This is a genomic window from Streptomyces sp. NPDC048392, from assembly GCF_043200575.1.
In the GTDB taxonomy this organism is placed as follows: Bacteria; Actinomycetota; Actinomycetes; order Streptomycetales; family Streptomycetaceae; genus Streptomyces.
In genome coordinates, this window is the sequence record NZ_JBICYB010000015.1 from 1 (window position 1) to 110,881 (window position 110,881).

The window sequence follows — 110,881 nt, forward strand, 5'->3', positions numbered from 1 at the left end:
TCACCCCCCGCCCGGTCGAACGCACCGAGCAGACCGTTGATGCCGTCACCCGGATAGCCGTACATCCGCCGGACACCCCACTCGGACAAGCGCTGCAGAACGAAGTCGGCCACGAGTGTCATCACGTACTCCCTTGGTGGGGGGTCCTTGTCGTCATCAGATGGGTGACCCACGGGCGGGTGCCGTAAACGGCGCCCGTCGCGGCGCCACCCGGGCGGACCGCGCGGCGAGCCGGCGGGCCGGAGCGCATTGCGGTCCAGGGTGCCGGTGGGCAGGCCGGAGCGCCCGGGTGGCGGTCGAGAGCGCAGGCGTCCGGCGGCAGACTCGGCCCGGAACAGTCGCAGAGAGCAGCAGAAGTGACACGGGGTACGCGACGGTGTCCTCACCCGATGCCGACTGCCGTTCCGCGCAGCCGGTCCGCCTTCGACCTACCCGGCCCGCGGTCACTCTCCACGGGGCCGCGCCGTCCGAGCGAACAGCGCACCGGCCAGAAGGGAGCCCGCGACGCCCACGGCCAGGTCGGCGACGGTGTCGCCGTAGCCGACCCGCATGGTTCCCGGCGAGATCCGCTCCGCCACCCATTCGTAGAACTCCCACAGGACGGCAGCACTGGTCCCGGCCATGCCGACCAGAACCGTCGGCGTCCAGCGCGGAAGGCTCGCGACGGCTTGGCCCAGCGCCGGGCCCGTGCACGTCAGCAAGGCCGAGAACACCACCACGGAGCCGGTTCCGGTGAGCAGGAGATGCACGGCGGTGTCCAATTGTGGAACCCGGTGATACCAGTGCCCGACATCGCACCAGAACGCGCCCACCACGACGATCGAGAAGGCCGCCTCGTAGGGCGGCGGCACCCGCAGCCTCGTCACGACGACGAGCAGTACGATGCCGGAAAGAAAGCGCACGGCGTCGGCCCTCTCGCCCAGTGCTCCCATCGCCATGGCGCTGGATGCCAGCGCCAGGACGGCCAGGCACGTCACCTTCCGAGCCACCGTGCTCCCTCATTCCGCGGACCCGGGAGAGTGCGCCGCGTGCAGACCCCGGCTTACCCAGGACACAGTCAACGGGGGTGCGGGGAAAGCCGCATCCCAGCAGCCCGCCGTCGCGGTGGGCTGCGAGGCTGTTCATGCGGAGACGTTGCCGGTCGGGGCCCGCAGGGGTGGTGCGCACACAGGGCCCGACACGATCCCGGCCGCGCTGTGCTCCGCCCCCGCGACACCGGTCCGCCGGATCGGGCCCCGCCCGGTGTCGAACTGCACGCCCGCTCCCCAGGAACCACCGCCGGCCGAAGGCACCACGTTTCCGGCCGCTGCGGCGCGGTTAGTGCCAGTGCCATGAGCTTCGGATCCCAGATGACTTCCGCGACCGCGACAGACAACCCCACCCCCGCGCCCTGGGTGCTACGGGACTACGCCGCCCTCGCCGACGGTGAACGCGGGGCGCTGATCGATCCGGAGGGCAGGGTGGTCTGGCTGTGTGCCCCGCGGTGGGACAGCGACGCGGTGTTCTGCGCGCTGATCGGAGGCGCCGGGCACTTCACGGTGGGACCGGCCGACCGGTGGCACGTGTGGGGCGGCTACTACGAAGAGGGGACCCTCATCCGGGTGAGCCGATGGGTGACCCCGGACTCCGTGATCGAGTGCCGGGACGCGCTGGCCATGCCCGCTTCCCCGGAACATCTGGTGCTGCTGCGCCGGATGCGAGTGGTGCGGGGGGAGGCGCGGCTGCGGCTGAGCCTGGACGTGCGCCCCGGCTTCGGTGCCCACCGGATGAACGAGGCGCGGCTGGCGGGTGGCGTATGGACGGCTGCGGGCGGCGGACTGCGCCTGCGCCTGCTCGGCGCTCCCGAGGCGAGGTGGGACAGGGAATCGGGACTCACGGCGAGTTCCGGCTGCGGCAGGGCGAGGAGCACGACCTCGTGCTGGAATTGGCCAAGGGCCCTGGTGCGCCCCGCCTCGACCCCGGAGAACTGTGGCGGGCGACCGAGCATGAGTGGCGGCGGGCCGTGCCGGACTGCTCGGCGCTCGCCGCGCCACGTGACGCCCGGTACGCGTACGCGGTGCTGCGCGGACTGACCAGCAGCGCGGGCGGCATGGTCGCCGCAGCCACGACGTCGCTGCCCGAACGGGCCAACACCGGACGCAGTTACGACTACCGCTTCACCTGGCTGCGCGACCAGTGCTACGCGGGCCTCGCGGTCGCCGCACACGGACCGCACGAGCTGATGGACAGCGCCGTGCGGTTCACCGCCGAACGCATTCTGGAGGACGGCGAACGGGTCCGGCCCGCCTACACCGTCACCGGCGGGCCCGTACCGGGGGAAAGCGGGTTGCGGTTGCCGGGCTATCCGGGCGGCAGCGACCGGATCGGGAACCAGGCGGCGACCCAGTTCCAGCTCGACACGTTCGGGGAGGCACTGCAGCTCTTCGCCGCCGCGGCCCGCCACGACCGTCTCCCCGCGGAGGCGGAGCGGGCGGTGGGCGTGGCGGTGGACGCGGTGGAGCGGAACTGGCAGCGGCCCGACGCCGGCCTGTGGGAGCTGGAGGACCGGTGGTGGACTCATTCCCGGCTGAGTGTCGTCTCCGGACTGCGACGCGTCGCGGCGGAGTTCCCCGGCGCGACGGCGCGCCGCTGCACCCAGGCCGCCGACACGATCATGTCGGAGACGCGTCGTCGCTGTCTGCGTGCCGACGGCCGCTGGCGCCGGGCCGCCGACGACGACGGAGCCGAGGCCGCGCTGCTGGTGCCGCTGGCCCGTGGCTGTCCCGGTGCCGACGATCCCAGCAACGCCGCCACCCGCGCGTACATCGAAGACCGGCTGGCCGAGGACGGGTACGTGTACCGCTTCGACCACCCCGGCAGCCCTCTGGGCCGGGAGGAGGGGGCCTTCCTGTTGTGCGGGTTCACCATGGCCCTGGCCACGCACCGTCTGGGCGACCGCGTCGGCGCGTTCCGCTGGTTCGAACGGGCCCGGGCGGCGTGTGGGCCGTCCGGGCTGTTCGCGGAGGAGTACGACGTACAACAGCGTCAGCTGCGCGGGAACCTGCCCCAGGCGTTCGTGCACGCCCTCCTGCTGGATTGTGCGGTCCGCCTCAACGACGCTTCGACGCTGCCGCTCTGAGCGCGCCCGCCCGCACCGCCGGCCGGTGCCGCGGCGGCCGCCGTCGTCCGGGGCGGTGGCCAGGACGAGCGGCCGGCGGTGGCGGGTGCCCTCAGAAGAAGCCGAGCTTCTGTGCCGAGTACGACACGAGGAGGTTCTTCGTCTGCTGGTAGTGCTCCAGCATCATCTTGTGGTTCTCCCGGCCGATGCCCGACTGCTTGTATCCGCCGAAGGCGGCATGCGCCGGGTAGGCGTGGTAGCAGTTCGTCCACACGCGTCCCGCCTGGATCGCGCGGCCCGCGCGGTAGGCGGTGTTCATGTCGCGGGTCCACACTCCGGCACCGAGGCCGTAGAGGGTGTCGTTGGCGGTCCTGATCGCGTCGTCGAAGTCGTCGAAGGACGTGACCGACACGACCGGGCCGAAGATCTCCTCCTGGAAGATCCGCATGCGGTTGTGGCCCTCGAAGACCGTCGGCTGGACGTAGTAGCCGCCCTTCAGCTCACCCTCGTGATCGACTCGTTCGCCGCCGGTGAGCACCTTGGCGCCCTCCTGCCGGCCGATGTCCAGGTAGGAGAGGATCTTCTCCAACTGGTCGTTGGAGGCCTGCGCGCCGATCATCGTGTCGGTGTCCAGGGGGTGGCCGGGTTTGATCAGCTCGGTGCGGGCGACGGCGGCCTCCATGAACTCGGCGTAGCTGCCGCGCTGGACGAGCGCCCGGGACGGGCAGGTACAGACCTCGCCCTGGTTGAGCGCGAACATCGTGAAGCCCTCGAGCGCCTTGTCACGGAAGTCGTCGTCCCGCGCCCAGACATCGTCGAAGAAGATGTTCGGCGACTTGCCGCCCAGTTCCAGCGTGACCGGGTTGATGTTCTCCGAGGCGTACTGCATGATCAACCGACCGGTGGTGGTCTCCCCGGTGAACGCCACCTTCGCCACCCGGGGGCTGGACGCGAGCGGTTTGCCGGCCTCCACTCCGAAGCCGTTGACGACGTTCAGGACGCCGGGCGGCAGCAGGTCCGCCACCAGGCTCAGCCAGTAGTGGATGGAGGCCGGGGTCTGCTCCGCGGGCTTGAGTACCACCGCGTTCCCGGCGGCGAGGGCGGGGGCGAGCTTCCAGACCGCCATCAGGATCGGGAAGTTCCACGGGATGATCTGCGCTACGACGCCCAGCGGCTCGTGGAAGTGGTACGCCACCGTGTCGTCGTCGACCTCGCCGAGTGAGCCCTCCTGGGCGCGGACCGCGCCCGCGAAGTAGCGGAAGTGATCGATGGCGAGCGGAATGTCGGCCGCAAGTGTCTCGCGCACCGGCTTTCCGTTCTCCCAGCTCTCGGCGACCGCCAGGCGCTCCAGATTCGCCTCCATGCGGTCGGCGATCTTCAGCAGGATGCCGGAACGCTCGGTCACCGACGTACGGCCCCAGCCCGGGGCGGCCTCGTGCGCGGCGTCGAGCGCCCGCTCCACGTCGTCCGCCGTGCCGCGCGCGATCTCGGTGAACGGCTGACCGTTCACCGGGGACGGGTTCTCGAAGTACTGCCCGCGCGCCGGCGGCACGTACTCGCCGCCGACGAAGTGGTCGTAGCGTGACTGATAGGAGACGATCGCGCCCTCGGTGCCGGGCGCCGCGTAGCGGGTCATCCTGTCTGCCTCCCTCATCGGGCGCTGCCCGCCGTTGGACAGCTCTGCGCCCGAGGCTAGGAAGCGGGACGTTGCAGAGACGTTGCGCGCGGCCGCCACCCCGGTCTCCCCGAGTGCCGCTCACCGGTGGGCGGTCGCCACGCGTTCGGCGCCGTCAGCTCGGCCTCCAGCGCCGCAAGCCGGGAACTGGTCGAGGCCGTGGGCCGGACCGCCGCGAGCGCGCGCCAGACGTCGAGATCGTCTTCGCCCCACGGCGCGTGGGCCCAGTCGGCCAGCAGGTCGGAATCACCGCAGGCGATCAGCGCCGCGCGCAGACCGTCGGTGAGCCTGCGCCTGAGCCGCACCACCGCCGGAGCCCGGGAGCCGGGCAGCAGCGGACCCGTGTAGCCGGCCGCGGCCGCAGTGACCGCACCGGCCCGCAGACGACGCTCGACGACGGCGGCGTCGGAGTCGACGGCCAGCGTGAGCCGGTACGGCCGGGAGGCCAGCCGACCGGGTCCCAGTAGGCCTCGCAGCCGGGCCAGTTCGGCGCGCAGGGTCACCGGCGGCACCGTCTCGTCCTCGTACAGCGCGCACAGCAACTCGTCGCCGGTCAGACCCTCCGGGTGGTGGGCCAGCAGCACGACGATCTCGCTGTGCCGCCGGCTCAGCCGGATTCTGCGGCCGTCCGCGCGCAACAGGGCCTCGTCACGGCCCAGGGTGGTCAGCTCGGCCGCCTCGGCTCCGGACCGCTCCGGAGTGAGCAGTGCCAGCTGCGACTCCGCGGCACGCGCCACCGCCTGTACGAAACCCAGACTGTGCGGATGCGCCAGCCCGTCCCCGCCGGTGATGTCCACGGCGCCGAGCACCCGCCCGGTACGGGGATCGCGCACCGGGGCGGCGGCGCACGTCCAGGGCTGCACGCGGCGTATGAAGTGCTCGGCCGTGAAGACCTGTACCGGACGGCCGACGGCCACCGCCGTGCCCGGCGCGTTCGTCCCGACCGCCGACTCCGCCCACCGGGCCCCGGGCACGAAGTTCATCCGTCCAGCCCTGCGCCGGGTGGCCGGATGCCCTTCGACCCACAGCAGCCTGCCGTGCGAGTCGCACACCGCGAGCAGATGCTCGCCGTCGGCGGCGAACGTCCCCAGGAGTTCCCTGACCAGTGGCATCACCCGCGCCAACGGGTGTTCGGCCCGGTAGGCGCCGAGATCTTCGTCCGTCAGCTCGACGCTCGCGGTGCCGTCCGGGCCGACACCCGCCCGGACCGACCGCCGCCACGACTCCGCCACCACGGCACGCACGGGCCGCGGCACGGTCCCCGCCTCGGTGAACGTCTCGTGCGCCCGGCGCAGGGTCCGCGCACGCTCGACGGGGTCGGCCCCCGGTTCCAGAGCCAGCCATGAATCGCTCAACTCGGCCTCCCCGGACGGTGCTGCGGTTGGGGACATCGTGACCCCGCGGATACGCGCCGACAACCACTTGGTCCAGCCGGATCACCCGCGTGCGGCGCCGAGTGGACCGGGCGAGCAGGTCGGGCCAGAGGATCGGGAGACGGGGCCGGGCGGGCGGGGCGGGCGTGTGGGCCGGGCGTGTGGGTCAGGCGAAGTTGACCAGTCTGATGTAGCGGGTCCAGTCCCAGAACGGCCCCGGATCCGTGTGGTCGCTGCCCGGCACCTCGTGGTGCGCGATGATGTGTGCGCGATCCCTCGGGATGCCGTAGGTGGTGCAGATCGCCGCCGTGAGGCGGGCCGACTGCTCGTACAGGGCGTTGGTGAAGTACTCCGGCCGGTCCACCCACCCCTCGTGTTCGATCCCGACGCTGCGGGTGTTGTAGTCCCAGTTGCCCGCGTGCCAGGCGATGTCCCCCTCGCGGACACACTGCGCCACGTGCCCGTCGGAGGACCGGACGACGTAGTGTGCGGACACCTGCTTGTCGGGATTCCGGAAGATGGAGAGGGTGTCGGCGTACGTCTCCTGGGTGACGTGGACGACCACGTAGTCGACGGGATAGGCCGTGGGGCGGTTCGACCGGCTGTAGTTGGACGCGCTCGCGGGCTGCCATTCGGCGGAGGGGTAGTCGACGGCCCGGGCCTGTGCGGTGGCCCGTGTACCGGAGATCAGGGTGTACGGGACGGCGGCCAGCGCGGCGCCCTTCAGGAGCCGCCGCCTGGTCGTGACCGGTGCTGTCCTCTCCCTCTCCATGGGGATTGCCCTTTCGTCGGTGGGGCCCTGGGCCCGGTGGGGGGTGGGTGCTCAGCTGTCCGACACGGCTGTGCGTCGTGGCTGAGGAGCAGAAGGCCTGCGCGGACGTCCGACCGCTCGGTGTGCGAAGTGCGTCCGCGTGAATCACCGTACGGCTGGCGGGGGTTGCGCAGTAGAGCGCCGCGCCGTTCTGTGGACAGCCGGCGCCTTGTGGACACCGCGCTCACCCGATCGAGTGAATGGGGGGCGTGGGGGAGTGGGGGCCTGAATGTCTGCTCGTCCGGAGGAGCCTCCGGGCGCCGTCGCCACCGCGGTCGTCGCAGGGCGCGACCGGGCCCGTGGGGTCGGTGCGTGGTCGCCGGCGGGCGGGGTCAGGCCCGCTCCGCCACCACACCCGGGTCGTCCAGGACGGCCCGCACCACGGAGTGTGCGGCGCCGAGCAGTGGGCCCTGCGGACCCAGCTGCGACACGGCGACCGGGCAGGCCGGGCCGGCCGTGCGCCGGGCCAGTTCGTCACGCAGCGACGGGAGCAGCCAGGGCGCGAGTCCGGCCAGGGCACCGCCCAGCACCACACCCTCGGGGTCCAGCAGGTTGACCGCACCGGTCAGGGCGATGCCGAACGCCGTACCCGCCTCGCGCAGGGCACGCCGTACGTCCTCGTCGCCCTGCGCGGCGCGTCCGGCGAGCAGTCCGACGCGATCTTCCCCGGGCTCCACCCCGGCCGCGCGCAGTACCGCCTTCTCACCCGCGTACTGCTCCAGGCACCCCCGCCCGCCGCAGGCGCACTCCGGCCCGTCGGGATGGACCGGCACATGACCCAGCTCACCGGCGAACCCGCGGGTACCGCGCAGCAGCCGGCCGTCGAAGACGACGGCCGCACCGATGCCGATCTCGGCCGAGACGTGCAGGAAGTCCCGGGGGGTGCCGTCTGCGAGCCAGAGTTCGGCGAGCGCGCCGAAGTTGGCCTCGTTGTCCACGGTCAGCGGCAGATGCGCGGGCAGCAGGGGACCGAGGTCCGCGTCGTGCCAGTCCAGATTGGGGGCGCGCACGACGGTCCGGCCGTCCCGTGCCACGAGACCCGGAACGGCCACCGCGAGCCCGGCCGGCCACAGTCCCTCCGTCTCCGCATCCGAGACGACCTGCCGCACCAGGCCGGTGAGCTGCTCGAGCACCGGCTCCAGCGAACGGTCCCTATTGCTGCCGTACCGCACGGCACGTGCGCGCACCCCGCCGCGCAGGTCGACCGCGCAGACCGCGAGATGGTCGACGCCGACCTCCGCCCCGATGCCGGCCGGGCCCTGCGAGCTGACCGCGAGGGCGGACCCGGGCCGGCCCACGCGGCCGGGACGCTCGGGGCCCAGCTCCTCCAGCAGGCCCGAGCGGACCAGTTCGTCCACGAGGGTGGAAACCGCCGCACGTGTCAGTCCGATCCGTGAGGCGACGGCAGCCCGGGACAGCGGGCCCTCGGCGCTGACGGTGTGCATCACCCGCGCGAGATTGCGGCGGCGCATGCCCCGCTGGGTGTCCGGCAGCGCGCGACCGGGGCGGGCCGGCTGGGCTTCGTGCGGCGGTGCGGTCATGCTTCGTCAGTCCTTGGTCTGTCGTCACTCCGTCCGGTCCGCGACCGGTTCCACCGTCGCGGGTCCCGGCCGGCGTCCGGGAGCGGGTCCTCGGCCGGTGACCACTGGTCGCGGTCCACGCGCGTGCCCTCCGACGGCGGGCGCACGCCGGTCGTGGCGCGCCCCGGCCGTCACCGTCCGTGGCGCCCCGCGCGAGCGGCCCGCCGACGGTCCGGCGGCGGGCCGGCCCGTACGAGCGTGTCCTCAGGAGGAGTCCGCGTTCCGCGCCAGCAGCGGTGCCGCGTCGGAGAGTACCCCGGTGATCCTGTCCAGCGTCGCCTCGTCCCGTTCCACGGCGTCGAGCACCGGACCGGCGGCCGTGTTCCACCGTTGGGCGACCGCGGCCGCGTCCTCGCCGGTCAGCAGGCCGGCCGCCTGCGCCGCGGCACCGAGCGCGACCAGCTCCCTCGCCTCCGGGATCTGGACGGGACGTCCTGACAGCCGCCGTACCGTCTGCTGCCAGGCCGCCCCCCGCGCGCCGCCGCCGATCAGCAGCAGCGGCGCGGACGGGTCCGCGTCGGCGTCGAGGACCAGGTCGAGCGCTCCGAGCAGCGAGTGGACGGCGCCGTCGTAGGCGGCCTGGAGCAGCTGCCCGGCGGTCGTGTCGTGGCGCAGTCCGTACAGGAGGCCGGAGGAGTGCGGAAGGTTCGGCGTGCGCTCGCCGTCCAGGAAGGGCAGGAACGTGGCATCGGTGCCGGGCTCGACGGCTTCCCGGTCCAGGCCCAGCAGGGCCGCCACACGGTCGACGGCAAGCGTGCAGTTGAGAGTGCAGGCCAGCGGCAGCCAGTCGCCGCGCGCGTCGGCGAAACCCGCCACGGTGCCGGTCGGGTCGGCGGGCCGGTGCTGCGACACGGCGTACACCGTGCCCGACGTGCCGAGGCTCATCACCGGAACGCCCGGACGCAGGCCGAGACCCAGTGCGGCGGCCGCGTTGTCGCCGGTGCCGGCGGCGACCAGCGTGCCCTTGGAGAACGGCAGGCCGTGGCCGTCGCGCACGGTGCCGGCCACCTCGCCGGGCCGGACCACCCGGGGCAGCAACGCCGGATCGAGCCCCACGCGCGCGAGGATCTGCTCGTCGTACGCCTCCGTGCCCGACGCCCACCAGCCGGTGCCGGACACGTCACCGCGGTCGGTGGTCCCCGCACCGGTGAGACGCTCGGTGAGGTAGTCGTGGGGGAGGCGTACGGCCTTCACCGCGCGGGCCGACTCCGGCTCGTGCTCGGTCAGCCAGGCCCATTTGGTGACCGTGAAGGAGGCGCTGGGCACGCTTCCCGTGCGCTCCGCCCAGGCCTTCGCCCCGCCCAGTTCATCGATCAGCCGGCGGGCCTGCGGGGCCGAGCGCACGTCGTTCCACAGCAGGGCGGGACGCACCGGCTCGCCCTGCGCGTCCAGCGTGACCAGACCGTGCTGCTGCCCGCCGACGGACACGGCGGCGGCCTGGCGTGCGGCCTCGCCGCACTGGCCGAGGGCATCACCCAGCGCGTCCCACCACTGGCGCGGATCGCTCTCACGGCCGGCCCCCGAGGACACGGTGTGCGGTGCCTGGCCGCTCGCGACGACCCGGCCGGTGGCCGCGTCGACGACCAGTGCCTTCGTGGACTGGGTGGACGTGTCCACCCCGACGACGAGCGGACCCTCGGCTGCTGACATCGGGCTTCTCCCTCTTCCGCGGGTCCTGGGACCCGGACTCACTCCTTCGGGGACACCTTGTCCCTTCCCAGGACCGTGTGTGCATACTAATTTGTAAAGCGCCATGACGAAATAGTCGGCAAGCGATTGATCGGCAGCGAGTGAGGAGCCGCGGAATGAACTACCAGCCCACTCCCGAGGACAGGTTCACGTTCGGTTTGTGGACGGTCGGCTGGCAGGGCCGTGACCCGTTCGGTGACGCCACCCGGCAGGCTCTGGACCCCGCCGAGTCGGTGCGGCGTCTGTCCGAGCTGGGGGCGTACGGCGTCACGTTCCACGACGACGACCTGATCCCCTTCGGGTCGAGCGACACGGAGCGGGAGTCGCACATCAAGCGGTTCCGGCAGGCACTGGACGCGACCGGCATGAAGGTGCCGATGGCGACGACGAACCTGTTCACGCACCCCGTCTTCAAGGACGGCGCCTTCACGGCGAACGACCGGGACGTGCGCCGCTACGCGCTGCGCAAGACGATCCGCAACATCGATCTCGCGGTCGAGCTGGGCGCCAGCGTCTACGTGGCCTGGGGCGGCCGGGAGGGCGCGGAGTCCGGCGCGGCCAAGGACGTGCGGGACGCGCTGGACCGGATGAAGGAGGCCTTCGACCTGCTGGGCGAGTACGTCACCGAGCAGGGCTACGACCTGAGGTTCGCGATCGAGCCGAAGCCCAACGAGCCGCGCGGTGACATCCTGCTCCCGACGGTTGGGCACGCCCTGGCGTTCATCGAGCGCCTCGAGCGGCCGGAGCTGTACGGCGTGAACCCGGAGGTCGGCCACGAGCAGATGGCCGGTCTGAACTTCCCCCACGGGATCGCGCAGGCACTGTGGGCGGGCAAGCTCTTCCACATCGACCTCAACGGCCAGTCGGGCATCAAGTACGATCAGGACCTGCGGTTCGGCGCGGGCGACCTGCGGGCCGCGTTCTGGCTCGTCGACCTGCTGGAGAGGGCCGGGTACGCGGGCCCGCGGCACTTCGACTTCAAACCGCCGCGGACCGAGGACCTCGACGGCGTGTGGGCGTCGGCGGCCGGCTGCATGCGCAACTACCTGATCCTCAAGGACCGGGCGGCCGCCTTCCGTGCCGACCCCGAGGTGCAGGAGGCGCTGGCCGCGGCCCGGCTGGACGAGCTGGCCCGCCCGACCGCCGAGGACGGTCTCGCGGCCCTGCTGGCCGACCCGACCGCCTACGACACCTTCGACGTGGACGAGGCCGCCGCGCGCGGAATGGCCTTCGAGCACCTCGACCAGCTCGCCATGGACCACCTCGTCGGCGCCCGCTGACCGGCCGGCCCCGTGTGAACGCTCCGGCCCTCTCCTCCCACGGAGGGGGCCGGAGTCGTGCGGGCCTCTCCTCTCACGGAGGGGGCCGGAGTCGTGCGGGCTGTCGGCTCCGTCCGCAGCCTGTTCGCGTCGAACGGGCGTGACGGCCGGTCGTCGTCCGCGGACCATGACGTGCACCTCGGAGGTCCTGCCGCTCCGCACAGGACCGACTGTCGGCAGATCTGTCCGAACCGGCGCCGCGCCTGCCCGGTGTCACCCCTGCCCGGTGTCACCCCGGCACGGCGCCGCGCCTGCCCGGCGACACCCCGGCCCGCAGCCGGCCCCGCCGCGCCGCCTGCCTCGTCCGCCATGCTCGGCCCGCCCCGTCACCGCCGCTGTACCCGCCTCCGCACCGCCGGCCCAGGAGGGGACGGGCCGGGGCGTCAGGATTCGTCCCCCGTTGCGAGGGCCGCCGAAGCCAGGGCCGTCGCCGGATCCCGGGTCGCGCCGCCCGCGGGGACCCAGCGGCCGTGCTCCCTGCGGTACGGCCACCAGCGCCCGTCGCGGTCCAGGCGGAGCTGGTGCGGTGCGCCGACGACGGTCCACCGGTTGGCCCGCGCCCGCAACGACGGCCGCTCGTCCTCCTCCCAGGCCGACTCCAGCGCCGCACGCGCGCGTGCGAGGGTGTCGCCCTCCACCGCCCACTCCTCCTCGAGCACGGTCAGGGCTGCCCCACCCCCGAGCCGCCACGCGCGGACGGCCACGGCCAGTGCCTCCCGCGTGCGTCCCGAACCCTCGCCGAGGCGGTCCAGCACGTCCGGCCCGGGATGCCCCGCGGCCAGACGCACCGCGTCCTGCGCCGGCGTCGGCTCCGGTTCCGCCGCCTGCCGGTCGTGTCCGCCGCGCAGTGCCCCGGCGAGCAGACGGTGGGCCTCCGCTGCCGTCCGGGAGGCCAGAAAGGTCAGCTCCGACGGGTCGACGCCGGGCGGGGGGACCGCATCGGTGTCCAGGGACGGAGGGACGCCCGGGCCCTCCCCGAGGGGCGGCAGCGCGGGCAACGGAGGCAGCACGTGCCTCGCCGCGTACGCCTCGGCGGCGTCCACGCCCTCCTGCCCGGAAGCGGCCTCCTCCTCGGGTGCGGAGCCGTGCGTCCGCAGGGCGTCGAGCACGGCGCCCTCCGTGCGTCCCCGCATCAGCAGCAGGACGAAGGGGTCCTGGTCCAGCAGCCTGGCGGCCTGGTAGCAGAGGGCCGCGGTGTGCCCGCAGTGGTCCCAGGCGCCGCATTCGCACTCCGGTTCCAGGTCGCCCAGGCCCGGGAGCAGGTCGATGCCGGCGGTCGCGGCGTCCTCCACGAGGTGCGGCGGCATGTCGCGGTCCAGCAGCGCCGCCACATGACCTGACCGCTCGATCGCCATGTCGGCGAAGCGGTCCCACTCCGCGTTGGAGAGCTGCTCCAGCAGGACGTCGGCCCGGTGTGCCGTACGGTCCCGGTCCTGGACGACCGCGGTGAGGCGCCCCGGCCGCACCGACACCGCGCCGACCGCTCCCGCGCGCGCGAGCCGGCGCCCCGTCTTCACCTGCGCCGCGTCCATCGCCGCGTCCTCCAGCGCCTTCAGCCAGGCGCGGCCCCACCAGGTCTGCGCGAAGCCCCGACCCTGCGCGAGCGGCAGTGCGGCGAACGTCCGTTCCGTGCCGTCGTCGTACCGAGTCATCGCGTACCCCCTCGCAGCCGCACCAGATCGGCCAGTTCCGCGTCCGTCAGTTCCGTGAGCGCGGCCTCGCCCGCCCCCAGTACCGCGTCGGCGAGTTCCCTTTTGCGGTGCAGCAGGGCGGCGATGCGGTCCTCGATGGTCTCCTCCGCGATCAGCCGGTGCACCTGTACGGGGCGCGTCTGGCCGATGCGGTGGGCGCGGTCGGTGGCCTGTGCCTCGACGGCCGGATTCCACCAGCGGTCGTAGTGCACGACGTGTTCCGCGCGCGTGAGGTTCAGTCCGGTGCCCGCCGCCTTCAGGGACAGCAGGAAGACCGGGGCCTCACCGTCCTGGAAGCGCCGCACCAGCGATTCCCGTGCCGTGACCGAGGTGCCGCCGTGCAGGAACAGCGACGACACCCCGCGCGCGGTCAGGTGTTGTTCGAGCAGGCGCGCCATCTGCACGTACTGGGTGAAGACCAGCACGCTCGCCTCCCCGGCGAGGATCGTGTCCAGCAGTTCGTCCAGCAGTTCCAGCTTTCCCGAACGGCCGCTGATCTTCGGCCGGTCCTCCTTGAGGAACTGCGCCGGGTGGTTGCAGATCTGCTTGAGGCTCGTCAGCAGTTTCACGATCATGCCGCGTCGCGCCATGCCGTCGGAGCCGGCGATCTCCGCGAGTGCCTCGCGCACCACCGCCTCGTACAGGCCGGTCTGTTCCGCCGTCAGCGACACGGGGTGGTCCGTCTCGGTCTTCGGCGGCAGCTCCGGCGCGATGCCGGGGTCCGATTTGCGGCGTCGCAGCAGGAAAGGCCCCACAAGCCGGGCCAGCCGCTCGGCCGCCGCCGGGTCCTGTCCCCCCTCGACCGCCCGGGCGTAGTGCCGACGGAATCCGCCGAGCCGTCCCAGCAGCCCCGGGGTGGTCCAGTCGAGGACGGCCCACAGCTCCGAGAGGTTGTTCTCCACAGGTGTGCCGGTGAGCGCGACACGCGCGCGTGCGCCGATGGAGCGCAGCTGCCGCGCGGTTTCGGAGTACGGGTTCTTCACGTGCTGGGCCTCGTCCGCCACGACCATGCCCCACGACACGGCGGAGAGCCGTTCGGTGTCCAGACGCATGGTGCCGTAGGTGGTCAGCACGAACTCGCCGTCCGCGAGATCGTCGAGGTCGCGTCGGGTGCCGTGGAAGCGTCGCACGGGGGTGCCGGGCGCGAACCGCTCGATCTCGCGCTGCCAGTTGCCCATCAGGGAGGTAGGGCACACCACCAGGGTGGGACCGGCGGCGTCCGGGTCCGTCTGCCGGTGCAGATGCAGCGCGATCAGTGTGATGGTCTTCCCGAGACCCATGTCGTCGGCGAGACAGCAGCCGAGGCCGGACGACGTCATGCGGGCCAGCCAGTTCAGGCCCCGTCGCTGGTAGTCGCGGAGGGTGGCGTCGAGGGCTGCGGGCTGCGCCACGCTCTCCTGGGCCTCGGGGTCGGCGAGGCGCTCCCGCAGGGCGGCCAGCCATCCCGTGGGGCGCACCTCCACGCGGCGTCCTTCGACCTCCGCCGAGCCCGTCAGGGCCGCGGCGAGCGCGTCGGCCGGCGTGACCTTGCGGTCCTGCCGGGCGCGGGCGCGGTCGGCCTCCTCGGGGTCGACGAGCACCCACTGGTCGCGCAGGCGCACGACGGGGCGGTTGGCCTCGGCGAGCAGGTCCAGCTCCTCGCGCGTGAGCCCCTCGCCGCCCAGGGCGAACGTCCAGTTGAAGGAGAGCAGCGCGTCGGCGGACAGGAACGACGGACCGGCCTCGGACGGAGGCGTACGGGACGCCGGATCTCCGTCGGGCGGCCCCACCTCGGCGTGGGCGGTCAGGTCGCGGGCCAGCTCCCTCGGCCAGTGCACGTCGACTCCCGCGCCGGCGAGCGCCCGGGAGCCGGCTCCGAGAAGCTCGGCGATCTCTTCGTCGGCGAGCTCGACGGCGTCCGGTACGGCCGCCGACAGCAGGGGCGTGAGCGGGGGCCAGGCCCGCACCGCTCGGCGCAGGGCGAGCAGAGCGTCCATCCGCGCGCGCGTGCCGAACGCGTCGCCCACGGTGCCGGCCCACATCTGCGCGGTGTCCGCGACCAGCGCGGGATCGCTGACGCTGTGCGCCTGGAGCACCGCCCGGAACTCCGGCCGAGCCTCAGCGGTAGCCGTGGCGGACAGTCCTCGCACCTCGATACGCAGCGACAGCCGTACGCCCGTGTCGTGTACCGCGGCGATGTCCAGGACCCACTCGCGCAACTCGGGCGACCGTCGCGGCTCCCGCGCGGCGTAGACGGGTCCGGCCGTCACGAGTTCGGCCGCGGGGGAGCGGGGCAGCGCGTCCGCGACGGCGTCCAGGAAGGCCCGCACCAGCCGTTCCGGGTCGGGCAGCCGCAGGCGATCGGTGCCGTCGGCCGGGACCGCGTGCGCCTTGCCCGGGACCGCGTGCGTCTGGCCCGGGACTGCGTGCGCCTCGGCCGGGACCGCGTGCGCCTTGCCCGGGACCGCGTGCGCTTCGGGCGGCATGGCGGCGGCGAGGTGGCGGATCCGCTCGGTCTCCTCCGCGCCCAGAGGGCCCGCGCGCCATGCGTCGTGGCCGGCCGGGGACAGGCCGGGGAGGAGCAGCCCGCGCGCCACGAGGTGCAGGGCCTCGACGGCGACCGCGCCCCAGAACACCGACGCCCGGTGGCCGTCCGCTGCGACACGCGCGCGTGTGAGAAGCGGCAGGGCGGCCCGCACCGGCAGAAGCACCGCGGGCACGCTCACCGGCTCCACACCGGCACCGTCGGGCAGTACGACCGTCAGGTCTCCCGGGGTGCCCGAGGGGACGGGCCCGGGTACTTCTCCGTCGGGCCGCCAGAACGCGACTGTCCCGGTGCGCCCCGGATCACCGGGCAGGAAGACGGCACAGCAGTCGGCGAGTGCGGGGCGGCTGCCGAAGGGTGCGGGACGAGCGGTCTGCGCAGCGATGACGTATTCCTCAAATTTGACTAGCTCGGACGCGGCGGCCGACTGTACACGACCACCGAAGCCGCAGGGTGCGACAAGGCTGTGGCGTAGGCCACTATGCAGACGGGGAGGCGCTCCCTCGGTGCCGCTCCGGAATCGGCCGCCGACGAGCTCTCAGGGTTGCTGAGGGTCGAGCCTCAGGGAAGTCTCAGGGGCGCGGTACGGAACTGCCGGGAGCGCGGACCCGTTTTCAGGACAGAGAGCGGCGATGGCCGCGAAGGAGGCGACACCATGTCGAAGAACGCCAAGGTCGCTGCGGGGGGCGTGGCGGCCGGACTCATCCTGCTGATCTGGCTGCCCTGGTGGGCTGCCCTGCTGATAGTTCTGGGAGTCCCGGCCGCCGCTTACCTCACGCTGGACCCCTCGCAGCGGCGCAGGCTGCGCCGTGTCTCGCGCCGGGAGATCGGCCGTTGAGGCGCTAACGCCGCGTCACGGCCGACGCCGACTCGGTCAGGGTGCAGGAATTGAGCACGTCGCCGTTCGCGGGCTCGCCGACCGTGTGGTCCGCGGGCGGCGGCGCGCCCCGCTCCACCCACTCGGTGAGCACGTCGAATGAGCGTGACCGCGCTCAGAACGGCGGCGAGAAGGGGAACACCACGGGGCAGACGCATCGGATCCTCCGAGCACGACGGGAAGCGGCTGAGAGCTGCCCCATCGTGCGGGTCCACCACGACCTATTCCATGGGCTGGAGCCATATGTGCGGAGCACGGGTCATGGCGGTTGAAGACAGTCGGGGACCCGCGGTTCCCCGACTCCCAGCGGTGGGGCGCCGGCCGCACCCCCTCAGCTCGGTCGTACGGCCATCCTGTCGAGGGCCTCCAGGAGCCCGGGCAGCGACGGCCCGCGCCCCACCGGCAGCACCTCACCGGGTTCCTCGTCGAGGAGGATGAACGCGATGTCGTCGGTCCTGGCGACGAGCGACCAGCCGGGCCCGTCCGCACGCAGCGTCCGCGCGTCCCCCGGCGCGAACGACGACCGGACCCGGCCGAGTGGCGGCGGCGTGTCGACGTAGGCGCGGGCCTCCGCGAGCACCCGCCGGACACCGCTGTGCCCGGAGGTCGTCGGGCCGGTCCGGTCGTCCGTGGCGACGGTCCCGTCCGCGGCGGCGGCCTGTGCGCCCGCGACCGTGTGCGTGTCGCCGGCCTCCGCGTCGTTGCCGCCGTCCATCGAACCCGCGCCGCCGTCCGGGACCGGGAACTCCGCGTCGTCGATCTGCTCCCGCCACTGTGCCCACTGCAGGGCGATTTCGTCGGCCCCCAGACGGCGCTGCGCCGGCCCCCAGACACTGGTGTCCGGCGGGCACAGCGCGGGCTGGTCGGCGGACTCGGGCCCCGGATCGTGCGGCTCGGGTACCCCGGGTGCCGCCACGGCGACCGCGAGAGGCCAGCCGGGCAGCGCGGTGACGACCGTACGCTCGTCCGGCGAGAGGTCGTACTCCATGCCGCAGTCCCAGGAGGCCACGGCGACGGCGACCAGCGAGACATCGTCGATGACGACGGTCCACCGGGCGCCGTCACCGTCCTGACCGAGCACGAGGCCATAGCCGTCGGCCAGCGGTGGGAGACCGAGCGCGGCGCACGCCTCCGGGTAGTCGTCGCCCAGCACACTCGGGAACTTCGCCGGCGTCAGCAGCACCGCCGTCAGCACGTAGAGCGCATCGTCCGCGGCGGCGACGGTGCCCTCGTCCGTCCCGGCCATCCCAGCCTCCCCATCGGTTCGTCCAATGGCGGGCACCCTAGTGCGCCCGGGAAGCCCTTGTCACGACTCCCAGACGCACCCGAGCTGCAGCTTTCCGGCTGGACGGGGGCGAATCGACCACTCGTCGACGGGACGCGACGCTCGGACCGCGGGCAGCCCGGGAGCGCACGGGCCACCTCCCGCGGGGGCTCGTCGCGGTCCCGCGCGGCGCGAGCACACCTCCCGCGGGGGCTCGTCGTGGTCCCGCGCGGGTGTGAGCACGGCCCGGCAGGCCGGCTCGTTCACTCAGGACGACAGAACTTCCGGCGACACCTGGCCCGTCGCCTCGTCGATCCGTTCCGGGTCGTCGTCCACACCCGCCGACACGAAGGCGGCGGCAGCCTCGAACAGGGTGTGCGCACGAGTGCCCGCCGCCCTCTTCCCCTCCGTGCGCCGGCTTCTGGCGGATCAGGTACCGCTCTCGCGGGTTCCACCCGCCGTAGACTCCGTACTCCTCGCCCAGCGTGTCGCGCCGGCACTGTTTGAGGACCGGACAGTCCCGGCAGATTGCCTTGGCCTGGTCGTACAACGCCTCCGTCTTGGGAACGGCTTCCTGGCGGGGAGGCCGCCGGACGCGGCCCAGAACAGCGGCTCGCCTTCCTCTCGGCACACGGAGGCCGCGGGTGTGCGCGTGACGACCGTGCCGGGAGCCGGGCACAACGTCATGCTCGACCGCCCCGACGCTTCGCGGCGGCGGCCACGGGGCGGGGCCTGACTCAGCCCTCGCGGACCGCCAGCGCCAGGAAGCGGGCGTCCTCGTCGACGTACGCGGTCATGTGCCACCCGGAGACGGCCAGCAACGGGCGGAGGGTGGGCTCGGCACGCAGGTCGTCGGGTGTGACCCGCCGCCCCTGCCTGGCCGCGAGGGCCGCCCTGCCGATCGGGTGGAACAGGGCCAGCACACCGCCGGGACGCACGACACGCGCCAACTCGCGCAGATTCCCGGCCGGATCGGGCAGGTGCGCGATCAGACCCGCCGCGAACACGGCGTCGAGCGAACGCGAACGCAGCGGCAGCGCGGCCACGTCGGTCAGCAGCAGGCGCCCGTCACGGCCCCGGCCGGCCCGTACGGCGGCCTGGAGCATGGCAGGCGTCAGGTCGGCCCCGACAACCAGCCCCGACGGCCCCACGGCCGCTCGCAACGGGGGCAGGGCGCGCCCGGTCCCGCATCCCGCGTCGAGCACGCGATCACCCTTCCGCAACCCGAGCTCGCCGACCGCCGCCGCGTAGGCCGGGGCGTCGTCGGGGAACCGGCGGTCCCAGTCGGCGGCCCGACGGCCGAAGAATGTCTGGACGTGCGTGTGATCGTCGCTCATGCCTCGCATGATCCCCCAACGGCACGGAAGACGCCGCAGCGCACAGGTTCGAGCGTGACCCGCGCGGTCGGCAAGCCGCGGCTCGGCGATCACCACACCGTCGTCGACAGTGAGGCGCTGCCCACCGGAGTGGCCCGGCGGCTCGAGGCGTTCGGCACCGGTCCGGACGGCTGGAGCCGCAGCGTACCGCCGTCCTCGCCCACCGCGCGGACCGGCCGGAGACGTACCGCCGGTAGGCGACGGCCATTCCGGCGGCCTTCCGGGTGTGCGGCGCGCTGGGCGGTGAACAGGACGCCGATCCGGGATCCGACGCGCGCGTGCCGGTCGCCGGGCGGACGCACACCGCCCGGCTCCGCGGCTCAGTCCGCCGACCGGACCGGAGCCCGCGACAGAGGATCCTCAGTCCGCCACCGACTTCTGGGCCAGGACCTTGTCCACGGTGACACGGACGAGGAGTTCGCCCGGCACGCCGTTGCGCGCCCCGAACTCCTCGGCGCGCTCCTCACCCATGTACCGGGCGGCGATGCGGGCGGCCCAGTGCCGCAGTTCGCCGAGGTCCTCCGAGATCCGCGCACGCCCCTGCAGCACGACGAAGCCGAAAGGCGGCCGGTCGTCGTCCACGCACAGGGCGATGCGGCCGTCACGGGCCAGATTGCGCCCCTTCACGGTGTCCCTGCCGGTGTTGAACACCACGTCGTCCCCGTCCAGCAGGAACCAGACGGGCGCCACGTGCGGGCTCCCGTCCGCCCGAACGGTCGAGAGCTTTCCGGTGCGGGTGCCGTCCGAGACGAACGCCCGCCATTCCTCATCGGTCATCTTGTGTGCCATGCCCCCATCCTCCTTGCCCGCAGCACGGGCGTGGTGAAGGCTGGCGGACGGATCCCCCGGCCAGGGGGGCGGCAGCGTACGGGGAGACACGGGGAGATCGCATCATGGCGCAGAACCAGGGACTCGGCTGGCTGCTGGACGACCTGACCGGGCGCGTCGAACACGTACGGCATGCGCTCGTCCTGTCCAACGACGGACTGGTGACCGGAGCCAGTACCGGTCTGCGACGTGAGGACGCCGAGCACCTCGCCGCCGTCTCGTCCGGACTGCACAGCCTGGCCAAGGGCTCCGGCCTGCACTTCGGCGCCGGACAGGTACGGCAGACGATGGTCGAGTTCGACGACGCCGTACTGTTCGTCACCGCGGCGGGCTCGGGCAGCTGCCTGTGCGTACTCAGCGGCGCGGAGACCGACATCGGACAGATCGCGTACGAGATGACGCTGCTCGTGAACCGGGTGGGCGAGCATCTCGACGTCGATGCGCGGCAGCCGGGGCGCTTAGCACCCCCAGAGTCCTGACCTGCGCTTTCAATACTCTCCCGAGGGCGGCCGCGAAGTTGTCCACAGGCCCGCCACGGATGTCGCGTCGACGGCTACGGTTTTTGTGTCAGGCGGGCGCTCACGGCGCCGACCGCACACTCCACGGGGGAGACGCATCATGTCCGGCAACACCGTCACACACGAGTCCGTCGCGACCGGCGAGCGGATCGGCGCCGCCCGCGACGCCTCGGTCGCACCGAACCGCGCGGCACGAGAGCTGGGCCTCAAGCGGAGTGAGTTCGACCTCGCGGTGCATCTCGGCAAGGTCCGCACAGTACCCGACGAACAAGGAGCCGGGCGGCGCGTCCCCCGCGACGAGGTCGACCGGATCCGGGCGGCGGACGGCTTTCCCGAGGCGTTCCGGGCCGGGGTCCGGACCGTCGGGACCACGGAGGGCGCGGGCCTCATGGAAGTGACCACCGCAAGGTTCACCCGCCTCGCACGGCTGGGGCTGCTGGTGCCCGTGAGGTTCCACGTCAACCGATACCGCGCCGTCGTCTGGCTGTTTCCGGCCCAGGAGCTGGGGGAGTTCACGGCCGACGAGCGCAACACCGCCCTGCTGAAGGGCCGCATGCCCGAAGGACTGCGGGACCAGCTGGGCGAGGGGCTTGACCTGCGCCCCCGCAACTGGCGGGGGCGGCACCTGGGATTCCTGCTCCGTCAGGCCGACGATCCCTGGGCCCGGCCCGCGGCCGTGGCGTCACTGCTCGATGCCACCGACGTCTCGGACGTCGTCACCGATCCCTACGAGCGCTCACACCTGCGCCGCTTCCGCCCCACGCCGACGGCGCACGGCTCGCCGGGCTCCCCGGCCGCGCAGATCGCCGAGGAGATCATGACGGCCTGCGACCCGGACGAGATCGACTGGCTCCGCTCGGATCTGGCGGACGCGGTGGCAGCGGCCCGTCGGCAGCGTCCGGCCCCACGTCCGACCCTTCGCGCCGTGCCGGCTCCGCGCTGCCCGGGCCCCGTGCCCTCGAAGGCAGAGCGACCCGGACGGCTGAGCGGACTGTTCGGCCGGTGGTGGCCCAGAGACTCCTGACCTACAGGGCCCGGAAGAGTCCCTCCTGAACGACGGACACCAGCATGCGTCCCTCCGTGTCGTAGATCCGTCCACGGGCCAGACCCCGCCCGCCGGTCGCGATCGGCGACTCCTGGTCGTACAGGAACCACTCGTCGGCCCGGAACGGCCGGTGGAACCACATGGCGTGGTCCAGCGACGCCATGTCGAACCCCCGCGGTCCCCACAGAGGCTCCACCGGAATGCGCACGGCGTCCAGGAGCGTCATGTCGCTGGCGTAGGTCAGCGCGCAGGTGTGCACGAGCGGATCGTCGCCGAGCGGCCCGACCGCGCGCATCCACACGGCGCTGCGGGGCTCGGCGCCCTCGACCTCCTCGGCGTTCCAGCGCAGCCGGTCGGCGTAGCGGATGTCGAACGGCTGACGGCGGACCATCCGCTCCAACTGCTCCGGCAGTCCGCCCAGGTGCTCCCGCACCTCGTCGGCGACCGTCGGCAGGGACTCGGGATCCGGGACCTTGCGGGCCGGCGGCAGCTGGTGCTCAAAACTTCCCTGCTCAGGCTTGTGAAAGGAGGCGGTGAGGGTGAAGATCGTGCGGCCCTGCTGCACGGCGGTGACCCGGCGGGTGGTGAACGACCGTCCGTCCCGGTCCCGTTCGACCTGGTACACGATCGGCACGCCGGGGCGTCCGGGACGCAGGAAGTACGCGTGCAGCGAGTGCACCGGGCGGTCACCGTCGGTGGTGCGGCCCGCGGCGACCAGTGCCTGGCCGGCCACCTGGCCGCCGAAGACCCGCTGCAGCGACTCCTCGGGGCTGCGGCCCCGGAAGATGTTGACCTCGATCCGCTCCAGGTCGAGCAGGTCGACGAGGCTCTCGGCCGGATTCGTCATCGGTGGGGTTCTCCTGTGTTCACAGCTGGCCGACATCGGTGACGCGGACGACCGCACGGCCCTCCGCGTCGGAGGCGGTGAGGTCGACCTCCGCACTGATGCCCCAGTCGTGGTCGTCGTTCGGGTCGTCGAAGATCTGCCGTACGCGCCACAGTGCGTTCTGCGGCTCTTCCTCGATGACCAGCAGCTTCGGACCGCGGGCGTCCGGGCCGGTGCCGAGGTCGTCGTACTCGTCCCAGTAGTTGTCCATGGCCTCGCCCCACGCGTCGGCGTCCCAGCCGGCGTCGGCGTCCATCTCGCCGAGCGCACCGACCTGGTCCAGGGCGGCGAGCTCGACGCGCCGGAACATGGCGTTGCGGACCAGCACACGAAAGGCACGCGCGTTGGCCGTGACCGGCCGCACCTGGTCGGCCTTCTCCTGGGCCTCCTCGGCGGTCATCTCCTCCGGGTTGGCGAGTTGCTCCCACTCGTCGAGGAGACTGGAGTCGACCTGACGCACCATCTCGCCGAGCCACTCGATCAGGTCCTGCAGATCCTCGGACTTCAGGTCGTCCGGGACGGTGTGGTCGAGGGCCTTGTAGGCGCTCGCCAGGTAGCGCAGCACGATGCCCTCGGTGCGGGCCAGTTCGTAGTGGGAGACCAGTTCCGTGAAGGTCAGCGCCCGCTCGTACATGTCACGGATCACCGACTTCGGGGACAGCGGGTGGTCACCGACCCAGGGGTGGCTCCTGCGGTACGTGTCGTAGGCGTGGAAGAGCAGTTCCTCCAGGGGCTTCGGGTACGTGATGTCCTGGAGGCGCTCCATGCGCTCCTCGTACTCGACGCCGTCCGCCTTCATCGCGGCCACGGCCTCACCGCGCGCCTTGTTCTGCTGGGCGGCGAGGATCTGCCGCGGATCGTCCAGCGTGGACTCCACGACCGACACCATGTCCAGCGCGTACGACGGCGACTCCGGGTCCAGCAGCTCGAAGGCGGCCAGGGCGAACGTGGACAGCGGCTGGTTGAGCGCGAAGTCCTGCTGCAGGTCCACCGTGAGCCGCACGATGCGACCGTCGGTGTCCGGCTGGTCGAGCTTCTCCACGATGCCGCCGTCCAGCAGCGAGCGGTAGATGGCGATCGCCCGCCGGATGTGCCTGAGCTGCTGCTTGCGCGGCTCGTGGTTGTCCTCCAGCAGGTGCCGCATCGCGGAGAACGCGTCGCCCGGGCGGGCGATCACCGACAGCAGCATGGTGTGCGTGACCCGGAAGCGGGACGTCAGCGGCTCCGGCTCGGAGCCGATGAGCTTCTCGAACGTGCTCTCCGACCAGGCCACGAAACCCTCGGGGGCCTTTTTGCGCACGACCTTCCGCCGCTTCTTCGGGTCGTCACCGGCCTTGGCGAGCGCCTTCTCGTTCTCGACGACGTGCTCGGGCGCCTGGGCGACGACGAAGCCCTCCGTGTCGAAGCCGGCGCGCCCGGCCCGCCCGGCGATCTGGTGGAACTCCCGGGCCCTCAGTGTGCGGACCCGGGTGCCGTCGTACTTGGACAGCGCGGTGAACAGGACGGTCCGGATGGGGACGTTGACACCCACGCCGAGCGTGTCCGTACCGCAGATCACCTTCAGCAGGCCGGCCTGCGCGAGCTTCTCCACCAGCCGCCGGTACTTGGGCAGCATGCCCGCGTGGTGCACCCCGATCCCGTGCCGGACGTAACGGGAGAGGTTGCGGCCGAACTTCGTGGTGAAACGGAAGTTGCCGATCAGCTCGGCGATCCGATCCTTCTCCTCGCGCGTGCACATGTTGATGCTCATCAGCGCCTGCGCCCGCTCCACGGCCTGCGCCTGGGTGAAGTGGACGATGTAGACGGGGGCCTGCCGGGCCGTCAGCAGATCGGTGAGCGTCTCGGTGAGCGGTGTGTAGCGGTACTCGTAGGAAAGCGGCACGGGGCGGGTGGCCGAGCGGACCACAGCGGTGGGCCGGCCCGTGCGGCGCGCGAGGTCCTTCTCGAAGAAGGAGACGTCACCGAGCGTCGCCGACATCAGGACGAACTGGGCCTGCGGCAGCTCCAGCAAAGGGATCTGCCAGGCCCAGCCACGGTCCGCCTCGGCGTAGAAGTGGAACTCGTCCATGACCACCTGGCCGATGTCCGCGTGCTTGCCGTCACGCAGCGCGATCGACGCCAGGACCTCGGCGGTGCAGCAGATGACGGGGGCGTCGGAGTTCACCGAGGCGTCACCGGTCAGCATGCCGACGTTCTCGGTGCCGAAGATCTTGCACAGCTCGAAGAACTTCTCCGACACCAGCGCCTTGATCGGAGCTGTGTAGAAGGTGACCTCGTCCCGGGCGAGGGCGGCGAAGTGGGCACCCGCCGCGATCATGCTCTTGCCGGAACCGGTGGGCGTCGACACGATCACGTTCGCGCCGGAGACCACCTCGATCAGCGCCTCCTCCTGATGGGGGTAGAGCGTGAGACCGCGTTCCAGGGCCCACGCCTCGAAGGCTTCGTACAGGGCATCGGGGTCGGCGGTCCGCGGCAGCTGATCGATGAGGGTCACGCACCCATCTTGCCTGCCACGCGCCGCGATGGGGGAATCGGCTGTCCGCGTGAAGATCACGAACGCTACGCTGGGTCGCCGACGAGGCGGCAGCTGACCCGGACAACTGCACAGCGGCACACGAGGAATGGGGCGGGCAACGACGATGATGGGACCAGCACACTCACTTTCGGGTGCCGCGGCGTGGCTCGGTGTCGGAGCGGCGACCGCCGCCGCGGGACACCCGATGCCCTGGCCGGTGCTGCTCGCAGGTGCCCTGATCTGCGCCGGAGCGGCGCTCGCTCCGGACCTCGACCACAAGGCGGCCACGATCTCCCGGGCCTTCGGACCGGTCTCGCGGGGGCTGTGCGAGATCGTCGACAAACTGTCCTACGCCGTCTACAAGGCAACGAAGAAGCGGGGCGACCCGCGTCGCTCCGGCGGACACCGCACGCTGACGCACACCTGGCTGTGGGCGGTCCTGATCGGCGGGGGCACCTCGGTCCTGGCCGTCACGGGTGGCCGTTGGGCGGTCCTCGCGATTCTCTTCGTGCACATGGTGCTGGCCATCGAGGGCCTGCTCTGGCGGGCCACCCGCGGTTCCAGCAGCGACGTCCTGGTCTGGCTGCTGGCCGGGACCAGCGCGTGGATCCTCGCCGGCATACTGGACAAGTCGGACGGCGGTGCGGACTGGCTGTTCACCGCGCCGGGCCAGGAGTACCTGTGGCTGGGGCTGCCGATCGTGCTGGGCGCGCTGGTGCACGACATCGGGGACGCGCTGACCGTCTCGGGCTGCCCCGTACTCTGGCCCATACCGGTGGGCCGCAAGAGGTGGTACCCCATCGGTCCGCCGAAGGCCATGCGGTTCCGGGCGGGCAGCTGGGTGGAGCTGAAAGTCCTGATGCCCGCGTTCATGCTGCTCGGGGGAGTCGGCTGCGCGGCGGCACTCAACTTCATCTGAGGGACGCGGGCACGGTCCGCTCAGCCGGGCTCGCCGGTGCCCCGCCCCTCGCCGGGGCCGTACCGCCGCTCGAAGCGGGCGACGCGGCCCTCCGAGTCCACCGTTCGCGCCCTGCCCGTGTAGAAGGGGTGGCTCTCCGAGGAGATCTCCACCTCCACCACCGGGTAGGTCTCGCCGTCGTCCCACGCGATGGTCTGGTCACTGGTCGCGGTGGACCGGGTGAGGAAGGCGTACCCGGCACTGCGGTCACGGAAGACGACGGGCCGGTAGTCGGGGTGCTTGTCCTGCTGCATGGCTGCTCCTCGTACGGCGCGGATCAGTGGGGCGACGGCACGGGCCTGCCGTCGCGAGTGGCGTCAGCCGGGCGGGGAGTCCTCGTCGACGACGTGCATCGCGGCCTCTTCCGCGGAGGCGGCCGCGCCGTCGATGCCCACGTCCAGGGCGACCAGTGCCGGCTCCTCGTCCTCGTGCGCCCCTTCGTCGGGGGCCACGAGCCGGCCGGAGCGGTCCGCTCCGACCTCGTTGTCCAGCAGTTCCCCGTCGGTGCCGTCGGAGTCGCCCAGCCCGTCGCCGTCGGGTGCGAGCAGGTCCGGCCGCTCCTCGGCGAGCCGCTGATCCAGTGTTTCGCCGCGGTGCCGTTCGGCGGCCGTCACACCGGTGTGCTCCACCGCCCAGGGCCGTTCGGGCGGAGACCAGCCCCGGTCGAGGGGATCGTCGACACCGTCCTCCTCGAGGGTGTCCTCACCGTCCAGCAGCCCGGTGTCCTCCCTCTGCTCGGATCCGTCCGGCTGGTAGACGTCGTCTCCCCATCCGTCGGCGCTGTTCACGGGTACCTCCAGGGGGTGGGGACCGGCCCCTTCTCGCCGTGGCCCGCGGCGGGCCGCCGCTGCACGGGGCACAGGCCTCATCCGTCGCGGAACCGCACGGTTCCCGGGCCTACCCCGAGCCGGTGCCTCCTCCCAGCCTTCCACTCCCGTTCGGTACCGCGCAACGGCACGGACCCTGCCGGGGTACCCGCCAGGCCCGTCCCACCGGCTCCGTCAGCTATTCCAGCCCTCGCCGACCATCCTCCAGCCCTCGCCGACCAGCGCCGTGTCACCGCCCCACCCGGCGTCCTCGACCGGCCCGGCGTCCCGGATGCGCGCGGCGCCGCTGCCCCGTCCGGCCACTCCTGTCCGCCCGGTACGTTCGAGTGGCCCGGCGCTCCTGTCCGGCCCGGCCTGTCACACGCCCGGCGCACCACGGAGTCCGCCGGGCGGCTCACGGCTCCCGGAGCGTGGCCCGGCCCGGCCGGCCCGGGCCGTCGCCCCACCGCCCCTACCGTGACCACCCCGCCTTCGAAGCGCGCGCCGTCCTCATCCGTGCCAGGACCGCCACAGCGCCGCGTAGGCGCCGTCCGCCGCGACGAGTTCCTGGTGGCTGCCCAGCTCGCTGATCCGGCCGTTCTCGACCACGGCGATGACGTCCGCGTCGTGTGCGGTGTGCAGACGATGGGCGATCGCGATGACCGTGCGGCCGTCCAGGACCCGGGCCAGCGACCGTTCGAGGTGGCGCGCGGCCCGTGGGTCGAGCAGGGACGTCGCCTCGTCCAGCACCAGGGTGTGCGGGTCGGCCAGCACCAGGCGGGCCAGCGCGATCTGCTGGGCCTGCGCCGGGGTGAGCGAGAAGCCGCCCGAGCCGACCTCGGTGTCCAAACCCTCGTCGAGCCCGCGGGACCAGTCGTCCGCGTCGACCGCGCCCAGCGCCGCCCACAGCTCGGCGTCGGTGGCGCCGGTCCTGGCGAGGCGGAGGTTGTCGCGCAGGGAACCCACGAAGACGTGGTGCTCCTGGTTGACGAGGGCGACGTGCGAGCGGACCCCTTCCGCGGTCATCCGGGACAGTTCCGCGCCGCCCAGGGTGATCCGGCCCTCGCGCGGACCGTAGATGCCCGCCAGCAGCCTGCCCAGCGTGGATTTGCCGGCACCCGAGGGACCGACCAGCGCGAGCCTCGTGCCGGGGGCCACTTCCAGCGACACCTTGCGCAGGACGTCCACGCCCTCGAGGTAGCCGAAGTGCACTTGGTCGGCGTGCACGTGCCGTCCGTCGGGGGCCGACGCGGGGTCGCCGGCGTCCGGCTCGATGTCCCGCACGCCGACCAGCCGGGCCAGGGAGACCTGGGCCACCTGCAGCTCGTCGTACCAGCGCAGGATGATGCCGACCGGGTCGACGAGCATCTGCGCGATCAGCGCGGCCGTGGTCAGCTGACCGACCCCGATCCAGCCCTGGAGTACGAAAACACCGCCGATGAGCAGGACGGAGGCGAGCACGGTCACATGAGTGACGTTGATGACCGGGAAGAGCACCGACCGCAGCCAGAGCGTGTAGCGCTCCCAGGCCGTCCACTCCTTGACCCGGCGCTCCGACAGTTCGATGCGACGGGCGTCGAGGCGGTGGGACTCGACGGTGCGCCCCGCATCCACGGTCTCGGCGAGCGCGGCGGCCACCGCGGCGTACCCGGCGGCCTCCGAGCGGTAGGCGGAGGGCGCCCGGCGGAAGTACCAGCGGCAGCCGATCACCAGCAGCGGCACCGCGATCAGCACCGCCGGTGCCAGTGGCGGCGCGGTGACCACCAGGCCACTGAGCAGCAGCACCACCCACACGGCGCCGATCGCCAGCTGGGGCACGGCCTCGCGCATGGCGTTGGCGAGCCGGTCGATGTCCGTGGTGATCCGGGAGAGCAGGTCACCCGTGCCGGCCCGTTCCAGTACGCCGGGCGGCAGTCCGACCGACCGTACGAGAAAGTCCTCGCGCAGATCGGCCAGCATCCGCTCGCCGAGCATGGCCCCCCGCAGCCGTACCTCTCGTACGAACACGGCCTGCACGACGAGGGCGAGCCCGAAGAGGGTGACGGTGAGGCCGAGACGCAGCTCGCGCGCGTCGTCCGCGACGCGTTCCACGAGCCCGCCCAGCAGGTAGGGGCCCGCCATCGAGGCCAGCACGGCCACGGTGTTGACGGTGACGAGGAAGACGAACGCCCGACGGTGCCTGCGCAGCAGTTCAGCCACGTACGCGCGGACGGTCGGGCGAGCACCGACGGGGAGGGTGCTGGCCGTCGTGGGAGCCGCCGGGTCGTAGGGCGGGGGCGCGACGCCGATCATGCCGTCTCCTCGATCTCTTCCAGTCGGCGCAGTACGTCGACGTCGTCGCTCAGGGCGTCGTCGCGGCCGTCGTCGGCCGGGGCCTTGGCGGACGCCCTCCTCACGGGTACGCCGCCGGCGTGCGCCGCGGTCTCCTCGTCGGTCTCGCGGGTGACCACCGCCCGGTACCGGGGCTCGGCGTGCAGCAGTTCCCGGTGGGTTCCGACCGCGGCGACCTCGCCGTCGTGCAGGAACACGATGTGGTCCGCGCGGTCCAGCAACAGCGGCGACGAGGTGAACACCACCGTGGTCCGCCCCGTGCGCAGTGCTCGTACGCCTTCCGCGATCCGGGCCTCGGTGTGCGAGTCGACGGCCGAGGTCGGTTCGTCCAGGACCAGTGCCTCCGGGTCCGTGATCAGGGACCGGGCCAGTGCCAGCCGCTGGCGCTGGCCGCCCGAAAGCGACCGGCCCCGCTCGGTGATGCGGGCGTCCATCGGATCGTCGGTGCCGAGCGAGCCCTGCGCGAGCGCCGTCAGTACGTCGCCGCACTGGGCGGCGGCCAGCGCGTCGTCGGCGCCGACGGCACCGGACGCCGGCACGTCCAGCAGCTCGCGGAGTGTGCCGGAGAGCAGCACCGGGTCCTTGTCCTGCACCAGGACGGCGGTGCGCGCGGACTTCAGCGGCAGCTCGTCCAGCGGCACGCCGCCCAGCAGGGCCGACGTGCCCGTCTGGGCGGGGTGCCCGCCGAGCCGTTCGGCCAGGCGCCCGGCCTCGTCCGGGTCACCGCACACCACGGCGGTGAACCGGCCCGCCGGCGCCAGGAGACCGGTGGCCGGGTCGGCCAGGTCACCGGTCGGGACCTCGGCGGGGCGCGAGCCCGCGGTGTCCGTGGTGCGCTGCAATGCCAGCACCCGTGCCGCCCGCTTGGCCGAGGGGCGGGAGAAGGAGTACGCCATGGCGATCTCCTCGAAGTGCCGCAGCGGGTAGGTGAGGATCATGACGGAGCTGTAGACGGTGACGAGCTCGCCGACGCCGATGCGGCCCTCGCGGGCCAGACGGACGCCGTGCCAGACCACAGCGATCAGCAGCAGCCCCGGCAGCAGCACCTGGATCGCGGAGATCAGGGACCACATGCGGGCGCTGCGCACGGCCGCGTGGCGCACCTCCTGGGAGGCGCTGCGGTAGCGGTCGAGGAAGAGTTCCTCGCCGCCGATGCCGCGCAGCACGCGCAGTCCCGCGACGGTGTCCGAGGCGAGTTCGGTGGCGCGGCCCGCCTTGTCCCGCTGTACGTCGGCCCGACGGGTGGCCCGGGGCAGCAGCGGCAGTACCGCGAGGGCCAGCACCGGCAGGCCCACGATCACCACGACGCCGAGCGCCGGCTGGTAGACGACCAGCGCCACGCAGACCAGCACGATGGTGAGCGCGGCGGCGGTGAAGCGGGAGACGGCCTCCACGAACCAGCCGATCTTCTCGACGTCCCCGGTGGACACGGCCACGACCTCACCGGCCGCGACCCGCCGGGTCAGTGCCGAGCCCAGTACCGCGGTCCTGCGGGCCAGGAGTTGCTGGACGCGGGCCGCGGCGGTGATCCAGTTGGTGACGGCGGCGCGGTGCAGGAAGGTGTCGCCGATCGCGTTGCCGGCACAGCACAGCACCATGACGCCGCCCGCGAGGGCGAGCCCGGTGCCGGAGCGGTCGACGACCGCCTGAATGGCGAGACCGACGCAGAAGGGCAGGGCGGAGACGGAGGCGAAGTGCAGCAAACCCCAGGCCAGCGACTTGAGTTGCCCACCCAGCTGGTTGCGGAACAGCCACCACAGGAATCGGGGGCCCGAGCGTGCGTCCGGCACGCCCGGGTCGGGATACGGAAGGTCTTGGATCTGCATGACGTCCCAGTGGCTCGTGTCAGGGAGTGCCGTTGCTATGCGGCATCGAGAGGCTGCAAACCGTGACAGGTTCGCGTCGCCGCGTGCCGAAAATCAAGCGGTTTTCCGCGATGGGCCGCGAATACGGCTACGGCCCGCCGCACGCCGTCCGCGTCCGCCCGCGGCTCCCTCGCCCGCGCCCGTCCGCCGGATTCCTGACGGCATGCCCGGAGCGAGTGCGACCATGGACGGATGGCACGTGGTGGTGGACGGCGTACGGCGGTCGCGATGGCGGCTCTCGGCTCCCTGCTGGCGGTGACGGCGCTGTCCGCCTGCGGCGGCCCGTCGGGGGAGGGTGCGGACTCCCGGGCGAGCGGACCTGCCGGGGAGGCGGGCCGGAGCAGTGCCACGGCCGACCCCACGAGAATCCCCGGCGTCGGCGACCGGCTCCAGCGGCGCATCCCCACCGACTCGCGCCAGGTCGTCGCGGTGTACGGCGCCGGGAAGGACTCCGCCGACTCCACGGTCGTGCTCTACGCGAAGCAGGGCTCCGCCTGGCACCGCGCCCGCAGTTGGGCGGCGCACAACGGCAGGAAGGGGTGGACGACCGACCACCACGAGGACGACAAGCGCAGCCCCGTCGGTGTGTTCACGCTGAGCGACGCGGGCGGCGTGCTCCCGGACCCGGCCCCCGGAACCGGGCTGCCGTACAGCCGGTCCGAGAGCTTCGCGGCACCGCGGTGGTGGGCCAAGTCGTACTGGCACGACTTCGACTACGTCATAGCCATCGACTACAACCGGGTCAGGGGCACCCCGCCGAACGACCCGACCCGCCCCGAAGGCACGTCCAGGGGCGGTTCGATCTGGCTGCACATGGACCACGGCAGCGGGACGTCGGCCTGCGTCAGTCTGCCCAAGCCGGCGATGGAGTACCTGCTGCGCACACTCGACCCGGACCGGCACCCCGTGGTGGTGATGGGGGACAGGGCGGACCTGGAGACCTGAGCACGGGCTTCCCGCTTCACGCCGTGCGCCGGCCCTCACCGATGCCGGGCCCGTCGATCAGCGTGTCCAGCAGTCCGCCCAGCACCGCGCGCTGCTCGTCGGTCAGCGGGGCCAGGATCTCCTCGGCGGCGGACCGGCGCGCGCCGCGCAGTTCCCGCAGGGCCGCGCCCCCGTCCTCGGTCAGCTCGATCCGGATGACCCGGCGGCTGGCGGGATCCGGGACGCGGCGCACCTTTCCGGCCGCCTCCAGCCCGTCCACCAGGGTCGTCACCGCCCGGGGCACGACCTCGAGGCGCTCGGCGAGGTCGGCCATGCGAGGGGGTGAACCGTAGTGCGCCAGCGTGCGCAGCAGCCGGGACTGGGCCGGTGTGATGCCGAGGTCGCGGTGCTCGAGATGGCGTTTCTGGATGCGGTGCACCCGGCGGGTGAGCCGCAGCAACTGCTCGGCGAGCAGGCCGTCGGGATCGGGGGCGGTCATACGGGAACAATATCAGGATGACGTTCATTGTGAGTATAGGTAACAATGACCTATGATCCGTAAGGTCCGCGCGACCTCGCGGCGGTCCCCGGAGGGCTGCCGTCCGTCTGCCCCGCAGGTCTCGCCGGCCTCCCCCGCCGCCTCCGAAGGAGCCCATGCACCCCGATCGCGAATCCGCCTGGACCGCACCGGCCGACGCCGGGGAACAGCCCCGGCAGGTGCGTCGCATCCTCAAGCTGTTCCGCCCCTACCGGCGCCGCCTCGCGGTCGTCGGCCTGCTGGTCGGCGCCGCGTCCCTGGTGTCGGTCGCCACGCCCTTCCTGCTCAGGGAGATCCTCGACGTCGCGATCCCCGAGGGGCGCACGGGCCTGCTGAGCCTGCTCGCCCTCGGCATGATCCTCGGTGCCGTCCTCACCAGTGTCTTCGGCGTGTTGCAGACCCTGATCTCCACCACGGTGGGCCAGCGCGTCATGCACGACCTGCGCACCACCGTCTACGGCCGGCTGCAGCAGATGTCCCTCGCCTTCTTCACCCGCACCCGCACCGGCGAGGTCCAGTCCCGCATCGCCAACGACATCGGCGGCATGCAGGCCACCGTCACCTCCACGGCCACCTCCCTCGTCTCCAACCTCACCAGCGTGGTCGCCACGATCGTCGCCATGGTCGTCCTCGACTGGCGTCTCACCGTCGTCTCGCTGCTCCTGCTCCCCGTGTTCGTGTGGATCAGCCGCCGCGTCGGCCGGGAGCGCAGGAAGATCGCCACCCGGCGCCAGAAGCAGATGGCCGCCATGGCCGCCACGGTCACCGAGTCGCTGTCCGTCAGCGGCATCCTGCTCGGCCGCACGATGGGCCGGTCCGACTCGCTCACCCGCGCCTTCGCGGACGAGTCCGAGAGCCTGGTCGACCTGGAAGTGAAGTCGAACATGGCGGGCCGCTGGCGGATGGCCGTCATCGCCATCGTCATGGCCGCCATGCCGGCCGTCATCTACTGGACCGCGGGCATCGCCCTGCAACTGGGCGGCCCCGACGTCTCCCTCGGCACGATCGTCGCCTTCGTCTCGCTCCAGCAGGGGCTGTTCCGCCCGACCGTGAGCCTGCTGTCGACCGGCGTGCAGATCCAGACCTCGCTCGCGCTCTTCCAGCGCATCTTCGAGTACCTCGACCTGCCGATCGACATCACCGAGCGGGAGGATCCCGTCCACCTCGGCCACATCAAGGGCGAGGTCCGCTTCGAGAACGTCGGCTTCGGCTACGGCGGCAAGGGCGGCCCGGTCCTCGACGGCGTCGACATCACCGTCCCCGCCGGCAGCAGCCTCGCCGTCGTCGGCCCCACCGGCGCCGGCAAGTCCACGCTCGGCCACCTGGTGCCGCGGCTCTACGACGTGACGGGCGGCCGGGTCACCCTCGACGGCGTCGACGTGCGCGACCTCGACTTCGACACCCTCGCCCGCGCCGTCGGCGTCGTCTCGCAGGAGACGTACCTCTTTCACGCCTCGGTCGCCGAGAACCTGCGCTTCGCCAAGCCGGACGCCACCGACGCGGAGCTGGTCGCGGCGGCGAAGGCCGCCCAGATCCACGATCACATCGCCGCCCTGCCCGACGGCTACGACACGGTGGTCGGCGAACGCGGCCACCGGTTCTCCGGCGGTGAGAAGCAGCGCCTGGCCATCGCCCGCACCATCCTGCGCGACCCGCCCGTGCTCGTCCTCGACGAGGCGACCAGTGCCCTGGACACCCGCACCGAGGCGGCCGTGCAACAGGCCATCGACGCCCTGGCCGCCAACCGCACCACGATCACCATCGCCCACCGCCTGTCCACCGTCCGGGACGCCGACCGGATCGTGGTCCTCGACGCCGGACGCCTGGCCGAACAGGGCACGCACGAGGCACTGCTGGCGCAGGAAGGGGCTTATGCCGCACTGGTGCGCAGGGACGCCCGACTGGAGCCGACAAGATGACGATATGCCGGGTTTGCTGGCGACTGGGGGTTACCGTGCCCGCATGCAGACGAACTCTCCGTCACGGAGCGCGAGGAGCGCTAGAGGCCCCAGAGACCCCAGAATCCCCAGAAGCCCCAGGAGAACGATCCGGCTGACGCGCCGGGGCCGCATCGCCCTGATCGCGACCGGTGCCCTGGTGGCGGGTACCGCCGTGGCGGTGCCGCTGCTGACGACGGACGACGAGGGCGAGTCCCGCCCCACGTCCCTGGTGATCCCGGAGGGCTGGCGCGCGACGCAGGTCTACGGGGCGGTCGACAAGACCCTCGCCCTGCCCGCGGGCACCACCAAGAAGTCCCTGGCCGAGGCCAATCTCAAGCTGCCGAACGACGCCGAGGGCAACCCCGAGGGCTATCTCTTCCCGGCCACCTACCCACTCGGCGAGAACCCGACCCCGGAGAAGCTGCTGACGGCCATGGTCGACACGGCGAACAAGAAGTTCACCGGCGCGCCGGTCGCCGCGGGCGCCCAGCGCAACGCGCTGAACGTCTACCAGGCGGTCACCATCGCCAGCATCGTGCAGGCGGAGGCCGCCGCCAAGGAGGACATGGGCAAGGTGGCCCGGGTGATCTTCAACCGGCTGGAACGCGGCATGCCGCTGCAGATGGACTCCACCATCAACTACGCCCTGGGCCGTTCCACCCTGAAGACCACCACCAAGGACACGAAGCTCGACAGTCCCTACAACTCATACCAGCGCATGGGACTGCCGCCCACCCCCATCGCCAATCCGGGCGACGACGCGATGAACGCCGCGATCAACCCGACCCCCGGTGACTGGCTCTATTTCGTCACGGTCAAGGCGGGCGACACCCGTTTCACCGCCGACTACGCCGAGCACCAGCGCAATGTGGCCGAGTTCAACCGCCTTCGGCAGAGTGCCTCCGAGAAGGCAGAGGCCGCCAAGTGACCGGGCGGGGCGTCACGCGGCGACCGGCTCGCAGTCGGCCAGCAGCCGCCTGATGTCCCGCACGGCCGCGCGTCCCGCCCGGTTGGCGCCGACGGTGCTGGCCGAGGGGCCGTAACCGACGAGATGGATCCGCGGGTCGGCGACCGCGCGCGTCCCCTCGACACGGATACCGCCGCCCGACTCCCGCAGCCGCAGCGGCCTGAGATGGTCGATGGCGGCCCGGAAACCGGTCGCCCACAGGATGACGTCCGCGGCCACCCGCCGCCCGTCACTCCACTCCACCCCCTCGGGCGTGATCCGGTCGAACACGGGCTGCCGGTCCAGCACACCCGACTCCAGCCCGGCCCTGACCACGTCGTTCAGGGGCAGCCCCGTCACCGACACCACGCTCTTCGACGGCAGTCCCTGCCGGACCCGCTCCTCCACGAGCGCCACGGCCGCCCGGCCCGCCTCCTCGTCGAAGGGGCCCTCGCGGAAGACGGGAGGCCGCCTGGTCACCCACGTGGTGGCCGCGGCGTACGGGGCGATCTCCAGCAGGTGCTGCGTTCCGGAGGCGCCGCCGCCCACCACGACCACGCGCCGGTCGGCGAACTCCTCCGGCCCGGCGTACTGCGCCGTGTGCAACTGCCGTCCCCGGAAAGTCTCCTGACCCGCGTAGCGCGGCCAGAAAGGGCGGTCCCAGGTGCCGGTCGCGTTGATCAGCGCACGCGTCGACCACGGCCCGGCCGACGTCTCGACGAGCAGTCGTCCCTCCGCCCCCTCGCGCACGGCGCCGACATCGACCGGCCGCCTGACCCGCAGGTCGAAGGCCTGCTCGTACGCCGCGAAGTACTCGGCCACGACCTCGGCGGACGGCCGTGCCGGATCCGCGCCGGTCAGCTCCATGCCCGGCAGGGCGTGCATCCCGTGCACCTTGCCGTACGTCAGCGACGGCCAGCGGAACTGCCACGCGCCGCCGGGACCGGGGGAGTGGTCGAGCACCACGAAGTCGCCCGCCGGTGCGAAACCGGAACGGCGCAGATGATGGGCGGCGGCGAGCCCGGCCTGACCGGCCCCGATGACGACGACCTCGACCTCGCGTGTGTTGTTCACGTTTCTACCAACGGCGCCGGAGGCCCCGGTCTTCCCCCGGTGTCAGGATGGGGGCATGCCTGCTGCCTTCACCACCAGAGTCCTCAGCCTCGCCACCGGCCCGGCGGAGCGGGTCGCCGACATCACCGGTGACTGCGAGTCGTTCCTCCGCGAGGCGGCGTCCGGCCGCGACGGCCTCCTCAACGTCTTCGTCCCGCACGCCACCGCCGGGATCGCGATCATCGAGACCGGCGCCGGCAGCGACGACGACCTCCTGTCCGCCCTGCACACCCTGCTCCCCGCCGACGACCGCTGGCAGCACCGCCACGGCAGCCCCGGCCACGGCCGTGACCACGTCCTGCCCGCCCTCGTACCACCGCACGCGACGCTGCCGGTGATCGGCGGACGCCTGGAACTCGGGACCTGGCAGTCGGTGTGCCTGGTCGACACCAACCGGGACAATCCCGACCGCCGGGTCCGGCTGAGCTTCCTCGGCTGACCCGCGCCGTCGCGGCCCGGTGCCTAATGCACCGCCATCTCGCCGAGTTCCGACCAGTCGTCCTGGCCGATCGTCGCGTTCACGATGCGCGGCGTCCGGGCCAGGTGGCGCGGCAGTTCCTCCTGTGCGGCCCTGAAATGCGCGGACCGGACGTGTGCGGCGCCCGCCTCGTCGTCGCGGAACGCCTCGACCAGCACGTATTCCCTGGGGTCGTCGACGCTGCGGGACCAGTCGAACCAGAGGCAGCCGGGTTCCGCCCGGGTGGCCCGGGTGAATGCGCCGGCGATCTCCGGCCACCGGTCCGCGTGTTCGGGGAGCACCTGGAACTTCGCCGTGATGAAGATCATGAGTTCGCCTTCTGTGAGCGCGGCCGGGAACGGAGCGAGCACCTCGCCGTCCGCATCCCTACCCGGTCCCGTGCCGCGGGCACCGGCGGCTCGGCCGGAGGAGGCGGCCGCCGGTGCCCGCGGCACCGGGCCGTGGGTCAGGCGTCGGCCCGCGCCCGTCCCCGGCCGACCAGGCGCTTCACCAGCGGCCAGGCGAGCAGCAGCACGATCACCGCGTACACCGTCACCGAGAACGGCGTGTCGACCAGGCCCGACACACTGCCGTCACTGATCTGCAGGGCCCGGCGCAGCTGCTGCTCGGCGTTCGGGCCGAGGATGACGCCGATCACCGCGGGCAGGATGGGCAGGCCGTAGCGCCGCATGCCGAACCCGACCAGGCCGATGATCAGCAGGATCACCAGGTCGACGACCTCACCGCCGACCGCGTACGCGCCGACCGCCGCGAAGAACATGATCCCCGCGTAGAGGTACGGCCGCGGGACGCGCAGCAGCTTGGCCCACACCGGCGCCAGCGGCAGGTTCAGGCAGAGCAGCAGCACCATGCCGACGAAGAGGGACGCAATCAGGCCCCACACCAGTTCCGGCTCGCGTTCGAAGAGCAGGGGGCCGGGCTGGATGCCGTACTGCTGGAAGGCGGCGAGCATCACCGCGGCGACCGCCGTGGTCGGCAGGCCCAGGGTCAGCATGGACACCAGTGTGCCCGCGGCCGAGGCCGACGCCGCCGACTCGGGGCCGGCCACGCCCTCGATGGCACCCTTGCCCCACTCGTCCTTGTGCTTGGACAGCCGCTTCTCCGTCACGTACGACAGGAACGTGGGTATCTCGGCCCCGCCCGCCGGGATCGCGCCGAACGGGAAGCCGATCAGCGGACCGCGCAGCCAGGACTTCCAGGTGCGCTTCACATCACCGCGACCGAGCCACGGACGGCCCACCGGGATCGGCTCGGCCGCCCCGCGCCGCAGGTGGGCCGCCACCCACAGCGCCTCACCGATCGCGAAGAGACCGACCGCCACGATCACCACGTCCACGCCGTCGGCGAGTTGCAGCGAGCCGAAGGTCAGCCGCTGCTGGCCCGTCATCTGGTCCAGGCCCACCAGGCCGATCGTCAGGCCGATCAGCAGCGAGGCCAGGCCTCTGACCCGGGAGGAACCCAGCACCGACGTCACGGCGATGAACGCCAGCACCATGATGGCGAAGTAGTCCGGCGCGCCGATGTCCACCGCCAGGCCGGCGACCGTCGGCGCCAGCACCACCAGCAGGATGGTGCCGATCATGCCGCCCGCGAAGTGACCGATGGCCGCGGCCGCGAGCGCCTGCGCACCGCGCCCCGCCTTGGCCATGGGGTTGCCCTCCATGGCCGCGACCACGGCGGCGCTCTCACCGGGGGTGTTGAGCAGGATGGAGGTGGTCGAACCGCCGAACATCGCGCCGTAGTAGATCCCGGCGAACATGATGAACGCGGCGACCGGGTCCAGTCCGTACGTCACCGGCAGCAGCAGTGCCACCGCCATCGCCGGGCCGATGCCGGGCAGCACGCCGATGGCGGTGCCGAGCAGCACGCCCAGGGCGGCCCACAGCAGGTTCAGCGGCGTGAGAGCCGTACCGAACCCGTCCATGAGGGAGTTGAGGGCGTTCATGTCAGAGCACTCCCATCAGCGGGCCGCCGGGCAGCGGCACTCCGAGCAGCTTGTCGAAGACGACGTAGGTGACCAGGGACAGCACCGCGGCGATCAGCGGATCGCGGTCCACCCGGCGGCTGCCGAGGGTGAACGCGGCGCCCCAGAAGAGCAGCGCTCCGGCCACGGGGAAGCCGGCCGGTTCGATCAGCGCCGCGGCGCCGAGGAAGATCCCGGACAGCAGCAGCACCGTGCGCCAGTCGGCCGGTTCGGACAGGTCGATGTCCTCGCCGCCCTCGGCCTCGCCCCGGCCGCCGCGCAGGACGTCGACGGCGAGCAGCGCGGCGATCACCAGCAGGCCGATGCCGACCACGACCGGCACGGTCTTGGGGCCGACCGGCCCGCGCTGGGTGATGTCGACGTCCATGGTGAGCGCGTCGGTCAGGACCAGCGCGCCGAGCGCCAGCAGCAGGACGCACACGCCCAGTTCGGAGTGTTCGCGCAGCCACGAGTGCTTCCCGGCCGGCGGGGCCGGAGCGGGGCCCGTGACGGAGTCCGGGGAGGGGGAGGAGTGGGCCGGCGTCGTCACAGTCCCAGCTCCTTCAGCACCGACACCACGCGCTTGTCCTGGGCGTCCAGGAAGTCGCCGAACTTGTCACCGGTCAGGAACGCGTCGTCCCAGCCGTTCTGGTCCATGGACTTCTTCCATTCGGGCGAGTCGTGCAGCTCCTCGACGAGGCGGGTCAGCTTGTCCCGCTGCGCCTCGGACAGGCCGGGCGGGGCGACGATGCCGCGCCAGTTGGTGAAGTCCACGTCGTAGCCGGACTCCTTGAGCGTCGGCGCGTCCTCGAGGTCGTCCACCCGCTCGGGACCGGTCACCGCGAGCACCCTCAGCTCACCCGCCCTGATCTGGTCCAAATACTCGCCGACGCCGGAGACCCCGAAGCCGACCTTGTTGCCAAGGATCGAGGCGAGCAGTTCGCCCCCGCCGTCGAAGGGGATGTAGTTGACCGACTTCGGCGAGATCCCGGCGGCCTGTGCCATCAGCATCGACGCGAGGTGGTCGGGCCCGCCCGGCGACGAACCACCGCCCACCGGGATCTTGCCCGGGTCCCTCTTCCACCGGACGATCAGCTCGTCGATCGTCTTGTACGGCGAGTCCTTGGCGACCACGACGACGTCCTGCTCCTCGGTGAGCCGTGCGATCGGCGTGGTGTCGGCGAGGGTCTTGGGGGCGTGGTTGGAACGGACGGCGCCCACGACGCCGAGACCCATGGACATGGCGAGCTTGCCGTTGCCGTGTTCGCTCACCAGCCGGCTCAGCCCCACGGTGCCGCCCGCGCCGGGCAGGTTGAACACCTCGATGTTGTGCGTGAGTCCGGCGTCCTCGGCGTTCTTCGCGGCCGTGCGGGCGGTGATGTCGTAGCCGCCGCCCGGCGTGTTGGGGACCATGAAGCGCAGGCCCGGGATCCGGGTGCCGGAATCGGACTCGTCGCCGGAGGAGAGCAACGGCGGTCCGGCCAGCACGAGCACGGCGGCCCCGAGCAGGGCGAGGGGAGTGCGCAGACGCACGTAGGACACCACCTGTCGGTCGGGTAGATCGATACGGGGAAGCCCCGCGGGGGAGGGTGACGCGGGCCACATGGTGCCCGCGCGGCCGCCGCCTGTCTGCCTTGCGGAACCAAGGGTGGTTGTGTTCATTGCGGTCGCCGCGGCGGGGCCGCGACAGTGCCGGTACGTCGCCGGGACATCGCCGGTTCATTGCGATGAGGGCACATCTCTTTCCCTCGTCGCAGGTGGGCGCCATGATGGCGACCCGGCACCCCCGCCCCCTCCTGAGCCGAGAACGAGTCCGCCGTGGCCCCCGCCTTCCGCCGTCAGACCCTCGCGGGCGAGATGCTGGTCCTCCAGCTCGCCATCGTCGTGGTCGTCCTGCTCGCGGTCGCCGCCGTCTCGCTCGCCCAGTCCAAGGCCACCTTCAACCGCGTGGAGGGCCGCCGGGTGACCGCCCTGGCCGAGCAGCTGGCCGCCACGCCGCTGGTCCGCAGCCAGTTGCTGCGTCCCGTGCCGCAGGAGGCCCTCGCCCCGCTGGTGAACTCCACGCAGACCCAGTCCGGGGTCACCTCCGTCACGGTGGCCGACGCCCACGGCCGCGTCGTCAGCTCCACCGACCCCACTCTCATAGGCGGCCGGCTGCCGCGCGGCGAGGGCTCCGGAGCCGGAAGCGGCTGGTCGGGGCCCCTGACCGTGCAGAGCAGCCGGGAACTCGTCGCCCAGGTCCCGGTACTCGGCGCCACCCGGCCGCTCCTCGGCCGCCGGCTCGGCACGGTGATGGTCGGCGAGGCCGACCCGACGGTGTGGCAGCGCCTCAGCGGCGCCTCCTCCTACCTGCTCGCCTACCTCGGCATCGCCAGCGGCCTCGGCGTCGCCGGCTCCTGGCTGCTGGCCCGGCGCGTCAAACGGCAGACCCTCGGCCTGGAGCCCCGCGAGATCGCCGGCCTCGCCGAGCACCGGGAGGCCATGCTGTACGGCATCGCCGAGGGCGTCGTCGCGCTCGATCCGCAGCACCGGTTCACCCTGGTCAACGAGATGGGCCGGCGCCTGCTCGACCTGCCCGCCGACTGCGTCGGCCAGAGCCTGGACGGCCTCGGCATCGACGGGCGCCTGCGCGACGTCCTCGCGGGAGCCACCCCCGAGGCGGCCGAACCGCGTGACGAGGTGGTCGTCCGTCACGGGCGGGTCCTGGTCATGAACCGCATGACCGTCACCAAGGACGGCCGCCCGCTCGGCTCGGTCACCACCCTGCGCGACCGTACCGAACTGGCCCGCCTGGAACGGGAGATCGGTGCCTTCCGCAGCACCTCCGAGCTGCTGCGCGCCCAGGCCCACGAGTTCGCCAACCAGCTGCACACCATTTCCGGGCTCGTCCAGATCGGTGAGCGGGACGAGGTGGTGCGCTACATCCGCGGGCTCAGCCGGCGCCGCCAGTCCCTGGACGTCACCCTCAGCCGTCGGGTGCGTGACACCGCCGTCGCCGCCCTGATCACGGCGAAGTCCTCCCTCGCGGCCGAGCGCAGGGTCGCGCTGCGCGTCTCGGACCGCACGGCGCTGGACCGGCTGGCTCCGGAGGACGCCGCCGACGTGGCCACCGTGGTCGGCAACCTGGTCGACAACGCCGTGGACGCCGCCGCGGCACCCGGTGACGAGCACGAGGCATGGGTCGAGGTCGAGCTGCGGCAGGACGCCGCCAGCGTCGAGATCGTGGTCCGCGACTCCGGACCCGGGGTGGCGCCCGAACTGGCCCGCGAGGTCTTCTCCCACGGCTTCACCACCAAGGCCGCCCGGCAGGGCGAGCGCGGCATCGGCCTGGCGCTGACCCGGCTGGTCTGCGAACGTCACGGCGGTGAGATCTCGGTGGCCAACACCCCCGAGGGGGCCGTGTTCACCGCACGCATGACCGTCAGCCACCTCACCGACGCGGTGGCGGAAGGAGCGGCACCATGACGGCAACGAGCGGCACGTCCGACGGGAGTGCCCCGACCGCGGCGCCCCGTGCCGCCGGTCCGATCGGCGTGCTCGTGGTGGACGACGACTTCATGGTGGCCCGCGTCCACCGCGCCTTCGTCGAACGGGTCGAGCCCTTCCGGGTGGTCGGCGTCGCCGGTACCGGTGAGCAGGCGCTCGCCTCCGTCGGGGAACTGCGCCCCGACCTGGTCCTGCTCGACCTGTACCTGCCGGACGTCTTCGGCCTCGACGTCATCCCCCGGCTGCGCGCCGCCGGACACGACTGCGACGTCATGGTCATCAGCGCGGCCCGCGAGGCGGACGCGGTGCGCGGCGCCGTGCGGCACGGCGTGGTCGACTACCTGCTCAAACCGTTCGAGTTCGACCACCTGCGGGTACGGCTGGAGCGCTACGCCGTCCAGCGGGGCCGGCTGCTCGGCACGGTGGTACGCAGCCAGGCCGATGTCGACCGCGTACTGGCCGGCGCCGCGGCACAGGCCGCCACCGCCCCGGCGCTGCCCAAGGGCATGAGCGTGGAGACCGCCGAACTCGTCGAGCGAACCCTCCGTGAGGCCGACGGCACCCTGTCCGCCAGTGAGTGCGCGGCGCTGACCGGCGTCTCCCGGGTCAGCGCCCGCCGCTACCTGGAGCACTTCCACACCGTGGGCAGCGCGGAGGTCTCCCTGCGCTACGGGGTGGCGGGCCGCCCCGAGCGCCGTTACCGCTTCCGGGGCGCGGTCACCGGCCTGGCGCTCCCGCCCGCAGCCCGTCCATGACGAAGTCCAGGAACCGGGTGACCCGCGACTGCCAGTCCTCGCCGGAATCGATCAGCCAGAGACCGCCGATGACGAGGAAGAAGTCGTCCGACGACACTCCCGGCCGGATGGTGCCGGCCTCCTCGTTGGCGCGGAGCAGGAGTTCGGCCGCTTCCGTCACCGGGGCGGGTTCCGGTTTCGCCGGTCCCCCGGGCGCGCTCGTGACCATCCGGATCGCGTCCGCCAGACCGGCCTTCGTCATGGCGAACCGGGCCAGGTGGTCCAGCCACTCGCGCAGGGCGCGCTCGGGCTCCCGCGTGGCCAGCAGCTCGGGCGCGGCGTCGGCCACCTGCCGCATCTCGTAGCGGTAGACCTCCAGGACGAGCGCCTCGCGGTGCGGGAAGTTGCGGTAGAAGGTGCCCTGCCCGACGCCCGCCTTCTTGGCGATGGCGCTCAGCGGGACGTTCGCGCAGCGCGTCAGCTCCTCCGTGGCGACGCGCAGGATGCGCTCGCGGTTGCGCTGTGCGTCCGAGCGCAGGGGTGCGTCCGTCTTGTCCCTCTTCGGCGGCGGCACTCGTCCTCCTCCCGGGTTCGTGGCCGAATCCCGTGCTTGATAACCGGACAACTGTCCGTTACGTTTTCCAGTGAGCGGACAGCTGTCCGGTTACCCGCCCACTCTAGCGGCGGACGCGGCCGGAAGAACCGGCCGTGGCCCTCCGGCCACGGATGACCCCGCTGCCCACAGCCCATTGTCCCTGTCACCAGACACCAAAGAAGGCTGACCATGGCCCCAGCGCCCTCGTCGACGTCCAGCGCAGTCACCCTGAACATCAACGGCGAGAAGCACCAGCTGACCGTCGACCACCGCACCACCCTGCTCGACGCCCTGCGTGAGCGCCTCGATCTCACCGGTACCAAGAAGGGCTGCGACCAGGGGCAGTGCGGTGCCTGTACCGTCCTGGTCGACGGGCGCCGCGCCGTCTCCTGTCTGAATCTCGCCGTCGCCGCCGAGGGCCGGGAGATCACCACGATCGAGGGAATGGCCGAGGGCGACCGGCTGCACCCGGTGCAGCAGGCATTCCTCGACCTCGACGGTTACCAGTGCGGCTACTGCACACCCGGGCAGATCTGCTCGGCGATCGCCGTCATAGAGGAACACGCGGCCGGCTGGCCCAGCGCCGCCACCGAGGACGTACGCCCCGAGGCCGGGCCCCCGCCACTGACGCCGGACGAGATCCGCGAACGGATGAGCGGCAACCTGTGCCGCTGCGGCGCCTACGTCTCCATCGTCCAGGCGGTCACCCGTGCCGCCGAGGCCCACGGGACGGCGGCCCAAGACGCCGACCGCGCCGAGACCACCGAGGCGGCCGCATGAGGGAGTTCGGATACCAGCGCGCCGACGACGTCTCCGGCGCGGTGGCACTGCTCGCCGCCGACCCGGACGCCCGCTTCCTCGGCGGCGGCACCAACCTCGTCGACCTGATGAAGACCGGCGTCGAGCGTCCGGCCCGGCTCGTCGACGTCCGCGAACTCCCCCTGGACGGCGTCGGGGAGACCCCGGACGGCGGCCTGCGCATCGGCGCGACCGCCACCAACAGCGACCTCGCCGCCCACCCCGAAGTGCGCCGCCGCTACCCGGCACTGGCCCAGGCGGTCCTGGCCGGTGCCTCCGGCCAGCTGCGCAACATGGCCACCGTCGGCGGCAACCTGCTCCAGCGCACCCGCTGCGGCTACTTCACCGACCTCAGCAAACCCTGCAACAAGCGCGCCCCCGGCAGCGGTTGCTCCGCCGTCACCGGCGAGCACCACAACCACGCCGTCCTGGGCGCCTCCGACCACTGCGTGGCCGTGCACCCCTCGGACATGGGCGTGGCCCTCGCGGCCTTCGACGCCGTCGTCGGCTACGAAACCCTCGACGGGCCCGGCGAGTTGCCGCTGGCCGACTTCTACCTCCCCGTCGGGGACACCCCGCACCTGGAGACCGCCCTGCCGCCCGGCGCACTGATCACCGGCGTCACCCTGCCACCCGCCGCGGTCGCCGCCCGCTCCCGCTACCGCAAGGTGCGCGAGCGGGCCTCGTACGCCTTCGCGATCGGCTCGGTCGCCGCCGCCCTCGACGTCGAGGACGGCGTCGTACGCGAGGCCCGGCTGGCCTTCGGCGCGGTCGCGTCGCGGCCCTGGCGGGCCCGCGCGGCCGAGGCCGTCCTCACCGGGGCACCGGCCGACGGCGACACCTTCGCCGCCGCCGCGGACGCCGAACTCGCGGCCGCCAGGCCGCTGCCCGACAACGGATACAAGGTGACCCTCATGCGCAACCTCGCGGTGGCCGTCCTGACCGAACTCGCCGAGGAGGCCGCCCGATGACCACCGCCACCACCGGCCGTACGGCGCTCAGGGGCGCCGTCGGCACCGCGCACACCCGCGTAGAGGGCCGCGACAAGGTCACGGGAGCGGCCCGCTACGCCGGTGAGATCCCCTTCGCCGACCTCGCGCACGGCTGGCTGGTGCTCTCCACCGTCGCCCGCGGCCGCATCCGCTCCCTCGACACCGACGCCGTCCTCGCCATGCCGGGCGTGCTCGCCGTCCTGCACCACGGCAACGCCCCGCGCGTCGACACCGACTACGTCGGCCTGCTGGGCATCCCGCCGGACCCCACCGCCGCCGTCTTCCAGCAGGACCGGGTGCGCCACGTGGGCTGGCCGGTCGCCCTCGTCGTCGCCGAGACGTCCGAGCAGGCCCGGGAGGCCGCCGAGGCCCTCGTCGTCGCCTACGACCAGGAACCGCACAGCACCGCACTCGGCACGGACCACCCCGACGCCCACCCGGCCGACGGGGTCATGCCCGGCGAGACCGCGAAGGGTGACCTGACCGCCGGCCTCGCCGCGTCCGCCGTCGTGGTGGACGAGGAGTACTCCACTCCCGAAGAACACCACAGCATGATGGAGCCGCACGCCGCCACGGCCCGGTGGGACGGCGGCCGGCTGGAGATCGTCGACTCCAACCAGGGAACCACCTGGATCCAGGGCGAACTGGCGAACATGTTCTCCCTCGACGCGTCCGCGGTGCGGGTGCGCTCCGAGCACATCGGCGGCGGCTTCGGCAGCAAGGGCCTGCGCGCCCACCAGGTCGCCGCCGTGATGGCCGCGACCGAGCTGCAGCGGCCGGTGCGCGTGGTCATGACGAGGCGGCAGATGTTCTCGCTGGCCGGTTACCGCAGCCCCACCCTCCAGCGGGTGCGTCTCGGCGCCGCCGCCGACGGCCGGCTGCGCGCCCTGGAGCACCGCTCGCTGAGCCAGACGTCCACCGTCTACGAGTTCGTCGAGCCCAGCGCCGGTGTGGCCCGGGTGATGTACGACGCCGACGCCCACCACACCGCCAACCAGGTGGTGCCGCTCGACGTGCCGTCGCCGACGTTCATGCGCGCGCCGGGCGAGGCGCCGGGGTCCTTCGCGATCGAGTCGGCCCTCGACGAACTCGCCGAGCGCTGCCGCGTCGACCCCGTCGAGCTGCGCCTGCGCAACGAACCCGAGGTCGGTCCGGTCTCCGGTCTGCCTTTCAGCAGCCGCAACCTGGACGCCTGCTTCCGCGAGGGAGCCCGGCGGTTCGGCTGGGCCGGGCGCGACCCGCGCCCCGGGGTGCGCCGCGACGGGCGCTGGCTGCTGGGCACGGGCACGGCCGCCGCCTCCTTCCACGCGGGAGCCGGCCCCTCCACGGCCGTCCTGACCGCGGAGGCCGACGGCGGCTACACCGTGCGGATCGCCGCCGCCGACATCGGCACCGGTGCCCGCACGGCGCTCACCCTCATCGCCGCCGACGCCCTGGAGGTCGCGCCCGACCGGGTCCGGGTCCGGATCGGGGACAGCGACTTCGGCCCCGCCATGATCGCGGGGGGCTCGATGGGCACACGTTCCTGGGCCTGGGCGATCACCGAGGCGGCCCGCGAACTGCGCGAACGGCTGGCCCTGGGCACGACCGTCCCGCCGGAGGGCATCACCGTGCGGTCCGACACCACCGCCGCCCTCGGCGCCCTCGCCCAGAAGGAACGGCACTCCTTCGGCGCGCAGTTCGCCGAGGTCGCCGTGGACACCGCCACCGGCGAGGTGCGGGTGCGCCGCATGCTGGGCATCTTCGCTGCGGGCCGGATCGTCAACCCGCTCACCGCCCGCAACCAGCTTGTCGGCGGCATGGTGTGGGGCATTTCCATGGCCCTGCACGAGGAGGCGGTCCGGGACCGGGCGAGCGGCGGCCTCTACGCCCCCGACCTCGCCGGCTACCACGTCGCCACCAACGCCGACGTGGGCGACATCCAGGCGGACTGGGTGGACGACCCCGACCCCGACGACCCGGTCGGCATCAAGGGCGTCGGCGAGATCGGCATCGTGGGTGCCGCGGCGGCCGTGGCCAACGCCGTCTGGCACGCGACCGGCGTGCGCCACCGCAACCTGCCCATCCGGCCGGACCGGGTGCTGTCGGCGGTGCCAGCGGGCGGGGGAGCGGCGGATGCTTGACATCGCCCAGGACCTGGACCGCTGGCTGGCCGAGGGCCGGGAGTTCGCCGTCGCCACCGTCGTCTCCGTGGGCGGCAGCGCACCGCGCGGGCCCGGCGCCGCCCTCGCCGTCGACAGCGGGGGCACCGTGATCGGCTCGGTCTCCGGCGGGTGTGTGGAGGGCGCGGTGTACGAGCTGTGCTCCGACGCCCTGCGTACCGGCGAGACGGTGCGCGAACGCTTCGGCTACAGCGACGAGGACGCCTTCGCCGTCGGACTGACCTGCGGCGGGATCGTCGACGTACTGGTCACCCCGGTCGGCGCGGACGCGCCGTCCCGGGAGGTGTTCCGGGCGGCGCTGGCCACCGCCGCCCGGGGCGGCACCGCGGCCCTGGCCCGGGTCGTCAAGGGCCCGACCGAGCTGCTGGGCAGGGCCCTGTTCGTCCAGCCCGACGGTTCGCACGAGGGCGGTCTCGGCGGCCATCCGTACCTGGACCGCACGGCGGTGGCCGAGGCCCGGGCGCTGCTGGACGCGGGCCGCACCGGTGAGGTCGGTCTCTCGGAGGACGGATCGCACTGCCCGGGCGGGCTCACCCTGCTCGTCGAGTCGAGTGTGCCGCCGCCCCGCATGATCGTCTTCGGTGCGGTCGACTTCGCCGCGGCGCTGGTGCGGGCCGGGAAGTTCCTGGGTCACCACGTCACCGTGTGCGACGCCCGGCCCGTCTTCGCCACGCCGGCCCGCTTCCCCGAGGCCGACGAGGTCGTCGTCGACTGGCCGCACCGCTATCTGCGGGGCATTCCGACCGACGAGCGCACGGTGCTGTGCGTCCTCACCCACGACGCCAAGTTCGACGTGCCGCTGCTGACGGAGGCCTTGCGGAGGCCGGCCGCGTTCGTCGGCGCGATGGGCTCGCGCCGCACTCACGAGGACCGCGACCGACGGCTGCGCGAGGCGGGCCTGACCGAGCACGAGCTGTCCCGGCTCCGCTCACCGATCGGCCTGGACCTCGGCGCCCGCACCCCCGAGGAGACGGCGCTGTCCATCGCGGCGGAGATCGTCGCGGCCCGCCGCGGCGGCACGGGCGCACCGCTGACGGGCGGGGTCACACCGATCCACCGTGACCTGACGGGGGCGGCCGCCTGACGGGGCGGGGCGGGGCGGGCGGGATCGGACGGGGCCAACTCTCGTCCGCCGAGCCCCGCCGAGGCGGCATCGCAGCCGGCGTCGTCGTGGCCCCGCCGCCCCGCCTCCGCCATGGCGGCCCCCGGCCGGTCACTGTCGGGCCCTGTCGACGCGGTCCCCGACGGCTGTGACCAAGCCGGTCGCCCGACTGGGAAGGATCGGCGGGCTCGATCAGGGCGGGTCGGCGGGCTCGACGGGACCGGATCGGCTGCCCGGCGGGGCCTGGCCGAGGTCGCGGCATGCGGCGTCCGCCCGGATCGGCCACCGGGCCGCGCGCGCCCGCATGGCCGCCGGTACACCGGTACAGGCGCGCGGCGTCCGCCGGTCGCCCCGTCCGTCGGCCCGAGGACGCCGGCTCGGTGGCCGCCGCGCGACGGGCCGGTGGGGGAGGTCCGCCGCTTCGGGCGTGCGGTCCCGCGGACGGACGGGCCGGTGACGAACGCCCGAAGGCTCAGGGCAGGGCCGACTCGCCGGCCAGGCGGACCGCGCACTCCAGCATCATGGCGTGCACGAAGGCCTGCGGGAGGTTGCCGCGGAGCTGGCGCTGGCGCACGTCGTACTCCTCGGCGTACAGCCCGGGCGGTCCGCAGGCCGCCCGGGTGCGCTCGAACCACCGGAACGCGCCTACTTGGTCGCCGACCCGGTGCGTGGCGAGCGCCATCGTGAAGCCGCAGAGCAGGAAGGCCCCCTCGGCCTCCCCGAGCGGCACACCGGGGTGTTCGAAGCGGTACAGGTACCCGTCCTCGGCCAGCCGGGACTCGATGTACGCGCGGGTGGCCGCGTCGCCGTCCCCGTCGCCGGACGCGCAGCCGCGCGCCATCGGCACCAGCAGCGCGGCCTCGGGTCCGTCGTCGTCCTCGGCCCGCCGCCAGCGGCCGTCGGCGTTCAGGCACCGGCGCCGGGTCTCCCGCAGTACCGTGTCGGCGAGGCCGGCGCACCGGCGCCCCTGCCTACCGGGCAGCACCTCGGCCATCCGCCGCAGGCCGCACACCACGCTCAGCCGGGAGTGGGTCCACCACCGGTCCTCCAGCTCCCACAGACCCGCTTCCGGCTTCAGCCACTGCCGCTCGACGAGGTCCACGGCGACGACGGCGGCCCGCTCCGCCTCCTCGGTCAACCGGTCGTGCGCGGCCGCCGCGGCGAACAACTGCAGCGCCTCGCCGAAGGTGTCCAGCTGGAACTGGGCGCCCGCGTCATTGCCGATGTGGTCGACGCCGCCGGGGTAGCCGGGCAGCCGCAGGGACCGTTCCTCCCCGACCGGCCGCCCGTCGACCGTGTAGGCGGGGCGCAGCCCGTCGCCGTCCGCGAGGAGGCGCTCGGCGACGAAGCGCACGGCGTCGTCGACCAGCGGGTGCGGCCCGTGCGCGGCGACCGCGAGACCGGCGTAGCACTGGTCGCGCAGCCATGCGAAACGGTAGTCGTAGTTGCGCCCGCTGTTGGCCCGCTCCGGCAGGGACGTGGTGGCGGCGGCCACCATCCCCCCGGACATGCTGGTCAGCCCGTGCAGCACGGCGTACGCGTGCCGGGCGTCGCGGGGCGCGACCAGCCGCGAACAGTCCGGGACGGCCCGCTGCCACTCCCGCTCCGTGGCCCGCCACAACGCGTCGGCGTCGAGCGGTCCGGTCTCCCGTCCTTCGGACAGTTCCAGAATCAGGTCGTGCGTCTCACCCTCGCGCAGCCGGAACTCGCCGCGCAGTCCGGTCCCGTCCCGCCAGACCGCGTCCGGGGCCCCGGCGAGCCGCATCCGCAGCCCCTTCGCCTCGGCCGTCCACACTCCGCGTTCCTGCCGGGGGTCGCGCATCCGCTCCTCGCCGAAGCCCGGCCGCGGATCCAGGCCCAGATTCAGGCGTGCCTCGCCCCGTTCCACCCGCATGCGGCGCAGCAGCACGAGCCGGTCCGTGCGGGCCGGCAGCGCGAGGGCCTCGCGGCACTCGATCACGCAGTCGGCGGTCACCCACCGGCTCACCCGGATCAGCGTGCCCTCCTCGTAGGAGCCGCCCCAGACGTGCCAGGGGTCCGCGGGCTCCACGGTGAAGTGACCGGCTCCGCCGATCAGCGCGGAGAACACCGCGTCGTCGTGCCACCGCGGGGCGCACAGCCACACGATCTGGCCCCGTGGATCCAGGACCGCCCCGCGCTCGCCGTCGGCGAGAACGGCGTACTCGCGCAGCGCCCAGGGTGGGCAGGAGGTGTCCGGTGCGGCAGTGGGCTGACCGTCGCTGTGCTTCATGACGCTACGGCTATCCCGGCGCCGGTGATCGAAACGGTGCCGCCGTCCCTGCCGTCACCGGCACCCGGCCACCCCGTGCACGCTCAGCGGACCCACCGCCAGCCCCGCCTCCCGGCAGTCGCGCACGATGTCCGGCAGCGCGCCGAGCGCGGCCCGCCAGCTGCCCGGCGCGGAGGCGTGGTCGGTGTCGTGGAGGAGGATCGTGCCGCCCCCGCGCAGGTCCGCCGCGACGGTCGCACGTACCGAGGCGGGCGTGGCGTCGTGCCGCCAGTCCTTGCCCCACGCCGTCCACAGCACCGGTCGCAGCCCGGCGCGGCGGGCTGCTGCCCAGCGTCCGGTGGTGAGGATGCCGTAGGGCGGCCGGTACCAGCGGGGGGCGCGGCCGGCCGTCTCGCCCACCACGTGGACGGCGCGCAGCAAGTCACGCGCGTCCCGTGCCGGTGACGGCCGCCAGGGGCGGTCGTGGGCCCAGCCGTGGACGGCGAGTTCGTGCCCGCGCAGGACCAGCTCGCGGGCCAGCGCGGGGTGGCGTACGGCGTTCTCGCCCAGGACGAAGAACGTCGCCCGTACCCCGAGACCGTCCAGTACGTCGAGGAAGTGCGGGGTGGACGCCGGATCCGGGCCGTCGTCGAAGGTGAGCGCGACGTGGCCGGGGTTGCCCAGCCCGGCCAGACCGGGGAACCGGCGCCGCCTCAGCCCCGGCAGCCAGGTCGCGGCCGGACCGATGTGGGCCAGCGCTGCGGCGACGACCGGTGCGACGGCGTACACCGCCCGTCCGGTGCGAAACTGCTGACGCATCCGTGGTGCCTCCGGTCCTTTTCCTACATCCAGCACGTCATCACACCGAGGTCGAGCGGGCCCAGCGCGTCGAGCGGGCCGAGCGCGTCGAGCGGGTCGAGCACAGCAGCACAGCAGCACAGCAGCGCGTCGGGAACATCGGGTACATCGCGCACGTTCAGCGCGGTCGGTCTCGTCGCCGTTCAGGGCGTGCGGTCGGCTCACCGCCTCATCGCCCGCCCCGGTCCGTCCCGCGCCGCCGGGGCCGTGTCCCAGGCGCCGTGGACCGACGGAGCCCGGGCCAGCCCGACGCTGCCGAGGCCGATCAGCGTCACACCGATCAACTCGGGCAGCACCCGTAGTCCGAGCTGGATCTCCTCGCCGAACAGGGCCCAGCCAAGGGCGACGCTGGTCAGCGCGTCGCCGAGGGTCAGCGCAGGCTGCGAGGCCGCGAGGGTGCCCGCCCGCAAAGCGCTCTGGAGCAGCAGGAAGCTGACCACACCCACCACGGCCGTGGCGTACGGCGGCCACTGGGTCAGCACCTCGCCCACCCCCTGGGGGAGCCGCCCGGTGAGTTCCTTCAGCAGCGCCGCCGTACCGCCGAAGCCGACCGCTGAGGCCGATCCGAACAGCGCCGCGCGGGGCGCCCCCCGCAGCAGGCTGCCGACCGAGGCGAGGCCCGTCACCAGGACGAACAGCGCCAGTCCCGCCCAGCCCCAGCGGCCGGGGGCGGCGGTGCTGTCACCGGCCGACGGGTTGGCGGAGCCCAGGAACAGCGCGAGCCCCGCCGCCAGGGCCACGAACGCGAGCCACGTCCGCGAATCCGGACGCCGGTGGAATACCGCGCTGCCGACCACCAGGGTGAACAGCAGCTCGCTGGCCATCAGCGGCTGGACGACGGCCAGACTGCCCACCGCCAGCGCGGCCGCCTGCAGCACCGTCGTCAGGGCGAGCAGCGCCGCCCCGCCCACCCAGTACCGGTCGCGCACCAGCCGCAGCAGTGAGCGCACCGCCGTGTGCCTGGCCCCCGCCCGGTCCTCGTCCTGGGCCGCGGCCCGGCGTTGCAGTACCGACGCCGCCGCGTTGGACAGCGCCGCGAACAGGGCCAGTACGACGGTGAGAACACTCACCGCGGCGCGCTCCCGGTCATCCGAACCGCGCGGCCAGCCGCCGGTACAGACCCGGCGCCGCCCCCCGCACCCGGCACGGAAGACGGAGCCAGGAGGGCACGTACACCTCGTCCCGGCCCCGGAGCACCGCGGTCCGCACCACGTCGGCCACCCGCTCGGGAGGCACCGGACGCGGCCTGGACCGCTGGTAGGGAGCGCCGCGGCGCTCGAAGAACGGCGTGTCGACGACGCCCGGCACCACATGAGTGACCCCCACGCCGGTGCCCCGCAACTCGTAGCGCAGGGAGTCCGCGAAGGCGCCGACCGCGGCCTTGGCGGCGGAGTACACGGCCTCGTCGCGCACCGCGACACAGCCCGCCAGCGATCCGATGAGCACCACCCGCCCCGAACCCGCCGCCACCATCCCCGGCAGCAGCAGTCGCACCAGCCGCAGCGTGGCCAGCACGTTGATGTCGAACACCTCGTCAATGGTGTGCGGGGGCATGTCCCGGAACTCCCCGGCCCAGCCCACGCCTGCTCCCGCCACCAGCAGGTCCACCGGGCCGGCCGTGGCCAGCGTGAAGTCGGCGAGCTGCCGGTCGGCGCCGGGCAGGGTGAGATCCGCGGCGAACGCGGTGGCCGACGTGTCGTCGGCGACCTGGCGCAGCCGCATCGGGTCACGTCCGGTGAGCACCAGCCGCCAGCCGTCCTCGTCGCCCAGACGGCGGGCCACGGCCGCGCCGATCCCGGAGGACGCCCCCGTCACGAGCGCCGTGCGGGTCCGCGTCTCCCGGCCCCCGACGGACTGCCGCCGAGGCCGTGCGCGGTCCGCGTCGGGGGCGACGGCCTGCGGCCCGGGGACGGACCGGGGACGGGAAGACGCATGGACCATGGGGACCACCTTGGCTCGGGGCGGCACCGGGAAGCGACCGGGCGGTCGGGCTCCGGCGTCCGGCCGGACGGGCGGTCACGGAGTATCCCTCGGGGGCGCACCCGAAACGCCCGCTTGTGCAGTGGTTTGGATTCCGGCGGTCGGGCAACTTGGTCCGCCGTGCGTCCTCGCAGCCCATCAGCGCCCCGCCGCCGCGCCGCCCCGCGCGGTCCGCGGGACGGCAGACGTCTGCTGGTGATCAGCGCGAGCATGGGCGCCGGTCACGACACCGTCGCCGCCGAACTGGTCCGCCGGGCCCGGGAACGCGGCGACGACGCCCTGGTCGTCGACGTCCTCACCCTGCTTCCGTACGGCCTGGGCGGCGCTCTGAGGTCCTTCTACCGCGGGTCGGTACGCCACTTCCCCTGGGCGTACGCCGCCCTGTACCGGCTCTTTCTGCGCCCCGGCACCGGACGCCGTCCCAGCGGGACACCGTTGGCCAGGCTCGCCGGCCGAAGGCTGCGCGAGCTGGCCGAGCGCACGGGCGCGGACGTCGTCGTCCCCGTCTTCCATCTGGGCGCACAGCTGACCGGTCACCTCCGGGGCCGGGGGCTGCTGCCCGTGCCCAGCGCCGTCCTCGTGATCGACTTCGAGATCCACCGCCAGTGGCTCCACCCCGGCAACGACCACTGCCTGTGTCTCACCGAGGACGCGGCCCGCGAGGTGCGGGAGGGCACGGGCGCGCGCGCGGGAACGTGCGCCCCTGTCGTGGCCCCCGAGTTCTTCGCCGACACCCCCGAGGCGACCGAGTGGCGGGAACTGTTCGGCAGGCTCGGCCCCGGGCGGCCCCCCGTGGTGCTGTCGGCCGGGGCCTGGGGAGTCGGCTCGCACCTGGACGCGACCGTCCGGTTCCTGACGGACCACGGCTACCTGCCGGTCGTGCTCTGCGGTGACAACCGGCGGCTGCGTCGCACACTGTCCGCCGCACCGGGCGCCCTCGCCCTGGGCTGGGTGACGGACATGCCCGGCCTGCTGCACGCCGCCCAGGCCCTGATCGACAACGCCGCCGGCCAGACCGCGGTACAGGCGCTCGCCGCCGGACTGCCGGTCGTGGCCCACCGCCCGCTACCCGGCCACGGCGCGGACGGCGTCCGGCGGATGGCCGCGCTGGGCGTGTCCGAGGTCGCCGAGGACGAGACCGCCCTGCTGGGCGCGTTGCGGCGGCTCACCGCCCCGGGCCCGGACCGGCGGCGGCGGATCGCCGCCGGACGCGCGCTGTTCACCCGGCACGCGGATCCCCTGACCCGGGTGACCGAGCTCGCCGACGCCGCGCGCGCACGACGGTGAGACCGTGCGCCCGTTTCCCTGCCCCGACCCGGGGCACCCGTCCCGGAGCGCGAAGCGGCACAAGGAGGCGACGTCGTGCGGCTCGACGAGTTCCTGACCCGGGTCCGCGACCGCGGGGAGTTCCACAGCGACGACGAGGCCCGACAGGTCACGACGGCCGTCCTGTGGGTGGTCGCGTCCCGCATACCGTCCGAGGAGGCCGCCGGTCTGGCCTCCGGCCTGCCCGCACCCCTGGACGACGCGCTGCGCCTGGAACGCGGGCGCCCCGAGTACTTCGGACGCGAGGAGTTCCTCCGGCGCGTGGCCCAGCAGACCGGCGCCCGGCCGCGCACCGCGGAATGGGATGCGGGAGCCGTGCTCTCCACCCTCGCCGAAGCGGTACCCCGCGAACGCGTCGACCGTCTGCTGACTCGGCTGCCCGCGGACTGCGCCGACCTCTTCGGGGGCCCGGCACCCCACTGAGACCGGTCCACCGAGGACGGCCCACCGAGCCCGAGGAGTTACCCATGACGGACGTCGAGCAGCGCTACGCCGACGGGGAGGAGACACCTCTCGGCGGCTACGCGGCGCTCGCGACGATCTTCGCGGCGAGTGCGGGGGTGTTCGCGGTGACGGCGTGGCGCCGCGGGGTCCGGCTGCCGGACACCGTTCCCGCGTGGGACGTGGCCCTGCTGGGAACGGCGACGTTCAAGGCCTCCCGGCTGCTGACCAAGGACAGGGTCACCAGCTTCCTGCGGGCGCCGTTCACCCGCCGTGAGCGGGAGGGCAACGCCAACGAGGTGATGGACGCCGGGCGCGGCACCGGGCTGCGCCGCGCCGTCGGGGACCTGATCTCCTGCCCGTTCTGCACCTCCGCCTGGGTGGCCGGCGGACTCGCCGGCACCTACGCCGTCGCGCCCCGGGCGGGGCGGATGCTGTGCGCGGGCCTCAGCGCGGTCGTGGTGTCCGACTGGCTGCAGTACGCGTGGAGCCTGACGGCGCAGAAGGCCGAGGAATGAGCGGGCCGTGACGCGGGGACCGGCCGGGACGCGGGGGGCGGGCCCGGACACGGGGACCGCGGGCACGGGGGAGCGGCTGACCCGGCGGTGAACGGCCGCGAGCCGGTCAGTCCCGCTCGGCGTGCTCCGCCCGATCGGCGTGCAGCTTCTTCACCCGGGCCGCCTCCTTGCGCACGTCGGCCTGGACGGCCTGCTCCCGCTCCAGCCATTCCGGGCGCTCCTGCTTCAGTGCCTCGATCCGCTCCGTGGTGAGCGGCTCCGTGACCCCGCCCCGGTGCAGGCCCGCGATGGAGACGCCCAGCTTCGCCGCCACCACCGGCCGCGGGTGCGGACCGTCGCGCCGCAGGTCGCTGAGCCACGACGGCGGGTCGGCCTGAAGCGCGTTCAGCTCGGCGCGTGTGACGACGCCCTCCTGGAACTCGGCGGGTGTGGCCTCGAGGTACACACCCAGCTTCTTCGCCGCGGTCGCGGGCTTCATGGTCTGGGTGTTCTGGTGCGACGTCATGCCGTCAAGGGTATCGATCGTGTGAGCGGCTCCCGACCACGCCCGGTAACCTGGCCGGGTGACAGGCTCGGAAGCTCCCCCCTCGTTCCGGCTCGCGTACGTCCCGGGGGTGACGCCCGACAAGTGGGCGCGCATCTGGAACGAGCGGCTGCCGGACGTCCCCCTCGCCCTGACCCAGGTCCCCGCCGCCGGGGCGGGCGACGTGCTGCTGGGCGGCGACGCCGACGCCGGACTGGTGCGTCTGCCCGTCGACCGGACCGTGCTCAGCGCCATCCCCCTCTACACCGAGACCACGGTCGTGGTGATCCCCGGGGACCACCTCGTCACCGCGGCCGACGAGGTGACCGTCGAGGACCTCGCCGACGAGATCGTGCTGCACCCTCTCGACGACGTCCTCGGCTGGGACCGGTTGCCGGGCAGGCCCGCCCTCGAGCGTCCGGCCACCACCGCGGACGCCGTCGAGCTGGTGGCGGCCGGGATCGGCGTGCTGCTCGTACCCCTGTCGCTGGCCCGGCTGCACCACCGCAGGGACCTCACGTACCGCACGGTCACGGACGCCCCCGGGTCGGGTGTGGCCCTGTCCTGGCCGCAGGACGCGCACACGGACCGCGTCGAGGACCTCATCGGCATCGTCCGGGGCCGGACCGTCAACAGCACCCGGGGCCGGCAGCCCGAAGCGGCGCGCTCGAAGGGCGGACGCCCCGAAGCCGCCACCGCCCGGCGCGAACCGGCGGCCGGGAAGCAGACGGGAGGCGCCCGGCGCGGCGCCGGTGGCAGCCAGCGGGGGGCAAGCGGCGGCAGGGGCAAGGGCGGTGGCCGCGGCGGCAGGCCGCGCCGGCGCTGACCCGCGGGCACCCGGCGCGTCAGCGGACCGTCGGACTCGGCGTCGGCACCGAGGTGTTGACGTCAAGTCCGGGCGGCGCGGTGAGGGAGAGCACCGGCTCGCCCGCCTGCGGAGCCGGCGGCGTGAGCTGGGCCTTGGGCAGGTTCGGCGGGGCGGTCTGCTGGAAGTTGACCTGGTCGAAGTTGACCAGCCCGGTCTTCTCCAGCACGGTGATGTGGTCGAGGACGGTGTCGTTGGCCTGGTCGGCGAGCTGCCGCACCAGGGAGTTCTTGGTGTTGGCCCGGATTTTGGCGATGGCCGGGAAGATCTGGCCGTGCGTGATCCGCATGATGTTGACCGCGGTGGTGTCGAACTGCCTGCCCGTGGTCCCGTTCACCGTCGACACGAACTGCTGCTGCTGCGGTGACGCCAGGTTGGGCAGAGTGATGCCCAGCTCCGGCGCGATCCTCCGGCAGGTGGCGTCCAGCCCGGAGTGGCCGACGACCAGGTGCTCACCGGCCTCCCTCATCTCCGGTGTCGTCCCCCGCTCCATGGCCATCAGCCCCAGCGGGTGTTCCCACAGCCCCGCCGCACGCACCTTCACCACGAAGTCCCGGTCCTGCTCGGTGAGCGGTCCGTACCGCGTGTTCGTGATGATCCGGGCCTGGTCACTGCCCGCGTTGCGGACCCCGAGCATGGTCGGGTAGGCGAGTGCGGTGAGGGTGAGGACCAGGGCACCGGCCACGAAGGCGGTCCCTGCCGTGGTGCGCGTGATGCGCATCGTGCCTCCTGGGGTGCGGACAGGCTCGGACACCAGGGGGTACGGATGCGAGCGCCGGTCTGATCACCTCCCAGGGCAAAAAAGTCGCTGGGGCCAGTCCGGAGCCGAGCACCTGGTTGTATCGGGCCCGCTCGGAGCAGTCCATGCACGCCGGGCCCTGGTCGTGGAAGAACAGCGTCCGGCTCAGCTCGAGCATGTTGTACGCGCAGCAGCTCTCGGCCGCCGAGATTGGCTCATGGGTCCAGGACGCCAAGGGCTCGGGCGGCCGGGACTCGGGAGCCGAGCTCCGCGCGTCCGATCGACTCCACCAGGGGCAGCAGCCGGTGCGGGACGCGCTCCCGCAACGCCACCTCGCTGCGGGTGCGGACCACGCCGGGCAGGCTGATCAGCTTCTGCACCACGTCCTCCAGGTGCGCGTTGTCCCGTGCCACGACCCGGGTCAGCAGGTCCCCGCCGCCCGTGATGGAGAACGCCTCGACGATCTCCGGCACGGCCGCCAGCGCCTCGCCCACCTCGTCCAGATGGCCCTGGGTGACCTCGATGTGCACGAACGCGAGCACCGGGTGGCCCAGCGCGGCGGCGGAGAGGGAGGGGGAGGTGCCGGTGATCACGCCGTCGCGCTCCAGGCGGTCCAGCCGGGCCTGGAGCGTGCCGCGGGCGATCCCGAGGAGCCGGGCGTACTCGCGCACGCTGGTGCGCGGCTGCTCCAGCAGCAGCCGCAGGATCCGGGTGTCGAGCTCGTCGACGGCCATTCCCGGCTCCGGCCCCCTCTCGTCGGCCATTGGTACTTCGGTGGCCGTGTGAAGGCCGTCATCAGTGTACCAATGGCCCACTTGGTGAGCTGCCTGTTGAGCCACTGGCGGTGGAGATGCTCCTATGGATACGTCGATGGCGCTGCGGACCCCGCGGCGCCTTTTGCGTGCGGTGACTTCCGGGCCGGTGGGCGTGAGCGAGCGAGGGGGCGGTATTCAGTGCTGAAATGGGTGTTCGTGAGTCCGGACCCGGGACGGTCCCGGCTGCGATTCGCCGCGCGGGCCGTCCTCGGCATCGGGCTGGCCGTCGTGGTGTGCGGCCTGGCCGGTACCTCTCTGGTGGGTGCCGTCATCGGCGGGCTCGCCGCCCTGCTCGCGCTGTTCACCGTCACCGACGCCACCGTGCGCGGCCAGGCCGTCACCACCGCGCTGCTGCCGGTCGCCGGGCTGCCCGTGCTCACCGCCGCGGCCGCGCTGCACGACCATCCCGTGGCCCGGGACCTCACCTTCCTCGCCGTCGTCGGCGCCGGCGTGTACGCGCGGCGCTGGGGTCCGCGCGGGCACAGCCTCGGCGTGTTCGCCTTCATGACCTTCTTCATCGCCCAGTTCCTGCACGCGACCACGGACCGGCTGCCCGAGATGTTCGCCGCCGTCCTGCTGTCCGTGGCCGCCGCCGCGGCGGTGCGTTTCGGCCTGTGGTGCTACGAGCGCCGCCGCCCCGCGCCCACCGCCCCCGCACCGCTCGCGGGCACCGGGCTCGCCCGCGTCACCACCCGGCAGGCCGTACAGGCCACCGCGGGTGCAGGCTTCGCCCTGATCGTGGGCCAGCTGGTGTCCGGCGAGCGCTGGTACTGGGCCGTCGGCGCCGCCTGGTGGGTGTTCGTCAACACCACCTCGCGCGGCGAGACGCTGGTGCGCGGCTTCCGCAGGGTCCTCGGCACGGTCGTCGGCATCGGCCTGGGCTTCCTGATCGCCGTGCCGCTGGCCGGTGCCCCGGTGCCCACCGCCGTACTCGCCGCCGTCTGCGTCTTCGGCGTCTTCTACACCGCCGCGGTCTCCTACACCTGGATGATGCTCTGCGTGACCCTGCTCGCCGAACTGCTCTACGGCCTCCTGGGCGTCCTCAGCCCGGGCCTGCTCGCCCTGCGTCTCGCCGAGACCGGCGTCGGGGCGCTCGGCGCGGCGCTCGCCGTGCTCCTCCTCCTGCCCGTCACCACGCACGCCGTCACCGACGCCTGGATCCAGCGCGCCCTGCGCTGCGTGCACGTCTGCACCGCCGAGGCCGCCGCCCGCCTCGCCGGAGCCGAGGGCGCCGACCCGGCGCCGCGCGTCGCCGAACTGGAGCAACTGCTCGCCAGGGTGAGGCTGTCGGTCGCCCCGCTCGTGCACCCGCTGAGCCCGATGCACGGCCGCAGGCGGCGGGCCCGGCGAGTGCTGGACCTGCTCGACGACTGCGCCCGGGAGATCCGCGGCCTGGTCGCAGTCGCCGCCGATCCCGAGGCCTCGCACGACGCCCGGCTGGCCGCCGCCTGCTGGCGTGTCGAGACCGCGGTCGAGGCCCTCACCGGCGGCGGCGCCGTCCCCGCCCACGACGTGGGTGGACCGCGCGCCTCCGAACCCGCGTTGGCACACCTCCACGGCCTGGAACACGCCCTCGCCGAACTCGCCGCCCCGCTGCGCACCCCGTCCGGTTCCCGACTGGCCGACGCCTGAACCCCCGTACCCGACACCCATTTGTCTAGACCGCAGATGATCGACTGCTACCGTCGCTCCGGGGCGGACGATCAGGTCGGCACTCGACGTGACGCAGGATGAAGCGGGCAGGACGAAGCGGGACGAGAGGGGCAGCGGTGACGGACGGCGGCAGGCGGCAGCGGCGGGCATACATCGGGTCGTTCACGGCGGCCGGCGGCCCCGGGATCCTGACGGCGGCCGTCGCCCCCGACAGCGGCGCCCTCACGGTCGTCAGCGGCACGGAAGGGCTGGCCGACCCCTCCTACCTGGCGCTGGCGCCCGACGGGGACACGCTCTACGCCGTCAGCGAGACCGCCGAGGGCGCGGTGGCCGCCTACCGCGTGAGCGGGGACAGGCCCGAGCCCACCGGGCGGCCGGTGCCCGTCGGGGGCGACGGGCCGACCCACCTCAGCGTGTACGCCGGGCACGTGCTGACCGCCAACTACGGCTCAGGCAGCGTCTCCGCCGTGCCGGTCCGCGCAGACGGCACCCTCGCCCGGTCCGCGTCCGGCGTCCTGCGGCACACCGGCTCCGGCCCGCACGCCCAGCGGCAGCAGGGACCGCACGCCCACCAGGTGCGGCCCGACCCGAGCGGGCGGTGGGCCGTCAGCGTGGACCTCGGCTCCGACTCGGTGCGGGTCTGCACCCTGGCGGACGGTGCCCCCGCCGTGCACCGGGAGGTCGCGCTGCGTCCGGGATCGGGCCCGCGGCACCTGGCCTTCCACCCGGGCGGCTCCCACGCCTACGTCGTCAACGAACTGGCGCCCACCGTCACCGCCTGCCACTGGGACCCCGCCGACGGCGTACTCAAGCCCCTCACCGAGGTACCGGTGCTGCCGGGGGCTCCGGCGGGCGACGCCTACCCGTCCGGCATCGCCGTCTCGCCCGACGGCCGCTTCGTGTGGACGGCGACCCGCGGCGAGGACGTCCTGTCCGTGTTCGCCGTGGAACCGGACGGGCTCCGGCTGTCCGCCACGGTGCCCTGCGGCGGGCACTGGCCCCGCGAGATCACCGTGTCGGAGGGCGGCTTCCTGTACACGGCCAACGAGCGCTCCGGAGACGTGACCTGGTTCGCCCTCGACCCGGCCACGGGCATCCCCCGCCGCACCGGCTCCATCGCGGTACCAGCGGCGTCCTGCGTGATCCTCGGCTGATCCGGTGGCCGCAGCCGCAGCCGCAGCCGCAGCCGCAGCCGCAGCCGCAGCCGCGGGCAGCGCACAGCGCCCGAGCTGCGGGCAGTCGCACGCACCCCCAGCAGGGGGCAGTCGTGCCCCCGGTGCCTGAACGGGCTGGGCGGCCCCAGGACGCGCGGGCCGGCGAGGGGAGTCCGGCCTCCCCACTCCAGCGCAGCCGAGAGCGGGGGAGGTGCCGCGTGGCGCCGGCAGCGCGTCCTGCCGCCGGCCCGCACCGGCGCAGGATGCGATGTCGGCCGGCGGCAACTGCCTCCCGCACTGGTGAGAGGGGCCCGCTCCTCCCCGGCGCGGGCCCCCTCTCACGCCCGCACGGGCGCCGTCGGGCTCACCGCACCGGCGTCCCCTGCGGCTGCTGCGGCGAGATGCCGAGCGCCGTCGTGTACTTGGCCAGCGCCAGCTTGCCGATCGCCGGATACGGGCCGAGCGGCTCGGCCGTGGAGCAGCCCGCCTCCTTGGCCGCCTCCTCCAGTACGGACGCATCGATCTCCGGGCCGATCAGATACGGCGCGAGCGCCAGCTGCTGGGAGCCCGAGGACCGCAGCTGCTCGGCCACGGACGCGATCGAACCCTCCTCGTCCAGCGCCGCCGCGATCACCGGCACGGCGAGGCGCGCGGCGAGCAGCATGCCGGTGATACCGGCCGCCTGGACGGCCTCGTCGCCGCCCACGGAGGCCAGGATGATGCCGTCCGCGGCGGTGGCCACGGTGAACAGCCGGGCGCGGTCGGCGCGGGCCAGCCCGGACTCGGAGAGCCGCACGTGCAGCGCCTCGGCCAGCAGCGGGTGCGGTCCGAGCACGTCGGTCAGCTCGGCCGCGATCCTGCTGTCCATGACGGCCTGCCGGATCCGGCGCAGCAGTGCGTTGTCCGGCCCGGCGAGCAGCGGCACGACGACCGCGACGGGGCCCTCGGGCTCCTTCACGTCCAGGCCGGCGGTGCGCGCCTGTTCGAAGCGGGCGGTGCGCTCCTCGGCGGCCCGCACGAGCACGGTGGGCAGGGAGGGGAACTCGGCGTCGTCGTCTCCGTCGAGATGGCCGATTCGGGCGTCGAGCCCGGGCAGCTCGGACCGGGCGATGCTGATGACCTCGTCGGCGAGGCTTCGGGTGGCGCTACTGGGCGTCCCCGGCACCGCGAGGACGAGCGCCGGCGCGCCCTCGGGAGCCACCAGGGGTTCGGGACGGCGGTGCCGTCCGGGCTGGCGGGGGCGCGGCATTCGTACTGGCAGGCCGGACGCGGGCCCAGTGGGGGAGCTCATGGCGCCGCATGTTACTGGTTTCCGGTGTTTCCCTGTTCGGGGAGGGTGCAGGTGAGCGGTATCCGTCCGGTTTTGTCTGATGAGTGATGTACGGATCGGCCGACATCGGCATGATTCACCTCCCCGGCGGACCGATTCCCAGCCGCCCGGCACGGTCGTCACCCACAGCGTCCCGCCGTCACTCGGAAGAGCAGGAAACGGGCCGCCAGGCCGGTCGCGATCCGGACGAGGCCGTGCAGCGGATCCCCCTCGATCGCCGTCCACCGGGCCGCGGCAGCCGCTTCGCCACCTCCTCTGCCAGCGGCACGAGGAGCGGGCCGCCCATCCGCGGCAGCCCGCCGGTGACCGCGACACGCGGCGCGCCGCCGACCGGGCAGACCGCGGCGGCCGAGTCGGCATGGGCCGGGCGGCGGCCCACCCCGCGCACCGGTGCGGACGGGGTCCCCGGCAGACGCCGGACGAGCGTGCCGTGCCCGTCGTCACCGACGGTGCCGACGACGACGCGCAGGCCCGAGCCGCCTGAGTCCACGGCCAGGAAGCCGGTGCTCACGGCAGGCGCCAGTCGACCGGCTGACCTCCCAGTCGCATCAGCAGGTCGTTGGCCCGGCTGAACGGACGGGAGCCGAAGAAGCCCCGGTCGGCCGACATGGGGGACGGGTGCGCGGACTCCACGGCCGGCAGGTCGCCGAGCAACGGCCGCAGATTCCGGGCGTCCCGGCCCCAGAGGATGGACACCATCGGCTTGCCGCGCGCCGCCAGCGCGCGTATCGCCTGCTCGGTGACCTCCTCCCAGCCCTCGCCCCGGTGGGCGGCGGGCTTGCGCGGGGCCGTGGTGAGCGCCCTGTTGAGCAGCAGCACGCCCTGCCGGGTCCACGGGGTCAGGTCCCCGCTGGAGGGCTGCGGGAGACCGAGGTCGGTGTTCAGCTCCCGGAAGATGTTGACGAGGCTGCCGGGCAGCGGGCGTACCTCGGGCGCGACGGAGAACGACAGCCCCACCGCGTGCCCCGGGGTCGGATACGGGTCCTGCCCGACGATCAGGACCCGGACGTCGTCGAAGGGCTGCTGAAAGGCCCGGAGCACGTTCGCTCCGGCCGGGAGATAGGTGCGCCCGGCGGCGATCTCCGCGCGCAGGAACTCACCCATCGAGGTGATCCGCCCGGCGACGGGTTCCAGGGCCTTCGCCCAGCCCGCTTCGACGATTTCATTCAGGGGTCGTGGTGCCACGGGCGTCACCCTACTGCCGTACGGGTGACGCCGATCAACCGGTGGCCGACGCCGGTCCCCCAGGTCCGGTTCACGCGACGACCGCGGCCCGCACGCACAGCACGTCCGGCAGGTGGGAGGCCAACTGCCGCCAGCTGTCACCGTCGTCGGCCGACGCGAACACCTCGCCGTTGCGGTTGCCGAAGTACACGCCCGCCTGTTCCGCGTCGTCCGTGGACAGCGCGTCGCGCAGCACCGTGCCGTAGTGGTCCTCCTGGGGCAGGCCCGCCGAGAGCGGCTCCCAGCTCTTGCCCGCGTCCGCGGTGCGGAAGACCCGGCACCGGTGGTCCGCCGGCACGCGGTCGGCGTCGGCGTTGATCGGGAAGACGTACGCCGTGTCGGCGCGGTGGGGGTGGGCGGCCACCGCGAAACCGAAGGTGGAGGGCAGGCCTTCGCCGATGTCCGTCCAGTGCGCGCCGGCGTCGTCGCTGCGGTACACCCCCCAGTGGTTCTGGAGATACAGGCGGTCCGGGGTGGCCGCGTCCCGCGCCACCTTGTGCACGCACTGGCCGAACTCCGGATTCGGGTCCGGCAGGAAGACGGCGGAGACACCCGAGTTGGAGGGCGCCCAGCTCGTGCCGCCGTCGACGGTCCGGAACACACCGGCGGTCGAGACGGCGACCGTCACCGACTTCGGGTCACGCCGGTCGGTGAGGACGGTGTGCAGCCCCTCACCGCCACCGCCCGGCACCCACTGCGACCGCGTGGGGTGCTCCCACAGCGGGCGGACCAGCTCGAAGCTCTCACCGCGGTCCTCCGATCGGTACAGCGCGGCCGGTTCGGTGCCCGCGTACACCACGTCCGGCTCGGCGGCGGCCGGATGCAGCTGCCAGACCCGCTCCAGTGAGGCGCCGGTCTCCTTGGGGAACTTGACCGCGGGCGACGCCGGTTCGGTCCAGGTCCGGCCCAGGTCGTCGGAGTGGAACACCGACGGGCCCCAGTGCGCGCTGTCGCCGCCGGCCAGCAGTCGCGGGGTGTCGCCGCGCGTGTCGAGGGCGACCGAGTACACCGCCTGTGCGTTGAAGCAGGGACTCTCGTCGAACTCCCAGGCGCCACCCCGCCGGCGCCCGATGAACAGGCCTTTACGGGTGCCCACGGCGAGCAGTACTTCGGTCATGCCGATCACCTCCGCGGCGTCCTCGTCGACGCCTTTGTCTCGGACACGGGCCAGTCTGCACCCAGGCACTGACAGTCACCTCGGGAATCAAAGTCGCCGCAGGTCAGAGCGGTGACGTCGAGGCTCGCGGAGAATTCGCGGCGCGGGCCGTTCAGGCCTGACGCGGCAGTGCCCGCGCCAGGATGCCGTCGAGGTCGGCCGTGCCCGGCAGGGTGCCGAAGGCGTGCCCCCAGTCGCCGCCGAGCCGGGTCGCGCAGAAGGCGTCGGCGACGGCGGGCGGGGCGTGCCGGACCAGGAGGGAGGCCTGGAGGGTGAGCGCCATCAGCTCCACCAGCCGGCGCGCCCCGGTCTCGCAGGCCTCGCCGAGCCCCGCCTCCAGCCGGGCCACCGCGGCGTCCAGGCGGGCGTCCGCCCCTCGCGCGAGGGCGAGTTCCTCGGAGAGGGCCTGCGCGGCGGCGGGGGAGCGGCCGAGTGCCCGCAGTACGTCGAGGGCGTTGACGTTGCCCGAGCCCTCCCAGATCGACAGCAGCGGCGCCTCGCGGTAGTGGCGCGGCATGCCCGACTCCTCCACGTAGCCGTTGCCGCCCAGGCACTCCAGGGCCTCCGCGGTGAACGCCGGTCCCCGCTTGGTCACCCAGTACTTGCCGACGGCGGTGGCGATCCGCCGGAACGCCGCCTCCCCGGCGTCCCCGCGCACGGCACGGTCGGCCGCGCCGGCGAGCCGCAGGGTGAGTGCGGTGGCGGCCTCGGACTCCAGCGCGAGGTCGGCCAGGACGTTGCGCATCAACGGCTGGTCGACCAGCGGGGCGCCGAAGGCGCTGCGGTGGCGTACGTGATGACCGGCCTCGACGAGGGTCTTGCGCATCAGCGTCGCCGAGGCCGTCACGCAGTCCAGCCGGGTGCAGTTGACCATCTCGATGATCGTTTTGACGCCCTGTCCCTCGGGCCCCACCAGCCAGGCCACCGTCCCGTCGAACTCGGGCTCGGAGGAGGCGTTGGACCGGTTGCCGAGTTTGTCCTTCAGGCGCTGGATGCGGAAGGTGTTGCGGCTGCCGTCGGGCAGCACGCGCGGCACCAGAAAGCACGACAGGCCTCCCTCCGCCCTGACGGGAGCCGCCTGGGCCAGCACCAGGAACAGGTCGCACATCGGCGCCGACGTGAACCACTTGTGCCCGCGCAGCGTGTAGACACCGGGTTCGGCGGTCGGGGTGGCCGCCGTGGTGTTCGTACGGACGTCCGAGCCGCCCTGTTTCTCGGTCATCCCCATGCCCGCCAGGAGGCCGCGCTTCTCCGTGGGCGTCCGCAGCCCCGGTTCGTACTCCCGGGAGGTGAGCAGCGGCTCGTAGACCTTCGCCAGTTCGGGCTGGGCACGCAGCGCCGGGACGGCCGCGTACGTCATCGACGTCGGGCACCCGTGGCCCGCCTCCGTGTGTCCCCAGACCAGTCCGCCGGCGGTCCGCGCGACGTGGGCGCCCGGCCGTTCGTCGGCCCACGGTGCCCCGGCCAGGCCCTCGCCGACCGCCACCCGCATCAGGTGGTGCCAGCTCGCGTGGTACTCGACCTCGTCGACCCGGTTCCCGTACCGGTCGTGTGTGCGGAGCACGGGCTCGTGGCGGTTCGCGAGATCGCCCCAGTCCTGCGCCTCGGCGCTCCCCGCCCGGCGGCCCAGCCGCCGCAGGCCGTCCTCGGCCCACCCGGCGCCCTCCCGCCGCACGCCCTCCAGCAGAGCCGTGTCGTCGGAGGCGTCGTAGGGGGCCGGGGGAGGTGGCTGATTGGTGACGTCGTGCGTGGCGTACCCGTCCGGACGGCCCCGCGGCCTCTTGGACGGCCAGGGCTGCCCGGACGGCTCGTACGGCTCCTGCGCGAGGGTCGTCATGACTCGAGTGTTGCATCCCCCCTACGGCCGCAGCAATAGTGCAACACGGCGGGCGCACGTACAGTACGTGCTCATGTGGACGAACGACACGTGCCCGCGCGGATGAACGGTCCCCAGGCCCGCGGCGGGCCCACGCTGCGTCCGCTGTCCGCGCGGTCGGTGGTCCTGAGTCTGCTGCTCGGTACGCATCCGCCCGAACTGCCGGCACGGGAGCTGGTGCGGCTCGTGGAGGGGTTCGACGTCGGCGCCTCCACCGCGCGCGCGGCGCTCAGCCGGATGACCGCCGCCGGGGACCTCCGGCGCACGGACGCCGGCTACCGGCTCAGCGAGCGGCTGCTGGAGCGTCAGCGGCGCCAGGACGAGGCCGTGCGTCCGCACACGCGCGTGTGGGGCGGCGAGTGGGAGACGCTCGTGATCACCGCGACGGGGCGCGGTCCCGCCGCACGCGCCGAGCTGCGCACCCGGCTGACCGCCCTGCGCCTGGCCGAACTCCGCGAGGGCGTCTGGCTGCGCCCCGCCAACCTGGGCCGCCCGCTGCCCGCCGGTCTCGACCGGGTGGCCGAGCGGCTCGTCTCGCGCCCCGGGTCCCCGGCCCGCGACCTGGCCGCGCGGCTGTGGTCGCTGGACGACTGGTCCGGCACGGCGCGGTCCCTGCTCGCCCACGTCGGCCGGACCCGGCGTCCGGCCGACCGCCTCACCGCCTTCGCGGCCGTCGTGCGTCACCTGCTGGCCGATCCGGTGCTGCCCGCGGAACTCCTTCCGCCCGACTGGCCCGGGACGGCCCTGCGGGACGCCTACACGCGGTACCAGCGGGAGCAGCGGGAGCGGTCAGGACAGGTCCGGGCGCGGAGCACCCGGACCTGACGCGTCACTAGGGCGCTCATGGAGGTCTGCTCCCTGGGTCGCGGCGGGACGGGACGACTCGTACGGTAACTGTCGTAATACGTCGAGTGTCAAACTACGGTATCCTTCGTACAATGGGGAAGCCCTCCTGTCCGGGTGGGGCCCCCGCACGAACTGGAGCCGCCGTGACCCCCGCCGCCACCGCCGCCGGCACCCGCGAGCTGCCGCACCCGACGCGTGGGGAGATCCGGCTCGAAGGAGTACTGCACGCGCTCTCCGACCCCGTCCGGCTGCGGATCGTGCGGGACCTCGCCGCCGACAGCGGTGAACTCTTCTCCTGCTCGTACTTCGACCTTCCGGTCACCAAGTCCACCACGACGTACCACTTCCGGGTGCTGCGCGAGAGCGGGGTGATCCGGCAGGCCTACCGGGGCACGGCCAAGATGAACGGTCTGCGCAGGGACGATCTGGACGCGCTCTTCCCCGGCCTGCTCGACGCCCTGCTGGCCGCCGCCGCCCGTCAGGCGGCAGCCGTCGATGGCGGCTGACCGACGGGCGACTCGCGGACGGGGTGTCCGGCCGTTGCCCGCTCCGCTGACAGGGTGCCGCGCTCGGTGAACGAAGCGTGTTCCATTCGTGTGGAATGTGATCATTCGGTTACGTTGCGTATGTGCTCGAAGCATCCTTCGTTGATCGTTCTCTTCAGCTTTCCGACCGCTGTCCGGGCGACGGTGAGATGTCCGTGCGGCACGCCTGGATGGTGAGTGAGGGCGACGCCGCGACCTCGTGGTTCGACGTCCGGCTGGCCTTCGCCGACGGTGCCCGGGTGGACGCGCTCGCCGTGCTGTCCGGTCAGGACGTGCGGGTCGAGGGCGTACGGGCCGATCCGCCCCTGTCCCTCGACGACCTGGCCGTGCTCGCCGAGTGGCTGGAGGACCCGCTTTTCGAGGCCTGTGTGCCGGGCCCCGCCCGTGCCGCGCCGGCCGCGTCGCGGCGGGCCCGTCCCGCGTGGCCGCGCGGGCGGGAGGGGCGCAGGCTCGTCGCCCACGAGTACCGGGCGGCCCGGGACGAGGGCGGCGACCCGGTCCTCGCGGTGATGCGCGCGACCGGGCACAGCCGGCGCAAGTCGCTCAGGCTGATCGGGCAGGCGCGCGACGAGGGATTCCTCACGCCGCGCCGCGCGCGCCGCTGAGGCACGCCTGAGAGCCCGTCACGTCGTTTACGCCGTCGCCCCGTCGCCCCGTCGCCCCGTCGCCCCGTCGCGCGGTTGCGTCGTCGGGGCCGTTACAGCATGTCGCGCATCCGTGAGATCTCACTCGTCTGCTGGGCGACCACGTCGTCGGCCATCTCCTCGATCCGCACGTTGTTGCCCCCGGCCTTCACGTCCGTGGCCATGGTGATCGCGCCTTCGTGGTGAGTGATCATCAGCGTCAGGAAGAGCTGGTCGAAGGCCTTGCCCTGCGCCGCGCGCAGCTTCCCCAGCTGGGCCTCGGTCGCCATTCCCGGCATCGCCGCGTGATCGTGTCCGCCGCCCGTGACCCTTTCGCCCTGGGTCTTCAGCCAGCCCTCCATCGCCTTGATCTCCGGTCCCTGTGCGGCCGAGATCCGTTCGGCGAGCTTCTTGACCTGGCCGGACTCGGCCTGTTCGGGCGCCAGTCCGGTCATCTCCAGTGCCTGGGCGTGGTGCTGGATCATCATCCGCGCATAGGAGACGTCCGCCGAGTTGGGGGAGTCGTCGTCGGCGCGCTGCTGCTCGGCGACCTCGGCGGACAGGGTCCGGTTGCCCTCGCCCGGCTTGCCCGGAGCGATCACCGAGGGGCCGGCGGCGGCCGCCGGTCCGGTGTCCGAACCCGAGTCGCAGGCGCCCAGTGCGAGCACCGTCAGTGCGGTCAGCGAGGCCGTGACGAGCGAAGTGCCGGACATCGCGGGGTGAAAGGACACAACGACCTCCTGTGGCTGGGGGTGCCCCTCCGGGGAGGGATGCGGAACCTTGTGGGTGCGATGACCGTCCTAGCACGCTTCCGCGTGTCACTGATCAGAAAACTTCCTTGCGTGTCTGTTGCCCCCTGTTGGTATGTGCATGGCGAAGACGATACTGCGGGTGCGTGAACCGTTCCGACGGGAACGGACGCTGGGAGGAAACAGTGACCCTGTTGAACGACCCGCGAACGCGGCGCAGACGCCTCGGAGCCGCGGCTGCCGCCGCCGGACTCCTGTCCGCGCTGCTCACCGCCGGCCCGGCCATGGCGACCCCCGACCCGGGGGACGGTCCGGCCACGTCGAAGGAGGTGTCCAGGAGTGCGCGCGCCGAAGTGCGTGACGCCATCGAGCACGGCGACATACCCGGTCAGGACGAGATGGTCCACTCGGACAACATCGAGCACCTGGCCAACATCCCCAAGGACGCGCTGTCCGGCTTCAACTCGGACCTGGCCTTCCAGGGCCGGTACGCCTTCGCCGGGAACTACGACGGCTTCCGCATCTTCGACATCAAGAACCCGAAGAAGCCGAAGACCGTCGCCCAGGTGCTGTGTCCCGGCTCGCAGAACGACATCTCCGTCTCCGGGGACCTGCTGTTCCTGTCGACCGACTCCTCACGCAGCGACAGCAGTTGCAACAGCACCACGCAGCCCGCGACCGAGAAGTCCTCCTGGGAGGGCATGAAGGTCTTCGACATCAGCGACAAGCGGAACCCGCAGTACGTCGCCGCCGTCGAGACCGCCTGCGGCTCGCACACCCACACGCTGGTGCCCGAGCGCAGGAACGTCTACATCTACGTCTCCTCGTACTCGCCGAACGCCGCGTACCCCGACTGCCGGCCGCCGCACGACGGGATCTCCGTCATCAAGGTGCCGCGCAAGGCGCCCGAGCGGGCGGCCCTCGTGGGCTTCCCCGTGCTGTTCCCCGGTGAGGGCCCCGACGGCGGCGGCAACCCGGGCGGGCCCACCAACCCGGGCGTCTCCAAGACCACCGGCTGCCACGACATCACCGTCCTGCCCTCCGAGGACCTGGCGGCGGGCGCCTGCATGGGCGACGGCATCCTGTTCTCCATCAAGGACCCCGAGCACCCGAGGGTCATCGACCGTGTCCAGGACAACGTGAACTTCGCGTTCTGGCACTCGGCGACCTTCAACCAGCGCGCGAACAAGGTGGTGTTCACCGACGAACTGGGCGGTGGCGGCGCCGCCACCTGCAACGCGGAGATCGGCCCGAACCGCGGCGCCGACGGCATCTACGACATCGTCGGCCGGGGCGACCACCGCAAGCTGGTCTTCCGCAGCTACTTCAAGATCCCGCGCCACCAGGCGGACACCGAGAACTGCGTGGCCCACAACGGCTCGCTGATCCCGGTCAGGGGCAAGGACATCATGGTCCAGGCCTGGTACCAGGGCGGCATCTCCGTCTGGGAGTTCACCAACTCCTCGCGTCCCAAGGAGATCGCCTACTTCGAGCGGGGTCCGCTGACCACCGACACGATGACCACCGGCGGTTCCTGGTCGGCGTACTACTACAACGGCTACATCTACTCGAACGACATCGCCAAGGGCTTCGACGTCCTCAAGCTCAGCGACCGGCGCACCGACCCGGCCAAGCGGGTCCACCTGCGTGAGCTCAACACGCAGACGCAGCCGGACTACTTCGACTGAGCGGTCCGGTCCGTCCGGTCCGTCCGGTCCGTCCGGTCCGTCCGGTCCGTCCGGTCCGTCCGGTCCGGGCGACCGGGCACGCCGGTCGCGAAGAACCGCGACAGGTCCGTCTCGCACGTCGTCCCGCCGGGCGCCTCGGCGTCCGGCGGGACACCCAGCTCCCAGTCCAGCCGATAGCGCGCGAACAACTCGGAGCGCAGTTCCGGTACCGGCATCGGCACCCCGGGCACGAGAGCCGCGAAGACGGCGCCCATCAGCTGCGCGCGCAGCATCGGGTAGTCGCGCTCGACGTCCCGCGAGCCGTGCCGTGCCACGGTGTCCCGGAGCAGCTCCGCCAGCCGCCGCTGCTCCGGGCACGGCACGAAGCCCACCTCGGCCTGGAGCAGGCCCGCCATGTGCTGCCGCATGAGCACCGGCCGGTCCCGGGCCAGCCCCAGGACCGCGTCGATGGCCCGCGCCATCCGCTCGGGCCCGTCGGCGGTGCACGGCTCGCGCTCCAGCGCCTCCTCCAGGGTGCGGTGCATCAGCCGGTGCACGGCGGACTGCACCAGCTGGCGCTTGCCGGGGAAGTAGTACGAGACGAGTCCGCGCGCAGAACCCGCCCGGTCGGCGATGGCCCCCAGCGTGGTGGCCTCGTACCCGTGCTCGCCCACCAGCTCCACGGCGGCCTGCAGGAGCCGCTCCTTCGAGCGCCGCCGCAATTCTTCATTGACCGAGGCGCTGCGCGGGGACATGCTGTACTCCTGCGTTGACTGGCTGGCAGCCAACTATACTCGGCGCAGGTGGACGGACCTCCAGGGGTCCGCCCGGCTACCGTCTGCCTCGGGCGACACGGGGGATCGTCCGAGGCGGACGGGACGCCCCACTGGTTGCCTCGGGCTACGTGCTCGGCGAGAGTGCGCGCCGCCCACGGCGACCCGGGCCCAGCACACCAGGTCCAGCACCGGCCGCAGGCCGGCCGGGCGCTCGGCCACCGGCAGATGGTCCACGAAGTGCACCCCGCGGCCGAGTGCCGTGGCCCCGCCGTCCGCACCCCCGCCGTCGCCGGCCATCAGCGTCCGTCCCGGCTCCACGCCCAGCGCCGCGCAGGCGACGCCGGACAGCCGAGGGCCGGGCTTGCGGATGCCGTGCCGGCGGTTCCCGGGAGGCGACGGAGACGATGTCGCGCTCGGGCCGGAACCCGGTCGGGCGGATCCCGCCCCGCTCACGGCCGCGCGCGCCGGTGCACCAGCACCGCGAGCACCACGACAAGGGCGCCCAGGAGCCAGCCGCCGAGAACGTCCGTGGCCCAGTGGACGCCGAGCCACACCCGTGTCACGCCGACCCCGGCCACGGAGACCACCGCCACGGCCAGGCCGGCGCGGCGCAGAGCGCGGCCGGCGCCGTAGTGGTGGAGCAGCCACACCAGCAGGCCGCACACGAACGTCGCGGTCATGGCGTGCCCGGAGGGGAAGGCCGCGTAGTGCGCGGAGTCCACGGGGTCGGCCCAGACCGGTCGGGCGCGGTCCACCGCCGCCTTGAGGACCTGTTGCAGAAGGCTGCCCAGCAGACAGGCCGCCCCCAGCCACACGGCCGTCCGCCGGTCGGCCCGCCGCCACCACAGCCACAGCACCACCACCGCGCACAGCAGGCGCATGGTCCACGTGTCCCACACCCAGTCGGTGAGGACCCGCATGGCGTGCGTGATGCCGGGCTCGTCCACGGCCCAGCGGTGCGTCGTGCCGGCGATGTCGTCGTCCAGCCGGAACAACGGGCTCCACTCGACGGCCACCAGGGTGAGCAGCAGCGCGGAGCACGCGGCCAGTATCCAGGTGACGCGAAGGGCGGTGCGGGGCCGCGGTGGGGAGGGCGGGGAGTCGACGGGCGGCGTCTGCATGCTGCGATCCTCGCCGAACCGGTGTCCCCGTGGCCAGTTCGGCAGCTAGCCCAACGCCCGCAGCCCCGGGGCGAACGCCACCAGCACCGGAACCGCCGGTACCAGCGCGGCCGCCGCGGTCAGCCGCAGCCGCCGGGCCGCCGTCAGCCGGTCCGGCGGGGTGAGCAAACGGTGGACGCGCTGCGGGACATGGGCCTGGGCGGCCGGGCACGGGCCGAAGACGCCACGGTCCTCGTTGAGTTCGACCAGGGCCAGGGCGGTCGTCAGCCGGCCGAAACGGCGGGAGGCCACGTCGTCGGCGGCGAGTTCGACCAGGCGGTGCATCTCGTGGCGGAACGCCGCGAAGACCGGGACCCTCGGGAAACCGTCCGCCAGCGCGGCGGAGCAGCTCAGCAGCCAGTCGTGCCGCGCCCGGGCGTGCCCCTTCTCGTGGGCGAGCACCGCGTCCAGCTGCCGGCCCCGGAGGCGGCGCAGCGCGGCGGTGGTGACGACCAGTTGCGGGGGCGACCCGGGCAGCCACCAGGCGTCCGGTCGCTCGCCCTCCAGGACGACGAGCCGGTCGGGACCGGACTCCTCGCCGGGCAACAGCGGAGCGCGGTGCAGGAGTTGCGCCCGGCGCAGCCGGCGCCGGGAACGGGCCCCGACGACCTCCCGGACCAGCATCGCGACGCTCCACAACCCACCACAGGCCAGGGTGACGGCGGTCGTGTCCGCCCAGAGACCGGACGTGCCCCGTGCGTACGCCTCGACCACCGGGCCCGGAGCGGACGCGAAGACGGGCCCGCCCACCGCGTGCCAGGCCGCCGCCGCGCTGAACGTCATCGACAGCGCGCAGCACACGATCACCGCCGCGACCGCGCACTGCCAGACCCACAGGGCGACCACCGGCTCGCGGTCCGGCCAGTCGGCCCGGGCGAGCAGCCTGGGGGCGAGCACGGCGGTCAACGCGCCGAGCAGCAGCAGTGCCGCGGGGAGAACCATGGGGGCAGCCTATGAGCGCCGCGCCGTCGGCAGCGCGACCCGAGGCGCGAAGTGACGCAGGCAACGATCGCGCCCGTCGAACGCCGGTCAGCACGGGCCCCGGCCGGCCCGGGTCACATGGTCGGCAGCATGGCCAGCATCGCGATCGCCATCGAGAGCCGGCAGGCCCGCGCCAGCTCCGGCCGGTCGCCCCAGCCGGCCGCCGCACGGCCGTCTGCCTCCGGACCGCCCCCGGCCACTGCCGCGACGGGGATCAGACGAGCGCCGGTCCGCAGGACGTACCCCGTGAAGTAGAGCAGCAGCGCCCCGGTCACCACCGGTGTACCGGAAGTGCCGTGGCCGTGCGCGTGGGCGGGGGAGTGGGCCATCACCACCGCCATGTAGACCATCGCCGCCGTTCCCACGAGGTGGTGCAGATGGCGGCGACCGGACCGGGCCGCCCACAGCGCCCGCAGCCCGGCGGCGCCGAACACCACCGCGTACGCGGGCCAGGCCCACGCCGGCGGGGCGAACGCCGCCGCGGGCACGGCCATGGCGGCCATGCCGAATCCCATGAGGGCCTCGCCGCCCGCGGCGCGGCGCTGCTCCTCGACCCGGCTGCGCATCCGCAGCAGGCAGTAGACGCCGGTCACCGCGCACAGCGCGACCAGCAGCCATCCGGGCGACGCCGGTCCGTGCACACGCACCTCCCCGTTCGGCGGTCCACGGTCCGTCAAGGACTGCCCGGACCGCGCGGCGCGCACGCGAGCGCAAGGAAGTACACGGGGGGTATTCGGGGGAGCGCGGCGGATCGTCGCTGGCCGGTGACGTGTATGGCCCATGTGCGCCATATCATTTACAGGTAAAACACCTGTTAAGCTATTTCCCATGAGCAGTGCGACCCCCACCCCCGGCACCTCGCCGGGCCGACGCCTCTCCCTGGCAGGCGCGCTGCGCCTGCGCCGGCCTTCCGAGATCTGGTTCAAACCCGCGCTCAGCTCGGTCGCCGCCGTCGCCCCTCCCAACCTGCTTCTGCTGGCACTCGGCCGGCTCGACCTGGCGATGTACACGATGGCCGGGTCCCTGTGCGCGCTCTACGCCCACCACCGCCCCTACCCCGCCCGTGCCCGCACCCTGGCCCGGGTGGTGCTCGGCATGCTCGGCGGCGTCGCCGTCGCCCTGGTCACCGCCTCGCTCACCCGGAACGCCGTCGTCCTCGTCACCGTCGGCGCTCTGCTGGCCGCCGTCCAGAAGGCCCTGTGCGACGCCACGCGCGTCGGCCCGCCGGGCAACGTGGTCCTGACCTTCATCAGCTCCGCCACCCTCTTCGTCCCGCAGACCCTCGGCCAGATCCCCGGACACCTGGCGCTGGGCGCCGCCGCGGGCGCCTGGGCCTGGCTCGTCGGGATGGCGCCCGCGCTCGTCCGCCCGCACGGCCCGGAACGCCGGGCCACCGCCCAGGCCCTGAACGCGGCCGCCGCCCACGCCGTCACCCGTGGCACCGGCGACGGCCACGCACCCGCCCGCGCCGCCGGGTACGCCGCCGTACAGGCCGCCTGGCAGACGCTGCTCTCCCTGCCCGCCACGGGCGACCGCGCCACCACCCGGCGCGCCCTGGAGCGCCTCGTCGTCCGCTCCGAGGTCGCGCTGACCGCCCCCGCCGACGCCGACCCGGAGCGGCTGCGGGCCTGGGCCCACGCCCTGCGTGGCGCCGGCCGGATCCCCCGCACCGGTGACGCCCCGGGCCCGGCCGGCGAACTCCTCGGCGCGGACGCCGAACTCGCGACCCGCCCGGCGCCCCTGTGGCAGCGGCTCGGCCCCCTGACCCCGATCGCCGTGCGCACCGCCCTCGGCTGCGCGCTGGCCGGCTACGCCTCCCTCGCCCTCGGTATCGGCCGCCCCTACTGGGCGCTCGTCACCGCCGCCGCGCTCTACCAGGCCAACATGGCCCTGACCTGGACCCGGGCCGTCCAGCGCGTCGTCGGCAACATCGCCGGAGTGCTGCTCTTCGCCGCCCTCACCCCGCTCGCCCACCTGGGGCAGATCCTCCTCGTCCTGCTCTGCCTCGCCCTGAACTTCGGCGCCGAGGCGCTCATCACCCGCAACTACTGGCTCGGTACCGTCTGCGTGACGCCGATGGCCCTGCTCATCACCGAGTTCGCCGGCTACCAGGAGCCGGGTGAACTGATCACCGAGCGGGCCGTGGACACCCTCGTCGGGGCCCTGGTCGGCTTCCTGGCCGCCGTCGTCGTCACCGACCGGCGCGCCGGGGACCGCGTCGAACGGGCGGTGAGCGCGGCCGACCGCGCCCGGGAGCGCGCCGCGCGCCTCCTCGCGGAGCCCGCCCCCGCCCCGGGCGCCCTGGAGGCCGCCCGCCGGGGCCTGGCCGCCGCGCTGACCGATCTGCGGGCCACCGCCGACGGGGCGGCCGGCGAATGGTGGGGACGCGCACTGCCCCAGGAGAGGGTCGTGCTCGCCGAACGGTCCGGACACCGTACGCTCGCCGAGGCGGTGCGGCGCCAGGCAGCGCGTCCGGACCGGGACACGGGCACGACAACGGAGGACGTACGGCCATGACCGCAACCGACGGGGGACCGGCGACCGGAGGCGACGAGGGAGCCGGCGACAGGGGAGCGGGCGACGGGGGGCAGGGGCCGGGCGGGGACACGGTGGCCGCCGTCGTACGTCAGTGGCAGGCCGTCCACCCGGGCCTCGACACCGGACCGATGGAGATCATCGGCCGCATCAACCGCTGCGCCGCCCTCCTCCAGCAGGCCGAGGACGCCCCGCTGCGCCGGGCGGGCCTCAGCCGCGCCGAGTTCGACCTGCTCGGCGCCCTGCGCCGCACCGGGCACGAGCTGACCCCCGGCGAGCTGGCCCGTGAGACCTTCTCCTCCGGCGCCGCCGTCACCAAGCGCCTCAAGCAGCTCACCGAGCGCGGCCTGGTCGAGCGGCGCGGTGACACCCGCGACCGCCGGGTCGCCCACGTCCGCCTCACGGACACCGGACGCGACCTCGTCGACGGCATCCTTCCCGAGCAGCTCGCCTACGAGTCCGCCGTCCTGTCCGGCGTGGACGGGCCCCGGCAGGACGAACTGGCGGCGCTCCTCGCAGGACTGCTGGGCCGGCTGGAGGGCCGCCTGGACGCGCTGCGGGCCTGACGCCCGCCGACACCGGGGCCTTCGGCGAGGCGGGCTGTCCCGGGGGCCGGGAGGGTCAGCGCTCGTCGCCCGCCCGGTACACGCCGAACATCGCGCCCTGCGGATCCCGCAGTACCGCGATGCGCGGTCCGTCGGGCACGGAGGTCGGCTCCATGAGCACCGTGCCGCCGCCGTCGGTCGCGTCGACCGCGGCGGTGTTCACGTCCGCCGTCGCGAAGTACGGCAGCCAGTGGGCCGGCACCTCGTGCGGGAACTTGTCGTCCATCGTCACCATGCCGCCGAAGTCCGCCCCGTCGATCCCCCACTGCGGATAGCGCTCCGATGCGGTGACGCTCCAGCCGAACACCGTGGTGTAGAAGTCGGCGGCCCGGCCGGGCTCCCGGGTCAGCAGCTCGACCCAGCCCAGCGAGCCGGGCGCGTTGAACAGCCCGGCACCGGGGAAGGCGCGCCCCTGCCACAGCTGGAACACCGCCCCGGTCGGATCGGCGGCCACCACGAAGCGGCCCGCGTCGAAGAAGTCCGTGGCCGCCTGAAGGGCCGTTCCGCCGGCCGCCGTCACCTGCCGTACGGCGGCCTCCGCGTCGCGCACGGCGAAGGACACGTTCCACGCGACCGGCTGCCCCGGCTGGTACAGGGGCGTCAGTGCGGCGACCGCCGCGTCGCCGATCCGGGCGATGGTGCAGCCGCCCGCCTGCTGCCGCGAGTCGGTCTCGGGGTACCAGCCGAACAGCTTGGTGTAGAACCGCTTGGCCGCTTCGAGATCGGTGGTCCCCAGCTCCGCCCAGCAGGGGCCGCCGGTCACCGGTTCGTGGAGCTTCATCGTGGTGGGCGTCCTTCCGCCGGGGCCGCAGACCGTCCGTCCCCCTCCAGCACGCTAAGGCCGGACGGGGACCGCGGCCATCCGGCGGGTACCGTCCCGGCGGCTCAGATTCCCGGCCGGTAGCGCAGTGGATGCTCGGCGGGCACCTCCACCAGCACGATCCGGGTGCCGTCCGGGTCCGCGATCCACATCTCCACCAGCCCCCACGGCTCCCTGACCGGCGGCCGCACGATCTCGACGCCCCTCGCGCGCAGTTCGTCGTGGGCCGCCGCCGCGTCCTCGACCTGGAGCCACAGGGCGAGGGCGGGGGAGAGGGGAGTCTCGGAGCGCCCGGAGACCTCCAGGAAGCCGCCGCCCAGGAAGTAGACGGTGCCCCGCTCGGGCCCGGTGCCGAACTCCCGGTGGACGGCGAGACCGAGCTGCTCGCCGTAGAAGGCGCGGGAGCGGTCGGGGTCGGTGGGGCGGACCAGGGTTCGGCTGCTGAGTACATGCACCATGCGCCCCGACCCTAGTGGCGGCCACCGACGGCGTTACGCTCATCGGTGCCCGCGCCGCGCCGCGCCGAGAACGAACCGGAGACGCCCCCATGGACACCACCACCGGCCGACTGACCTACCGCGACGCCACCGACGCCGACGTGGACGCGATCGTGGCGCTCATAGAGTCCGCGTACCGGGGCGACGCCAGCCGGGCCGGGTGGACCACCGAGGCGGACATCCTCCAGGGGCGGCGCACCGACCCGCAGGGCGTGCGGGAGGTCGTCCAGGCGCCGGACAGCCGCCTGCTGACGGTCGAGCGGGACGAGCGGATCGTGGCCTGCTGCCAGCTCGAACACCGCGGCGCGCACGCCTACTTCGGGATGTTCGCCGTCAGCCCGGCGCTCCAGGGCGAGGGTCTCGGCAAGACGGTCATCTCGGAGGCGGAGCGGCAGGCCCGTGAGTCGTGGGGTGTCACGGAGATGCACATGACCGTGATCTCCGTTCGCGAGGACCTCATCGCCTGGTACGAGCGCCGCGGCTACCGCCGTACGGGAGAGATGACCCCCTTCCCGTACGGCGACGAGCGCTTCGGCGTTCCGCAGCGGGACGACCTCCGGTTCGAGCTGCTGGTCAAGCCGCTGGCCTGAGCCGTGGACCGAGACGCGGCCAGGCGCCTCAGGCGGTGAAACGGCCGGTGCGCTTGATCTCCGGGTAGTCGGTGGTGGCGCCGTCGAGGCACAGGGCGCGCACCAGCCGCAGATGGTCCTGGGTGTTCACGGTCCAGGAGAAGACCCGCAGACCCGCCTTGCGGGCTTTTCGCACGACCTCCAGCGTGATCCGGTCGATGTCGAGGCACAGGGTCCCGGCGCCCGCCTCCACGGCACGGTCCACGACCTCCGGTCCGTAGTACTGCGCGACCAGGGCGGTCCGCACCCCCGGCACCAGCCGGGCGATCTCGACGATGGCCTCGTCGTGGAACGAGATCACCTCCACCCGGTCCACCAGGTCCCGGCGGAGCATCACCCCGGCGAGGACGCGAGCGGCCGCCGCGTCCTTGATCTCGGCCTGCAACGGCACCGAGACGGCGTCCAGCACCTCCTCGAAGACCGGTACCCGCTCCCCGCGGCCGGCGTCCAGCGCCCGCAGCTCCTCGAGGGTCTTGTCGGCGATCGCACCGGTGCCGTCGGTGGTGCGGTCCACGTCGGCGTCGTGCATGACGACGAGCGCGCCGTCCTTGCTCAGGTGCAGGTCCAGTTCGACGACGTCGAGGCCGGCCTGCTCGGCGGCGACGAAGGAACGCAGGGTGTTCTCGGGTTCGACACCCATCGCTCCGCGGTGACCGATGGTGAGGAAGTTCAAGGCTCGACTCGCTTCCGTCGACGTCGGCGTGGGCAGGGCGGCAGCCTAACGGCCCTGCCGGACCGTTTCCCCCGTGCCGCGCCGGGTATACGAGTCCGGCGACCGACAGGAAAAAATGCGGTGAAGGCCCGGGTGAGGCAGGATAATTTGCGGAGGTGCCTCTTGCTGAGAGGAACCTCGTATGCCTACGGTGTCCTGGCACTAGCTTCTTCGGTGGAGGATGGGACATGACGGAAATTCTTGTGCAGGTGGGTATGGAGGAGAACATTCCTCCGGCGAGCAGGGTGGTGGAGCACCCGTCGTGGCCCGCGCTCAAGGATGCCGTGGAGCGGGTCCGTCCATGGCAGTCCAAAGACGGGTCGATCGACTTCGACGCCGAGGGGGCCCCGGAGCGCGCCGCCGCCGAGGACGCCGTACGCCGCGTCACCGAGGCCGTGCGCGAACTGTCCCCGCTGCTGCCGCACGACCGCGCCTACCACGAGGCCCTGGTGAAGGACCTCGGCCGCTGGGCCGACGGCGGCTTCCAGGTGCCCGACTTCCTCGACTCGCTGCTGGCCTTCCGGCCTGCCGCGAACCGCGCGGACGGTCTCCAGCACCTGGTCGTCTTTCCGATGTACACGCAGAACGGCAACCCGGACCGCAACCTCGAGGCGGTCGTGCTGCGCATGGTCTGGCCCGACTGGCTGGCCGAGCTGGAGCGCACCCGCTTCGACAACCCGCTGTTCTGCGGTATCACCTTCGAGGACTTCACGGCCGGCTACGACACCAACTCGGCCGTGCTCTTCCCCGAGACCATCGCCGTGCGGCAGGCGCCCGAGCGCTTCTCCTGGGGCGGCATCTTCTGCGACCGCGAGGCCGCCCGCTTCCGCCGCGTCACCAAGGCCGCCGTGGGCCTCCTGGGCCTGGAGCTGCCCGAGGACGTCGCCGCCATGGTGCACGACCAGAAGCGCTGCGAGGAGGCGTTCGTGCTGTGGGACATGGTCCACGACCGCACCCACAGCCACGGCGACCTGCCGTTCGACCCGTTCATGATCAAGCAGCGTCAGCCGTTCTGGATGTACGGCCTGGAGGAGCTGCGCTGCGACCTCACCGCCTTCAGGGAGGCCGTGCAGCTCGAGGCCGAGGGCGTCCCGCAGGCCCGCGACGTGCAGTACGCGGTGCTCTTCGACCGCATGTTCCGCTTCCCCGTCACCGGCGAGCGCGTGCGCAACTACGACGGCCTCGGCGGTCAGCTCCTCTTCGCCTACCTGCACAAGCACGACGTCGTCCGCTGGACGGACAACAAGCTCTTCATCGACTGGCAGCGCGCCCCGCAGGTCACCAACCAGCTGTGCGCCGAGATCGAGAAGCTCTACCGCGACGGCATCGACCGGCCGAAGATCGTGCACTGGTTCGCGGGCTACGAGCTGGTCTCCACCTACCTCGCCCCGCACCCGGGCTCGAAGTGGGCCAAGGGACCCGACGCCCTGGACCTGTCGCTGCCGCCGCGCAAACTCGTCGATGACGTGCTTCCGGACGAGTTTCCGCTCAGCATGTTCTACGAGGCGCTGTCCAAGAAGCTGAAGAAGGTGATCGCCTCGACGCGGGGCATCACGGCGGACGGCGCCGAGCGGGCCGCCGCGTGAGTGACGGCGACGGCGCGCGGGAACACGGCCGGCAGGCACGGGCTCAGGAGGCGAGGACCATGGGGAACGGGGCGCTCGACGGCGCGGTGATCGCGGTGGCCGGGGCGGGCGGGCCCGCCGGACGGGCCGCGCTGCTGCGGCTCGCCGAGGCGGGTGCGACGGTCGTCGGCTCGGACAACGACCCGGAACGGCTGGCGGAGGCGGTGGACGCGGCGCGCTACGCGCACGGCGGCGCCACGGTCACCGGCGAGAAGGTCGACCTGCTCGACCTGGACTCCACCCGCGCGTGGGCCGACCGCGTCGGAAAGGACTTCGGCCGGGTCGACGGCGTGGTCCACCTCGTCGGCGGCTGGCGCGGCAGTCAGACCTTCACCAAGACCGACCTCGGCGACTGGGACCTCCTCGAAAAGCTGCTCATCCGTACGGTGCAGCACACGTCCCTCGCCTTCCACGAGGCGCTCCAGCGCAGCGACCGCGGCCGCTACGTCCTGATCAGCGCCGCCGGCGCGAGCAACCCCACCGCGGGCAACGCCGCCTACTCGGCCGCCAAGGCCGCCGCCGAGGCGTGGACGCTGGCCATGGCGGACTACTTCCGCAAGGCCGGGGGCGAGCAGGGGCCGACGTCGGCGGCTGCGATCCTGGTGGTGAAGGCGTTGGTGCACGACGCGATGCGCGCCGAGCGTCCCAACGCGAAGTTCGCGGGCTTCACGGACGTGCGTGACCTCGCCGAGGCCGTCGCCGGTGTCTGGGACAAGCCCGCCGCGGAAGTGAACGGAAACCGTCTGTGGCTGACCGAGAAGCCGTGAACCCCCCGAAGACCGACGCGCGTCGCCATCACGACCCCGAGGTCCGCGGTTTCGCCAGTGACAACTACGCCGGGGCCCACCCCGAGGTGCTCGCCGCCGTGGCGCTGGCCAACGGCGGGCACCAGGTCGCGTACGGCGAGGACGACTACACCGAGAACCTCCAGCGGGTCGTCCGCAGCCACTTCGGCTCCGGGGCCGAGGCGTTCCCGGTCTTCAACGGCACCGGCGCCAACGTCGTCGCCCTCCAGGCGGTCACCGACCGCTGGGGCGCGGTGATCTGCGCCGAGAGCGCGCACATCCACGTCGACGAGGGCGGCGCGCCCGAACGCATGGGCGGTCTGAAGCTGCTCACCGTGCCCACGCCCGACGGCAAGCTCACGCCCGACCTGATCGACCGGCAGGCCCACGGCTGGGACGACGAGCACCGCGCGATGCCGCAGGTCGTCTCGATCACCCAGAGCACCGAGCTGGGCACGCTCTACACGCCGGACGAGATCCGTGCCATCTGCGAGCACGCCCACGCCCGCGGCATGAGGGTGCACCTGGACGGCTCCCGGATAGCCAACGCCGCCGCCTCCCTGGACGTCCCGATGCGCACGTTCACCAACGCGGTCGGCGTCGACCTCCTCTCGCTCGGCGGCACCAAGAACGGCGCGCTGTTCGGCGAGGCGGTCGTCGTCCTGAACCAGGACGCGGTGCGTCACATGAAGCATCTGCGCAAGCTGTCCATGCAGCTCGCCTCCAAGATGCGCTTCGTGTCGGTGCAACTGGAGGCGCTGCTCGCCAGGGACCTGTGGCTGCGCAACGCCCGGCACGGCAACGAGATGGCCCGGCGTCTGGCCGAGGGCGTGCGCGCCGTGCACGGCGTGGAGATCCTCTACCCGGTGCAGGCCAACGCGGTCTTCGCCCGCCTGCCGCACGAGGTGAGTGAGCGCCTGCAGAAGCGGTTCCGCTTCTACTTCTGGGACGAGGCCGCCGGTGACGTCCGCTGGATGTGCGCCTTCGACACCACCGAGGACGACGTCGACGCGTTCGTGGCCGCCCTCAAGGAGGAGATGGCGCGCTGACGGGGACCGGCCCATTGTGCATAGGTATGCGGTCACCTGAAAAGTCATTGACTGTCGGGTGATCGCTTTCCTATGCTCTGCGGGCATGGAGCTGATCCAGGACACGCCTGACCTGTCCGCTTACCTCGCCGCCGACGACGCCATCGACCACGACCACCCGCGCGTTCGGGAGGTGGCCGACCGGCTCGCCGAGGAGGCACAGGACTCGTATGCCTATGCGCGGCTGGCCTTCGACTTCGTGCGCGACACCATCCCGCACTCACAGGACTCCGGGGATCCGCGCGTCACCTGGCGGGCGTCCGACGTCCTGGAGCGGCGCACCGGCATCTGCTACGCCAAGGCCCACGCGCTGGCCGCGCTGCTGCGGGCCGAGGACATTCCCGCGGCGCTGTGCTACCAGCGGTTCGACGTGGTGCACGGGCTGGTCGCGGTACGCCTCGACGGCGCGTGGCACCGACAGGACCCGCGCGGCAACAAGCCCGGCGTGAACGCGTGGTTCTCCCTGGGGAGGGAACACCTGGCCTTCACGCCGGACCGCGCGGCGGGCGAGACGGACTACCCGGAGCTGTACGCCGCTCCGCACCCGGCCGTGCTGGACGTCCTGAAGGCGGCGACCGACCGGCCGCACCTGTGGGAAATCCTTCCGACCGCCCTCTGAAGGGCGCGGCTCAGTGTGCCCGGGCCGTGCGCAGCTGCTCGGGCGTCGGGGCCGTGCCGCCGAGATGGGCCGGCATCCACCAGGTGTCGTCGGCGCCCTTGGGACGCACGGGGTAGGCGCGCTGCGCGGCCTCCAGCAGCTCCTGCACCCGCTCGCGCAGCCGCCGGGTGATGGCACCCGCGTACTGTTCGCGCGGGGCCTCCATCGCCTCGCCGACCCGGATGGTGATCGGGGTGTGGCTGCGCTTGAAGTTGCGCGGGTGGCCCTTGGTCCACAGGCGCTGGGTGCCCCACAGGGCCATGGGGACCAGGGGGACGCCCGCCTCCTGCGCGAGCCGCGCGGCTCCCGACTTGAAGCTCTTGAGGGTGAACGACTCGGAGATCGTCGCCTCCGGGAAGACCCCGACGATCTCGCCGGACTTCAGCGAGTCCAGGGCGTGCGCGTAGGCCGCCTCGCCCTGCTTGCGGTCCACCGGGATGTGCTTCATCCCGCGCATCAGCGGACCGGAGATCCGGTGCCGGAAGACCGACTCCTTCGCCATGAAGCGCACCAGCCGCTTCTGCGGCAGCGCCGCCAGGCCGTCGAAGACGAAGTCCAGGTAGCTGATGTGGTTGCTCACCAGCACGGCGCCGCCCGAGCGCGGGATGTTCTCCGAACCCTGGCAGTCGATCCTGAGGTCCCACGCCTTGAACAGGGTACGGGCGAGACCGATGACCGGACGGTAGACGAGTTCTGCCATGGGCGGGTCGGACCCTTCCTTGTCAGCCTGGGAACAGGGCTCCCAGCCGAAAGTTACGCAGCCGTAGGTTTTACGGCTTGTCGCAGATCGTGCCCCAAGAACGGCCTCCGTACCAGCCTTGGTGCCCGCGTGCGGCGAGATCCTCATCACTCGCCGGCCGTGGCGCGGCCGAAACGCGACGGTGAGCGGGAATCTCCGCCGCCCCGCGAGCGCTGCACCTGTGGACGACCGGACGACCGGACGACCGGACGACCGACGGCGGCACGCGGGGGACGCGTGCCCAGGAGTGCCGCAGTGGCGGCGGAACGGGGGCGCGCCGGTGCGCGAGCAGGGCGACGGCAGGCGGTCGGAAGCGTTCGGCCCACGGCTCGACGCGGCCGACCTGGGTGCGGCACTCGGTGGCCGCGCGACGCTCGTACAGTTCTCCAGCGCCTTCTGCGCGCCCTGCCGGGCCACCCGGCGGGTCCTGGGCGAGGTGGCCGGCATGGTCCCCGGTGTCGCCCACGTCGAGATCGACGCCGAGGCCCGCCTGGAACTCGTCCGCGCCCTCGACGTCCTCAAGACCCCCACCGTCCTGGTCCTGGACGCCGACGGCCGCGTCGTACGGCGGGCCGTCGGACAGCCGCGCAGGGCGGACGTGATCGCCGCGCTGGGCGAGGCGGTGTGACAACCGACACGCCAGTGGTGAGGTCTTCCCCACAGCTTCGACATCCGGGACGTATGTGACTGTGTGTGCCACCCGTCGTCAGCCTGCCCCCCTTCCTCGCTCCCCGCTTCCGGGACCGAGGCGCGACGCGGAAGGACAACCCCGTATGACGGCCACGCCCGGCCTCACCGCGCCGCGGCTCGCCACCGACGACCTGTTCCGGTCCGTCTTCCGGCGGCACGCGGCGGGCGTCGCCGTGATCACCGCTCGGGGACCCGCCGGCCCGGTCGGTTTCACGGCCACGTCCCTCACCTCCGTCTCGGCCCGTCCTCCGCTGCTCTCCTTCGGCCTCGGTACCGGCTCCTCGAGCTGGCCCGCGGTGTCCGCGGCCGAGCATGTCGGTGTGCACCTGCTCGGTGAACACCAGCAGGAGCTGGCGGCCACCTTCGCCCGCAGCGGTGCCGACCGTTTCGCGGCGCCCACCGTGTGGCAGGACGGCCCGGAAGGGGTGCCCGTGCTGGACGGCGTGCTCGCCTGGCTCACCTGCCGGGTGGTCGGCCGGGTGCCCGCGGGGGACCACCGGATCGTGCTGGCGGAGGTGTTGGCCGGCGACCCCGGGGGTTCGGGCAGGCCCCTGCTGTACCACCAGGGGCGTTACCAGGGCCTGCGCGACTGACCGGTCGCCGGGCAGGCTTCCGCGCGGGCGTCTAGTTCCGGTTACGCTGCGTTGCGAAGGTCACAGTTCAAAGCGCTTGCTTAGCGGGAAAGAACTGGATGTACTGACGAGTAATATTCCGGCCGGGGCGCGGGTCGCCCCGACCGGGATCGGCCGCTTGGGGCGCCTATGCTGCCTGCAAGAGGCAGCACTGAAATGTCGACGCAGTAGGAGAGCCGGCGTGAGCTTGAGGATCGTTGTCACTGTGAAGTACGTGCCCGACGCCACTGGCGACCGGCACTTCGCCGATGACCTGACCGTCGACCGGGACGACGTGGACGGTCTGCTCTCCGAGCTGGACGAGTACGCGGTCGAGCAGGCGCTGCAGATCTCTGAGAATTCCGACGACGACGTGGAGGTCACCGTCCTGACGGTGGGCCCCGAGGACGCCAAGGACGCGCTGCGCAAGGCGCTGTCCATGGGCGCGGACAAGGCGATCCACGTCGAGGACGACGACCTGCACGGCACGGACGCCATCGGCACCTCCCTGGTCCTGGCCAAGGCGGTAGAGAAGGCCGGCTACGACCTGGTCGTCTCCGGCATGGCCTCCACCGACGGCACCATGGGCGTGGTCCCCGCGCTGCTCGCCGAACGCCTGGGCGTGCCGCAGGTGACGCTGCTGTCCGAGGTCTCGGTCGAGGGTGGCACGGTCAAGGGCCGCCGGGACGGCGACTCGGCCACGGAGCAGCTGGAGGCGTCCCTGCCTGCGGTCGTGTCGGTCACCGACCAGTCGGGCGAGGCGCGTTACCCGTCCTTCAAGGGCATCATGGCCGCCAAGAAGAAGCCCGTTGAGTCCTGGGACCTGTCCGACCTCGACATCGACGAGGACGAGGTCGGTCTGGAGAACGCCTACACCACGGTCGACTCCGCGGCCCAGCGCCCGGCGCGCAGCGCGGGCACGATCGTCAAGGACGAGGGCGAGGGCGGCAAGCAGCTCGCCGCCTTCCTCGCGGAGCGAAAGTTCGTGTGATGAGCCTCGCGGGCCAGAAGTCCGTCTGAGCCCCGGATTCGCCGACCGCCCCTCACATCTCGCAAGCAGGAGAGAAGAAGTCCCATGGCTGAAGTTCTCGTCTACGTCGACCACGTGGACGGTGCCGTCCGCAAGCCCACCCTGGAGCTGCTGACGCTCGCCCGCCGCGTCGGCGAGCCGGTCGCCGTCGCGCTGGGCAACGGTGCCGCCGACACCGCCGCCACCCTCGCCGAGCACGGCGCGGTGAAGGTCCTCACCCACGAGGCCGCCGAGTACGGCGACTACCTGGTCGTGCCGAAGGTCGACGCCCTCCAGGCCGCCCACGAGGCCGTCTCCCCGGCCGCCGTGCTGGTCCCGTCCTCCGCCGAGGGCAAGGAGATCGCGGCCCGCCTGGCGCTGCGCCTCGGATCGGGCGTCATCACCGACGCCGTCGACCTGGAGTCCGGCGACGAGGGCCCGGTGGCCACCCAGTCGGTGTTCGCCGCCGCCTTCACCACCAAGTCCCGCGTCTCCAAGGGCACCCCGGTCATCACGGTCAAGCCGAACTCGGCCGCCGTGGAGCCCGCCCCGGCCGCCGGTGCGGTCGAGGCCCTGTCGGTCTCCTTCTCCGCCCAGGCCACCGGCACCAAGGTCACCTCGCGCACCCCGCGCGAGTCGACCGGCCGCCCGGAGCTGACCGAGGCCGCGATCGTCGTCTCCGGCGGCCGTGGCGTCAACGGTGCGGAGAACTTCGCGATCATCGAGGCGCTCGCCGACTCGCTCGGCGCGGCCGTCGGCGCCTCGCGCGCCGCGGTGGACGCCGGCTGGTACCCGCACACCAACCAGGTCGGCCAGACCGGCAAGTCCGTCTCGCCGCAGCTGTACATCGCCTCCGGCATCTCCGGTGCGATCCAGCACCGCGCCGGTATGCAGACCTCGAAGACGATCGTGGCGATCAACAAGGACGCCGAGGCCCCGATCTTCGAACTGGTCGACTACGGCGTCGTCGGCGACCTCTTCGACGTCGTCCCGCAGCTGACCGAGGAAGTGAAGACCCGCAAGGGCTGAAGCTCCCCCGGCTTCGACGCCGGGCCGAGGCCCCCGTGACCGTCCGTGGTCGTGGGGGCCTCGGCATGTGCGCAGGATGGTGTTGACCGGCGAAGGGCCGCCAGATAACTTCGCTTTACGGATAAGTGATTCCGTTCAGCGGAAAAGTTGCTACAGGAGGGTGTGGGATGGGTCAGCAGGAGAAGGTGGCAACGAGCCTCGCGGGCGCCGTCGGCGAGAAGATCAGTGCCTCCCTCGCACCGGTCGACGCGGAGCTGGAGCGCCGCTACCCCGGAGACCCGGGCACCCGCCAGCCCGTGCACACCGTCTACGTCCCCGGTGACGTCTTCGCCGCCGACACGATCCGCTCCTGGGGCGACCGCGCCCTCGCCGCCCTCGACGAACACGCCCCGGACGCCGCCTCCTTCGCCGCCGTCCTCGGGCTCGCCGACGACCTCGCCGAGCCCGTCTACACCCGCGTACGCGCCAAGCTGGAGCGCGAGCCCGTCGAGGACCTCCGCGTCGACTTCGAGGACGGCTACGGGGGCCGAACGGACGCCGAGGAGGACGAGGCGGCCGCCCGCGCGGCCCGGCTCGTCGCCGAGGCGTACGAGCAGGGCACGGCCGCCCCGTACATGGGCATCCGCATGAAGTGCATGGAGGCCCCGGTGCGCGCCCGAGGCATCCGTACCCTCGACGTCTTCCTCAGTGGCCTGATGGAGGCGGGCGGCCTGCCCGACGGTCTGGTCCTCACCCTGCCGAAGGTGACGTATCCCGAGCAGGTCACCGCCATGGTGCGGCTCCTGGAGGCGTTCGAGAAGGCCCGCGGCCTGACGCCCGGCCGGATCGGCTTCGAGATCCAGATCGAGACCAGTCAGTCCATCCTCGCCGCCGACGGCACCGCCGCCGTCGCCCGCATGATCCAGGCCGCCGAGGGCCGCGCCACCGGCCTGCACTACGGCACCTTCGACTACAGCGCCTGCCTCGGCGTCTCGGCCGCCCACCAGGCCGGCGACCATCCGGCCGCCGACCACGCCAAGGCGGTCATGCAGGTCGCCGCGGCCGGAACCGGCGTACGCGTCTCGGACGGCTCCACCAACGTCCTGCCGGTCGGCCCCACCGCGCGGGTCCACGACGCCTGGCGCCTGCACTACGGACTCACCCGCCGCGCCCTCGCCCGCGCCTACTACCAGGGCTGGGACATGCACCCCGGCCACATCCCCACCCGGTACGCGGCCGTCTTCGCCTTCTACCGCGAGGGCTTCGAGCAGGCGGCCGCCCGCCTCTCCCGCTACGCCAACCGCACCGGCGGCGACGTGATGGACGAGCCCGCCACGGCCAAGGCCCTCAGCGGCTACCTGCTGCGCGGCCTGGACTGCGGCGCCCTCGACATCGGCGAGGTGGCCCGGCTGACCGGCCTGACCCGCGCCGACCTGGAAGGCTTCTCCTCGCCCCGGCGCGGCGACCTCACGGCATCGGCGCAGTAGGCGGCGGCCGGGTCCCCGCGAAGGGGCCGTCCGGCCCGGAGCCCACGTACCGATCCAGGCCGGGCGGTCCAGCGGTTGCGGCCCGGCCCCGTCGAGCGGCCGGACTCCCGGGGCCACGTGCCCGGGTACGGCAGCGGCTCCTCGCGCGGCACTCCGGCCGTCCCGAGCGCTCGCGGCGTCCGGTCCTCGCCGGGCGGCCGAGCGGGGCCGCGGCGCTCACCCGGTGGGCGCGACACGGTGTGGCTCCTTCGGGTGCGACACGGTGTGGCTCCTGGTGGCGGTGGCGGTGGCGCGGACGGGTGCACCGGTGTGTCCGGCCGCCCGCGCCGGTCGCCGCCGGTACGGTCGTCCGTCGCGGCCCCTCAGTGCGACGGCGGCAGTTCGCCCGAGCCGCGGGTGACCAGCCTGGTCGGCAGTTCGATGCGGTCGGGGGCGAGGAGGGTGCCGTCCAGCTGCCGGAACAGCCGTTCGGCGGCGGTGCGGCCGAGGGCGGCCGCGTCCTGCGCGACGACGGTGACGCCCGGCTGGAGCAGGTCGGCCAGCTCGATGTCGTCGAAGCCGACGAGGGCGACGCCCCGGGTGTGCTCGGCCAGGACCCGGATCACGGTGACGGTCACCCGGTTGTTGCCGGTGAAGATCGCGGTGACCGGCTGCGGGTCGGCGAGCATCTCCTCGGCCGCCCGGCGCACCCGCTCCGGGCCGGTGACGCCCAGGGACATCCAGGAGTCCTTGACCGGTATGCCCGCGTCCTCCATGGCGGCCCGGTAGCCGCGCAGCCGCTCGGCGGCGGTGTGGATGCGGGGCATGTCTCCGATGAAGCCGATCCTGCGGTGCCCGTGCGCGATCAGGTGGGCCACGCCGTCGCGGGCGCCGCCGAAGTTGTCGGACACCACCACGTCCGCGTCGATCCGCCCCGCCGGACGGTCCACGAACACCGTGGCGACGCCCGCCTTCAGCTCCGGCTCCAGATACCGGTGGTCGTCCCCGGCGGGGATCACCACCAGCCCGTCCACGCGCCGTGCGCACAGCGCCAGCACCAGCTCCTGCTCGCGCTCCGGGTCCTCCGCGCTCGACCCGTTGATCAGCAGGGCGCCGTGGGAGCGGGCCACCTCCTCCACGGCGCGGCTGAGCGGTCCGTAGAACGGGTCGGCCAGATCCTCCAGGACCAGACCGATGCTGGCGGTGCGGCCCTTGCGGAGCACCCGCGCGCTGTCGTTGCGGCGAAAGCCCAGCGCGTCGATGGCCTCCTGGACGCGGCGCTCGGTCTCCGGGGTGACACCGGGCTCGCCGTTGACCACCCGGGAGACGGTCTTCAGACCGACCCCGGCCCGGGCGGCGACGTCCTTCATGGTCGGGCGATTGCCGTAGCGGTTCCCGGGGAGGTGGTCTGCGCGGCGGGTCGTGTCGGGCACGATGCGGTGTCCTGTCCTGTCGTCCACGGGATTGCGTCGGCTCCTGTTGTCCAGGGGGATGTGTCGGTCATGGGCTTGTATGAGGATGTGGCGTCGAGCATAGAGCCTGGACAACGTTGTCAGATGCGGGAGACACTGTCCATCGCACTCCCCGGTCCACGTCCCCACGGTGGTACCGGCCGCTGCGCGCTCTTGTGTACGTCATTTTTCGCTTTTCGGTCCGACGGGGAGATCCGACTCTGATGCACACCGACCTCGTGGCAGCGCTGGACATCGGCGGCACCAAGATCGCCGGCGCGCTGGTGGACGGCCACGGCCGCATCCAGGCGCGCGCGCAGCGCGCGACGCCCGCCCGGGAGGACGGCGACACCGTCATGAGGGCCGTCGAGGCCGTGCTCGCGGAGCTGACCGCGTCGCCGCTGTGGGGGCGGGCCACGGCCGTCGGTATCGGCAGCGCGGGCCCGGTGGACGCCTCGGCCGGCACGGTCAGCCCGGTGAACGTGCCCGGCTGGCGCGACTACCCGCTGGTCCGGCGGGTCCGGGCCGCCGCAGGTGACCTGCCGGTGGAGCTGATCGGCGACGGGGTGGCCATCACGGCGGCCGAACACTGGCAGGGCGCCGCCCGCGGGCACGACAACGCGCTGTGCATGGTGGTGTCGACCGGAGTCGGCGGCGGTCTGGTACTGGGCGGCCGGCTGCACCCCGGCCCGACCGGCAACGCCGGCCACATCGGACACATCAGCGTCGATCTGGACGGCGACCCCTGCCCGTGCGGTGCGCGCGGCTGCGTGGAGCGCATAGCGAGCGGTCCCCACATCGCCCGCCGCGCCCTGGACGCCGGCTGGCTGCCCGGACCTGACGGCGACACCTCCGCCGCCGCGGTCGCCGCCTCCGCCCGCCTGGGCGACCCCGTCGCCGTCGCGTCCTTCGAGCGGGCCGCGCAGGCACTGGCCGCCGGTATCGCCGCCACCGCGACCCTCGTCGAGATCGACATCGCCGTGGTCGGCGGGGGCGTGGGCAAGGCGGGCGACGTCCTCTTCGCCCCCCTGCGCAAGGCGCTGACCGACTACGCGACGCTGTCCTTCGTCCAGCGCCTGGCGGTGGTCCCCGCCCAGATGGGGACGGACGCCGGGCTGGTCGGCGCGGCCGCGGCGGCGCTCACGAGGACGGCGGAGGTGACCGCCGCGCACGTCTGAGTCCCGGACCGGTCGGCGGGGGAGGCGGTCGAGCCGGACTCCCGGGTGACGAGCGAGGCCCGGGCGATCCGAGACTCCCGCCCCGGCGGCCGTGACCACGGAGACGCCGCGTAGTTGAACGGGGCATGAAGAAGCGCAGCATGCTCGCCCTCGCGTCCCTCGCCACCGGGTTCGTCGTCGCGGCCGTCACCCCGTCCCACGCCGCTCCGAGTGAACTCCCGCTCGGCCTGGACGTGGAGGACACGGTCAGCACCGTCCAGGACACCGTCGCCACCGAGAGCCTGACCCTGGACGACGACTCCCTCGGCCGACTGGGCTGAGGCCCGACGCCCCGCCCGCCCCGTCCCGGACCACACGGCGCCGGTGCCCCCACCCCCAGGGGCACCGGCGCCGCTGTCGTACGCCCTCAACTGGACCTGGTTTCCGTGGCAGGGTGAAGCGGGCAAGCCACAGGGGGCCAACAGAAGAGGGGGACCTGTGACCGTCGTCTGGATCAACGGCGCGTTCGGTGCGGGGAAGACGACCACCGCACGGGAACTGATCGAACTGATCCCGAACAGCACGCTCTTCGACCCCGAGGTCATCGGCGGGGCACTAGCACACCTGCTGCCGCCCAAACGCCTGGCCGAGGTGGGCGACTTCCAGGACCTGCCGATCTGGCGCCGCCTGGTCATCGACACGGCGGCCGCGCTGCTCGCCGACCTCGGAGGGACCCTCGTGGTCCCGATGACCCTGCTGCGCCAGGAGTACCGTGACGAGATCTTCGGCGGCCTCGCCGCCCGCCGGATCGCGGTCCGGCATGTCCTGCTGGCCCCGGCCGAAACGATCCTGCGGGAGCGAATAGCGAGCCGCGAGACACCGGCGGACCTGCCGGACGGCGAGATGCGGGTGCGGCAGTGGTCCTACGACCACATCGAGCCCTACCGCTGCGCCCTCGCCTCCTGGCTCACCGCCGACGCCCATCCCGTCGACACCGGCGCCCTCACTCCGTACGAGGCCGCCGCCCGGATCGCCGAGGCCGTCGGAACCGGCGCCGTGCCGGCCTGCGAGATCGTGCAGACTCCGGAGCCCACCGGCGAGACCGTCGCCGCAGGCGTCCTGCTCTTCGACGAGCGGGACCGGGTGCTGCTCGTCGACCCCACCTACAAGCCCGGCTGGGAGTTCCCCGGCGGAGTCGTCGAACCCGGCGAGGCGCCGGCCCGGGCCGGCATGCGCGAGGTCGCCGAGGAGACCGGCCTGCGCCTCGACGACGTACCCGCCCTGCTGGTCGTCGACTGGGAACCACCCGCACCCCCCGCCTACGGCGGTCTGCGACTGCTATTCGACGGCGGCCGGCTCGACTCCGCGGACGCCGCCCGGATCCTTCTGCCCGGCCCCGAGCTGCGCGACTGGCGCTTCGCCACCGAGGACGAGGCCGCCGCCCTGCTGCCCCCGGTCCGCTACGAGCGGCTGCGCTGGGCGCTGAGGGCCCGGGAGCGCGGGGCAGCCCACTACCTGGAGGCGGGCACGCCGGTCGGCTGACGTCAGCCGACGGGCCCGTACGTCCGCGCGGATTCCCGCAGAGCCTCCCCGGCCCGTACGGTGACCGGATCTCCGTGGCCGAAGCAGGCCACCTCCGGGTCGAGCCCCGCCGGCCGTCCGAAGGAAGCGACGGCCCGCTGCCGGTCGACGTTGAACCCGCCGGGCATCACCGCGCCGCCGGCGGGCGACGCGGCGACGGCGTCCCCCGTGAACAGCACGCCGCGCGACGGGAGACTCAGCGCGATGCTCCCGTCCGTGTGGCCCGGGGCGTGGACCACCCGCGCTCCGCCGCCGAAGTCCAGGACGTCCCCGTCCGCCACCTCCGTCACGCGCGCCGGCCGGTCGAAGCCGCCCCGCGGCAGCCGCCGTACGGCGTCCTCGTGCAGGGGGCGTTCCCAGTCCTCGAAGGCGGGCGGCGGACCCGGTACCTCGCCCCGCACGACGGGCGCCTCGAAGACGTGCGCCACCACCTCCGCCCCGGTGAGCGCGGCGACCTCCTGCGCCCCGCCCGCGTGGTACTCGTGGAAGTGGGTGAGCACGACACGCCGTAGCCGCCCGAAGGACTCGGCCGACGCGGCGACGTTCGCCCCCGCTCCGGCCGGACCGGCGTCGACCAGCGTCAGGCCGTCACCGTCCCGCCAGAGGTAGGCCTGGCCGACCGGGAAGCGAAGGAGGCGCAGGCGGGGGAGGAGTTCGATGACGTCCATACGACGACCGTAGGCGGGGCCCCGCCCTCGGGCGAGGCCCCTCTGCCGACGGCAGAACGCGAAACGCGGCCCGGCTCAGCTCGCCGCGTAATTGCGCAGGAAGTGCGCCTCGGCCACCGACAGCCGCTCCAGCTCCTCGGGGGACACGCTCTCGTTCACGGCGTGGATCTGCGCCTCCGGCTCGCTCAGGCCGATCAGCAGGATCTCCGCCTGCGGGTAGAGCGCCGCCAGGGTGTTGCACAGCGGGATGGAACCGCCCTGACCGGCGTACTGCATCTCCTCGCCGGGGTACGCCACCGCCATCGCGTCCGCCATCGCCTGGTACGCCGGGCTGGTGGTGTCGGCACGGAACGCCTGGCCCTGACCGGTCTGTTCGACGCCGACCCGGGCACCCCACGGCGTCCGCGCCTCCAGGTGCGCCTGGAGCAGCTTGGTCGCCTCGGCCGCGTCCACCCCCGGCGGCACCCGCAGGCTCACCAGCGCCCGCGCGCCCGCCTGCACCGACGGGGTGGCGCCGACGACCGGCGGGCAGTCGATGCCGAGCACGGTGACGGCCGGCCGCGCCCAGATCCGGTCGGCGACCGCACCGGAACCGATCAGCTCGACGCCGTCCAGCACCCGCGCGTCCCTGCGGAACTGCTCCTCGTCGTACGCGAGGCCCTCCCACGTGCTGTCCGCCGCCAGCCCGTCGACGGTCGTCGAACCGTCCTCGGCGCGCAGTGAGTCCAGGACGCGGATCAGGGCGGCCAGCGCGTCCGGCGCGGCACCGCCGAACTGGCCGGAGTGCAGGTTGCCTTCGAGCGTGTCGACCTTCACGCGGACCAGCGTCATGCCGCGCAGCGTCGAGGTGACCGTCGGCAGACCGACCCGGAAGTTGCCCGCGTCCCCGATGACGACGGTGTCGGCGGCCAGCAGCTCGGGGTGCGCCTCGGCGTACCGCTCCAGGCCGCCCGTGCCCTGCTCCTCCGACCCCTCGACGATCACCTTGACGTGCACCGGCACGCCGCCGTTCGCCTTCAGCGCGCGCAGCGCGAGCAGGTGCATCAGCACGCCGCCCTTGCAGTCCGCGGCACCGCGCCCGTACCAGCGGCCGGCGCGCTCGGTCAGCTCGAACGGCGGAGTGGCCCAGCCGGCCTCGTCCAGCGGCGGCTGCACGTCGTAGTGGGCGTAGAGCAGCACCGTCTTCGCGCCCTCGGGCCCGGGCAGGTACCCGTACACGGACTGCGTGCCGTCCGGCGTGTCGAGGAGGGCCACGTCCTGGAATCCCTCGGCGCGCAGGGCCGCCGCTATCCAGTTGGCGGCGCCCACGCTCTCGCTGCGCGGGAACTGGTCGAAGTCCGCCACCGATTTGAAGGCCACCAGCGCGGCGAGTTCCTCCTTCGCCCGGGGCATCAGCGAGGAAATGGTCTCGGCGACCGGATTCGGCGACATGGGCACGCTCCTTGTGGGTGCGACGTTGTACCAAGGAGTACTTGGAATGACGGGCCGATCCTCCCACAGTGGCCTGCGGCGATGCCCGCCGTAGGATGCGGGGGTCAGGTGCGGCATGCGGTTTGATCGGAGCAGTAGACCATCGTGAGCAGCGAGAACTCTTCGGCGGACGACACGCGTCAGGTCTGGGACGTCGTCGTGGTGGGCGCGGGACCTGCGGGGGCCTCGGCCGCCTACGCGGCGGCGGTCGCGGGGCGGCGCGTGCTGTTGCTGGAGAAGGCGGAGCTGCCCCGCTACAAAACCTGTGGCGGCGGCATCATCGGTCCCTCGCGCGACACCCTCCCGCCCGGCTTCGAGCTGCCCTTCCGGGACCGCGTGCACGCGGTGACGTTCTCCCACAACGGGCGCTTCACCCGGACCCGGCGGTCCCGGCAGATGCTGTTCGGGCTGATCAACCGGCCCGAGTTCGACCAGCAGCTCGTCGAGCACGCCCAGAAGGCGGGCGCCGAGCTGCGCACCGGGGCGGCGGTCACCCGCGTGGAGCAGCACGGGTCGGCGGTACCGGACCGGCGCACGGTCGCCGTCGTCCTCCAGGACGGCGAGACGGTGCTGGCCCGGGCCGTCGTCGGCGCGGACGGCAGCGCCAGCCGGATAGGCGCGCACGTCGGGGTGAAGCTCGACCAGGTCGACCTCGGCCTGGAGGCGGAGATTCCGGTGCCGGAGACGGTCGCCGAGGACTGGAAGGGCCGGGTGCTCATCGACTGGGGCCCGATGCCCGGCAGTTACGGCTGGGTCTTCCCCAAGGGTGACACCCTGACGGTCGGCGTGATCTCGGCGCGCGGCGAGGGCGCGGCGACCAAGCGGTACCTGGAGGACTTCGTCGGCCGGCTCGGGCTCGCCGGATTCGAGCCGAGCGTCTCCTCAGGTCATCTGACGCGCTGCCGTGCGGACGACTCGCCGCTGTCGCGCGGCCGGGTCCTGGTGTGCGGGGACGCGGCCGGGCTCCTGGAGCCGTGGACCCGCGAGGGCATCTCCTTCGCGCTGCGGTCGGGGCGGCTGGCGGGGGAGTGGGCGGTGCGCGTCTCCGAGGCGCACGACGCCGTGGACGCGCGGAAGCAGGCCCTGAACTACGCGTTCGCGATCAAGGCCGGGCTGGGTGTGGAGATGAGCGTCGGCAAGCGGCTGCTGACGGTGTTCGAGCGCCGTCCCGGCCTCTTCCACGCGGCCCTGACCGGATTCCGCCCGGCCTGGAAGGCGTTCAGGGAGATCACGCAGGGCTCGACCTCGCTGGGAGAGCTGGTCCGCGGCCATCCGCTGGCGCAGCGGGCGCTGACGGCGATGGACCGGCGGCCCGCGCCGTCCGCGGGGGAAGAGCCCGGCGCCTGACCGTCGGCGCCCGGTCGTCGGCGCCTGGGCGACGCCGCCCGACCGTCGGCGTCCGGTCGGGCGGCGCCCGGTTCTCGCCGTCCGGCGGTCGACGCCTGGCCGTGGGCGGATCATCCTCCCCGGTTCGTCCGCGCCGGCAACATCGTCTCCCGGCTCATCGACGCCGAGGCGTGCCTCCGGCTCATCGGCCCCCGAACATCGCCCGCCCCGCCCCGCCCCGCCCCGCCCGGCCCTGCCCCGCCCCGCATCGGTCCGGTAGGACCAGGGCTCCCGGCGGGGCGGGCGTACTTCGCCGGGAGTACGTGTGAGCACCACGCGCGGGTGACGCCGCCCGCGGCGCCCGGCGTCCAGCGTGGCGGTCATGGACGGACAGCGTGAGCGCGAGGGCCGGGCGCCGCGGCGGTGGCGGCACGGGCCCCCGCGGTGGAACCGGTGGGGCGACGAGGAGCCCCGCCCCCGGTGGCCCTGGCCTTCCACGGTGCTCGTCACGGCGTTCGTGCTGTTCGGCTCGAACCTCGCCGCCCACGCCCAGGAGACCGAGCGGGCCGGCCTCGACCCCTTCGCACGCGCGTTGCTGTTCATGACGGGGGCCGCCCTGCTGTGGCGGCAGCGGTACCCGGTGCCGGTCGTGTTCGGCACGGCACTCACCACCCTGGTCTACCTGGGCGCCGGATACCCGTACGGGCCGGTGTTCGTGGCCGTCGCGGTGGCCTGCTTCAGCGCCGTCGTCGCCGGACACCGCGGGGCCGCGTGGGCCGCGACGGGGACGCTCTGGGCCGGGCACGCCCTGGTGGCGCACTGGCTCTACCGGTGGCTGCCGCCGCCCGGGGGCCCGGCCGCGTCCTGGGGGCAGGAGCTCGTGATCGCCACCTGGGCCGTGGCGATCGTGGCCCTGTCGGAGCTGGCCCGGGCCCGCCGCGAGCGGTGGGCGCGGGAGCGCGCCGAACGGGCCGACGCGGCACGACGGCGCGCGGACGAGGAGCGACTGCGGATCGCCCGCGAGCTGCACGACGTACTCGCGCACAGCGTCTCCGTCATCAATGTGCAGGCCGGTGTCGGGCTGGCGCTCCTGGACACCGACCCGGAACAGGCCCGCGCCGCGCTCAGCACCATCAAGGACCAGAGCAAGGAGGCGCTCGGAGAGGTACGCCAGGTACTCGACACCCTGCGCACCCCCGGAGACGCGCCGCGCGCGCCGGCCCCCGGTCTCGATCGGCTCCCCGAACTGGTCGAGCAGGCGGCGAGCGCGGGCCTCACCGTCGAGGTGGAGGGGAAGCCGCCGCACCTGTCGCCCGGTACCGGGCTGGCCGCGTTCCGCATCGTGCAGGAGGCGCTCACCAACGTCGTACGGCACTCGGGTTCGCGGCACGCGCGCGTCCGCCTCGGACGCGACGGGGACACACCGCGGCTGCGCGTCGACGACGACGGCCCCGCGACGGGTGCCGAGGCGGGCGGCGGCGGCAACGGGCTGGCCGGGATGCGGGAGCGGGCGGCGGCCCTGGGTGGCACCATCGAGGCGGGCCCGCGCCCCGACGGCGGCTTCCGGGTGCTGGCGGCCCTGCCGCTCGACGCGAAGCCCGCGACACACGTGAAGGAGGACGACCGGTGATCCGCGTACTGCTCGCCGACGACCAGTCACTGGTACGGGCCGGCTTCCGGGCCCTGCTGGACGCGCAGCCGGACATCGAGGTGGTCGCGGAGGCCGCCGACGGCGGGGAGGCGGTGCGCTCGATCCGCGAACTGCGCCCCGACGTCGTCCTCATGGACATCCGCATGCCTTCGCTGGACGGCCTGGCCGCGACCCGCCGGGTGACGGGGGATGCCGGGCTGCGCGAGGTGAAGGTGGTCATGCTCACCACCTTCGAACTCGACGAGTACGTCTTCGAGGCGATCCGTTCCGGGGCCTCCGGCTTCCTGGTCAAGGACACCGAACCGGAGGAACTCCTGCGCGCCGTGCGGGCGGTGGTGGACGGAGACGCGCTGCTGTCGCCGGGGGTGACCCGCCGGCTGATCGCCGAGTTCGCGGCCCGCTCCAAGGAACCCGCGGCGGCGGGCGCGATGGCCCGGCTGACCGAGCGGGAGCGCGAGGTGATGGCCCTGGTCGGCATCGGGCTGTCCAACGAGGAGATCGCCCGCCGCCTGGTGGTCAGCCCGCTGACCGCGAAGACCCACGTCAGCCGCACCATGGTGAAGCTGGGAGCCCGCGACCGGGCCCAACTGGTCGTGCTCGCCTACGAGTCGGGACTGGTACGGCCCGGCTGGCTCGGCTGATCCCCGCGCGCGAACCGGACCAGCACGCTCACCACACGGACGAAGAACACCACCACGGCCAGCACCACCCCCGAGCCGACGAGCACATCGCGCAGCCCGTCCGGCAGGCCGAAGAGGTACGCCGGTCCCGCCACGGCCCCGAACAGCACCGCCGCCGCGAACACCGCGCTGCACAGGGCGTATCCGATCTCGACCGTGATGGCGTCCCGCCGGCCCTGGGTGCGCCGTCCCCCGTAGGTGTCCATGCCGACAAGTCTCCCAGAACGGCGGCGCATCGGCAGCCGGAGCGCCTCCTCGCAGCCGTGGCGCCGACCGCCACCGGCTCTGCTACGGTGCGCGCATGGCGGCGAAGAAGGCCGAACAGACGCTCGTGACCCAGTGGCGCTCGATCCTGGACCTCCACGCCCGCGTCCAGTGCGAACTCGACCGTGCGCTGCACGGACACGGCCTGTGCGGAAGCGACTTCGAGGTGCTCGACGTGCTGGCCGGCACACGGGACGAGGACGGGGGCGGCTCCGGCGGGTACCGCGTCCAGCAGATCTCCGAGCGGGTCCACCTCAGTCAGAGCGCGTTGTCGCGGCTGGTCGCCCGGCTGGAGAGGGACGGTCTCGTCGAGCGCTCCATGTGCCCCGAGGACCGGCGGGGCGTGCGGGTGGCGCTCACCCCGAAGGGGCGGGCCAGGCACGGCGAGGTGCTCCCGGTGCAGCGGGCGGTGCTGCACCGGATGCTGACCGGCTGACTCGCCGCCGCCGCGCGGTTCCCTCACTACCAGGTGATGCCCGACCGCTCACGCCACAACGCGGCGAGCGATGTGTCGCCGGTCACTCGGGGGAACGGCCCGCGGTTCCACAGCGCCGGGTAGAGCTGTGCGGCGGGCCCGGTCAGCTCGCAGTCGGCGTCCCCGGTGTCGTCCCGCCCGGCCACCGGAGGCCGCGCGGACAGCCGTAGGGTCCACACGGCGTCCGGCGCGTCCGTCGCCCGCACTCGCAGCGTGCGGGGCTCCTCGGTGCGCACGGTGCTCTTCGGGCGGGCGTGGAAGGCGCACAGCAACTCGTCGATCCCGTCCACCGCGAAGTCCACGCCGACACCGGTGGGTTCACCGCCCGCGGCCGACTCGGCGTCGATCCGGTGCACGGTCGTCTCGTGCGCCTGCCGCCGGGCCCAGAAGGCCAGCGGTGACGGAGCGGGCATGAACTGCCAGCACCGCACGTCGGGTGCGGCATCCGCGAGGGTGTCGACGAGGCGCCCGTGCCCCTCGCGGAACCAGGCGAGGAGCGGGGCGCCGTCGAGGCCGGGCGGGCCGTCGGCGGGCCGGGGAGCGGTGTGCCCCTCGGCGACGAACGCCGTCGCCCAGCGATGCACCATCCCCGTGTGCCGCAGCAGGTCCCGCACCCGCCAGCCGGGACAGGTCGGCACCTCGGCGTCGCTGCCTGTCTCTTCGGCGGCCGCGGCCAGCAACATGCCTTCGCGGTCCAGGACCTCGACGTACGCGGCTGTCTTCATGTCAGGGAGTGTGCCGCATGGAGCGGGCTCGAAGGCAGGCCCCCCGGGCGGGCCACGGCCCGGCTCAGCCGAGGGCGGCCGCGCGCCGCGTACCGACCGCGACCAGCACCGCCGCCGCAGCGAGCGCCGCCACGCTGGCGAGGGCGGCCGGCAGGGAGAACCAGTCGGCCATGAAGCCGATGGCGGGCGGCCCGAGCAGCATGCCGCCGTAGGCCGTGAGGGAGGCCGTGAGGGAGCGGGCAGGGGCGGCGGCACGGGGGGCCGGGCGGGGGAGGCCGCAAGGGGGCCGGCCGTCGGCCGGGAGTGGAAGTCCAGACCCTCCTTCGGTTTCACCGCGCCCGAACCCGCCGGCACGATGCGCGGCCGGGCGATCGCGACGCGGTAGGAGTCCACACCCAGGTCGCCCGGCAGCGCCACGTCCTCGGGGCAGCGGCGTGGTCGCAGGCCACGTCACCGGTGTCGCCGTTCGCCACCGGGCCGGGTGTGGCTGTAGGTGTCCCAGACCGACGGACCGCGGCCGCCCTCCCGTGCCGCGCCCCCGATCTGGTACGGGGCGGTCGCGGCGCCCAGCACGGAGCCGGGAGGGAGGCCGGGGTAGCCACTCATGCTGTGCGGCTCGTCTCCGTGCTTGCCGCCTTCACTCGACGCTACGCGGCAGTCACTTGACGGAACCGCCGGAGATCCCGGCGGCGATGTACTTCTGGGCGAGGACGAGGAGGATCGCCGCCGGCACCGCCGACAGCACGGACGCGGCCATCACGGAACCCCAGTCGCCGACGTGCGCGCCGATGTACTGGTAGATGCCCAGGGTGATGGGCTTGACGTCGTCGGTCGTGTTCAGGGTGAGCGCGAACATGAAGTCGCTCCACGAGAACAGGAACGCGAACAGAGCGGACGTGATCAGCGAGTTGCGGCTCATCGGCAACACCACCCGCACGAACGTCCGTACCGGCCCGGCGCCGTCGATCTGCGCGGCCTCGATCACCTCGCCGGGGATCGACACCATGAAGGAGCGCATCAGCACGATGGAGAACGGGATGCCCAGCGAGGCGTCCGCCAGCATCAGGCCGAAGTAGGAGTTGACCAGGCCCAGGTCGACGTAGGAGCTGTAGAGCGCGTTGGCGATGACGATGCCCGGCACCATCTGGGTGATCAGCGTGCCGAACACGATGGTGCGCGAGCCGCGGAGCCCGAACCGCGCGAGACCGTACGCCGCCGGCGCCGCGATCGCCAGGCAGATGGCGACCGCGCCGAGCGAGACCGCGAGCGAGGTCAGCAGGTGCCCGCCCTGGTCGGTGATCGCCTTGGAGAAGCCGGACAGGTCCAGGCCGCCCGGCACCGGGTCGACCTGCAGCAGCCCCGAGTCGGGCTGGAGCGCGGTGTTGAGCATCCAGTACAGCGGGAAGAGCATCACGCACAGGACGAGAACGCCGGCGGCGGTGGAACCCCAGCGGCGCCGGGAGGCGGTGGGCGTGTGGGTGGCCATGGACGTCACTTCCCCTCGCTGCGGTTGGCCCGCAGGCAGAACACCGCGAACACGGCGGAGATCAGGATGAGTACGTTGCCGACGACGGCGCCCGCGCCGAAGTCCAGCTGCACGAACGAGTTCTGGTAGGTCAGCGTGCCGAGCGTCTGGGTGGCGTCGGCCGGGCCGCCGTCGGTCAGTGCGAGGATCAGGTCGAGGATCTTGACCGTCGACATGAAGCCGAGTACGAGGACGACCGTGACGACGGGCCTGAGCATCGGCAGGGTGACGGAGCGGAAGGTCCGCCAGGCCGAGGCGCCGTCCAGGGCGGCCGCCTCGTGCAGTTCCCTCGGGATCTCCTGGAGACCGCCGTACAGGATGACCATGTTGAACGGGATGCCGATCCAGATGTTGACCAGGATGACCGACAGCAGGGCCATCCCGGGGCTGGTCAGCCAGGGCGCGTGACCGCCGACGCCGAGGGTGTCCAGGAACGAGTTGAGCACGCCGGTGTCCTGGTCGAGGATGCGCCGCCAGACGATGCCGGACACCACCATGGGCACCAGCCAGGGCAGCAGGATCAGCGAGCGCAGCACCCCGTTGAGCGGGAAGCGGCGGCTGAAGAAGACCGCGAGCGCGAGGCCGATGCAGAACTGCCCGAGCAGCGACCCGGCCGTGAAGACGAGCGTGTGCCACAGGGCCTTGCCGAACAGGGCGTCCTGGAACACGTGGGACCAGTTGTCGGCGCCGTTGAAGGGCGCCTCACCGGTGAAGAAGGTCTTCGGCGTGTAGTCCTGGAAGCTCATCACGACGTTGCGCACGAGCGGGTAGCCGAAGAACAGCAGCATGAAGGCGACGGCGGGGGCGACGAACCCCCACTGGGTGAGCCTGCGCCGGCGTGCGATCCGGCCGGGGGCCGGCGCGGCGGCCGACTCGGACGCCTTGGCGGGCGTCTGCGCGGTGACGGTGGACGTGGTCATGGGGCGTACCTCAGTTCCCGCTCGTGGCCCGCTGCTGGGCGCGCTTCAGGGCGCTCTCACTGGACTGGCCGGTCAGGGCGGACTGGAAGGCGCTCTGCAGGGCGAGCGACACGCTCGACCAGCCGGCGCCGAGCTTCGCCGTGCGGGACCGGGCGACGGCCACCTGGTCGGCGAGGGAGTCCAGCTCGGGCACCTTCTCGCGCCAGAGAGCGGCGGCCTTCGAGTTGGCCGGGACCATCCAGCTGTTGAGCGCGTAGGTCAGCTGCTCCTTCTCGCTCGCCAGACAGGCGACGATCTTCCCGGCCGTCTTCTCCCGCGCCCGGTCGCCGGTGTCGGGCACGGTGAGCACCGCGCCGCCGAGCGGACCCACCGAGTCGTCCCCGGCCTCGGGCACCGGGATCGGCGCGATGCCCCAGTGCAGCGACTTGTCGCTGTTCAGCGTCTCCACCTGCCACGGCCCGTTGATCATCATCGCCGCGTTGCCGGCCATGAACTGGTCGTTGACGTCCGCCTGCGTCCAGTTGACCGTCGACTTCGAGAGCGAACCGTCCTTCAGCAGGCCCTTCCAGTAGTCCAGGGCCTCGACCACCTTCGGGCCGTCCAGGTCGGTCTCGTCGCCGCCGTTGGACCACATGAACGGCGTGAACTGGAAGACGCCGTCCTCCGCCCCGCCCGCGCTGAGCGCCAGCCCGTACTGCTTGCCCTGCGTGAGCTTCTGCGCGCTCTCCCGCAACTCGGCCCAGGTGGCGGGCACCTCGACGCCCGCCTTGCCGAGGACGTCCTTGTCGTAGAAGAGGGCGAGCGTGTTCACGGAGCGGGCGGCGCCGTAGTAGGTCCCCTGGTACGAGCCGAAGTCGACGATGCCGTCGGGGATGTCGTCGGTGCTCAGCCCGAGGGACCTGAGGTCGACCAGGCCGCCCGCGTCGGCGAAGGTCGGCATCTCGGACGCGTCGAACTGCACGATGTCGGGCAGCGACTTGGACGACGCCATGCGCAGCGCCTTCGTCATCACCTGCGCGGCCGGGACGCTCTGCTGCTCGATGCTGACGCCCAGCCGCTCGCCGCAGCGGGCCATCGCCTCCGCGTCCCAGCGGTGGTACGACTCGTCGGTCGAGGAGTTCATCACGGTGTAGACGTCGGCGTCGCGCTGCTGTCCGCAGCCGGCCAGGGAGGCCCCGGCGACCAGCACGGACACGGCGGCGAACGGGGCGACGACTCGGCGTGAGCGTCCTCGCCCGCGGCGCGTGGCAGCCGGGGGGTGTGCTGTCAGGGCGAGCGAGGTGAAGCGCTTCGACATAGTGCGGCCCTTGCTGTCGTACCGTCCGGCTTCCTTGCCGGACTGTTTTGTTTGATGAGATGACTAATACGTCACGGACCTGCTTCCGCGCTAGAGCGAAGCCGCCCCGGTTCCTTCGCCCCGCAGGGTGAGTGAGGTGTTCTGGTAAGTAATCGTGCCAGTTCAGCGAGGTGGAGCCGGTCCGAACGCCTCGGCGTCGGGATTTGTTTTGTGTACGATCAAAACGCTGTGAGACGGCTCCCGTGCTCCCTACCCGACAGCTCCCGCCCCACCCAAGGAAGATCATGAAGTTCACCGACGGCTTCTGGCTCATCCGCGAGGGCGTGCATCTCTCGTACGCCACCGAGGTACGCGATGTACGCCTTGAATCGAAGCGCTTCACCGCCCACGCCGCCGTGAAGAAGGTGACGCGGAGGGGGGACACGCTCAACGCGCCGCTCCTCACGGTCGAGTGCTTCTCTCCCGCCGAGGGCGTCATCGGCGTCCGGGCCACCCACCACGCCGGGAAGCGCCGCCCGGGCCCCGACTTCGCCCTCGCCGGCGCCACGGACGGCGCCGGCGAGGTATGCCGGGACGGCACCGTCGCCGAGCTGACCAGTGGCCCGCTGACCCTTCGCCTGGACCGTGCGGGCCCCTGGGGGCTCACCTTCCACGACGCGGACGGACGCGAGCTGACCCGCGCTGACGCCAAGGGCACCGCGTTCGCCACCACCGGCGACGGCGCCCACCACATGCTGAGCCGGCTCGCGCTCGGCGTCGGCGAGCAGATCTACGGCCTCGGTGAGCGCTTCACCCCGTTCGTGAAGAACGGCCAGGCCGTCGACATGTGGCAGGCCGACGGCGGCACCAGCAGCGAGCAGGCCTACAAGAACGTCCCGTTCTACCTCTCCTCGCGCGGCTACGGCGTCTTCGTCAACCACCCCGGAGCGGTGTCCTTCGAGGTCGGCTCCGAGTCCGTCGGCCAGGTGCAGTTCAGCGTCGAGGACCAGACGCTGGAGTACTACGTCGTCGCCGGGCCCACCCCGAAGGACGTCCTCACCCGCTACACCGCTCTCACCGGCCGCCCCGCCCTGCCGCCCGCCTGGTCCTTCGGCCTGTGGCTCACCACGTCCTTCACCACGTCGTACGACGAGGCGACGGTGACGTCCTTCGTGGACGGCATGGCCGAGCGGGGCATCCCGCTCTCGGTCTTCCACTTCGACTGCTTCTGGATGCGCGAGTACCAGTGGTGCGACTTCGAGTGGGACCCGGACGTCTTCCCCGACCCGGAGGGCATGCTCGCCCGGCTCAAGGCCAAGGGGCTGCGGGTCAGCGCCTGGATCAACCCCTACATCGCCCAGAAGTCGCCGCTCTTCGACGAGGCCGCCGCCCTCGGCCACCTGGTGCGCAGGCCGGACGGCGACATCTGGCAGTGGGACCTGTGGCAGGCCGGCATGGGGCTGGTCGACTTCACCAGCCCCGCGGCCCGCGACTGGTACGCCGGGAAGCTCAAGCCGCTGCTCGACCAGGGCGTGGACTGCTTCAAGACCGACTTCGGCGAGCGCATCCCCACCGACGTGGTCTGGCACGACGGTTCCGACCCGGAGCGCATGCACAACTACTACACCCACCTGTTCAACCGCACCGTCTTCGAACTCCTCGAAAAGGAGCGCGGGCAGGGCGAGGCCGTCCTCTTCGCCCGCTCCGCGACCGCGGGCGGCCAGCAGTACCCCGTCCACTGGGGCGGCGACTGCTGGTCGTCCTTCGAGGCGATGGCCGAGTCACTGCGGGGCGGCCTGTCCCTGTCCCTGAGCGGCTTCGGCTTCTGGAGCCACGACATCGGCGGCTTCGAGGGCACGCCCGACCCCGCGGTCTTCAAGCGCTGGCTCGCCTTCGGACTGCTCTCCTCGCACAGCAGGCTGCACGGCTCCTCGTCGTACCGCGTGCCGTGGGAGTTCGGCGAGGAGGCGGTCGACGTCGCCCGCCGTTTCACCCTCCTCAAGCACCGCCTGATGCCCTACCTGTACGGCGTCGCCGCCGAGGCCCACCGCACCGGCGTGCCGATGATGCGGCCGATGGTGCTGGAGTTCCCGCGCGACCCGGCGTGCCGTCCCCTGGACCGCCAGTACATGCTCGGCTCCGACCTCCTGGTCGCCCCCGTCTTCGCCGAGGACGGCGAGGTCGAGGTCTACCTCCCCGGGGGCACCTGGACCCACCTGCTGACCGGCGAGCGCGTCACCGGCCCGGCCTGGCGCACCGAACGGCACGCCTACGACAGCCTGCCCCTGTACGTCCGTGAGGGCGCCGTCCTGCCGCTGGCCTCCGATGACCAACGCCCCGACGGCGACTGGCTCGACGCCCCCACCCTGCTGGTCCACCCGTCGGCCGTGCCCGACTACGTGGCCGAGGTCACCGTGCCCGACCTCCTGGGCACACCCGCCGCGACCTTCCGCGTGCGGCGCGACGGGGACACGCTGCGGGTCGCCGCGGGCGGCACCGACCGTCCCTTCACCGTCCGGGTCGCGGGCGGCGCGAGCGCGCGGGGAGTGGGAGAGGTGACCGTACCGCTGTCGTGAGGCCGCGGGTCAGCGGTCGAGGCCGGCCAGCGCGGCCAGGAGGCGGACCACGTCGTCCGCGCTGGTGTACGGCGCCAGTCCGACCCGGACGGCGCCCTCGTCGCCCAGGCCCAGGCGGCGCGCGGCCTCCAGGGCGTAGAAGGACCCGGCGGGTGCGTCGACGCCGCGCTCGGCCAGCTGCCGGTAGACGTCGGCCGGGCTCAGTCCCGCCACGGTGAACAGCAGAGTCGGTGTGCGCCGTGCGGCCCGCGAGTACACGGTGATCCCGCCGAGGCCGGCCAGTCCCCGCTCGATCCGCTCGCGCAGCGCGCCCTCGTGCGCCTCCAGCGCCGCGAACGAGGCGACGAGCCGGTCCCTGCGGCTGCCGCGGGCGTCCGGCTCCAGACCGGCCAGGAAGTCCACCGCGGCGCGCGCGCCGGCCAGCAGCTCGTACGGCAGCGTGCCCAGCTCGAAACGCTCGGGGACGGCGTCGCCGGAGGGCAGCAGCTTGTCCGGCCGCAGGGTCTCCAGGAACTCGGGCCGGGCCGCCAGCACCCCCAGATGCGGGCCGAGGAACTTGTAGGGCGAGCAGACCAGCGTGTCCGCGCCGAGGGCCACCGGGTCGACGACGGCGTGCGAGGCGTAGTGCACGGCGTCGACGTGGAGCAGCGCGCCGACGCCGTGCGCCAGCCGGGCGACGGCCGGCAGGTCGGGCATGGTGCCGATGAGGTTGGACGCGGCCGTCACCGCGACCAGCCTGGTGCGAGGGGAGAGCACCGCCTCGACGTGCTCGGCGAGCAGCTCCCCGGTGGCCGGGTCGAAGTCGGCCCGGCGCACGGTCGCGCCGACCGCCTCGGCCGCCTGGATCCAGGGCCGGATGTTGGAGTCGTGGTCCAGCCGGGTGACGACCACCTCGTCCCCGGGCCCCCACGTCTTGGCGAGCGTCCGGGCCAGGTCGTAGGCGAGCTGGGTAGCGCTGCGGCCGAGCACGATGCCCCGCGGTTCGGTGGCCAGCAGATCGCCGAGGGCGCTGCGGGCGTCCGCGACGATGCCGTCCGCGTTGCGCTCGCCCTCGGTCCTGCGGCCCCGGTTGGCCAGCGGGCGGGAGAGAGCCTCGCCGATGGCGTCGATGACGGGCTGCGGGGTCTGGGTGCCGCCGGGCGCGTCGAAGCGGGCGGAGCCGGACTTCAGGGCGGGTATCTGCGCGCGGATCGCGTCGACGTCGAGGGCCATGTGCACTCCTACCGAAAGCGGGGACTCCCGGCTCATGATCGCAGCAGCGCGGCGCTCACGACAGACGCCCGCGACCGACCGGTCGGAAGTCCACCGCCGTCACCGGGCCTTCCCCACCTGATCCTGCGCATCCGGATCGTCCGCCGCCGGGTTCTTCTCGCGGCCGCCGGGATGCCGGTGCCGCCAGAACCAGAAGATCGTGCAGGACAGCAGTGCCCATCCGCCGAGCACCAGGAACGGGAACGCGTGCTGGTGGCCCTGGAAGTACACGGCGGTGTGCTGGGCGTTGACCGAGGCCCCGGGTGGCAGCCACCGGCCGATCTCCCCCAGCGGGGACGGCAGCAGCGGCCAGGACACCGCGCCGCCGGAGGAGGGGTTGCCGATGATCACCATCAGGCCCCAGGTCGGCAGCATCGCCCAGCGGCCGAACAGGGTGTTGAACATGGAGAAGACCATGCCGGACACGAACATGGTGAGCGCCAGGATGAGCCACGACTCGACGAAGGGCAGGTCCAGCGCGCCCAGCAGCCAGTCCACCGTGGCGGCGATGACGAACCCGCCGAGCAGCGCGTAGCTCACCGTGAACAGGATGCGCTCGAACGGGGTGAGCGTCCGCGCGTGCACGCTCAGCTGGATCGCCCCGACGAAGCCGATGATCACGGCGGCCAGGGAGATGTAGAAGATCGCCAGTCCGCGCGGGTCGCCCTCCTGCAGGGGGTTGACGTCCCGGACGGCGACGTCGACGCCGAGCTTCTTCCCCACGGCCGGCGCAGTCCGGGCGAGCAGCTCGGCGACCGAGGCACCGGATGCTCCGGACACGTCGAGGACGGCGCTGCGCCCGTCGTCGCGCAGTTCGAAGACCGCGAAGACCTCCTGCTGCTCGATCGCCTCGCGGGCCGCGGCGCGGGTCTCGTAGGGATGCACCTTCACCGAGGTGTCCAGCGCTTGCTCCAGGCCGTGCAGAAAGGCTCGGCCACCGGCCTCCTCGTACGAGCCGACCACGGCCGTGGGGATCAGGCGGGGCGTCGGATCCGCCATCGAGTAGGTGTACGAGCCCGCGAAGAACCCGGCCGCGGCGGCGAGGATCAGCACCAGAACGGTGGCCGGCCAGAACGGCGTCTGCCGGAACGCGGACCACCGCTGTCCGAGCGTCGGAGGCCTGCCGTGTGCTTCGTGGGACATGTGGGCCATGTCCGGCCCGGTCAGGCGTGGACCAGCGGCGTGTCCACGAGGTGCTCCGCCACGAACCACGCCTGCAGCTCGTTGGTGCGCAGGATCTCGGAGACCAGAAGGTCGTTGGTGCCGTCGTCCCCGAGTTCCTGGGTGCGGGCCGCCGCGTCGTGGCAGTCGGTCAGGATCAGCTCGTGCGCCTCCAGCAACCGCGAGAGCATCGACGGCACCTCCTCCACCCCGTCCGGAGGGCGCGGCACGGTGGTGATCTCGGCGACGTGGCGTGGGTCGCCGACCGCGACGCCGCCGAGCGTCTGGACGCGCTCGGCGACCGTGTCGATCAGCTCCAGTTGCTCGCCCGCGTGCTTGTCCAGCAGCAGGTGCAGCTGGTAGAACGTCGCCCCGCGCATCAGCCAGTGGTACTTCTTGTACAGATCGTGCAG

General features: G+C 73.0%; 105 protein-coding genes and 5 pseudogenes (1 of these 110 cut by a window edge). 46 read left to right on the forward strand and 64 right to left on the reverse strand.

Going from position 1 to position 110,881, the window contains the following annotated elements; genetic code table 11:
- Positions 1–443 precede the first annotated feature (443 nt).
- Positions 444–977: a hypothetical protein gene (locus ACGFYH_RS20820; protein WP_393804624.1), complete on the reverse strand. Its 534-nt coding sequence runs from the start codon at positions 975–977 to the stop codon at positions 444–446.
- 372 nt (positions 978–1,349) lie between these two features.
- Here ACGFYH_RS20820 and ACGFYH_RS20825 point away from each other — a divergent pair.
- A pseudogene (locus tag ACGFYH_RS20825) lies at positions 1,350–3,118 on the forward strand (glycoside hydrolase family 15 protein).
- A gap of 91 nt (positions 3,119–3,209) precedes the next feature.
- Here ACGFYH_RS20825 and ACGFYH_RS20830 read toward each other — a convergent pair.
- From ACGFYH_RS20830 to xylB, 5 genes are all read right to left on the reverse strand, one after another.
- A complete protein-coding gene (locus ACGFYH_RS20830; RefSeq protein ID WP_393804625.1) occupies positions 3,210–4,733 on the reverse strand; it encodes an aldehyde dehydrogenase family protein in 1,524 nt (507 codons plus the stop codon).
- A 56-nt stretch (positions 4,734–4,789) separates the two neighbouring features.
- Positions 4,790–6,127: a GAF domain-containing protein gene (locus ACGFYH_RS20835; RefSeq protein WP_393804626.1), complete on the reverse strand. Its 1,338-nt coding sequence runs from the start codon at positions 6,125–6,127 to the stop codon at positions 4,790–4,792.
- Between the two features lie 184 nt (positions 6,128–6,311).
- Entirely contained in the window at positions 6,312–6,917 is a 606-nt protein-coding gene (locus tag ACGFYH_RS20840) for an N-acetylmuramoyl-L-alanine amidase (RefSeq protein ID WP_393804627.1), read from the reverse strand.
- Between the two features lie 371 nt (positions 6,918–7,288).
- A complete protein-coding gene (locus tag ACGFYH_RS20845; protein WP_393804628.1) occupies positions 7,289–8,497 on the reverse strand; it encodes an ROK family protein in 1,209 nt (402 codons plus the stop codon).
- Positions 8,498–8,740: 243 nt separating this feature from the next.
- Positions 8,741–10,186: a xylulokinase gene (xylB, locus tag ACGFYH_RS20850; protein WP_393804629.1), complete on the reverse strand. Its 1,446-nt coding sequence runs from the start codon at positions 10,184–10,186 to the stop codon at positions 8,741–8,743.
- A gap of 155 nt (positions 10,187–10,341) precedes the next feature.
- Between xylB and xylA the strand changes: the two genes are divergently transcribed.
- Complete coding sequence (xylA, locus tag ACGFYH_RS20855) at positions 10,342–11,505, forward strand: xylose isomerase (protein WP_393804630.1); 1,164 nt, start codon at positions 10,342–10,344, stop codon at positions 11,503–11,505.
- 422 nt (positions 11,506–11,927) lie between these two features.
- On the opposite strand, the gene ACGFYH_RS20860 is transcribed toward xylA, so the two are convergent.
- Together ACGFYH_RS20860 and ACGFYH_RS20865 are read right to left on the reverse strand one after the other, a co-directional pair.
- Positions 11,928–13,196, reverse strand: coding sequence for an SWF or SNF family helicase (locus tag ACGFYH_RS20860; protein ID WP_393804631.1), 1,269 nt, complete (start codon positions 13,194–13,196; stop codon positions 11,928–11,930).
- Complete coding sequence (locus ACGFYH_RS20865; RefSeq protein WP_393804761.1) at positions 13,193–16,144, reverse strand: DEAD/DEAH box helicase; 2,952 nt, start codon at positions 16,142–16,144, stop codon at positions 13,193–13,195. Before ACGFYH_RS20865 ends, ACGFYH_RS20860 begins: the two co-directional genes overlap by 4 nt.
- A gap of 270 nt (positions 16,145–16,414) precedes the next feature.
- On the opposite strand from ACGFYH_RS20865, the gene ACGFYH_RS20870 reads away from it, so the two are divergent.
- Entirely contained in the window at positions 16,415–16,597 is a 183-nt protein-coding gene (locus ACGFYH_RS20870) for a hypothetical protein (protein WP_153180979.1), read from the forward strand.
- Between the two features lie 4 nt (positions 16,598–16,601).
- Here ACGFYH_RS20870 and ACGFYH_RS20875 read toward each other — a convergent pair whose 3' ends face one another.
- The 5 genes from ACGFYH_RS20875 to ACGFYH_RS20895 all read right to left on the reverse strand — a co-directional run bounded on the left by ACGFYH_RS20875 (position 16,602) and on the right by ACGFYH_RS20895 (position 20,065).
- Positions 16,602–16,730, reverse strand: coding sequence for a hypothetical protein (locus tag ACGFYH_RS20875; RefSeq protein ID WP_393804632.1), 129 nt, complete (start codon positions 16,728–16,730; stop codon positions 16,602–16,604).
- Between the two features lie 237 nt (positions 16,731–16,967).
- Positions 16,968–17,882, reverse strand: a complete 915-nt coding sequence (locus ACGFYH_RS20880) for a hypothetical protein (RefSeq protein ID WP_393804633.1) — start codon at positions 17,880–17,882, stop codon at positions 16,968–16,970.
- Between the two features lie 37 nt (positions 17,883–17,919).
- Positions 17,920–18,579: a WhiB family transcriptional regulator gene (locus ACGFYH_RS20885; protein ID WP_393804634.1), complete on the reverse strand. Its 660-nt coding sequence runs from the start codon at positions 18,577–18,579 to the stop codon at positions 17,920–17,922.
- Between the two features lie 58 nt (positions 18,580–18,637).
- On the reverse strand, positions 18,638–19,237 hold the full coding sequence (locus tag ACGFYH_RS20890; RefSeq protein WP_393804635.1) for a class I SAM-dependent methyltransferase: 600 nt from the start codon (positions 19,235–19,237) through the stop codon (positions 18,638–18,640).
- A gap of 399 nt (positions 19,238–19,636) precedes the next feature.
- Positions 19,637–20,065 (reverse strand): PPOX class F420-dependent oxidoreductase, encoded by a 429-nt coding sequence (locus tag ACGFYH_RS20895; protein WP_393804636.1) that lies wholly within the window; start codon positions 20,063–20,065, stop codon positions 19,637–19,639.
- Between the two features lie 104 nt (positions 20,066–20,169).
- Between ACGFYH_RS20895 and ACGFYH_RS20900 the strand changes: the two genes are divergently transcribed.
- Together ACGFYH_RS20900 and ACGFYH_RS20905 are read left to right on the forward strand one after the other, a co-directional pair.
- Complete coding sequence (locus tag ACGFYH_RS20900) at positions 20,170–20,583, forward strand: roadblock/LC7 domain-containing protein (protein WP_393804637.1); 414 nt, start codon at positions 20,170–20,172, stop codon at positions 20,581–20,583.
- Positions 20,584–20,722: 139 nt separating this feature from the next.
- Positions 20,723–21,646, forward strand: coding sequence for a DUF6397 family protein (locus ACGFYH_RS20905; protein WP_393804638.1), 924 nt, complete (start codon positions 20,723–20,725; stop codon positions 21,644–21,646).
- Position 21,647: 1 nt separating this feature from the next.
- On the opposite strand, the gene ACGFYH_RS20910 is transcribed toward ACGFYH_RS20905, so the two are convergent.
- Both ACGFYH_RS20910 and ACGFYH_RS20915 read right to left on the reverse strand, forming a co-directional pair.
- Positions 21,648–22,514, reverse strand: a complete 867-nt coding sequence (locus ACGFYH_RS20910; RefSeq protein WP_393804639.1) for an acyl-CoA thioesterase — start codon at positions 22,512–22,514, stop codon at positions 21,648–21,650.
- A gap of 19 nt (positions 22,515–22,533) precedes the next feature.
- Positions 22,534–25,047, reverse strand: coding sequence for a DEAD/DEAH box helicase (locus ACGFYH_RS20915; protein ID WP_393804640.1), 2,514 nt, complete (start codon positions 25,045–25,047; stop codon positions 22,534–22,536).
- A 145-nt stretch (positions 25,048–25,192) separates the two neighbouring features.
- On the opposite strand from ACGFYH_RS20915, the gene ACGFYH_RS20920 reads away from it, so the two are divergent.
- Positions 25,193–25,987: a metal-dependent hydrolase gene (locus ACGFYH_RS20920; RefSeq protein ID WP_393804641.1), complete on the forward strand. Its 795-nt coding sequence runs from the start codon at positions 25,193–25,195 to the stop codon at positions 25,985–25,987.
- A gap of 20 nt (positions 25,988–26,007) precedes the next feature.
- Here ACGFYH_RS20920 and ACGFYH_RS20925 read toward each other — a convergent pair whose 3' ends face one another.
- The 5 genes from ACGFYH_RS20925 to ACGFYH_RS20945 form a co-directional block, all read right to left on the reverse strand.
- Positions 26,008–26,280 (reverse strand): type B 50S ribosomal protein L31, encoded by a 273-nt coding sequence (locus ACGFYH_RS20925; protein ID WP_393804642.1) that lies wholly within the window; start codon positions 26,278–26,280, stop codon positions 26,008–26,010.
- Positions 26,281–26,343: 63 nt separating this feature from the next.
- Positions 26,344–26,814: a DUF5709 domain-containing protein gene (locus tag ACGFYH_RS20930; protein WP_393804643.1), complete on the reverse strand. Its 471-nt coding sequence runs from the start codon at positions 26,812–26,814 to the stop codon at positions 26,344–26,346.
- Between the two features lie 213 nt (positions 26,815–27,027).
- Positions 27,028–27,156 (reverse strand): hypothetical protein, encoded by a 129-nt coding sequence (locus ACGFYH_RS20935; RefSeq protein ID WP_393804644.1) that lies wholly within the window; start codon positions 27,154–27,156, stop codon positions 27,028–27,030.
- A 186-nt stretch (positions 27,157–27,342) separates the two neighbouring features.
- Positions 27,343–29,124 (reverse strand): ABC transporter ATP-binding protein, encoded by a 1,782-nt coding sequence (locus tag ACGFYH_RS20940; RefSeq protein ID WP_393804645.1) that lies wholly within the window; start codon positions 29,122–29,124, stop codon positions 27,343–27,345.
- Complete coding sequence (locus ACGFYH_RS20945; RefSeq protein WP_393804646.1) at positions 29,121–30,989, reverse strand: ABC transporter ATP-binding protein; 1,869 nt, start codon at positions 30,987–30,989, stop codon at positions 29,121–29,123. The genes ACGFYH_RS20940 and ACGFYH_RS20945 overlap by 4 nt, the downstream gene beginning before the upstream one ends.
- A 231-nt stretch (positions 30,990–31,220) precedes the next feature.
- Here ACGFYH_RS20945 and ACGFYH_RS20950 point away from each other — a divergent pair, with 231 nt between their 5' ends.
- Entirely contained in the window at positions 31,221–31,973 is a 753-nt protein-coding gene (locus ACGFYH_RS20950) for a L,D-transpeptidase family protein (RefSeq protein ID WP_393804647.1), read from the forward strand.
- A 16-nt stretch (positions 31,974–31,989) separates the two neighbouring features.
- Here the strand turns inward: ACGFYH_RS20950 and ACGFYH_RS20955 are convergent, their stop codons facing one another.
- Positions 31,990–32,451 (reverse strand): MarR family winged helix-turn-helix transcriptional regulator, encoded by a 462-nt coding sequence (locus ACGFYH_RS20955; RefSeq protein ID WP_393804648.1) that lies wholly within the window; start codon positions 32,449–32,451, stop codon positions 31,990–31,992.
- Positions 32,452–32,606: 155 nt separating this feature from the next.
- On the opposite strand from ACGFYH_RS20955, the gene ACGFYH_RS20960 reads away from it, so the two are divergent.
- Positions 32,607–34,409 carry an ABC transporter ATP-binding protein gene (locus ACGFYH_RS20960; RefSeq protein ID WP_393804649.1) on the forward strand — a complete coding sequence of 601 codons (1,803 nt, stop codon included), beginning with the start codon at positions 32,607–32,609 and terminating at the stop codon, positions 34,407–34,409.
- Positions 34,410–34,452: 43 nt separating this feature from the next.
- Positions 34,453–35,358, forward strand: a complete 906-nt coding sequence (gene mltG, locus ACGFYH_RS20965; protein WP_393804650.1) for an endolytic transglycosylase MltG — start codon at positions 34,453–34,455, stop codon at positions 35,356–35,358.
- Between the two features lie 12 nt (positions 35,359–35,370).
- Here mltG and ACGFYH_RS20970 read toward each other — a convergent pair whose 3' ends face one another.
- Positions 35,371–36,450: an NAD(P)-binding domain-containing protein gene (locus ACGFYH_RS20970; protein ID WP_393804651.1), complete on the reverse strand. Its 1,080-nt coding sequence runs from the start codon at positions 36,448–36,450 to the stop codon at positions 35,371–35,373.
- Positions 36,451–36,505: 55 nt separating this feature from the next.
- Between ACGFYH_RS20970 and ACGFYH_RS20975 the strand changes: the two genes are divergently transcribed.
- Positions 36,506–36,928 (forward strand): secondary thiamine-phosphate synthase enzyme YjbQ, encoded by a 423-nt coding sequence (locus ACGFYH_RS20975; protein WP_393804652.1) that lies wholly within the window; start codon positions 36,506–36,508, stop codon positions 36,926–36,928.
- Positions 36,929–36,951: 23 nt separating this feature from the next.
- Here ACGFYH_RS20975 and ACGFYH_RS20980 read toward each other — a convergent pair whose 3' ends face one another.
- The 4 genes from ACGFYH_RS20980 to ACGFYH_RS20995 all read right to left on the reverse strand — a co-directional run bounded on the left by ACGFYH_RS20980 (position 36,952) and on the right by ACGFYH_RS20995 (position 40,463).
- Positions 36,952–37,275, reverse strand: coding sequence for a putative quinol monooxygenase (locus ACGFYH_RS20980; protein WP_393804653.1), 324 nt, complete (start codon positions 37,273–37,275; stop codon positions 36,952–36,954).
- A gap of 137 nt (positions 37,276–37,412) precedes the next feature.
- On the reverse strand, positions 37,413–38,912 hold the full coding sequence (locus ACGFYH_RS20985; protein WP_393804654.1) for a tripartite tricarboxylate transporter permease: 1,500 nt from the start codon (positions 38,910–38,912) through the stop codon (positions 37,413–37,415).
- 1 nt (position 38,913) lies between these two features.
- The gene (locus ACGFYH_RS20990; RefSeq protein WP_393804762.1) at positions 38,914–39,396 is read right to left on the reverse strand and encodes a tripartite tricarboxylate transporter TctB family protein; all 483 of its coding nucleotides are present in this window, start codon (positions 39,394–39,396) and stop codon (positions 38,914–38,916) included.
- Between the two features lie 80 nt (positions 39,397–39,476).
- A complete protein-coding gene (locus ACGFYH_RS20995) occupies positions 39,477–40,463 on the reverse strand; it encodes a Bug family tripartite tricarboxylate transporter substrate binding protein (RefSeq protein WP_393804763.1) in 987 nt (328 codons plus the stop codon).
- Positions 40,464–40,748: 285 nt separating this feature from the next.
- Here ACGFYH_RS20995 and ACGFYH_RS21000 point away from each other — a divergent pair, with 285 nt between their 5' ends.
- Both ACGFYH_RS21000 and ACGFYH_RS21005 read left to right on the forward strand, forming a co-directional pair.
- Complete coding sequence (locus tag ACGFYH_RS21000; RefSeq protein WP_393804655.1) at positions 40,749–42,395, forward strand: ATP-binding protein; 1,647 nt, start codon at positions 40,749–40,751, stop codon at positions 42,393–42,395.
- Positions 42,392–43,171 (forward strand): response regulator, encoded by a 780-nt coding sequence (locus tag ACGFYH_RS21005; RefSeq protein WP_393804656.1) that lies wholly within the window; start codon positions 42,392–42,394, stop codon positions 43,169–43,171. Before ACGFYH_RS21000 ends, ACGFYH_RS21005 begins: the two co-directional genes overlap by 4 nt.
- On the opposite strand, the gene ACGFYH_RS21010 is transcribed toward ACGFYH_RS21005, so the two are convergent.
- Positions 43,134–43,724 (reverse strand): TetR/AcrR family transcriptional regulator, encoded by a 591-nt coding sequence (locus ACGFYH_RS21010; RefSeq protein WP_393804657.1) that lies wholly within the window; start codon positions 43,722–43,724, stop codon positions 43,134–43,136. The two genes, ACGFYH_RS21005 and ACGFYH_RS21010, sit on opposite strands and share 38 nt — an antisense overlap.
- 210 nt (positions 43,725–43,934) lie before the next feature.
- On the opposite strand from ACGFYH_RS21010, the gene ACGFYH_RS21015 reads away from it, so the two are divergent.
- Genes ACGFYH_RS21015 through ACGFYH_RS21030 form a run of 4 tightly spaced genes read left to right on the forward strand, consistent with a single transcriptional unit; the run spans position 43,935 to position 48,781 of the window.
- Complete coding sequence (locus ACGFYH_RS21015; RefSeq protein ID WP_393804658.1) at positions 43,935–44,525, forward strand: 2Fe-2S iron-sulfur cluster-binding protein; 591 nt, start codon at positions 43,935–43,937, stop codon at positions 44,523–44,525.
- Complete coding sequence (locus ACGFYH_RS21020) at positions 44,522–45,514, forward strand: FAD binding domain-containing protein (protein WP_393804659.1); 993 nt, start codon at positions 44,522–44,524, stop codon at positions 45,512–45,514. Before ACGFYH_RS21015 ends, ACGFYH_RS21020 begins: the two co-directional genes overlap by 4 nt.
- Entirely contained in the window at positions 45,511–47,658 is a 2,148-nt protein-coding gene (locus ACGFYH_RS21025; RefSeq protein WP_393804660.1) for a xanthine dehydrogenase family protein molybdopterin-binding subunit, read from the forward strand. Before ACGFYH_RS21020 ends, ACGFYH_RS21025 begins: the two co-directional genes overlap by 4 nt.
- On the forward strand, positions 47,651–48,781 hold the full coding sequence (locus tag ACGFYH_RS21030; RefSeq protein WP_393804661.1) for an XdhC family protein: 1,131 nt from the start codon (positions 47,651–47,653) through the stop codon (positions 48,779–48,781). Before ACGFYH_RS21025 ends, ACGFYH_RS21030 begins: the two co-directional genes overlap by 8 nt.
- Before the next feature lie 490 nt (positions 48,782–49,271).
- Here the strand turns inward: ACGFYH_RS21030 and ACGFYH_RS21035 are convergent, their stop codons facing one another.
- The 5 genes from ACGFYH_RS21035 to ACGFYH_RS21055 are packed head-to-tail and all read right to left on the reverse strand — an operon-like array spanning position 49,272 to position 53,828.
- Complete coding sequence (locus ACGFYH_RS21035; protein WP_393804662.1) at positions 49,272–51,050, reverse strand: glycoside hydrolase family 15 protein; 1,779 nt, start codon at positions 51,048–51,050, stop codon at positions 49,272–49,274.
- A gap of 54 nt (positions 51,051–51,104) precedes the next feature.
- Positions 51,105–51,848, reverse strand: coding sequence for a polysaccharide deacetylase family protein (locus ACGFYH_RS21040; RefSeq protein WP_393804663.1), 744 nt, complete (start codon positions 51,846–51,848; stop codon positions 51,105–51,107).
- 23 nt (positions 51,849–51,871) lie between these two features.
- On the reverse strand, positions 51,872–52,003 hold the full coding sequence (locus ACGFYH_RS21045; protein ID WP_393804664.1) for a hypothetical protein: 132 nt from the start codon (positions 52,001–52,003) through the stop codon (positions 51,872–51,874).
- A gap of 45 nt (positions 52,004–52,048) precedes the next feature.
- Positions 52,049–52,957, reverse strand: coding sequence for a DMT family transporter (locus ACGFYH_RS21050; RefSeq protein WP_393804665.1), 909 nt, complete (start codon positions 52,955–52,957; stop codon positions 52,049–52,051).
- 16 nt (positions 52,958–52,973) lie between these two features.
- Positions 52,974–53,828, reverse strand: coding sequence for an SDR family NAD(P)-dependent oxidoreductase (locus ACGFYH_RS21055; protein WP_393804666.1), 855 nt, complete (start codon positions 53,826–53,828; stop codon positions 52,974–52,976).
- Positions 53,829–54,077: 249 nt separating this feature from the next.
- On the opposite strand from ACGFYH_RS21055, the gene ACGFYH_RS21060 reads away from it, so the two are divergent.
- From ACGFYH_RS21060 to ACGFYH_RS21070, 3 genes are all read left to right on the forward strand, one after another.
- The gene (locus ACGFYH_RS21060; RefSeq protein ID WP_393804764.1) at positions 54,078–55,154 is read left to right on the forward strand and encodes a galactosyldiacylglycerol synthase; all 1,077 of its coding nucleotides are present in this window, start codon (positions 54,078–54,080) and stop codon (positions 55,152–55,154) included.
- 75 nt (positions 55,155–55,229) lie between these two features.
- On the forward strand, positions 55,230–55,616 hold the full coding sequence (locus ACGFYH_RS21065; protein WP_393804667.1) for a DUF2267 domain-containing protein: 387 nt from the start codon (positions 55,230–55,232) through the stop codon (positions 55,614–55,616).
- A 44-nt stretch (positions 55,617–55,660) separates the two neighbouring features.
- Positions 55,661–56,152 (forward strand): DUF1360 domain-containing protein, encoded by a 492-nt coding sequence (locus ACGFYH_RS21070; RefSeq protein ID WP_393804668.1) that lies wholly within the window; start codon positions 55,661–55,663, stop codon positions 56,150–56,152.
- A 106-nt stretch (positions 56,153–56,258) separates the two neighbouring features.
- Here the strand turns inward: ACGFYH_RS21070 and ACGFYH_RS21075 are convergent, their stop codons facing one another.
- Complete coding sequence (locus ACGFYH_RS21075; RefSeq protein ID WP_393804669.1) at positions 56,259–56,657, reverse strand: DUF5997 family protein; 399 nt, start codon at positions 56,655–56,657, stop codon at positions 56,259–56,261.
- Positions 56,658–56,715: 58 nt separating this feature from the next.
- On the opposite strand from ACGFYH_RS21075, the gene ACGFYH_RS21080 reads away from it, so the two are divergent.
- On the forward strand, positions 56,716–57,501 hold the full coding sequence (locus tag ACGFYH_RS21080; protein ID WP_393804670.1) for a LysR substrate-binding domain-containing protein: 786 nt from the start codon (positions 56,716–56,718) through the stop codon (positions 57,499–57,501).
- 19 nt (positions 57,502–57,520) lie between these two features.
- On the opposite strand, the gene ACGFYH_RS21085 is transcribed toward ACGFYH_RS21080, so the two are convergent.
- The 3 genes and pseudogenes from ACGFYH_RS21085 to ACGFYH_RS21095 form a co-directional block, all read right to left on the reverse strand.
- Positions 57,521–58,261, reverse strand: a complete 741-nt coding sequence (locus ACGFYH_RS21085; protein WP_393804671.1) for a DUF4142 domain-containing protein — start codon at positions 58,259–58,261, stop codon at positions 57,521–57,523.
- Between the two features lie 100 nt (positions 58,262–58,361).
- Positions 58,362–58,487, reverse strand: a pseudogene (locus tag ACGFYH_RS21090) (beta-L-arabinofuranosidase domain-containing protein); the annotation flags it as partial.
- Between the two features lie 7 nt (positions 58,488–58,494).
- Positions 58,495–59,013 (reverse strand): Lrp/AsnC family transcriptional regulator, encoded by a 519-nt coding sequence (locus ACGFYH_RS21095; RefSeq protein WP_393804672.1) that lies wholly within the window; start codon positions 59,011–59,013, stop codon positions 58,495–58,497.
- A gap of 219 nt (positions 59,014–59,232) precedes the next feature.
- On the opposite strand from ACGFYH_RS21095, the gene ACGFYH_RS21100 reads away from it, so the two are divergent.
- Together ACGFYH_RS21100 and ACGFYH_RS21105 are read left to right on the forward strand one after the other, a co-directional pair.
- Positions 59,233–60,726 carry an FUSC family protein gene (locus ACGFYH_RS21100; RefSeq protein WP_393804673.1) on the forward strand — a complete coding sequence of 498 codons (1,494 nt, stop codon included), beginning with the start codon at positions 59,233–59,235 and terminating at the stop codon, positions 60,724–60,726.
- Positions 60,727–60,863: 137 nt separating this feature from the next.
- The gene (locus tag ACGFYH_RS21105; RefSeq protein ID WP_393804674.1) at positions 60,864–61,901 is read left to right on the forward strand and encodes a lactonase family protein; all 1,038 of its coding nucleotides are present in this window, start codon (positions 60,864–60,866) and stop codon (positions 61,899–61,901) included.
- Between the two features lie 364 nt (positions 61,902–62,265).
- On the opposite strand, the gene ACGFYH_RS21110 is transcribed toward ACGFYH_RS21105, so the two are convergent.
- From ACGFYH_RS21110 to ACGFYH_RS21130, 5 genes are all read right to left on the reverse strand, one after another.
- Positions 62,266–63,192 (reverse strand): sirohydrochlorin chelatase, encoded by a 927-nt coding sequence (locus ACGFYH_RS21110; RefSeq protein WP_393804675.1) that lies wholly within the window; start codon positions 63,190–63,192, stop codon positions 62,266–62,268.
- Positions 63,193–63,370: 178 nt separating this feature from the next.
- Positions 63,371–63,742 carry a hypothetical protein gene (locus ACGFYH_RS21115; RefSeq protein WP_393804676.1) on the reverse strand — a complete coding sequence of 124 codons (372 nt, stop codon included), beginning with the start codon at positions 63,740–63,742 and terminating at the stop codon, positions 63,371–63,373.
- Positions 63,739–64,416, reverse strand: coding sequence for a uracil-DNA glycosylase (locus ACGFYH_RS21120; protein ID WP_393804677.1), 678 nt, complete (start codon positions 64,414–64,416; stop codon positions 63,739–63,741). Before ACGFYH_RS21120 ends, ACGFYH_RS21115 begins: the two co-directional genes overlap by 4 nt.
- A gap of 70 nt (positions 64,417–64,486) precedes the next feature.
- The gene (locus ACGFYH_RS21125) at positions 64,487–65,641 is read right to left on the reverse strand and encodes a WD40/YVTN/BNR-like repeat-containing protein (RefSeq protein WP_393804678.1); all 1,155 of its coding nucleotides are present in this window, start codon (positions 65,639–65,641) and stop codon (positions 64,487–64,489) included.
- 82 nt (positions 65,642–65,723) lie between these two features.
- Entirely contained in the window at positions 65,724–67,448 is a 1,725-nt protein-coding gene (locus tag ACGFYH_RS21130; RefSeq protein ID WP_393804679.1) for a DNA alkylation response protein, read from the reverse strand.
- Between the two features lie 102 nt (positions 67,449–67,550).
- Here ACGFYH_RS21130 and ACGFYH_RS21135 point away from each other — a divergent pair, with 102 nt between their 5' ends.
- The 3 genes from ACGFYH_RS21135 to ACGFYH_RS21145 all read left to right on the forward strand — a co-directional run bounded on the left by ACGFYH_RS21135 (position 67,551) and on the right by ACGFYH_RS21145 (position 69,483).
- Positions 67,551–68,312, forward strand: a complete 762-nt coding sequence (locus ACGFYH_RS21135; RefSeq protein ID WP_393804765.1) for a PaaX family transcriptional regulator C-terminal domain-containing protein — start codon at positions 67,551–67,553, stop codon at positions 68,310–68,312.
- Between the two features lie 164 nt (positions 68,313–68,476).
- The gene (locus ACGFYH_RS21140) at positions 68,477–68,839 is read left to right on the forward strand and encodes an ArsR/SmtB family transcription factor (RefSeq protein ID WP_393804680.1); all 363 of its coding nucleotides are present in this window, start codon (positions 68,477–68,479) and stop codon (positions 68,837–68,839) included.
- A gap of 188 nt (positions 68,840–69,027) precedes the next feature.
- On the forward strand, positions 69,028–69,483 hold the full coding sequence (locus ACGFYH_RS21145; RefSeq protein WP_393804681.1) for a DUF6214 family protein: 456 nt from the start codon (positions 69,028–69,030) through the stop codon (positions 69,481–69,483).
- A gap of 92 nt (positions 69,484–69,575) precedes the next feature.
- On the opposite strand, the gene ACGFYH_RS21150 is transcribed toward ACGFYH_RS21145, so the two are convergent.
- Entirely contained in the window at positions 69,576–70,214 is a 639-nt protein-coding gene (locus ACGFYH_RS21150) for a DUF305 domain-containing protein (RefSeq protein ID WP_393804682.1), read from the reverse strand.
- A gap of 221 nt (positions 70,215–70,435) precedes the next feature.
- Here ACGFYH_RS21150 and ACGFYH_RS21155 point away from each other — a divergent pair, with 221 nt between their 5' ends.
- Positions 70,436–71,938: an LVIVD repeat-containing protein gene (locus tag ACGFYH_RS21155; RefSeq protein WP_393804683.1), complete on the forward strand. Its 1,503-nt coding sequence runs from the start codon at positions 70,436–70,438 to the stop codon at positions 71,936–71,938.
- On the opposite strand, the gene ACGFYH_RS21160 is transcribed toward ACGFYH_RS21155, so the two are convergent.
- The 5 genes and pseudogenes from ACGFYH_RS21160 to ACGFYH_RS21180 all read right to left on the reverse strand — a co-directional run bounded on the left by ACGFYH_RS21160 (position 71,926) and on the right by ACGFYH_RS21180 (position 75,475).
- The gene (locus ACGFYH_RS21160; protein ID WP_393804684.1) at positions 71,926–72,672 is read right to left on the reverse strand and encodes a TetR/AcrR family transcriptional regulator; all 747 of its coding nucleotides are present in this window, start codon (positions 72,670–72,672) and stop codon (positions 71,926–71,928) included. The two genes, ACGFYH_RS21155 and ACGFYH_RS21160, sit on opposite strands and share 13 nt — an antisense overlap.
- A 198-nt stretch (positions 72,673–72,870) precedes the next feature.
- Positions 72,871–73,068: pseudogene (locus ACGFYH_RS21165) on the reverse strand (hydrolase); the annotation flags it as partial.
- A 74-nt stretch (positions 73,069–73,142) separates the two neighbouring features.
- Complete coding sequence (locus ACGFYH_RS21170) at positions 73,143–73,814, reverse strand: phosphatase PAP2 family protein (RefSeq protein WP_393804685.1); 672 nt, start codon at positions 73,812–73,814, stop codon at positions 73,143–73,145.
- Positions 73,815–73,859: 45 nt separating this feature from the next.
- On the reverse strand, positions 73,860–74,795 hold the full coding sequence (locus tag ACGFYH_RS21175) for a M56 family metallopeptidase (protein WP_393804686.1): 936 nt from the start codon (positions 74,793–74,795) through the stop codon (positions 73,860–73,862).
- A 113-nt stretch (positions 74,796–74,908) separates the two neighbouring features.
- Positions 74,909–75,475, reverse strand: a complete 567-nt coding sequence (locus ACGFYH_RS21180; RefSeq protein ID WP_393804687.1) for a DUF5134 domain-containing protein — start codon at positions 75,473–75,475, stop codon at positions 74,909–74,911.
- 187 nt (positions 75,476–75,662) lie between these two features.
- Here ACGFYH_RS21180 and ACGFYH_RS21185 point away from each other — a divergent pair, with 187 nt between their 5' ends.
- Positions 75,663–77,351 (forward strand): FUSC family protein, encoded by a 1,689-nt coding sequence (locus ACGFYH_RS21185; protein WP_393804688.1) that lies wholly within the window; start codon positions 75,663–75,665, stop codon positions 77,349–77,351.
- Positions 77,348–77,935 (forward strand): MarR family winged helix-turn-helix transcriptional regulator, encoded by a 588-nt coding sequence (locus tag ACGFYH_RS21190; RefSeq protein ID WP_393804689.1) that lies wholly within the window; start codon positions 77,348–77,350, stop codon positions 77,933–77,935. The genes ACGFYH_RS21185 and ACGFYH_RS21190 overlap by 4 nt, the downstream gene beginning before the upstream one ends.
- Before the next feature lie 55 nt (positions 77,936–77,990).
- Here the strand turns inward: ACGFYH_RS21190 and ACGFYH_RS21195 are convergent, their stop codons facing one another.
- The gene (locus ACGFYH_RS21195; RefSeq protein WP_393804690.1) at positions 77,991–78,755 is read right to left on the reverse strand and encodes a VOC family protein; all 765 of its coding nucleotides are present in this window, start codon (positions 78,753–78,755) and stop codon (positions 77,991–77,993) included.
- A gap of 104 nt (positions 78,756–78,859) precedes the next feature.
- Positions 78,860–79,252, reverse strand: a complete 393-nt coding sequence (locus tag ACGFYH_RS21200) for a VOC family protein (RefSeq protein WP_393804691.1) — start codon at positions 79,250–79,252, stop codon at positions 78,860–78,862.
- A gap of 89 nt (positions 79,253–79,341) precedes the next feature.
- Here ACGFYH_RS21200 and ACGFYH_RS21205 point away from each other — a divergent pair, with 89 nt between their 5' ends.
- Positions 79,342–79,881 (forward strand): GNAT family N-acetyltransferase, encoded by a 540-nt coding sequence (locus tag ACGFYH_RS21205; protein ID WP_393804692.1) that lies wholly within the window; start codon positions 79,342–79,344, stop codon positions 79,879–79,881.
- 28 nt (positions 79,882–79,909) lie between these two features.
- Here the strand turns inward: ACGFYH_RS21205 and ACGFYH_RS21210 are convergent, their stop codons facing one another.
- The gene (locus ACGFYH_RS21210; RefSeq protein ID WP_393804693.1) at positions 79,910–80,593 is read right to left on the reverse strand and encodes a glycerophosphodiester phosphodiesterase; all 684 of its coding nucleotides are present in this window, start codon (positions 80,591–80,593) and stop codon (positions 79,910–79,912) included.
- Between the two features lie 227 nt (positions 80,594–80,820).
- Between ACGFYH_RS21210 and ACGFYH_RS21215 the strand changes: the two genes are divergently transcribed.
- The 4 genes from ACGFYH_RS21215 to ACGFYH_RS21230 all read left to right on the forward strand — a co-directional run bounded on the left by ACGFYH_RS21215 (position 80,821) and on the right by ACGFYH_RS21230 (position 84,749).
- Complete coding sequence (locus tag ACGFYH_RS21215; RefSeq protein ID WP_393804694.1) at positions 80,821–82,218, forward strand: DUF6421 family protein; 1,398 nt, start codon at positions 80,821–80,823, stop codon at positions 82,216–82,218.
- A gap of 59 nt (positions 82,219–82,277) precedes the next feature.
- Positions 82,278–83,024, forward strand: coding sequence for an SDR family NAD(P)-dependent oxidoreductase (locus tag ACGFYH_RS21220; protein WP_393804695.1), 747 nt, complete (start codon positions 82,278–82,280; stop codon positions 83,022–83,024).
- A complete protein-coding gene (locus ACGFYH_RS21225; RefSeq protein WP_393804696.1) occupies positions 83,021–84,091 on the forward strand; it encodes a threonine aldolase family protein in 1,071 nt (356 codons plus the stop codon). The genes ACGFYH_RS21220 and ACGFYH_RS21225 overlap by 4 nt, the downstream gene beginning before the upstream one ends.
- Before the next feature lie 85 nt (positions 84,092–84,176).
- Positions 84,177–84,749, forward strand: a complete 573-nt coding sequence (locus tag ACGFYH_RS21230; protein WP_393804697.1) for a transglutaminase domain-containing protein — start codon at positions 84,177–84,179, stop codon at positions 84,747–84,749.
- Between the two features lie 10 nt (positions 84,750–84,759).
- Here the strand turns inward: ACGFYH_RS21230 and ACGFYH_RS21235 are convergent, their stop codons facing one another.
- Positions 84,760–85,488: a lysophospholipid acyltransferase family protein gene (locus ACGFYH_RS21235; protein WP_393804698.1), complete on the reverse strand. Its 729-nt coding sequence runs from the start codon at positions 85,486–85,488 to the stop codon at positions 84,760–84,762.
- A 319-nt stretch (positions 85,489–85,807) separates the two neighbouring features.
- On the opposite strand from ACGFYH_RS21235, the gene ACGFYH_RS21240 reads away from it, so the two are divergent.
- The 5 genes from ACGFYH_RS21240 (at position 85,808) to ACGFYH_RS21260 (ending at position 90,332) form a co-directional block, all read left to right on the forward strand.
- On the forward strand, positions 85,808–86,155 hold the full coding sequence (locus ACGFYH_RS21240) for a TlpA family protein disulfide reductase (RefSeq protein WP_393804699.1): 348 nt from the start codon (positions 85,808–85,810) through the stop codon (positions 86,153–86,155).
- A 145-nt stretch (positions 86,156–86,300) separates the two neighbouring features.
- Entirely contained in the window at positions 86,301–86,810 is a 510-nt protein-coding gene (locus ACGFYH_RS21245; RefSeq protein ID WP_393804700.1) for a flavin reductase family protein, read from the forward strand.
- Positions 86,811–87,030: 220 nt separating this feature from the next.
- On the forward strand, positions 87,031–87,819 hold the full coding sequence (locus ACGFYH_RS21250) for an electron transfer flavoprotein subunit beta/FixA family protein (RefSeq protein ID WP_393804701.1): 789 nt from the start codon (positions 87,031–87,033) through the stop codon (positions 87,817–87,819).
- Between the two features lie 84 nt (positions 87,820–87,903).
- Positions 87,904–88,866 (forward strand): electron transfer flavoprotein subunit alpha/FixB family protein, encoded by a 963-nt coding sequence (locus tag ACGFYH_RS21255; protein ID WP_393804702.1) that lies wholly within the window; start codon positions 87,904–87,906, stop codon positions 88,864–88,866.
- Positions 88,867–89,033: 167 nt separating this feature from the next.
- A complete protein-coding gene (locus tag ACGFYH_RS21260) occupies positions 89,034–90,332 on the forward strand; it encodes a DUF6986 family protein (protein WP_393804703.1) in 1,299 nt (432 codons plus the stop codon).
- A 362-nt stretch (positions 90,333–90,694) separates the two neighbouring features.
- On the opposite strand, the gene ACGFYH_RS21265 is transcribed toward ACGFYH_RS21260, so the two are convergent.
- On the reverse strand, positions 90,695–91,771 hold the full coding sequence (locus ACGFYH_RS21265; RefSeq protein WP_393804704.1) for a LacI family DNA-binding transcriptional regulator: 1,077 nt from the start codon (positions 91,769–91,771) through the stop codon (positions 90,695–90,697).
- A 215-nt stretch (positions 91,772–91,986) separates the two neighbouring features.
- Here ACGFYH_RS21265 and ACGFYH_RS21270 point away from each other — a divergent pair, with 215 nt between their 5' ends.
- The 3 genes from ACGFYH_RS21270 (at position 91,987) to ACGFYH_RS21280 (ending at position 94,461) form a co-directional block, all read left to right on the forward strand.
- Positions 91,987–92,940: an ROK family protein gene (locus ACGFYH_RS21270; RefSeq protein WP_393804705.1), complete on the forward strand. Its 954-nt coding sequence runs from the start codon at positions 91,987–91,989 to the stop codon at positions 92,938–92,940.
- Between the two features lie 125 nt (positions 92,941–93,065).
- Entirely contained in the window at positions 93,066–93,260 is a 195-nt protein-coding gene (locus tag ACGFYH_RS21275) for a hypothetical protein (protein ID WP_393804706.1), read from the forward strand.
- A gap of 157 nt (positions 93,261–93,417) precedes the next feature.
- The gene (locus ACGFYH_RS21280) at positions 93,418–94,461 is read left to right on the forward strand and encodes an NUDIX domain-containing protein (RefSeq protein ID WP_393804707.1); all 1,044 of its coding nucleotides are present in this window, start codon (positions 93,418–93,420) and stop codon (positions 94,459–94,461) included.
- Between the two features lie 2 nt (positions 94,462–94,463).
- On the opposite strand, the gene ACGFYH_RS21285 is transcribed toward ACGFYH_RS21280, so the two are convergent.
- Complete coding sequence (locus ACGFYH_RS21285; protein WP_393804708.1) at positions 94,464–95,168, reverse strand: MBL fold metallo-hydrolase; 705 nt, start codon at positions 95,166–95,168, stop codon at positions 94,464–94,466.
- A 75-nt stretch (positions 95,169–95,243) separates the two neighbouring features.
- Positions 95,244–96,599, reverse strand: coding sequence for a dipeptidase (locus ACGFYH_RS21290; RefSeq protein WP_393804709.1), 1,356 nt, complete (start codon positions 96,597–96,599; stop codon positions 95,244–95,246).
- Positions 96,600–96,743: 144 nt separating this feature from the next.
- Here ACGFYH_RS21290 and ACGFYH_RS21295 point away from each other — a divergent pair, with 144 nt between their 5' ends.
- From ACGFYH_RS21295 to ACGFYH_RS21305, 3 genes are all read left to right on the forward strand, one after another.
- Positions 96,744–97,985, forward strand: a complete 1,242-nt coding sequence (locus ACGFYH_RS21295; protein WP_393804710.1) for a geranylgeranyl reductase family protein — start codon at positions 96,744–96,746, stop codon at positions 97,983–97,985.
- A 361-nt stretch (positions 97,986–98,346) separates the two neighbouring features.
- Complete coding sequence (locus ACGFYH_RS21300; protein WP_393804711.1) at positions 98,347–99,594, forward strand: sensor histidine kinase; 1,248 nt, start codon at positions 98,347–98,349, stop codon at positions 99,592–99,594.
- Positions 99,591–100,256 carry a response regulator gene (locus ACGFYH_RS21305; RefSeq protein WP_393804712.1) on the forward strand — a complete coding sequence of 222 codons (666 nt, stop codon included), beginning with the start codon at positions 99,591–99,593 and terminating at the stop codon, positions 100,254–100,256. The genes ACGFYH_RS21300 and ACGFYH_RS21305 overlap by 4 nt, the downstream gene beginning before the upstream one ends.
- Here ACGFYH_RS21305 and ACGFYH_RS21310 read toward each other — a convergent pair.
- On the reverse strand, positions 100,217–100,501 hold the full coding sequence (locus tag ACGFYH_RS21310) for a DUF6332 family protein (RefSeq protein ID WP_393804713.1): 285 nt from the start codon (positions 100,499–100,501) through the stop codon (positions 100,217–100,219). The genes ACGFYH_RS21305 and ACGFYH_RS21310 overlap by 40 nt on opposite strands.
- A gap of 95 nt (positions 100,502–100,596) precedes the next feature.
- Between ACGFYH_RS21310 and ACGFYH_RS21315 the strand changes: the two genes are divergently transcribed.
- Positions 100,597–100,995 (forward strand): MarR family winged helix-turn-helix transcriptional regulator, encoded by a 399-nt coding sequence (locus ACGFYH_RS21315; RefSeq protein ID WP_393804714.1) that lies wholly within the window; start codon positions 100,597–100,599, stop codon positions 100,993–100,995.
- 26 nt (positions 100,996–101,021) lie between these two features.
- On the opposite strand, the gene ACGFYH_RS21320 is transcribed toward ACGFYH_RS21315, so the two are convergent.
- From ACGFYH_RS21320 to ACGFYH_RS21345, 6 genes and pseudogenes are all read right to left on the reverse strand, one after another.
- Positions 101,022–101,759, reverse strand: a complete 738-nt coding sequence (locus tag ACGFYH_RS21320) for a maleylpyruvate isomerase family mycothiol-dependent enzyme (protein WP_393804766.1) — start codon at positions 101,757–101,759, stop codon at positions 101,022–101,024.
- 64 nt (positions 101,760–101,823) lie between these two features.
- A pseudogene (locus tag ACGFYH_RS21325) lies at positions 101,824–102,003 on the reverse strand (MFS transporter); the annotation flags it as partial.
- Positions 102,004–102,068: 65 nt separating this feature from the next.
- A pseudogene (locus tag ACGFYH_RS21330) lies at positions 102,069–102,365 on the reverse strand (family 1 glycosylhydrolase); the annotation flags it as partial.
- 52 nt (positions 102,366–102,417) lie between these two features.
- Positions 102,418–103,245 carry a carbohydrate ABC transporter permease gene (locus ACGFYH_RS21335; protein ID WP_393804715.1) on the reverse strand — a complete coding sequence of 276 codons (828 nt, stop codon included), beginning with the start codon at positions 103,243–103,245 and terminating at the stop codon, positions 102,418–102,420.
- Positions 103,246–103,250: 5 nt separating this feature from the next.
- On the reverse strand, positions 103,251–104,204 hold the full coding sequence (locus ACGFYH_RS21340) for a carbohydrate ABC transporter permease (protein WP_393804716.1): 954 nt from the start codon (positions 104,202–104,204) through the stop codon (positions 103,251–103,253).
- A 10-nt stretch (positions 104,205–104,214) separates the two neighbouring features.
- A complete protein-coding gene (locus tag ACGFYH_RS21345; RefSeq protein WP_393804717.1) occupies positions 104,215–105,501 on the reverse strand; it encodes an ABC transporter substrate-binding protein in 1,287 nt (428 codons plus the stop codon).
- Between the two features lie 284 nt (positions 105,502–105,785).
- On the opposite strand from ACGFYH_RS21345, the gene yicI reads away from it, so the two are divergent.
- Positions 105,786–108,056, forward strand: coding sequence for an alpha-xylosidase (gene yicI, locus ACGFYH_RS21350; RefSeq protein ID WP_393804718.1), 2,271 nt, complete (start codon positions 105,786–105,788; stop codon positions 108,054–108,056).
- 9 nt (positions 108,057–108,065) lie between these two features.
- Here the strand turns inward: yicI and ACGFYH_RS21355 are convergent, their stop codons facing one another.
- The 3 genes from ACGFYH_RS21355 to ACGFYH_RS21365 all read right to left on the reverse strand — a co-directional run.
- The gene (locus ACGFYH_RS21355; RefSeq protein ID WP_393804719.1) at positions 108,066–109,268 is read right to left on the reverse strand and encodes a cysteine desulfurase-like protein; all 1,203 of its coding nucleotides are present in this window, start codon (positions 109,266–109,268) and stop codon (positions 108,066–108,068) included.
- A gap of 99 nt (positions 109,269–109,367) precedes the next feature.
- Positions 109,368–110,450, reverse strand: coding sequence for an ABC transporter permease (locus ACGFYH_RS21360; RefSeq protein WP_393804720.1), 1,083 nt, complete (start codon positions 110,448–110,450; stop codon positions 109,368–109,370).
- A 20-nt stretch (positions 110,451–110,470) separates the two neighbouring features.
- Positions 110,471–110,881, reverse strand: partial view of a Dps family protein gene (locus tag ACGFYH_RS21365; RefSeq protein WP_393804721.1) — the 3' portion only. It continues 192 nt past the right edge of the window; the window shows 411 of its 603 coding nt (coding positions 193–603); its start codon lies beyond the right edge, outside the window — the gene reads right to left on this strand; it ends in the stop codon at positions 110,471–110,473.

What these genes read in the sequence shown, in the direction of transcription:
- ACGFYH_RS20830 (WP_393804625.1), bottom strand. Translation starts at nt 4,733, where the DNA reads ATGACCCGCTACGCGGCGCCCGGCACCGAGGGCGCGATCGTCTCCTAT.
- ACGFYH_RS20840 (WP_393804627.1), bottom strand. Translation starts at nt 6,917, where the DNA reads ATGGAGAGGGAGAGGACAGCACCGGTCACGACCAGGCGGCGGCTCCTG.
- ACGFYH_RS20845 (WP_393804628.1), bottom strand. Translation starts at nt 8,497, where the DNA reads ATGACCGCACCGCCGCACGAAGCCCAGCCGGCCCGCCCCGGTCGCGCG.
- xylB (WP_393804629.1), bottom strand. Translation starts at nt 10,186, where the DNA reads ATGTCAGCAGCCGAGGGTCCGCTCGTCGTCGGGGTGGACACGTCCACC.
- xylA (WP_393804630.1), top strand. Translation starts at nt 10,342, where the DNA reads ATGAACTACCAGCCCACTCCCGAGGACAGGTTCACGTTCGGTTTGTGG.
- ACGFYH_RS20860 (WP_393804631.1), bottom strand. Translation starts at nt 13,196, where the DNA reads ATGACTCGGTACGACGACGGCACGGAACGGACGTTCGCCGCACTGCCG.
- ACGFYH_RS20870 (WP_153180979.1), top strand. Translation starts at nt 16,415, where the DNA reads ATGTCGAAGAACGCCAAGGTCGCTGCGGGGGGCGTGGCGGCCGGACTC.
- ACGFYH_RS20880 (WP_393804633.1), bottom strand. Translation starts at nt 17,882, where the DNA reads ATGGCCGGGACGGACGAGGGCACCGTCGCCGCCGCGGACGATGCGCTC.
- ACGFYH_RS20890 (WP_393804635.1), bottom strand. Translation starts at nt 19,237, where the DNA reads ATGAGCGACGATCACACGCACGTCCAGACATTCTTCGGCCGTCGGGCC.
- ACGFYH_RS20895 (WP_393804636.1), bottom strand. Translation starts at nt 20,065, where the DNA reads ATGGCACACAAGATGACCGATGAGGAATGGCGGGCGTTCGTCTCGGAC.
- ACGFYH_RS20900 (WP_393804637.1), top strand. Translation starts at nt 20,170, where the DNA reads ATGGCGCAGAACCAGGGACTCGGCTGGCTGCTGGACGACCTGACCGGG.
- ACGFYH_RS20905 (WP_393804638.1), top strand. Translation starts at nt 20,723, where the DNA reads ATGTCCGGCAACACCGTCACACACGAGTCCGTCGCGACCGGCGAGCGG.
- ACGFYH_RS20910 (WP_393804639.1), bottom strand. Translation starts at nt 22,514, where the DNA reads ATGACGAATCCGGCCGAGAGCCTCGTCGACCTGCTCGACCTGGAGCGG.
- ACGFYH_RS20920 (WP_393804641.1), top strand. Translation starts at nt 25,193, where the DNA reads ATGATGGGACCAGCACACTCACTTTCGGGTGCCGCGGCGTGGCTCGGT.
- ACGFYH_RS20925 (WP_393804642.1), bottom strand. Translation starts at nt 26,280, where the DNA reads ATGCAGCAGGACAAGCACCCCGACTACCGGCCCGTCGTCTTCCGTGAC.
- ACGFYH_RS20940 (WP_393804645.1), bottom strand. Translation starts at nt 29,124, where the DNA reads ATGATCGGCGTCGCGCCCCCGCCCTACGACCCGGCGGCTCCCACGACG.
- ACGFYH_RS20945 (WP_393804646.1), bottom strand. Translation starts at nt 30,989, where the DNA reads ATGCAGATCCAAGACCTTCCGTATCCCGACCCGGGCGTGCCGGACGCA.
- ACGFYH_RS20950 (WP_393804647.1), top strand. Translation starts at nt 31,221, where the DNA reads ATGGCACGTGGTGGTGGACGGCGTACGGCGGTCGCGATGGCGGCTCTC.
- ACGFYH_RS20955 (WP_393804648.1), bottom strand. Translation starts at nt 32,451, where the DNA reads ATGACCGCCCCCGATCCCGACGGCCTGCTCGCCGAGCAGTTGCTGCGG.
- ACGFYH_RS20960 (WP_393804649.1), top strand. Translation starts at nt 32,607, where the DNA reads ATGCACCCCGATCGCGAATCCGCCTGGACCGCACCGGCCGACGCCGGG.
- mltG (WP_393804650.1), top strand. Translation starts at nt 34,453, where the DNA reads ATGCAGACGAACTCTCCGTCACGGAGCGCGAGGAGCGCTAGAGGCCCC.
- ACGFYH_RS20975 (WP_393804652.1), top strand. Translation starts at nt 36,506, where the DNA reads ATGCCTGCTGCCTTCACCACCAGAGTCCTCAGCCTCGCCACCGGCCCG.
- ACGFYH_RS20980 (WP_393804653.1), bottom strand. Translation starts at nt 37,275, where the DNA reads ATGATCTTCATCACGGCGAAGTTCCAGGTGCTCCCCGAACACGCGGAC.
- ACGFYH_RS20985 (WP_393804654.1), bottom strand. Translation starts at nt 38,912, where the DNA reads ATGAACGCCCTCAACTCCCTCATGGACGGGTTCGGTACGGCTCTCACG.
- ACGFYH_RS21005 (WP_393804656.1), top strand. Translation starts at nt 42,392, where the DNA reads ATGACGGCAACGAGCGGCACGTCCGACGGGAGTGCCCCGACCGCGGCG.
- ACGFYH_RS21015 (WP_393804658.1), top strand. Translation starts at nt 43,935, where the DNA reads ATGGCCCCAGCGCCCTCGTCGACGTCCAGCGCAGTCACCCTGAACATC.
- ACGFYH_RS21020 (WP_393804659.1), top strand. Translation starts at nt 44,522, where the DNA reads ATGAGGGAGTTCGGATACCAGCGCGCCGACGACGTCTCCGGCGCGGTG.
- ACGFYH_RS21025 (WP_393804660.1), top strand. Translation starts at nt 45,511, where the DNA reads ATGACCACCGCCACCACCGGCCGTACGGCGCTCAGGGGCGCCGTCGGC.
- ACGFYH_RS21030 (WP_393804661.1), top strand. Translation starts at nt 47,651, where the DNA reads ATGCTTGACATCGCCCAGGACCTGGACCGCTGGCTGGCCGAGGGCCGG.
- ACGFYH_RS21035 (WP_393804662.1), bottom strand. Translation starts at nt 51,050, where the DNA reads ATGAAGCACAGCGACGGTCAGCCCACTGCCGCACCGGACACCTCCTGC.
- ACGFYH_RS21040 (WP_393804663.1), bottom strand. Translation starts at nt 51,848, where the DNA reads ATGCGTCAGCAGTTTCGCACCGGACGGGCGGTGTACGCCGTCGCACCG.
- ACGFYH_RS21055 (WP_393804666.1), bottom strand. Translation starts at nt 53,828, where the DNA reads ATGGTCCATGCGTCTTCCCGTCCCCGGTCCGTCCCCGGGCCGCAGGCC.
- ACGFYH_RS21060 (WP_393804764.1), top strand. Translation starts at nt 54,078, where the DNA reads ATGGGCGCCGGTCACGACACCGTCGCCGCCGAACTGGTCCGCCGGGCC.
- ACGFYH_RS21070 (WP_393804668.1), top strand. Translation starts at nt 55,661, where the DNA reads ATGACGGACGTCGAGCAGCGCTACGCCGACGGGGAGGAGACACCTCTC.
- ACGFYH_RS21075 (WP_393804669.1), bottom strand. Translation starts at nt 56,657, where the DNA reads ATGACGTCGCACCAGAACACCCAGACCATGAAGCCCGCGACCGCGGCG.
- ACGFYH_RS21085 (WP_393804671.1), bottom strand. Translation starts at nt 58,261, where the DNA reads ATGCGCATCACGCGCACCACGGCAGGGACCGCCTTCGTGGCCGGTGCC.
- ACGFYH_RS21095 (WP_393804672.1), bottom strand. Translation starts at nt 59,013, where the DNA reads ATGGCCGTCGACGAGCTCGACACCCGGATCCTGCGGCTGCTGCTGGAG.
- ACGFYH_RS21110 (WP_393804675.1), bottom strand. Translation starts at nt 63,192, where the DNA reads ATGAGCTCCCCCACTGGGCCCGCGTCCGGCCTGCCAGTACGAATGCCG.
- ACGFYH_RS21130 (WP_393804679.1), bottom strand. Translation starts at nt 67,448, where the DNA reads ATGACGACCCTCGCGCAGGAGCCGTACGAGCCGTCCGGGCAGCCCTGG.
- ACGFYH_RS21135 (WP_393804765.1), top strand. Translation starts at nt 67,551, where the DNA reads ATGAACGGTCCCCAGGCCCGCGGCGGGCCCACGCTGCGTCCGCTGTCC.
- ACGFYH_RS21145 (WP_393804681.1), top strand. Translation starts at nt 69,028, where the DNA reads ATGTCCGTGCGGCACGCCTGGATGGTGAGTGAGGGCGACGCCGCGACC.
- ACGFYH_RS21150 (WP_393804682.1), bottom strand. Translation starts at nt 70,214, where the DNA reads ATGTCCGGCACTTCGCTCGTCACGGCCTCGCTGACCGCACTGACGGTG.
- ACGFYH_RS21160 (WP_393804684.1), bottom strand. Translation starts at nt 72,672, where the DNA reads ATGTCCCCGCGCAGCGCCTCGGTCAATGAAGAATTGCGGCGGCGCTCG.
- ACGFYH_RS21170 (WP_393804685.1), bottom strand. Translation starts at nt 73,814, where the DNA reads ATGCAGACGCCGCCCGTCGACTCCCCGCCCTCCCCACCGCGGCCCCGC.
- ACGFYH_RS21175 (WP_393804686.1), bottom strand. Translation starts at nt 74,795, where the DNA reads ATGGTTCTCCCCGCGGCACTGCTGCTGCTCGGCGCGTTGACCGCCGTG.
- ACGFYH_RS21185 (WP_393804688.1), top strand. Translation starts at nt 75,663, where the DNA reads ATGAGCAGTGCGACCCCCACCCCCGGCACCTCGCCGGGCCGACGCCTC.
- ACGFYH_RS21190 (WP_393804689.1), top strand. Translation starts at nt 77,348, where the DNA reads ATGACCGCAACCGACGGGGGACCGGCGACCGGAGGCGACGAGGGAGCC.
- ACGFYH_RS21195 (WP_393804690.1), bottom strand. Translation starts at nt 78,755, where the DNA reads ATGAAGCTCCACGAACCGGTGACCGGCGGCCCCTGCTGGGCGGAGCTG.
- ACGFYH_RS21200 (WP_393804691.1), bottom strand. Translation starts at nt 79,252, where the DNA reads ATGGTGCATGTACTCAGCAGCCGAACCCTGGTCCGCCCCACCGACCCC.
- ACGFYH_RS21205 (WP_393804692.1), top strand. Translation starts at nt 79,342, where the DNA reads ATGGACACCACCACCGGCCGACTGACCTACCGCGACGCCACCGACGCC.
- ACGFYH_RS21215 (WP_393804694.1), top strand. Translation starts at nt 80,821, where the DNA reads ATGACGGAAATTCTTGTGCAGGTGGGTATGGAGGAGAACATTCCTCCG.
- ACGFYH_RS21220 (WP_393804695.1), top strand. Translation starts at nt 82,278, where the DNA reads ATGGGGAACGGGGCGCTCGACGGCGCGGTGATCGCGGTGGCCGGGGCG.
- ACGFYH_RS21230 (WP_393804697.1), top strand. Translation starts at nt 84,177, where the DNA reads ATGGAGCTGATCCAGGACACGCCTGACCTGTCCGCTTACCTCGCCGCC.
- ACGFYH_RS21235 (WP_393804698.1), bottom strand. Translation starts at nt 85,488, where the DNA reads ATGGCAGAACTCGTCTACCGTCCGGTCATCGGTCTCGCCCGTACCCTG.
- ACGFYH_RS21245 (WP_393804700.1), top strand. Translation starts at nt 86,301, where the DNA reads ATGACGGCCACGCCCGGCCTCACCGCGCCGCGGCTCGCCACCGACGAC.
- ACGFYH_RS21255 (WP_393804702.1), top strand. Translation starts at nt 87,904, where the DNA reads ATGGCTGAAGTTCTCGTCTACGTCGACCACGTGGACGGTGCCGTCCGC.
- ACGFYH_RS21260 (WP_393804703.1), top strand. Translation starts at nt 89,034, where the DNA reads ATGGGTCAGCAGGAGAAGGTGGCAACGAGCCTCGCGGGCGCCGTCGGC.
- ACGFYH_RS21270 (WP_393804705.1), top strand. Translation starts at nt 91,987, where the DNA reads ATGCACACCGACCTCGTGGCAGCGCTGGACATCGGCGGCACCAAGATC.
- ACGFYH_RS21275 (WP_393804706.1), top strand. Translation starts at nt 93,066, where the DNA reads ATGAAGAAGCGCAGCATGCTCGCCCTCGCGTCCCTCGCCACCGGGTTC.
- ACGFYH_RS21285 (WP_393804708.1), bottom strand. Translation starts at nt 95,168, where the DNA reads ATGGACGTCATCGAACTCCTCCCCCGCCTGCGCCTCCTTCGCTTCCCG.
- ACGFYH_RS21290 (WP_393804709.1), bottom strand. Translation starts at nt 96,599, where the DNA reads ATGTCGCCGAATCCGGTCGCCGAGACCATTTCCTCGCTGATGCCCCGG.
- ACGFYH_RS21300 (WP_393804711.1), top strand. Translation starts at nt 98,347, where the DNA reads ATGGACGGACAGCGTGAGCGCGAGGGCCGGGCGCCGCGGCGGTGGCGG.
- ACGFYH_RS21310 (WP_393804713.1), bottom strand. Translation starts at nt 100,501, where the DNA reads ATGGACACCTACGGGGGACGGCGCACCCAGGGCCGGCGGGACGCCATC.
- ACGFYH_RS21315 (WP_393804714.1), top strand. Translation starts at nt 100,597, where the DNA reads ATGGCGGCGAAGAAGGCCGAACAGACGCTCGTGACCCAGTGGCGCTCG.
- ACGFYH_RS21320 (WP_393804766.1), bottom strand. Translation starts at nt 101,759, where the DNA reads ATGAAGACAGCCGCGTACGTCGAGGTCCTGGACCGCGAAGGCATGTTG.
- ACGFYH_RS21335 (WP_393804715.1), bottom strand. Translation starts at nt 103,245, where the DNA reads ATGGCCACCCACACGCCCACCGCCTCCCGGCGCCGCTGGGGTTCCACC.
- ACGFYH_RS21340 (WP_393804716.1), bottom strand. Translation starts at nt 104,204, where the DNA reads ATGACCACGTCCACCGTCACCGCGCAGACGCCCGCCAAGGCGTCCGAG.
- ACGFYH_RS21345 (WP_393804717.1), bottom strand. Translation starts at nt 105,501, where the DNA reads ATGTCGAAGCGCTTCACCTCGCTCGCCCTGACAGCACACCCCCCGGCT.
- yicI (WP_393804718.1), top strand. Translation starts at nt 105,786, where the DNA reads ATGAAGTTCACCGACGGCTTCTGGCTCATCCGCGAGGGCGTGCATCTC.
- ACGFYH_RS21355 (WP_393804719.1), bottom strand. Translation starts at nt 109,268, where the DNA reads ATGGCCCTCGACGTCGACGCGATCCGCGCGCAGATACCCGCCCTGAAG.
- ACGFYH_RS21360 (WP_393804720.1), bottom strand. Translation starts at nt 110,450, where the DNA reads ATGTCCCACGAAGCACACGGCAGGCCTCCGACGCTCGGACAGCGGTGG.